The sequence below is a fragment of the Catellatospora paridis genome, assembly GCF_009720365.1.
Taxonomy (GTDB): domain Bacteria; phylum Actinomycetota; class Actinomycetes; order Mycobacteriales; family Micromonosporaceae; genus Catellatospora; species Catellatospora paridis.
The window spans coordinates 44952-160294 of sequence record NZ_ML769320.1 but is presented as its reverse complement, the minus strand read 5'-3'; the positions used below and the strand labels follow the sequence as shown (position 1 = coordinate 160294).

Here is a 115343-nt window from a genome sequence, read left to right as displayed (position 1 = left end):
GGCGCTCGGCCGGGTCAACCCCGCCGACCCCGAGTCGATGGCCGAGCTGCAGCTCGAAGGCATCTTCACGCCGGACGACAGCCCGCAGCAGCAGGCCGCCCTGCGCCGCCTGGAGACCGTGCTCGCCCTGGTCGAAGGCTGGGTCACGCACGTGGTCGAGCAGGCCGCGGGCAACCGCCTGCCCAACGTCGTACGCCTCTCCGAGACGTTCCGCCGCCGCCGCGCCGCCGGCGGCCCTGCGGAGCAGACGTTCGCCGCGCTCGTCGGCCTGGAGCTGCGGCCACGCCGCCTGCGCGAGGCCGCGGCGCTGTGGGCGGCGCTGACCGAGCACCGCGGGGTGTCCGGCCGTGACGCCCTGTGGGACCACCCGGACCTGCTGCCCGACGACGAGGACTTCGCCGACCCCGCCGCCTACGCGGCCGCCGACGACACCACGGTCCTCGACCTCAGCGGCCTCGACGACCTGCCGAGCCACGACGAGGGCGGCCCCGAACAGCCCAAGGCCGACGAGGACGACCCCAAGCAGGACTGACCCACCTCGCGGACCCGCGTCGCCCCGCGCCCCTGCGGACCCGCCCCGCGCCCCGCGTCTTCAATTGACATTGGCCTATCTGGATGAGTTCGATCCACGAATTCTCATCCAGATAGGCCAATGTCTATGGCCAACCCGGTGCGGGGCACGGCTGAGCGGCAGGGGGCCGCCGACGACCGGGGGCGCGGTGGGGGCGCGGGAGGGGTGGCTACTCGGCGCGGGCGTGTTCGGCGGCGGCGATGCCCTCGAGGTAGCCGCGGGCGCGTTCAGTGCGGGGGTAGCGGCCGACCAGGGCCCAGAAGCGGGCGTTGTGGCTGGGCACGATCAGGTGCACCAGCTCGTGGAGCAGCACGTAGTCACTGACCCAGGACGGCATCTCGCGCACCCGCTCGGACAGCCGGATGGTGCGGTCGGCGGGGGTGCAGGAACCCCAGCGGCCGTTCTGGTTGCCCACCCAGCGCACGGACGCGGGCACCGCGACGGCGCCGAACTCGGGCAGGTAGCGGCAGGCGAGATGGCGGGCGCGGGCTTCCAGGTCGGCGTCGTTGCGCTGGCTGCGCTGATCGCGGGCGGCCAGCCGGGCGAGCATCTTGCCGACCCACTCGCTCTCCTCGGCCCGGGAGAACTGGCTGGGGATGAGTACCACAACCCGCTCCCCCTCGCGGTAGGCGGACACCGTCCGTCGCCGACGCTCACTGCGCCGGACCTCTACCACGGGTTTGCGTGCGGCGGCCATTAGCGACCGGCGCAGACCAGGGGGCACCCGGGGGTAACCAGGGGGGTGTTACTCACGGGATGGACGCTAGCGGCCGGGTGCCAGGGGGGCGCAAGAGTCAATCTTGTGATCATCGCCAGATTTGCCGGGATAGTTGGCCTTCGCCAAGAAAATTCTTCTGACCGTGACCCGCACCACTGGTTCGCATATGGGACAAAACTCAATGCGCGGACGACTATGAGAAAAAGCCTCATTTTCTGCAAGCGTGATGACTCCGGCGTGTCCCGCGTAACCTGACTACTCAGATCGATTCGGGCAGGCAGACTTCGACCGTCACAGCGCAAGCCGCCGGGACGAGTCACCGTGGATCATGAGGAGGAACCGTGGCCGAAGAGAAGTACAACGGCTACTGCGTGAAGTGCAAGGAAAAGCGCGATTTCACCGGCAAGGTGGAAATTTCCAAGACTGGCATGCGGATGGCCAAGGGGCCCTGCCCCGTCTGCGGTACGACCGTTAACCGCATTCTCGGCAAGGCCTGAGGAACAACGCGAGACAGGAGCCCGCAGACACTGCGGGCTCCTGTCGCTTTCCCGACAATCTTCCCCAAGATCTGTGGATAACCCAGGTCAGGGCTGTGGAAAACCTCTTGATCACGGGGGACGGGCTGTGGATAACCGCAGCCGACCGCCCTCGGGCACTGGCACCCTCACGGCTGTGAGCCGATCCCCGATGTCCCGCCCGGCCCTGCTGCCGGGGCTGCGCCCGATGTGGCGCGACCGTCACACCGTCCAGCTGGGCACCGACCCCGAGCACGCGGTCGTGCTGGAACTGGCGCACAGGTCGGCGGGCCGGCTGCTCGAACTGCTCGACGGCTCCCGCACCGAACGTGTCCTGCTGGCCGAGATGGGGCGGCTCGGCATGCGCGCCGACGACGTGCGTGAGGTGCTCGCCGCGTTGACCGAAAAGGGGCTGGTCCTGCCGGCGCACGCGCTGATGCCCGCGGCACTGCCGGCGCAGCACCGTGCGCGGCTCGCCGACGAGGCGGCCGCGCTCGCCCTGCGCCGCACGGAGAGCGTCGGCACCCCGGCCCGGGTGCTGCGACGGCGGGCGGCCGCCCGGGTGATCATCGCGGGTGCCGGGCCGTCGACCCGGCTGGTCGCCACCGCGCTGCTGGACGCCGGGGTGGGCAAGGTGGGCCTGGTCGCCGCGCCCGGGGAGGCGGCGACGGTGAGCGGTCCGGCCGGCGACCCGGCACAGGGGGCCCGCACGGGCACCCTGCGCGCCACCGACGCGACGTTCCGGGTGCAGGTGGGCTATGCCGTGTCCACCCGCGGAACGCGCCGCAGGGTGCCCCACCTGGCGCTGACCGTACGCGACGGGGTCGCCGTGGTCGGGCCGCTCGTGCCCGTCACCGGCGGGCCCTGCCTGCACTGCCTCGATCTGCACCGCACCGACCGCGACCCGTCCTGGCCCCGGCTGGTGGCCCAGCTCGCCCAGGTGGCAGCGGGGGGCGACCCGTGCCCGGCGGCGACCCGGCTCACCGCTGCCGGTTTCGCCGCCGCCGAGGTGCTGGCCTACCTCGACGGGGGCGAGCCCACCACGATCGGCACGACTGTCGAGATCAACGGTGTGCTGCCCTGGCGACGGCGCACCTGGTCACCTCACCCGTCCTGCGACTGCGCCCGGCGGCGGCGCGGCTGACATTCTCCACAGGGTCTTCACCTGGCGGAACGGGCTGAAATCCAGGGAGTCGGCAACAATGGCACGGTGACCGACATCCCGCGCCGTGCCGTCTCCCGCACCGCCAAGCTGGCATCTCTTCCCCTGGGCTTCGCCGGCCGGACCGTGCTCGGGTTCGGCAAGCGGGTCACCGGCATCGCCACCGACGTGATCTCCGCCGAGATCCAGGAGCGTACGGCCGAGCAGCTGTTCAGCGTGCTGGGTCAGCTCAAGGGCGGCGCGATGAAGCTCGGCCAGGCGCTGAGCGTGTTCGAGGCGGCCCTGCCCGACGCGCTGGCGGAGCCCTACCGCGAGGCGCTGACCAAGCTCCAGGAGGCGGCTCCGCCGCTGCCCGCGGCCACCGTGCACAAGGTGCTGGCGGAGCAGCTGGGCAGCGACTGGCGCAGCCTGTTCCGCGAGTTCGACGACGTGCCCGCCGCCGCGGCCAGCATCGGCCAGGTGCACAAAGCCGTGTGGAAGGTGCCCCGCAAGCGCACCGGCATCCCGGTCGCCGTGAAGATCCAGTACCCGGGGGCGGGCGACGCGCTGATCGCCGACCTGACCCAGCTGTCCCGACTGGCCGGGCTGTTCAAGGTGATCCAGCCCGGGCTGGACGTCAAGCCGCTGGTCACCGAGCTGCGCGCGCGGGTCGTCGAGGAGCTGGACTACGAGCTGGAGGCGGCCAGCCAGCGCGCCTTCGCGGCGGCGTACGCGGCCGACGAGGAGATCCTCGTGCCGCAGGTGCTGGCCGCCGCCCCACGGGTGCTGGTCACCGAGTGGGTGGAGGGCATCCCGCTGTCGAAGATCATCGGCTCCGGCACGGTGGCCCAGCGCGATCGGGCCGGCGCGCTGATGGCCACGCTGCACTTCTCCGCGCCCGCGCGGGCCGGGCTCCTGCACGCCGACCCGCACCCGGGCAACTACCGGCTGCTGCCCGACGACCGGCTCGCCGTCATCGACTTCGGCGCGGTCGCCCGCCTGCCCCAGGGCCTGCCGGAGCCGGTCGGCCGGATCACCCGGCTCGCCCTGGCCGGCCGGGCCGACGAGGTGCTCAAGGGGCTGCAGGGCGAGGGCTTCGTGCGCGCGAACGCCGACATCGACGCGCAGGCGGTGCTGGACTACGTACGGCCCATGCTGGAACCGCTGGCCGCCGACGAGTTCCGCTTCACCCGGGCCTGGCTGCGCGAGGAGGCGGCCCGGCTGGCCAGCCCGCGCAGCCCGGCGTACGCGCTGGGTCGGCAGCTGAACCTGCCGCCGTCGTACCTGATGATCCACCGGGTGACGCTGGGCTCCATCGGCGTGCTGTGCCAGCTGGAAGCCAAGGCGCACTACCGCGCCATCCTGGAGCGCTGGCTCCCCGGCTTCGCCGAACCGACCGATTGACCTGTGGAAACACGAATGCCCGCCGGAACACCGGCGGGCATTCGTATTGATTCACTTATCGCTGCGACAGCTCACGTGCACGCCGACGCGCGGCGACCATGATCTGACGGGCGGAACGGGAAGCCTCAGAGGGGATGTTCTGAGGCTCAAGCATTCGAGCCCGACTCATGGCTTCGTGGATAATATAGATGTCGCTGATGGTATTTCTCATTGCTTCTCTCCGATTCGCTGGTAGTGACTTAGCCGGCAGGCGGCTGGATTGGGTGATGCGGAGTTGCTGCTCAGGCAGCGAGCCGGACCGACTCGCGAGCGGTGACCGCGGCGACACGCGCCTCGGTCTCGGCGACCAGGGCCGCCTCGCGAGCGAGGTCGTCCTTACGCGGACGGCCACGCGGACGCTTGCGCGCCACGACCGCACCACGCTCGAAGATCTCGCCGCCCCAGACGCCCCAGGGCTCCTCGCGCTCCAGTGCCCCGGAGAGGCACTCGACCTTGAGCGGGCAGTCGCCGCACAGCGACTTGGCCAGCTCAAGCTCCGCGGGAGCGTCCGAGAACCACAGGTCCGGGTCGAACTTCCGGCAGGGCAGCTCCGCACCCAGCTCGACGCTGAAGTCGAGTACTGGGGCCAACGCCAGACTCATCTTCCGGTCACCTTCCTTTCATCTCGATCTCGTGGATCGCTTTCCATGGGGGTGGAAAAAACTAAGGCCGCGGATCCCGGTGTACGGGTTCCGCGGCCTCGAGGTGAGCCGGTGGTCTGGTTTAGACCTTTGGTTTACCTCGAGGTGGGAGCCCGCTGAATCCATCGAGCTTCATGCCCGAGGACTCCTGGTTCCGGTAGGCCAGGGTGGTGCTGGTGGTGCTGTTCTTCGGCTTGGCGGCGCCGATGGCGGCCACCTTGATCGGGTTCGGGTTCCAGGCCAGCTGACGCAGGACCGGCAGCTGGGCCACCGGCAGACCGGTGACGGTCGCCTGACCCAGTGCGCCCACTGCGCCACGCGTGGCGTGGCCGGCGGGTGCCAATTGCAGGGCGGTCGGCGACACGGTGACCGACTGAGCGCAGGCAGCGGCGAGCGCCGGCACAACAGCGTTCGGGGTGATGAACGTGATCTCCATGGGACTCGCCTCCTCTACTTGCCCTCGTCGGTGCAGAACGTGAATCACCACCCAGGAGCAGCACTGATGTGCGCTCTTGGAGGTGTGACCGAAGGTTATGCCTCCCGGGCGGGAGGGCGCAAACGGTTTTACGGCTCTGTTGCCAAATCTTTTTGAAGATCTTCTGAAGTCGGTTGTTCAGGCAGCAAATCCGCCACCGATGCGCCCTTCAACAGGGCGAGAACTGCCTCGCCATACAGCTCCAGCTTGCGCGGGCCGATGCCGGCGATCTCCACGAGTCCGGCTCTGTCGGATGGCTGACGCTCGGCGAGGGCGGTCAGGGTGGCATCGGTGAAGACGACGTACGCCGGGACCTTCGCCGCCGCGGCGACCCGGGCCCGCCAGTCGCCCAGCCGCTCGAACAGCTCCTCGTCCAGCGAGGAGGGGCAGCCCGCGCACCGGCCCAGCTTGCGTTCCGGCCCGGCGAGCAGGGTCGCCCCGCACACCCGGCAGCTCACGATCACGGTCTTGCGCGGCACCCGGGGCGCACCCGGCGCGGGCCGCTCGGCCCGGGGGGCGGCGGCCTGGCCGCCGAAGGGCGCCAGCCCCGGCACGCCCTGCAGGAACCGGCACGGCCGCCGGGCCCGGCCGCCGGACGAGCGCATCTCGCCGTAGCTGAGCCACAGCATCCGCCGGGCCCGGGTGATGCCGACGTACAGCAGCCGGCGCTCCTCCTCCAGCGCCTCGGCGCTGCGGGCGTACGCGGTGGGCATGGTGCCCTCGACGAGCCCGACCAGGAACACCGCGTCCCACTCCAGGCCCTTCGCGGAGTGCAGGCTGGCCAGGGTCACCCCGGCCACGGTCGGGGCGTGCTGCGCGTGGGCGCGCCGGCCCAGCTCCGTGGTGAAATCGGCGAGCCCGTTGTCGGCGCCCGGCTCGGGGCGGAAGTCGGCGGCCAGGCGCACCAGCGCGGCCAGGGCCTCCCAGCGTTCCCGGGCGGCCCCGCCCGACGGCGGGCGCTCGGGCTGCCAGCCCAGCCCGACCAGCACCGCGCTGACTGTGGCGACCAGGTCGTCGCCGCCGTCGGCGCGGGAGGCCGAGCGCAGCGCCACCATCGCCTGGCGGATCTCGGCCCGCTCGAAGAAGCGCTCCCCGCCGCGCAGCACGTACGGCACTCCGGCGTCGGCCAGCGCCTCCTCGTACGTCTCCGACTGGGCGTTGGCCCGGAACAGCACCGCGATCTCCGCGGCCGGGGTGCCCGCCGCGATCAGGTCGGCGCAGCGCCTGGCCACGGCGGTGGCCTCGTTGTGCTCGTCGGCGAAGACCCGCGCGTCCGGCTCCGGTCCGGCCGGTCGCTGGCCGACCAGGTCCAGCCGCAGCCGCGCCTCGCTGCCCTTCGCCTGCCGGATCACCGCGTTGGCCAGACCCACCACCTGCGGGGTGGACCGGTAGTCGCGGACCAGCCGGACCACGGTCGCGTTGCGGTGATGGCGCGCGAAGTCCACCAGGTACGACGAGGTCGCGCCGGTGAACGAGTAGATGGTCTGCGCCGCGTCGCCGACCACGGTCAGGTCCGTGCGGTTGCCCAGCCACGCCTCCAGCAGCCGCTGCTGGAGCGGGTTGACGTCCTGGTACTCGTCGACGACGAAGTGCCGGTACTGCGCGCGGACCTGCTCGGCGACGTCGGAGTGCTCCTCGATGCCCCAGCACATGGCACGCAGCAGGTCCTCGAAGTCGATCACGCCCTGCTGGCGCTTGACGTGCTCGTACGCCGTGTAGACGGCGGCCACCTGGGCCGCGTCCAGCGGGGTCTCCCGGCCGGCCTTGGCCGCCGCGACCACGTACTCGCCGGGCTCCACCAGCGAGGACTTCGACCACTCGATCTCGGCGGCGAGGTCGCGCGCGCCGGTGCGGTCGGCCCGCACCCCGGCCCGGGCCGCGGCGAGCACGATCAGCCGCGCCTTGCTCTCGACCAGCTCCGGCATCTCCCGCCCGCGCAACAGCCGGGGCGCGAAGAAGCGCAGCTGACGTAGCGCGGCGGCATGGAAGGTGCGGGCCTGCACGCCGTGCGCGTCGAGCCCGGCGAGCCGCTCGCGCAGTTGCGCCGCGGCGCGCGCGGTGAAGGTGACCGCGAGCACGTGCTTGGGCTGGACCTGCCCGGTGATCACGCGGTGCGCGATCCGGTGGGTGATCGCCCGGGTCTTACCGGTACCGGCACCGGCCAGGATGCACACCGGTCCGGGCGGCGCCGTGACCGCGGCCGCCTGCTCCTCGTCCAGGCCGGCAAGTACCTTTCGGGCCGTGTCGGGGGCAGCGTCTCGGGTCACAACAGGGAATCATCCCAGGTGTCGTTGATGTTGCCACCGCTAGAGTCCCCGGGAGCCCCCGCTCCCCCGACCCGAGGATCGCCATGCTGACCATGTACTCGACCACGTGGTGTGGTTACTGCCACCGGCTGCGCAGCCAGCTCGACCGTGAGGGCATCACCTACACGGTGATCGACATCGAGCAGGACCCCAACGCGGCGGACTTCGTGATGAGCGTGAACGGCGGCAACCAGACCGTGCCGACGCTGCGCTTCGCCGACGGCAGCGCCCTGACCAACCCCAGCATCATCCAGGTCAAGGCCCACCTCGCCGCCCTCGCTGAAACCGCCGCCGACCCGGCCTGACCCGGCACTCCGCCACACCGGGCCGCCGCGCGCCGCGTTCATGATCGCTGTTTCGGGTCGCGAAGTGAGGCCAGGCCTCACTTTCCGACCCCAAACGGCGATCTTCGCGTAGCCGCGCCGGTCAGCTGGGCCAGCGGGGGGCGTCCAGGCGGACCACTTTGACGCGCTGGCGGCCCGAGCGGACCGCGCCGACCGAGGCGAGGGCTCGGGCGAGCTGGAGCGCGGCGTCGAGGCTGTCCGCCTCCGCCACTTGGCGACGCTGCTCGGGGGTGTTGGTCTCGTCGCGCAGCGGTTGCTCATCGAGGAACGACGCGACCACATCCTCGGGCGCGAAGGGTCGAACCTCGGTGCGAACGATCAGGTACCGCATGCGCTGCTCCGTCACTGCCTGCCGGGCGGAGGTCGACTGTGGAGTCCATGGGTGGAAATTCCACATTCGGCTGATGTCATGCTTGTGCATTTCCCCAGTGGGAATCAAGCAAGACGCGACGATCGTCGAGCAGCACCGCCCGAACGGGTGACGGAGCGTAGTTTTCTGCCGAGGAGATCAGCTGATCCGGGCGCTTATCCACGCCCCGGACCGCGCCGGGTCCAGCGCGGCATCACCGAGCCAGCCGAAGACGCGCGCGTATCGCTCGACACTGTTGCGGTCGGTGAGCACCAGCTCACGGGCGAGTGTCTCGACGGCCACCGTCTCCGGGTCATCCGGGTCGGGAAAGTGATAGATAGAAAATCCCGTATACGGTATGAAGTGCTGGCCGACCGTCGCCGCGCGCGGCAGTACTCTGATCGTCACGTTCGGTAACTGAGTGAGCGCCGCGAGATGGGCCAATTGCCCGTCACGCACGTCGTCCGGCGCGCCGCGGCCCAGCAGCGCCTGCTCGTCGAGGATCGCCTCGTAGCACGGCGCGTCCAGGGTCCGGGTCAGGATCGTCTGGCGGGCCAGCCGCGCCGCCACCTCGGTGTCCGGCTCCTGCGGCGCGGGCAGCTCGGCCACCGGCCCCACCGCCGGATTCACGCGCTGCACCGGCACTCCGTCGGCCGGCGAAGCCGCCCCGGACAGCGGGCGCGAGGAGAGGATGCGGGCCCGCGCGTACTCCGGTGTCTGCAGCAGACCGGGGATCATGGCCAGGCCGTACTCCCTGATGCGGGCGCTGCCCGCCTCCAGCTCGGCGTAACCGCGCTGCCGCTGCGTCATCACCGGATAGGCCCGCAGCCAGCCACGGGTGTTGCCGGCGTCCCGCGCGATCGCCACCAGCTGGTCCCGGTCCCGCCCGCGCACCCGGTAGAGGTCGAGCAGGTCCAGCACGTCGGCGAGGTCCGGGCGGCTGCGCCCGTTCTCCAACCGCGACAGTTTCGACTTGGCCGCCCAGCCCACCTGGTCGACGACCTGCTCACCGGTGAGACCGGCGGTCTCACGCAGGCGGCGCAGCTCCACGCCGAGGCGCTGGCGGCGGACGATCGGGCTGGATCCTCGCGGCAAGGGGACCTCCGTCGGTGACCAGCCCTCAGGCTAAGCCGCCCGCCCGCCCCCACCCCCGCACCGACACACCTTTCGCCCCGGTTGATCACGGTCCCGTCATGCAGTCACCAAAAGGGGGTTGACGAAAGGCTTCTTTCGAAAGCATCCTTTTGATGTGACGGAGAGACTGCCGATGCGGGACATCACCGACCCGCGGATGTTGCGGGCGATGGCGCACCCGGTGCGGTTGCGGCTGATCAACGAGCTGGGATTGCACGGGCCGGCCACGGCCACGCAGCTGGCCGAGCGGGTCGGGGAGTCGGCGGCGAACTGCTCGTGGCACCTGCGGCAACTGGCGAAGTTCGGGTTCATCGAGGAGGCCGAGGGCGGCGTGGGCCGCAACCGGCCGTGGCGCTGGGTGCCGATGGGCAACCGGTGGGGCGGGGCGGACGAACCGCCCGAGCTGATGCAGGCGGGCAGCGAGCTGAACGCGACGCTGCTCGCCCAGGAGCTGGCCGCGCGCAACCGCTGGGACGAGCAGCGGCAGACCGACGACACCGCCTGGCGGCACGCCGCCTTCAGCGTCCAGAACGTCACCTGGCTCACCGCCGACGAACTCAAGGCGCTGGAGGACGAGCTGGTCGCGGTGCTGACCAGGCACAACCAGCGCATCACCGATCCGGCCAGCCGACCCGAGGGCTCCCGCCCGGTCCGCATGGTCACCTGGTCCCACCCCGAGCCCGACCGACCCCCACCCCCACCATCCCCGGAGGCCTGACCATGCGCGCCGTACTGCGCCGACCCGACTTCCGCCTGCTCTTCGCGGGCCTGTTCTTCAGCATGACCGCCGAGTCGATGCTGGTGCTCGCGCTGGCCATCTGGGCCAAGGACCTCACCGGCTCCGACGGCATGGCGGGCGCGGCGATCCTGTGCGTGGTCCTGCCGGTGATGTTCGCGCCGCTGCTCGGTGTCGTGGTGGACCGGTTCCGCCGCCGCCCGTTCCTGATCGCGTCCCTGGTCGGCTCGGCGGTGATGCTGACCCCGCTGCTGGCCGTCGACGGCCGCGAGGACCTGTGGATCATCTTCGCCGTCGCGATCTGCTACGGCGTCTCCTACATCCTGGTCAGCGGCTCCCTCAACGGCCTGATCAAGGAGGTCATCCCGCCGGACCTGCTGGCCGAGGCCAACGGTGCGCTGCAGACGGTGCGGCAGGGCCTGCGCCTGGTGGGGCCGCTGCTCGGGGCCGCGCTCTACGCCGCCACGAAGGGCTGGGGCCTGGCCGCGCTCGGCATGGCGGGTTTCCTCATCGCGGCCGGCGTCATCACCGTGCTGCGGGTCTCCGAGCAGAAGCCCGAGCGCACCGAGCAGCACTGGGTGGCCGAGGTCGGCGCGGGCGTACGCCATCTGACCGGCAGCGTGCCGCTGCGGCGCGCCCTGATCGGCAACGTGATCTCGATCCTCGTCTTCGGCTTCAGCGAGACCGTCTTCTTCGCCTTCGTCGACCAGGGCCTGCACCGGCCGCCTGCCTTCATCGGCGTGCTGATCAGCGTCCAGGGCGTCGGCGGCCTGCTCGGCGGCCTGACGTCGGCCTGGCTGATCCGCCGGGTCGGCGAGCTGTCCGCCAACGCCATCGGCATCGCGCTGTTCCTCCCGCTGCTGCTCACCAGCCTGACCCCGAACCTGTGGCTGGCCTTCGCCACCTGCCTGATCTCCGGGTTCGGCCTGCCCTACCTGCTCGTCGGGCTGATGACACTGATGCAGCGCACCACCCCCGCAGCCCTGATGGGCCGGGTCTCGGCGGCGATGGACGCGCTGATCAGCGCGCCGCAGACGCTCGCGATCGGCTTCGGCGCGGTGCTCATCGAGCTGGTCGACTTCCGGCTGCTGCTGGCCGGCATGAGCGTGGTGATGGCGGTGTCGGCGCTGTACCTGTGGGCCGCGCGCGGGCTGACCCCGCCGTCAGCCCGCCCGGAGCCAGCGCAGCACGAGCTGGTGGGCGATGGAGGACCGGTTCGGGAGCGTGAAGGAGTCGTCTGACCCGTCCAGCACCCGGGCGACCTGCTCGCGCGTGAACCACTGCGCGTCGAGCAGCTCGTCCGGGTCGGTGCGCAGCGGCGCGGCCGCCGGGTCGGCGACCGCGATGAACCCCAGCATCAGCGAGCGGGGGTATGGGAACGCCTGGCTGCCGTGATAGCGGATGTCGGACACCCGCACGCCTGCCTCTTCGTACACCTCGCGGGCGACCGCCTCCTCGGCGGTCTCCCCCGCCTCGACGAAGCCGGCCAGTACCGAGTAGCGGCGCTTGGCCGCCCCGGCCCAGACCACGTTCGCGCCCAGCAGGATGTGCCCGTGCGGACCGGCCACGCCGTCGTGGACCGCCATGATCACGGCCGGGTCGGTACGCGGGAAGTGCTGCTCCCCGTCGGCGTCCCGGCGCACCCAGCCGCCCTGCTCCACGGTCGTCGGCTTGCCGCTGCGCGGGGCGTAGAGGTGGTCGCGGTGCCAGCGCACCAGGGCCAGCGCCTGGGTCAGCAGCGCCGTGTCGCGCGGCGGCAGGTCCGCGCCGACCTCCCACAGGTGCTTCGGCTCGGCGCCGGGCAGCTCTGGCAGCTCGCGGTTCACCGCGAAGTAGGCCGTGCCGCCCGCGTCGACGCCGAGGAAGAGCGGCTCGCCGGTCGGACCGGCGGCGCCGACCTGGTCCGAACCGAACAGCACCAGCCGGTCGTCGCGGATCAGCGCGCGCCCGTCGTCTCCGATCACGACCACCCGGCCGCGGGACCACGCGTCGGCCAGCCACTGCGGGTCGGCGCGCCGGAACGCGGCCCGGTCGAGATCCGACCGGGCCGCAGGCGTCTCACTCATCTGTACAGCTCACTCGTTTTCGCTCCGCGAAGCCCGCTCACGACTTCGACTCGACCGTCACCGGCACGATCGCCGAGACCGCCGCCTGGATCTTCTCGGCATCGCCGAGGATCACCGGGGCCGCCACCGCGGGCGCGAGGTACGTCGCCGCGACCCGGTGCACGTCTTCCAGGGTGGCCGCGGCCAGCCGGGCCGAGTGCTCGGCCAGGAAGTCCAGCCGCAGCCCGAACCCGGCGTAGGTGCTGGCCAGCCCGGCCAGCCCGGACTGCGTCGACATGCCGAGCTGCAGCGTGCCCAACGCGTACTGCCGGGCCTGCTCCAGCTCGTCCTCGCGGACCGGCAGCGCCGCGATGCGGCCCAGCTCGTACAGCGTCTCGACCAGGGCCGGGGCGGTGACCTCGGTGGCCACCTCGGCGGAGACAGTCAGCGTGGAACCGGCCACCGAGTGCTCGATCACCGAGTGCGGGCCGTAGGTGTAGCCCTTGTCCTCGCGGATGTTCTCCACCCAGCGGGAGGAGAAGTAGCCGCCGAAGATCATGTTCGCGAGCTGGAGCGCGGCGTGGTCGGGGTGGGTGCGGCCCACCGCCGGCAGCGCGAAGCGCAGCGACGACTGCACCGCGCCCGGCCGGTCCACCAGCAGCAGCGGCCCCGGCACCAGCAGCGGGATGGGCGGCAGGTCGGCCGTCTCGCCGCCGCCGTTCCAGCCGCCGAGGCGCTTGGCCGCGGTCTGCACCGCCTGCTCCGGGTCGAGGTCGCCGACGATGACCAGGGTCGCCCCGGCCGGGTGCAGCCGCCGGGCGTGCAGCGCGCGCAGCGCCTCCGGGCTGACCGCGCGCACCTCCTCCACCGACGGGGTCTGCACCGCGTACGGGTGCCCCGGGTAGATGCGCTTGAGCAGCGCGACGCGGGCCAGGTGGGCGGGCTGGCTCTGGGCGACCTGGATCCGGTCGGCCAGCCGCTCCACCTCCGTGACGACCTCGCCCTCCGGGTAGACGGCGTCGTCGAGCACCTCGGCCAGCAGCTCCAGCAGCCGGTCCAGCCCGGACACCAGCGAGTTGCCGCTGACCTGCAGGCGGTCCGGGTCGATGCCCGCGCCCAGGCCGCCGCCGACGGTCTGCAGCTCGGCGGCGATCTGGACGGTGCTGCGCTTGCTCGTGCCCGAGAACAGGGTCTGCGCCAGCACCGCCGCCTCGGCCAGCTCGGCCTTGGCGAACGGGACTCGCAGCCGCACCTCGGCCAGCGGCACGCTCGGCCGGCGGATGGCCAGCACGGTCAGCCCGTTGGGCAGCGTCTGCTCGACCTCCACCGGCAGCACCAGCGGCCGGTTCTCATCCAGTTCGGGAAGGGTGGTCACGCTCATGCCTGCTCCTCGCTTCGCTCGTCGACGGCATGAGCCCCACTGAGCCTCATGGTTCGCTCGGTCACTGGTTGCCTCCGGGCACGACCTCGATGGACGCCCGGCGGTTCGGGCGCAGGGCGGCCGCGGCGGCCCGGACCTGCTCCTCGGTCACCTCCGCGATCGAGTGCGGCAGGTCGTTGAGCAGCCCCGGGTTGCCCCGCTGCAGCTCCAGCACGGCCATCCGCAGCGCGCGGCCCAGCACCGCGTCGGTCTCGCGCAGCAGGTGGGTGGCCATCCGGGCCTGGGTGCGGGCCAGCTCGCCCGCGGTCAGCCCGTCGGTGGCCAGCCGGTCCAGCTCCTCGTCGATGGTGACCAGCACCTTGTCCACGCTGCCGCCGGGCGGCAGGTGCGACTGCAGCAGCAGCGCCGTGGGGTCGCGCACCTCGAACGGCTCACCCATGAAGCCCAGGTAGCCGCCGACGCTGGTGACGCTGCGGTCCTTCAGCACCAGGCGCTCGACCAGCCGCGACGCGTCGCCGTCGGTGAGCACCTCGGCCAGCACCACGTACGGCAGGTAGCCGGCGAAGTCGGTGATCGGGTCCGGGACCCGCCACGCCGAGGCGACCGCGGGCAGCGGGGCGAGCTTGTCCACGTAGGACTCGCGCCGCTCGGCGGTCAGGTCGGGCTCGGCGAAGTCGGCCCGCGCCGGGGCCGGGCGGGCCGGCACGTCGCTGAAGTGGCGCTCGATCAGCATCCGGGCGTGCGCGGACGCGAAGTCGCCGGAGACGCTGAGCGTCGCGTTGCCGCAGGCGTAGTACTTGTCGAAGAACTCGGCGGCGTCGGGGACGGTGGCCGCCTCCAGGTCGCTGAAGGAGCCGTAGCCGTCGTGCGCGTTCGGGAACGTGTCGAACATGACCGGCGGGAGCTTGAGCCACGGGAAGCCGCCGTACGGGCGGTTCAGCACGTTGACCCGGATCTCCTCCTTGACCACGTCGATCTGGTTCTTGAGGTTCTCCTCGGTCAGCCGCGGCCCGCGCATGCGGTCGGCCTCCAGGAAGAGCATCCGCTCCAGCGCGTTGCTCGGCACCGTCTCGAAGTAGTCGGTGTAGTCCAGGTGGGTGGAGCCGTTGAAGGTGCCGCCCGCCCCCTGCACGTGGCGGAAGTGGGCCAGCTTCTCCAGGTTGGCCGAGCCTTGGAACATCAGGTGTTCGAAGAGGTGGGCGAAGCCGGTGCGGCCCTGCGGCTCGGACCGGATTCCCACGTCGTAGACGACCGCGACACCGATCACCGGTGCGCTGCGGTCCGGGCTGAGCACGACGCGCAAACCGTTGGGGAGCGTGAACCGCTCGACCTCGTACGCCGTGCGCGGGATCTGGATGCTGGTCTCGGTGGACACAAAGCCGACCCTAGCAAGCTGCCGGAGGAGGCGTCGGCAGCAGCGGCTGTGAAATGTTCGCCCACAGCCGCCGCCGCGGGCGGTCTACGACTCCACGCACTCGGCGACCGGCGCACGGTCGCGGCCCGCGTCGCCCAGCGCGACGGCGAGCGCCCGCGCCTGCGTCCTGATCTCGGGCGCGGCCGTGGTCTCCCAGAGCACGCCGCGCCGGGTCGGGCCGAGCGTCCACAGCGCCGGGTGCGCCGAGCCGTCACGGCGCAGCAGCGCGCCGTGCGGGTCGGTGTCCAGCCCCAGACGGTACGGGCCCGGCCGGGCCATGCCCTCCGCGACCAGCGCCCGGACCAGCGGGTCCGACTCGACGATGCGACCCGGCCCGGTGCAGTTGACCACCGCGGCGAACGTCGGAGCGGTGATCGCGCCGCCGTGCCGCTCGCGCAGCACCACGCGTACCCCCTCGTCGGCGGCCTCGATGCCGCACAGCTCGGCCGCGCGCACCCGCAGCGAGCCGCTCTCGCGCAGCGCCCCGATGCCGTCCGCGACGGCGGGCGCCATCCGGTGCCGGTGCACCTCCCAGTAGCGCGCCAGGTGCCGCAGGAAGCGGCGCTGGCCGGGCTCGGGCAGGCTCTGCCACAGCGCGTCCCAGTGCGGCCGCAGCGCGTCGAACACCGCTCGCCAGTCGCCGGTGTCCGCGGCGAGCCGCCGCAGCGAGCGCAGCAGACCGGCCACCGAACCCGCGGCCAGCAGCTCCGGCAGCGCCGCCACAGTCTGCGCGGCCGTGACCTGTGCGGGCCCGGCTTGCGCGGCGGCCGCCGGTCCGCCGGGCGCGGTCGCCGAGGCTGCCGCGGGGCGGCGGTGCGGCTGGGGTAGCAGTCCGTGCCGGGAGACCGCGGTGAGATCGCGCCGGCCGGCGTTCGCCAGGGTCAGCGCCACGTCGACGGCGGTCAGCCCGGTGCCGATGAGCAGGATCGGGCCCTCGGGCAGGCCGGCCAGCGCGCCGGGCCGCCACGGGTCGGCCACGTACGCCCCCGAGCGGGCCGCGGCGGCGTCGAGGCGGGCCGGGGCGGACGGGGCGGGGTGGCCCAGCGCGAGCACCACCCGGTCGGCGGGGATCACCACGTCGTCGGTGAGCAGCACGGTGAGCGGGCCGCCGTTGACGGACGGTTCGAAGATGCGCGCCACCCGGCCGCGCTGCACGGTGAGCCGGCCCTGCGCGGTCTCGTCGGCCGCCCGCAGCACCTCGGTCAGGTAGTCGCCGTACCAGCTGCGCGGCACGAAGTCGGCGGGCCCGGTGCGCGGATCCCGCTGCCGGCACCAGCGCAGGAAGTCGTCGGGCCGGTCGGGGTCGGCGCTCATCGCGGCGGCGGGCGAGTTCAGCAGGTGCCACGGGTCGGCGGTGCTGTAGGCCAGCCCGCGGCCGGGGCGGGCGCCGGGATCGACGAGCACCACGTGCCAGCCGGTCCGCAGCAGCTCACGGGTGGCGAGCACGCCACTGCAGCCGCCGCCGACCACCACCGCGATGCCCATGGCCCGTACCTCCTCCGTGTCGCTGATCAAGTTAGCGCCGCCCGCCCGCGGGACGCGGGGAGGCCACCGGAAAACCCATATAACCTACCGGCACGATAGGAGATACAGCTTACATGCACCAGCGGCGGCCGCCCGCAGGACGCGAACGGCCGTCATCGGCAACGATCTGTTAATCCGTCCCGCGACCGATGCGGCCGCGGTCCCGCCAGATGGACGGGATCAGGCTGCCTGCTGCCGCACCCGGGCCGACCGGACCGCCCACACCGTCAGGCCCGCCAGGAACAGCAGCAACGGCAGCGCCACCAGCCAGCGCCGCCAGTCCCGGCTGTCCGCGAGCGCGACCGGCCGCGGCGAGCCACTCGGCGACGCGGCGGCCGGGCTCGACGCCGCCGGACTCGGCGACACGCTCGGCGCGGCCTCCTGCGGCAGGTTCGCGGCCAGCGCCGCGGACAGGTTGAGCATGCCCGCGCCGAACCGGCTGTCCGCGCCGGGCGCGCCCGCGTCCGTCGCGGTCGTCCGCAGCCGCTGCAGCACCTGTGCCAACGTGGCCTGCGGGTATGCCGACCAGACCACCGCCGCCGCGCCCGCCAGCACCGCTGCCGCACTGGACCCGCCGTCCATCCGGTAGCCGCCGCCCACCCCGGTCGTGATCAGGTCGACGCCGGGCACCGTGATGCCGGTGGTGCGCCCGCTCAGCGGCGCGACGGGCACCTGGCCCGCGCGGTCCGCCGGGATCGCGTTGAGCACCCCGGAGTACGAGGCCGGCCAGGGCGTGAACGGGCGGCCGGCCCGGTCCGCGTCGGCGGCGACGATCAGCACGCCGCGGGCCACGGCCGCGTCGACCGACGCCTGCAACCGGCTGCTGGGCACGACACCGCGGCCGATGCAGACGACCTTCGCGCCGCCGAACACGGCCCGGTCGATCGCGGTGGCCAGTGCGTCCGGGTCGCCGGTCGCGCCGGGCGCGGGCGCGAACGCGATCGGCAGGATCTGCGCGCCCGGCGCCACGCCGAGCACGCCCGCCGTACGGGAGTCGGTCACCGCGGCGCTCGGGCTCGGCGCGGGCCAGCCGGCCGACGCGGACGGCGTCGCGGCCGGTCGCACCACACCGGCAGGCACCGCCGGAACATGGCCGTGACCTGCAATGAGTCCGGCGAGTCCGGTGCCGCGACCGTCCACATCGGTGTTCGAGGCGGTATCCGGCCCACCGAGCACCTGGCCCGCCAGGTCCGGGTGGGAGCGGTCCACACCCGAGTCGAGCACCGCGACGAGCACGCCGGCGCCGGTCGCGCGCTGATGCGCCGCGGCCAGGTCGAGGCCGGTGAGCTGCCACTGCATACCGCGCACCACGTCCGGCTCGGCCGCGGCCGCGGGCGAGCCCAGCAGCAGCACGGCGGCCGAGACAGCAGCCGTGACCAGGGACTTTGGACCAGACATCGCGCGCACTCCGGCGGGTATCGAGGCGTTCACAACAATCATCGTCAACCGGCCACGGACGCGGCCGGCGGATGCACCTCCACGACGATACCGGCCTGCGCCGCATGCCACGGCGCGAGCACCACGGCACCGGCGACCCCGACACCGATCAGCGCAAGGAGCATCACCAGGAGCAGTTCCCGGATTGACGACTCCACGGCGCGCCTCCCACGGATGCGTGTGTCCGCTCACACAATGCCCGTTGCGTGCGACATCACGCAGTCGGTTTCCGGACTGGTCTCTGCGGCGGTTCGGCTGAGATGCCGCCATTAACGGACTACCCGGCGCGCCGCGGTCCGTCGCCCTAGTCGGCGTCCTGTGCGGGCAGGGAGGTCAGCAGCGCCGTCAGCCCGGCCTCGTCGAGCAGGTCGGCGGGCCGCACGGTCAGGTTGTCGCGCACGTAGTGGAACGCGGCGCTGACCTTGGCCACCGGCACGCCGGCCAAAGCCGCCCAGGCCAGGCGATATGCCGCCAGCTGCACCGCGGCCGCGGTGGCCGTCGCGCCGGCGGGCACCCGGCCGGTCTTCCAGTCGACCACCTCGTAGCCGCCCGCCGCGTCGCGGAACACCGCGTCCATCCGTCCACGCACGACGGTCCCGCCCAGCTCCACCACGAACGGCGTCTCCACCTCGACCGGCACCCGGTCGGCCCAGACGCTCTGCTCGAACCGGTCCTTCAGCTCGCCCAGCGCCTCGTCGGGCGCGGCGTCCTCATCGGCGGCACCGGGCAGGTCGTCCAGGTCGAGCAGCTGATCGGCGCCGTAGCGCTGCTCCAGCCAGTGGTGAAAGGCCGTGCCCCGGCGGGCGTACGGGTCGGGGGCCGCGGGAAGTGGCCGCCGCAACCGCCGGGCCAGCGCGGCCGGGTCCTTGCGCAGGGCCACCAGCTGCGACACCGACAGGTGCGCGGGCAGCACCACGTCGGCCCGGTTCGCCCGGCGGGCCTGCTCGTCGCGCTCGACCAGCAGCAGGTCGGACTCCTGCCGCCAGCGCCGGGTCACCTCGTCGTGCTCGACCGGGACCGTGCCGCCGTCGGGCTCGTCGAGCATGGCCCGGACCAGGTCGGCGGCCGCCTCGACGGTGGGCCGCCGCGCGCCCAGCGGATCACTCGGCCAGGTCGTCACGACCTCGCCGCTGGTCGGGTTGACCGCATCCGGCTCGGGCTCGGGGATCCACACGTCGACGTGTCCCTCGCCCGAGCGGCACACCTCGACGATCTCCGCCAGCAGCGCGGACGGGCCGCGCGGCTTGCGCACCTTGTCGCCCCACCAGTAGCCGGAGGCGAACAGCCAGGTGCGCGGGCGGGTGACCGCGACGTACGCCAGGCGGCGCTCCTCGCGCGCGTCGTGCTCCTTCCACTGCTGCTCGAAGTCGGCGACGGCGCGGCCCAGCTCCTTCTGGTCGGCGGCGCTCTTCACGGCCAGCGCGGGCAGGCCGTCGCGGTCGCCGCGCAGCGGGAACGGCAGCACGCCCAGACCCTTGAGGAAGTGGTCGGTGCCCTTGCTCGGACCCGGCCAGACGTCCTTGGTCAGCCCCGCCACGGCGACCACGTCCCACTCCAGGCCCTTGGCCGCGTGTGCGGTCAGGATCTGCACCGCGCCCTCGGCCACGTCGATCTCGCCCGGCGACAGCCCGCGCTCCTCGTCCTCGGCCGCGGACAGGTAGGACAGGAACGCGCCTAGCGGCGCGCCGTCGGTCTCGATCGCGAACCGGGCCGCGACCTCGCCGAGCGTGTCCAGGTGCGCGCGGGCCAGCCCCGCGTCGGCGGCCCGCACCGCGACCTCGACGTCCAGGCCCGCGGTGCGCTCGATGTCGGCGATCAGGTCGCTCACCGGCTGGTCCAGCCGGGCGCGCAGCCCGGCCAATTCCTTGGCGTACGCCGACAGCCGCGTGTACGCCGCGGGCGAGTACTGATCCGGCTCGCCGAGGTCCTCCAGCGCCTCGGCCAGCGCCGCGTCGTCGAGCCGGTCCGTGACGATGTCGGCATCGTCCCCGGCCGGGCGGCGCTCGTGCGCCAGTGCCCGGGACCGCCGGTGCAGCGCCACCAGGTCACGCGGACCGATCCGCCAGCGCGCGCCGGTGAGCAGCCGCAGCAGGCTCGCCCCGTCCAGCGGGTCGTTGAGCACCCGCAGCGTGCACACCACGTCGCGCACCTCGGGCGTGTCCAGCAGGCCGCCCAGGCCGACCACCTCGACCGGCAGGCCGCGAGCCCGCAGCGCCGCCTCGATCGGCGCGATCTGCGAGCGCACCCGCACCAGCACCGCCGAGGTGGGCCGCCGGTCGACGGGGATGTGCGCCGGGTTCTGGTCGTCGGCCGTGCCCGCCTCGCTGCGCCACGCGGTGACGACCTGGTCGGCGATCCACTCCGCCTCGTCCAGGTACGACTCCAGCAGGGCGCACTGCACGATGCCCGGCTCCGCACTGCCGGAGGTGAGCGAGACCACCCGGGCGCCCCGGTCGCGCAGCGGCGCGGAGATCGCGTTGGCCACCGACAGGATCTCCGACCGGTTCCGGAAACTACGTCCGAGCTGCGCCTGCGCGGCGGGTTCACCGTCGCGGTCGGGGAACTCGCCCGGGAAGCGGTCCAGGGTGCCCGCGCTGGCCCCGCGCCAGCCGTAGATGGACTGGCACGGGTCGCCGACCGCGGTCACCGGGTGCCCCTGCCCGGACACGCCGCCCTCGACCACGGCCACGTCCCCGGCGAACAGCGCCCGCAGCAGCGTCACCTGGGCGTGGCTGGTGTCCTGGTACTCGTCGAGCAGCACCACCCGGAAGCGCTCGCGTTCGGCCGCGCCGACCTCGGGATGGTCGCGGGCCACCCGCGCCGCGCGCGACATCTGGTCGCCGAAGTCCATCGCCTCCAGCAGCTGCTTGCGTTCGGCGTACCTACGCACCAGCGGCAGCAGCTGCAACCGGGCACGCTGGCGGGCCAGCAGGTCGCGCACGTCGGCCATCACCCGGCCCGGCTTCGCGTCGACGCTCGCGTGGAAGCGGCCCGTCCAGGCGGCCAGGCTGTCCGGGGTGACCAGGTGCTCGGCCAGCTCACCGGCCAGCGCCAGCACCGCCGACACCACCGTGCTGGGCGCCGCCTCCACCGCCGACATGTCCCCCGTGTACGAGCGCACCACCTCGTCGGCCAGCTGCCAGCAGGACGCCTCGGTGAGCAGCCGGGTGCTCGGCTCGTACCCGGCGCGCAGGCCGTGCTCGGTGACGATGCGCGCGGCGAACGAGTGGTACGTGGCGATCGTCGGCTCGCCGTCGAGGCCCTCGGTGAACCGGGTGCCGACGTGCCGGCGCAGCTGGCCCAGGCGCACCCGCACCCGGTGCGCCAGCTCGCCCGCGGCCTTGCGGGTGAAGGTCAGCCCCAGCACGTGCTCCGGCCGTACGTGCTGGTTCGCGACCAACCACAGCACCCGCGCCGCCATGGTCTCCGTCTTGCCCGAACCCGCGCCCGCGACGACCAGCAGCGGCGCGACCGGGGCGCTGATCACCGCGGCCTGCTCGGCGGTCGGCGGCTTGAGCCCCAGCTGCGACGCCAGCTCCTCCGGCGTCCACCGCGGCCCCTCCTCCACCACGGACTTACGGACCAACTCGCTCACGCTCGCACCTCGCCACGCTCGGCACTCCCGTGAGCTACCACTGTGCTTCCGGTTCGATCGCTGCGCTCGCTCACGGTTCGACCACCTGACGACCCTTGCCGGAGACGGGGCAGCTGCTCTTCACCGGGCAGACCCGGCACTTGTCGTTGACCTTCGCGACGAAGGTGGAGGCGGCCATGGTGGCCGCGGTGCGGTGCACCATGGCGTGCGCCCACTGCGGGTCGGCGGTCTCGCCGATCGCGTCCTGCACCTGCTCCTTGGCGTCCCGGTGGGTGGTGCCCAGCTGCACCAGCGCCGCCCCGCCGGACTCGTCGCCCTCGGGGAAGCCGCCCGCCTCGACCGCGACCTGATACGCCCCCAGCTGCGGGTGCTCGGGCAGCTCCTCGCGGGTGGCGGTGGTGGTCTTGCCGGTCTTCAGGTCGATGACCACGAGCCGGCCCTGGTCGTCGACCTCCAGCCGGTCCACCCGGCCGACCAGGTCGATCGGCGGCTCGGCGTCCAGCCGCACGGTGAACTCGCGCTCGATCGCCACCAGCCGCCGCGGGTTCTCGGCCAGCCAGCGGGTCAGCTTGCCCAGCATCTCCGCCGAGCGCTCCTTCTCCCGCCCGGCGAGCCAGGACGCGGCCAGCTCGATCGCGTCGAAGCGCGCCGCGACGTAGTCCACCAGCACCGCCGGGTCGCTCATCGCCTCGTCGGCCAGCATCGCCGCGGCGTGCACCAGGTTGCCCACGCCCTGCGCGGCCGTCGAGGCCGCCGCGCCGCCGTGCCGCTCCAGCAGCCACCGCAGCCCGCAGCGCAGCGCGCTCTCCATGGTGGACGGGGTGACCCGCACCGGCTCGTCCGGGCCGTGCAGCGGGCCGTCGTCGGACAGCTCCGGCAGACCCCACCAGCTGTCCGGATGCGCGCCGGGCACCCCGGCGGCGGCCAGCCGGGCCAGCTCGCGGGCGGCGGCGTGCCGCCGGACCGGGTCCGGGCCGGTGACGGCGGAACGCAGTTCGGCGACGAGCGCCGACAGCGTCAACGCCCGCGGCGGCCGGGCCAGCGCCAGCTCGGCCACCTCGTCCTCGTCCACCTTGACCGGCGGGGCGAGCTCGAACAGGAAGCGGCTGGGCCGGTCCTCGCCGTCCGCGCCGCCGACCGCGCCGGAGTCCACCGCGGTGACCACCAGCCGCCGCCGGGCCCGGGTCGCCGCGACGTAGAACAGCCGCCGCTCCTCGGTCAGCAGGGCGGCGGTCTGCGCGACGCGCTGCGCCTTCGCACCGGGCTGGGCGCGCTGGGCGACCTCGTCGACGAGCTGCTCGGAGCCGAGCAGGCTGCCGCGCAGCCGGAGGTCGGGCCAGACGCCCTCCTGCACCCCGGCGACCACTACCACGTCCCACTCCAGGCCCTTGGCCGCGTGCGCGGTGAGCAGCCGCACCGCCTCGCCCCGGTCGCCGCTGGCGGCCAGCGAGTCGGCGGGCAGCTGCTGGTCGGCGACGTGTTCGAGGAACGTGTCGATCCGCGCGCCCGGCAGCCGGTCGGTGAACCGCGCCGCGGCGTCGAACAGCACCATGATCGCGTCGAGGTCCCGGTCCGCGGTCTCCGCGCGGCGCTGCTGGTCCAGGCCCATCGCGGGCGCAGTGGCGACCCCGGCCCAGCGCTCGGCCAGGCCGCTGGCCCGCCAGACCGACCACAGCACCTCCTCCGCGGTGGCCCGCGGACGCCCCGCCGTCTCCCGCGCGGTGGCCAGCAGCATGGCGATCCGCGTCGCGGGCGAGGCCCAGCGCCGGTCCAGCGCGGCCAGCTCGGCCGGGTCGCGCAGCGCCTCCACCAGCAGCTCACCGGAGCCGCGGGGGTCGCCACCGGCCACCGCGAGCGCGCGCAGGCCCTGCCGCAGCCGCCGCTCCGCCATCGGGTCGGCCCCGCCCAGCGGCGAGTGCAGCAGCGCGACCGCCGCCTCCTCGGTCAGCAGCTCCGGCTTCAACGCACAGCGCAGCAGTATGAGCAGCGGCTTCACCGCAGGCTGCTGGTGCAGCGGAAGATCCTCGGCCAGCACCTTCGTCGGCACACCCGCCTGCCGCAACGCCCGCTCATAGGCGGGCAGCTGCGAGTTCGTGGAACGCATGATGACCGCCATGCGCGAGAACGGCACCCCGTCGACCAGATGTGCCCGCCGCAGCCGGTGCGCCACGAACGCGGCCTCGCTCACCCGGCTGCGCAGCGCCACCACCTCGACGCCGACATCGGGATCGTCCGGCGGCTCGCTTCGCCCAACCGCTCCGGCACCGCCCGCAGGAGTCGCCGACTGCGCGGACCCGCTGGTGACGGCCGTCGGCAGCGCCGCGCCGTCCGTAGCGGCCGCAGGCCGGGTGCCGTCCGCGAACAGTGCGGTCTGCTCCTGGCGGGGTGCGGGCACCACGGTCAGGTGGCCGGGCAGGCGGCGGGCGATGCGGGCGGTCGCGGCGCGGACCGCGGGCGCGGCCCGGTGCGTGGTGGCCAGCACCACCTGCTCCGTGCCCGGGAACAGCTCGCCGAAGGTCCGCACGATCTGCGGGTCGGCGCCGCGGAAGGCGTAGGTCGACGAGTCGGGGTCGGCGAACGCCGTCAGCGGCAGGCCGCCCGCGATCAGCTGCAGCAGTTCCACCTGCGCCGGGTCGGTGTCGGCGAGCTCGTCGACGTACACCGCGGACAGCCGGGAGCGCTCCGCGGCCAGCAGCTCGGGGTCGCGGCGGAGCATGGCGGTCGCGGCCCGGACCAGCTCGGCGTGGTCGTAGCCGGCCGAGCCACGGGTGGAGGCGTCGCGCAGCGCCATCGTCTGCTCGTACTCGTGCAGGAAGCGGGCCGCAGCCTGCCAGTCGTCGCGCCGCTGCCAGAGCGGGTCGGCGGGGCCGATGCCGCGCTCGGCGGCGCGCAGCAGCAGGTCACGCAGCTGCTCGGCGAACGCGCGGGTGCCCAGCGCGGGCAGCAGCCGGTCCGGCCAGCCCGCGTCCTCGCCGGGCAGCAGCTCACGGATGACGAGGTCCTGCTCGGGGCCGGAGAGGAGGCGGGGGGATGGGTCGCCCAGCAGCGCCGCGGAGCGGCGCAGCAGCCCGAAGGCGTACGCCGGAAAGGTCCTGACCAGCGGTTCGTGCCCGACACCGCGGGCGATGCGGGCCTCGATGCGCCGCCGCAGCGACTGCGATCCGCGGCGGCCGAACGTCAGCACCAGGATGCGCTGCGGGTCCACGCCGTCGGCGACCCGCCGGGCGACCGCCTCGACCAGGGTCGTCGTCTTGCCCGTGCCCGGTCCGCCGCGCACCAGCAGCGGGCCGGACTCGTGCGCGATCACCCGTTGCTGGGCCGGGTCGGCACGAAACGCCGGCCGGTCGGGGTCGCTGCCCCGGACCAGCCGCCAGTCCCGCTGAACGACGCTGCTCACGCCGAACATTCCAGCACGTGCGGGCGACACCGCGGCAGCAGGCGAGCCGGTTGTGGTGCCGCGAGCATCCGGACTCCCGGCAGAAACTCAGAAATGCCATATAACAGGCCTGGAGCGACGGCGGCCGCGCGGTGCGGACCGACGTCATCACAGACGAATGGAGTAGCTCGGTTACACCCGGCGCAGCCGCATGGGGGCAGAACCGCACACTGACCGGCCGTCGCGGGACCGGCACTTGCGGTCAGGCGATCCGAGTTGATTGACGACGGAACGCTACGTGAATGCATGAATACGGTGTGCGAACGGATCGGGGGGCGACGCTTCCGGACCAACGACGCTGGCGTACCGGCCGACCGTCGCGCCTGGACATCCGATGTTGCCGATCGATGCTGGTCGAGCATGGTTGGAAGCTGTCCGGTCCGTAGCTGAGGTGGGTGGCGTGTGATCGAGCTGGCTGAGTTGATACGCGCGTTGAGGTCTGAGCTCGACACTGCGGTTGCCGCAGCGCCGAGGGACGGGCTGCGGTTGCGGTTGGGAGAGGTGGAGCTCGAGGTCGCGGTGGTCATCGAACAATCCGGCGGGGCGGGCACGAAGATGAACTTCCTGGTGGTGGAGGTGGGGGTGGACGGCAAACTGGCCCGCACCACCTCGAACGTGATCCGGCTGAAACTCACTCCCGAACACCCGGACGGTCCGACTCACGTCGCCGGACGGGGACGCGCTCGCGAGGAATGACGCCGATGCGGTTCGAGGCTGATGAAGGCGATGGGGTGGACGGTGGCCGGGTGGTGCAGATCGTCACCGTGCTGCCTGACGGCGGCAAGGCGTTCGGCTCGGGCTACCTGCTCACCCCATCACTCGCGCTGACCGCCGACCACGTGGTTCGGGGCACGTCGGCCCAGTCGGCGCGGATGTTCCCCCAGCGAGGCTCCGCGCCGTTTGTCGAAGTGTCGGCACACGTCACGGTGGCCGTGCCCGAGATCGACGTCGCGCTGCTGCGCCTCGCTCGGTTCGACGCACCCGCGCCATTGCGCTCCGTCGCGTTCGGCCGGGTGCCCACACCTGGATCCGAAGGGGCCCCGTACCGGACCGTCGGCTTCCCCGTCTTCAAGTTCCGCGATCCCGGTGCCGGTCCCGCCTACCGCGACTCACACGACGCGTCGGGCGCCGCCCGCCCGCTGTCGAACCTGCGCGACGGCACCCTCGAAATCAGTGTGGAACCGCCGAACTGGCGTCCCGGCGGCGGGGAGTCGCCGTGGTCCGGGATGTCGGGTGCCGCGGTCTTCTGCCACGGACACTTGGTGGGCGTGGTGTCCCAGCACGACCCGGCCTCGCCGCGCACGGGCAGCCTCCTCGCCTCGCGGGTGGACCGCTGGTACAGCCGCTGCGGCGCCGGCACCGGGTTCACCCGGCTGCGGGCCCTGGCCGGCCTGCCGGAGACCGCCGAAGCACTGGCGGATCCCGTCTCGGCCTGGCACGCCGCACAGGCCCGCGCCGCCCTACAGCACCGGCAGTACGACAGCGCCGTCGACCACATCGGCCGGGCCCTGTCGCAACCGTCCGCGCACCCGGAATTGCACTACCTGCTGGCGCTGGCGCTGCTGCGCGGCACGGCGCCCAGAAACCACGGATCGGTCGAGCGGATGTGCGAACACTTGCGCGTCGCGGCCTCACTGCCGCACGCGAGAGCACTGCATCTATTGATCAACGAGGATCACGGCGCGCGCGGCAGTCGCGGCCTGCGTCCAGGGGAGGACAGCGTGCGGCTGCTCGCCGCGATGGTGCGCCCTGCGGTGGCGCGCGAGATCTGCCAACAGTTCCAGGCACCGAGCAGCGTGGTGTGGCGTGCGCTATGCCGCCGCGGACAGGGAGGCACCAGATGACATACCCGAGACCGGAAGCAGATGCGGCAGCCATCCGGCGCTTCTTCACCAAGGAGCCGACCAAGCCCGACTACACCTCCGCGATCGTCCAGATGGCTTTCGGCGGCGCCGCCTTGCTGGTCGGCTTGGTCTGCGCGGCGGGCGGGGCGACGATGTCCACCGACCTTTCCTCGGGGATCGGCAGCGGGCTGTGCTGCTCAGCACCGTTCTTCATCGCCGCGGCGGTACTCGGCCTCGTGGGTGGCCTGGCATACCGCTCCAAGCTGATCGACTACCAGCAGAAGGTCGTGGCGGCCAACCCCAAGCCGCCCGTGGAGTGGGTGCGCGCGCACCTGCAGTCGGACCTGGCCCGCATCGAGCAGCGCGCCCTCCAGGAGCTGCGCATCAGCCGGGAGGACCTGCAGCTGGAGTCCGATCTGGTGACCCGGCGCCGCCAGGAGGCGATCGCGCACGGCCAGGACGGACCGGCCTCGGACGACAAACAGCCGCTGACACTGCTCGGTCCGGCACGACGGACCGTCATCGCCTACGACGCGAGCGGCTCATGGGCATTGTTCTCCCGGTCGCTGGTGTCGGTGATCTGCCCGACCAGCTGGCAGTTCGGCATCTACGAGTGCATCCTCGAGCTCGACACCGGCAGATTGACCGCAGAGCAGGCCAAGACGTATCCGTACTCCCAGGTCGCAGCCGTGACCACCAGGACCGTGCCGCTGCAGTGGCCCACCACCGAGGTCCGGCCGATCGACTCGGTCGGCGACGAACTGCACTGGAACGCCGTCGAGTACCGCGATCTCGAGGTGCTGGTCAGTGGCGGTGACCGGGCGGTCGTGTCGCTGGGACTGGTCGACCAGGAGAGCCAGAAGAACTACCAGTCGCTGCTCATGCCCGACGCCAACAAGGTGATCGACGAGGTGAAGGCCGCGCTGCGCCGCCGCGACGTCAGCTGACTGCCGACAGTCTGATCGAGGCTCCGTGCGTCCCGCTGTGCGGGCCGTCCGGCGCCTCGATCATTTCGTGAGGGCAGGGCATGCCGACGGGGATGCCCGCCCGCGCGGTGAAAGCAGTCCCGGGGCGGGACCCGAGCCGGGTTCGGCTTGGGTCCCGCCCCGGGGCGGGTACCGGATTTCCGGTCGGGCGCCCGGTGTCTGTGCACTCGAACGCCCGCCCGTGTCTCATCCGGTCTGGCAGTTGCGCGTCGTCACCAGGGGGACGGCGCCGGGGGCACGACGACCGGCGGGCGGTCGTCGCAGGTGATGGTGTTCGGCAGTTCCCAGGAGGCCATCCAGGGGCCGGTGGTGCCGCCGCCGTCGTTGCCGCCCAGGTCGGTCACCACGAACTCGGAACCGGCCGGGGTGAAGTGGAACGAGCCGCAGTTGTTGATGCCGACCGCGCCGACGTTGCGGGCGTCCACGTTCTCGAACGACGCACCGCCCTCGACCCGGCCGCTGAGCACCGAGGTGCCCGTGCCGTCGATCCGCAGGTTCTTGAACTTGACGCCGCGGATCTGGACCAGGTCCTTCACGCCCCACTCGCTGACCATCATGATCGCGTTGTAGGTGCTGTCGAGGTAGTGGTCCCCGGTCACCTGGATGTCCGCGTCGATGGTCTTGTCCAGCGCGTAGATCCAGATCGCGCCGAGGCCGATGTTCCAGTTCAGCTCGTACGTGCCGGCCCGGACCACGGTGTTGTTCGTGAACTTCAGGTAGCCGTCGAACGCGGTCGCGCCGAAGCGGGAACCGGCGTGCAGGCCGGAGCCCTCCCGGATCGGGTCGGCGACCAGGTTGTTCGACACCGTGTTGTTCGTGCCGCCGTAGATGGCGATGCCGTTGGCCAGGGTCGGGGTCTGCACCGTGTTGTGGTCGTAGACGTTGTTCGCGTCGGCCACGCCGTCGGACCACATGGCCAGGCCGTCGTCACCGGTGTTGCGGATGAAGTTGTTCGACACCAGCGAGTTCGTGACGCCCTTGCGGAAGTTCAGCGCGTCGGCCATCTGGTCCACGATGATGTTGTCAGTGATCTTGATGTTGTCCATCGGGCCGTCGAACCACATGCCGACCTTGGTGTGCTGGATGTAGAGGCCGTCGATGGTCGAGTCGCTGAGCGCGCCGCCGACGCCGTTGACCTGGTCGGTGTCGATGCGCTCGCTGACGTCACCCTGGATGGTGAAGCCCGACAGGTGCACGTTGCTGCTGCCGCCGTCCTCGGCGTATTTGCCGTAGAAGCCGACGCCGGTGTGCACCGAGCCGTCCTCGGCCGGCTCGCTCAGCGCGACCTCGCTGCCCCGGATGACCGTGTACCAGTTGCCCGCGCCCTCGATCGTCACGTCGTCGACGATGATGTGCCGGTTGACCTGGTAGACGCCCGGCGGGACGTACACCTTGAGGTGCCACTTCTTCGCGAACGCGATGGCCCGGTCGAACGCGTCGGCCGACTCGCGGCGGCCGGTCGGGTCGGCGCCGAAGGCCAGCACGTTGGACGCGACGAGCCGCACGTGCGGCTTGCCGACCAGCTCGGAGTCGAGCAGGTCGATGACGGTCCAGGCGGCGTTGCTGCCCGCCGGGACGGCGACCCGCACCTTGTCGCCCGCCTTGTACGTCTTGCCGAGCAGCAGGCGCTGCTCGTCGTAGAAGTGCATGGGGCGGAACGGCTTGGTGATGACCGGCTTCGGCTCGGTGAACGCCGGCACGCACGCGCACTCGGTGATCCACCAGTCCGCGTGCAGCAGGTCGGCGTTGGGGTCGTTGCTGAACGGGTACTGGTTGTACAGCCAGGAGAACTCGGAGGTCAGGGTCATGACCTGCTTGTTCTTGCCGTTCACGGTGACGTTGAGCGGCGCGGTGATGCCGCCGCCGTTCGGCGCGTCCGGGATGCTGTAGCGAACGGTGATCGCGTTCGCCGCGGCCGGCAGCGTGAACTCCACGTACTGGCCACCGGTCAGCTTGACCGCCTTGCGGCCGGAGGCCTCCGCGGGCAGCGTGTACGCCGCGCGGTCGGGGCCGATGACGGTGCCGTTGGTGGCCGCGTTCTCGGCTTCCTGCTCGAGGAAGGCGACGCCGGCGCCGCGGCCCGCGACGAGGGCGGGGTCGAGCGCGGCGCGCGTCACCACGGGGGCGGCGCTGGTGGTGCTGGCATTTGCCGTGCCGGCGCTGCCGACGAGGCTGAGACCGACGGCCGCGAGGGTGGCCGAGGCGACCGCCACCGGGGCCCACCGCCGGGGCCGGCGGGACCTCGCTGCAGCTCCTGTGATGCTCCGTGACATCGAAGACTCGTTTCTGGAGGGAACGGAGGAACGGAGGAACGCCTGAGACGCTCGAGGCGGAGCGGACGCCAGGAGGTGTAGGTGACTTTAGATTCCCTGTGTCGCCCACCACAAGGTTCTGCGTAATCTTTTCGTAACGCTGGCCCGGCAAATACAAGTAGCCATTAGGTTGTTGCGCTCTCAACGCAATTCCTTGCGAAGACCTATGTCGATTCCTGATGGGCGACGGCCCACCTAGGGGCGGACCCCGGCAACCACCCGACAGACACAGGCGTGTGTTGACGGGAAGATGGACCGCAACCTCAGCGACAGGGAGCTCGGCGTGTACCCCTCGGAACCCCCAGCGCAGCCGGAAGCCGACCCACCGGGCCGCCACGCTCGTCCCTCCGATCCGGACGACACGGTGCCGTTACGGCCCACGGCCGCCCACGCACCCGCACCGGAACCCGCACCGGCCGAACCCTCGTCGCCACCGTCGGCCGAGGCACGGCCGTCCGCACCCGAGGAGCCCGCCCCACCTGACGAGCCCGGCCCGCCGCGACGGCGGCTGCCGCGACCGCAGCTCGGGCGGCGGTTGCGGGTGCTGTCCGGCGTCGACGAGCGGCTGCTGGACCGGGTGCCGCAGGAGCGCGCCTGGTACACCTCGCTCGGCGGCGTGGTGCTGGGCACCGCGACCATCGCCGCCATCTCCATGTACTTCGCGATCACCCAGGCGATGGGCGCGTCGAGCTGGCTGGCCGTGTTCCCGGTGCTGGTCTGGTTCCTGTTCATCCTGAACGTGGACCGCTGGCTGGTCTCCAGCCGGCTCGGGGAGGGCTGGTTCCGCCGGGTGCCCGTGCTGGCGATGCGCGTGCTGATGGCGTTCTTCTTCGGCGTGATCATCGCGGAACCGCTGGTGCTGCGCATCTTCGAGACCGCGGTCATCCAGCACGTCGCCGACCAGCGCACCGAGGCGCTGGCGCAGCTGTCCGGGCGGCTCAAGACCTGCAACCCGGTGCCCGGCTCCACGGAGCCGCCGGCGCCCGCCGACTGCAAGGCCACCGAGACCTTCAACTTCGACCAGTCCCCGGTGGCGACGCTGCGCGAGCTGAGCACCCGCCGCGCCGACGCGGAAGCGCTGGCCAAGACGATCGACGGGGACTCGGTCCAGCTGCGCGCCATCAACGACATGGCCCGGCGGGAGTGCGTCGGCGACTCCGGGTCCGGGCTGACCGGCCAGCGCGGCGTCGGGCCCAACTGCCGCCGGCTGCGCGCCGAGGCCGACGCCTTCCAACGGACCCGCCAGATCGATGCCAACGGCGTGAAGCTGGTCAACCTGCGTACCCAGATCTCGGAACTGGAGTCGGCGGCGCGGAACTCGCACGCCGCGTTCGAGGCCGAACGCGAGACGAAGATCCAGGCCCGGGTCGCCGAGGAGCGCAGCCACCAGGGGAAGATCGGCCTGCTGGAACGCCTCGGCGCGCTGCACGACCTGGCCGACTCCAGCGGCGTGCTGGCGGTGGGCATCTGGGCGGTGCGCATCTTCTTCATCCTGGTCGACTGCATGCCGATCCTGGTGAAGTTCGTCGGCGGGTCCACCACCTACGACAAGCTGGTCAGCGCCCAGCTCGCGGTCGCCGAACGCGACCTCAACCACGACATCGAGGCCGAGTACGCCGAGCGCGAAGCCGTGCTCCGCAAGCGCCGCGCCGAGATCGACCTGGAGATCCTGGAGCACAAGGCCGAACTCAACAGCCGCCTGCACCGCGCCGCCGACCGCCTCAGCGAACGCGTCTGACGCGCCCGCCGGCCCGGGTGGTGATCACTGTTTCGTGTCAGAAAGTGCGGTCGGGCCGCAGATCTCGACACGAAGCAGTGATCACCACCCGTAGCCGCCCCATGGCTCAGTCCGCGATGCCGCCGGAGGAGCGGATGGCCTGCTGCTCGGCGGCGAGGGTCTTGTCGGCGTGCGAGATGTGCTCGACCGCCTCGTCGACGTCGTCGGTGCACACGATGAGGTCCAGGTCCACCGCGTTGATCTTGCCGTTGGCCAGCATGGTGTCGCGCATCCAGGACAGCAGGCCGCTCCAGTAGGCCGTGCCCATCATCACCACCGGGAACCGGGTGACCTTCTCCGTCTGCACCAGGGTGAGCGCCTCGAACAGCTCGTCCATGGTGCCCATGCCGCCGGGCAGCACCACGAAGGCCTGGGCGTACTTCACGAACATGGTCTTGCGGACGAAGAAGTAGCGGAAGTCGATGCCCATGTCGACCCACTCGTTCATGCCCTGCTCGAACGGCAGCTCGATGCCCAGGCCGACGGAGAGCCCGCCCGCCTCGGTGCACCCGCGGTTGGCCGCCTCCATCACCCCCGGCCCACCACCGGTGATCACGGCGTATCCGGCCCGGGCCAGCGCCGCGCCCAGCCGCTGGGCCAGCTCGCACTCGGGCGAGTCGGGCGCGCTGCGGGCGGAGCCGAACACGCTCACCGCCGGGGGAAGCTCACTGAGCGTGTCGAAGCCCTCGACGAATTCACTCAGGATGCGCAGCGTGCGCCACGAGTCGCGGACCTTCCAATCCGGACGCCCCGCCGAGTCCAGCAGGGCCTGGTCCGCGGTGCCCGAGGACAGCGCGTCGCGGCGCAGCGTCACCGGGCCCCGGTGCCGCTCGGACCGATTGTTGCTTTGCGTCATGCCATCACCGTAGACCGGCTCGCTCGTTTACGTGACGACGCGGCGCGCACATCCGCAGCAAATTCCCAGCGGATTACGCAACTTTTCGCCATGCTGTGGCGTCAAGGTTGTCATACCGCATGGATTGAATAAGGCCGACGACGAGGGAGGCGATGAATGTGATGACCCGCAGCGAGGTGCTCCGCCAGAGGCAGGCGATGCGCCAGCGCATCCGCGCCACCGTGCACGCCCGCCGCATCGCCATGGTGGTCGACGCCAAGGAGTTCGAGCCGGTCGAGGAGCCCGCCGCGGCCCGCTGAGAGGTTCAGCTCGTCAGCCAGCGGCGGAGCAGGTCCGCGCCGGCTTCGATCTTGTCCAGCTCCACGTGCTCGTCGCGCTTGTGCGCCAGGTTGGGGTCGCCGGGCCCGAAGTTGAGCGCCGGGATGCCCAGCGCCGCGAAGCGCGCCACGTCCGTCCAGCCCAGCTTCGCCGCGGGCGTCGCCCCGGTCAGCGCCAGGAACTCCGCCGCGGGCGGCGCCGACAGTCCCGGCAGCGCCCCCGGCGCCGAGTCCGTGATCTCGACCTCGTAGCCGCCGAACACCTCGCGCAGGTGCGTCTCGGCCTGCTCCTCCGAGCGGTCCGGGGCGAAGCGGAAGTTCACCTCGATCTCGCATGCGTCGGGGATCACATTGCCGGCCACCCCGCCGCTGACGGCCACCGCGTTCAGGCCCTCCCGGTACCGGCAGCCGTCGATCTCGACCTCGCGGGCCTGGTAGTCCGACAGCCGCCGGAGCACCTCGCCGGCCTTGTGGATCGCGTTGTCGCCGAGCCACGAGCGGGCCGCGTGCGCCCGCACGCCGGTGGTGCGCACCCGCGCCCGCATGGTGCCCTGGCAGCCCGCCTCGACGATGCCGTACGTCGGTTCCAGCAGAACCGCGAAGTCGGACTCCAGCAGCTCCGGCCGCTGGTCGCCGACGATCTTCAAGCCGTTGCGGGCCGCCTCGACCTCCTCGCACTCGTAGAAGAAGTACGTGACGTCGTAGCGGGGATCCGGGCAGGTCACGGCCAGGTGCAAGGCGATGGCCGTACCGCTCTTCATGTCCGAGGTGCCGCAACCCCACATGACCTTGTCGTCCATCGTGGACGGGAAGTTGTCCGCCAGCGGCACCGTGTCCAGGTGTCCCGCCAGCACGACCCGCTGGTCGCGGCCCAGCTCGGTGCGCGCGATCACGGTGTGCCCGATGCGTTCCACGCGCAGGTGGGCGCACGCCTCGAGGACCTCCTGCACGGCGTCGGCGATCTCCTGCTCGTTGCCAGACACGGACTCGATGTCGACCAGCGCACGGGTCGACGCGATCGGATCGGCGAGCACCTGCGGCGTCAGCGGGTTCGGCATACCGGTAGCGTAGACACCGTGAGCAGCACACGTTCCGACCGGCCCGCCTGGGGCTTCGGTCTCGCCACCGTCAGCGGCGACCACACGCTTGAAGTGTGGTATCCCACCGGCCAGCTCGGCCTCGACCTCTGCGGCATCGACGCGCCCGACCTCAAGGGCGCCGAGCCCACCCTGCCCGGCCTGCGGATCGTGCCCGTGCACACCGTCATCGCCTCGCTGGCCGACGCGCCGCGCGACACCGCCGACGCGTACCTGCGCCTGCACCTGCTCTCCAACCGGCTCATCCAGCCGCACGAGGCCAACCTCGACGGCATCTTCGGGCTGCTGCCGAACAACGCCTGGACCTCGGCCGGGGTGTGCCCGCCGGACCGCGTCGACGAGCTGCGCCTGATCGAGCGCGCCGCCGGCCGCCACCTCGCCGTGTACGGCGTGGACAAGTTCCCGCGGATGACCGACTACGTGGTGCCCGCGGGCGTGCGCATCGCCGACGCCGACCGGGTGCGCCTGGGCGCGCACCTGGCGTCCGGCACCACGGTCATGCAGAAGGGCTTCGTCAACTTCAACGCCGGCACGCTGGGCACCTCCATGGTCGAGGGCAGCATCTCCGCGGGCGTCGTCGTCGGCGAGGGCTCCGACATCGGCGCGGGCGCGTCCATCATGGGCACCCTGTCCGGCGGCGGCAAGGAGACCATCAGCGTCGGCCAGCGCAGCCTGGTCGGCGCGAACGCCGGCATCGGCATCTCGCTCGGCGACGACTGCGTGGTCGAGGCCGGCTGCTACGTCACCGCGGGCACCAAGGTCACGCTGGTCTCCACCGGCGAGGTGGTGAAGGCGGCGACCCTGTCCGGCGCGTCCAACGTGCTGTTCCTGCGCAACTCGGTGACCGGCGCGGTCGAGGCCCGGCCGCGCACCGGCACCGGCATCGTGCTCAACGCGGCGCTGCACGCCAACGACTGATCCACCCACGCTGTTAGGCACGCACTTGGGGGTGCTGGCTTGGATCCGCGACGGATAGCCGGGCTGCTCGACGCGCCCGGCTGCCGTCGCCGGCAGGCCCTGGACGCCGCGCAGGTCGATCTCGGGGTGCTCGCCGACGCCATCGGCGCGCCGCCGGGCGGCCAGAGCCCGTACGCCCGGGAGCGGGACGGCACCTTCACGCACCTGGCCACGGCCCGGCTGCCCGAGCTGGTCGGACGGCACCTCGGCATCGACTGCGCGGCCGCCGTCGAGACCTCGGAGCTGCCGGTCGGCGCGGGCCTGTGGGTGTGGCGCGAACCGAAGCTGCGCCTGCGCGACCTGCCGGTCACCCCCGGGCAGATCGTGCTGGCCGGCGACGGCGCGCTGCTGTTCCCGGTCGAGATCAGGTCGTACGCCTGCCTGGACGGTCACGCCGACCCGACCAAGGTCGCCGGCACCGCCCGTGAACTGGCCGTGGTGGTGGCCGCGCTGCGGCAGGCCGCCCCGGTGCCGGAGCGCGTCAGCAGCCGCTGCCTGCTGGTGCTGCCGCGCAACTTCGGCCTCGCCCCGGTCGGCACCCTGCTCGACGTCGCGCCCCAGGTGCGCCGCCTGGGCTGGTCGCTGGACCGGCTCGACGCCGTCGACCTGCCCGCACGGCTGCGCGAGCCCGAACTGGGCGGGCAGGCGCTGGTCAGCGCGCTGGCCGCGGTCGAGGCGCGGTTCGGCGACGGCTGCCCGAGCTGTCCGATGTACACCCACTGCCGCCAGGACGCCGAAAGCACCGGCACGGTCGCCCGCGCGGGCGGGGCGGCAGCGAACCTGTGCGGCCCCGTCGGGACGGCCGTGCATGCGCTGGCCCTGGCCCACGGCGAGCGCACCCCGTCCGGCGAGGCGGAGCAGGCCATCGCGGACGAGCTGGCCCGCGCCGCGGCGGCGTACGGTTGGGCGACCGGCGGACGGAGCATCCCGTGAGCCTCGACGTCTACCAGCGGCTGCTCGCGCTGTCGCGGGCCCGTGCCGTGCCCGCGGCCTCCCGCGCCCACCGGCACCTGTCGCCACGGCCCTGGCTGCTCACCGGATACCACCTGGCGGGCGAACCGTCCGCGCCGGTCGCGATCCGCTACGGCTCCTTCCGCGACTCCCCCAAGCTGCTCACCGTCGCCGAACCGCGGGACCGGGCGCTGCGCTTCGCCGCGCTCGGCGGCCTGGCCCGTGACCTGGCCACCTACCTGAGCCGCTACACCGTCACCGAACCCGTCGTACGGGCCACCGGCAGCGGCCGCGAGCTGGACGTGGACCACTGCTGCGTGGACGCCCCGCAGCTGGTGGTGCCCAACGAGGCCACCGCGCACTGGGTCGGCCTGCTCGGGCAGTACCTGCGCACCCTCGACGACCCGGTGCTCGCCGCCGCCGGGGCGCACCTGGGCTGGATCGCCTCGCGCCGCCACCTGCCCGGCTCCAACGTGCTGCTCACCGCGACCGACCTGCTCACCGCGCACTGGCGCACCGGCCAGCTGCCCACCGAGGACGGGCACCTGGGCCGGCTGCTGGCCTGGATCGAGCCGCCCGCCGGCGTCGACGCCTGGCAGGCTGCCCGCGACGCCGAGGCGATGCCCCCGGCCGGGCCCGCCAGCGACCCGTCCTGGGACCAGGTCGTGCTGCGCCCGGCACTCGAACGGGCCAAGCACCAGGGCGACGTACGCCGGCTCAAGCTGGCCGCCGCCGAAGTGCTCGACGGGGCGTGGCGCGACACCTGGGCGGCGATCGACCTGGTGCGGATGCTGCCGCCGGGCGAGCACGTGGCCAAACGCTGGGAGTCCGACCGCTGGTCGTGGACCCGGCACCGGGAACGGGTGCTGGCGGGCACGGTGTCGTTCAGCGCGCGACTGTCCGACGTGCCCGCATACCGCTTCCTGCACGAGCTGGAGACCCGCACGGCCGCCCTGGACCGGCAGATGGCCCTGGACGATCCCCTGGTCATGGCCCGTTACCTGGCCACCGGCGAGGCCGTCGCCGGGGTCGTCATCAAGCGCGATCCCGAGCACACCGTCGTCAACTCCGGCGGCCGCTCGGTGCTGCGGCCGCTGCTGTGGGTGCGCACCGGGTCCGCGTTCGACCGGCCCGCGGGCACCGAACTGTGGTGGGGCAAGGTCGGCATGGTGGTGCGCGGCTCCACCGACGACACCGTCGAGCTGATGGTCACCAGCGGCGCGGTCACCCGGCCCAAGCTGGGCCTGCTGCCCGACGCCGACGCCGAGGTGGTGCTGGCCCCGTTCGGCCCGCAGCAGTACTTCCCCGACAACCTGCCCGACGAGCTGCCCTGGCCGACCCGCTCGTCGCGTCCCAAGCCCGCCCCCGAACCCGAGCTGGACGACGACCTGGACACCGACCTCACGCTCCCCGCGCAGCAGACTGGGACCGCCGCCGACCCGGACACCGCGCCGGGCCGCGTCCCCGTGCCCCGCGCCGTGCCCGACCCGGCAGCCGAGTCGCGAGGTGCACAGTGACCAGCGCCGGAGCGCGGCACGAGGCCGCGATCGAGGAGGTCTGGAATCGGGTACGCGGCACCGACCGGGCCGTCGTCGTCGACTCCCCGCCCGGCGCGGGCAAGTCGACGCTGGTCCGCGAACTCGCGAAACGCCTGGTCGCGGTCGGCGAGAACGTGCCGATCGTGGTGCAGACCAACGACCAGGCCGACGACCTCGTGATCGCGCTGGCCGGGGTAGGGCTGTCCACCGGCCGCCTGCACGGCCAGGAGTGGACGCCACCGACGGGCTGGCCGCGGACCAAGGTGCGCACCGGCACCAAGCTCGGCGAGCTCGGCGGCTGCGACGTCATCGTCGGCACCGCCGCGAAATGGGCCTACGTCAAGGCCGACGAGCGCACCTGGCCGCTGGGCGTCATCGACGAGGCGTACCAGATGTCGGCGGCGGCGCTGGTGCGCGTCGGGCACCTGTTCGACCGGCTGCTGCTGGTCGGCGACCCGGGACAGCTCGCCCCGTTCACCGTCGCCGACGAGCACTCGGTGCGCTCGCTGGCCACCTGGCCACTGGACACCGCAGCGGGCACCCTGCTGCGCCACCACCCGGACACCCCCGTCATCCCGCTGCCGGTGAGCTGGCGGCTCGCCCCGCACACCGCACCCGTGATCTCCGACGCGTTCTACACCCGCGCCTTCACCGCCGGAGCCGCACCGACCGACCGGCGGCTCGAACTGGCCAGCCTCGCCCACCCCGCGCTGGCGCACGCCGCCGAGCACGGCTGGGCGCTGCTGGAACTGCCCGCCGCGCACGTGCCGCGCACCGACCCGGCCCTGGTCGCGACGCTCGCCGACCTGGTGCACCAGCTGGTGACCGCGGAGGTGTCCACGGTGGACCCGTCGGGGCCGCGGCCGCTGAACCGGGCCGACGTCGCCGTCGGGGTGGTGCACCGGGACCAGAAGGCACACGTCGAAGCCGCGCTGCAGCGCCGGGGCATCACCGGGGTCACCGTCGACACGGCCAACCGGCTGCAGGGACGGCAGTACGAGGTGGTGCTGGCCTGGCACCCGCTCAGCGGGCGGCGCGACGCCAGCGCCTTCCACCTGGAGGCGGGACGGCTGTGCGTGCTGGCCTCCCGGCACCGGCAGGCATGCGTGGTGGTCAGCCGGGCCGGGGTCGACGAGCAGTTGCACGCGTACCCGGCGGCGGAGCCGGTCTGGCTCGGCACGGACCCGCCGCAGGTCGACGGCTGGGAGGCCAACCGGGCCTTCCTGGAACGGCTCGCCCCGCACCGCATCCCGGCCCACTGACCGGGCAGCCCCTGTAGCCGCCGGACGCTAGAGTGTTCGTGCCGCTGCTGGCAGGCTGGCTGCTCGGCGCGGCGTCGGCCGAGCTGGCGGCGGGTGCTGCGACCCAGACCGTGACCGCCGTGCCGGTCCCGGCGTGGCTGCGCCGTACGCCCCGCGTTGTCGCCGCCACCGCGCTCGTCTCCACCGCCTTGGCGCTGTCATCCGGCCTCGGAGACGGCGGGGAGATCGTCGCCTGGGGGGTGGGCGCGCTGGTCACCTGCGTGTTCGTCACCGCGACGGTGCAGCACGTCACGCGGCGCGGCCCGCTCGCCGATACGGCCCACGGGGTGGACCTGGCGGCGCGGGCGCACGCCGTCGCCTCGCTGACCACGGTCGGCCTGGTGCTCGCCATGCTCTGCCTGCTGCATCAAGTCGAGCAGGTGCAACTGGCGCTGGACGGACAGACCGCGGTATTGGCAGGCACCGTCGGCACCGGCCTGGCGCTCGGCGTGCTGTTCCTGGCGGCGGCACTGTGGGGCGAGTCCGCGCCGGGCCGTAGGCCGCGTCTCGTGCCCTTCATCGCGATCGTCCTGGTGACGGCATCGGTGGCAGCGGTCGGCTTCGGCGTGTGGCGCGACCGCCCGCCGTACGGGCCCGAGGCGGTGCACCCCGTCGCCACGATCCGGCTGACCGACCGGGAGCACTTCGACGCCGATGCCGCCGCCCTGGGTGTGTCGGGAGTCCACGCGAACGGTGAACGGTCCGTCCTCGGCCGATTCGACCTCGCCGTACCGCAGCCGGCAACGCGGGGACGTTTTCACATCATCCTGCTCGACAAGCGGTACAACCGGGTCGCACCGCAGCTCTACGGCAGGGACGGCGGCGGTTGGGGCGGCAACGAGATGGCGGACGCCTGGAAGCGGTACCCCTGGCTGTCGGCGCTGGCCCCGACCTCGCATGGTGACGCCGGGACCACGTACCCGTCGGTCCTCGCGGTCTCCATCGAACCGGACGCGACCTCCACCGCATTCGTCGGCAGATTCGCACGCGACGGCACGCCGCCGCCGGAACCGTCCGACCTGCTGGTGGCACTGTTCTTCGTCGGCCCGCGGGGCCAGCTCTACTGGGCGGTGCAGGTGCCGGTCACGGCGGGCTGACCGATCAGGCGAGCCGTGCCACGGCCGTGCGCACCCGCTCGTCGGTGGCGGTGAGCGCCACCCGCACGTGCTTCACGCCGTTGGGTCCGTAGATCGCGCCCGGCGCGACCAGCACACCCAGTTCGGCCAGCGCGTCCACGGTCGCCCAGCAGTCCTCGCCGCGGGTCGCCCACAGGTAGAGCCCGGCCTCGGAGTGCTCGATGGTGAACCCCGCGCCGAGCAGCGCCTCGCGCAGCAGCTCGCGGCGGGCGGCATAGCGGGCCCGCTGCTCGTCCACATGCGACTCGTCGGCCAGCGCCGCGATCATCGCGGCCTGCACCGGCGCGGGCATGATCATGCCGGCGTGTTTGCGCACCGCCAGCAGCTCGCCGACCAGGTCCGGGTCGCCGGCGACGAAGCCGGCCCGGTACCCGGCCAGGTTGGACCGCTTGGACAGCGAGTGCACCGCCAGCACCCCGGTGAAGTCGCCGTCGCACAGCGACAGCACCGAGACCGGCGTCGCGGTCCACGGCAGGGTGAGGTAGCACTCGTCGCTGACCAGCACGGCTCCGGTGGCGCGGGCGTACGCGATCCAGGCCCGCAGTTCGGCCTCGGACGCGACCCGGCCGTGCGGGTTGCCGGGCGAGTTGATCCAGATCAGGGCCGGGCGCTCCCCCGCGGGCGGGGTGTCGGCACGCAGCACCCTGGCTCCGGCGAGCTGCACGCCGACCTCGTACGTCGGGTAGCAGACCTCGGGGATGACCACGGTGTCGCCCGCGCCGACGCCGAGCAGCGTGGGCAGCCAGGCCACCAGCTCCTTGGAGCCGATCGTCGGCAGCACGCCGAACCCGGGCGCGGCGCCGCAGGAGCGGGCGACCCAGGCGGTGATCTCCTGCCGGAGCTCGGCGGTGCCCGCCGTCAGCGGGTAGCCGGGGGCGTCGGACGCCTCGGCCAGCGCCTTGCGGATGACTGCGGGCACCGGGTCGACGGGCGTGCCGATGGACAGGTCCACGATGCCGTCAGGGTGCGCCGCGGCGCGCCGCTTCGACGGCTCCAGCAGATCCCAGGGAAAGTCGGGCAGGCCGGCGGAGATCCTCCGCCGGCCTGCACCGGAAACCGGCGTGCTCAGTGGTCGCCTTCCTTGGCGGGCTGGGCCGCGACGAACGGCGCGTCCGCGCTGATCTTTCCGATCTTCGAGGCGCCACCGGGCGAGCCGAGCTCGTTGAAGAACTCGTAGTTCGCGGTGGTGTAGTCGCGCCACTGCTCCGGCACGTCGTCCTCGTAGAAGATCGCCTCCACCGGGCAGACCGGCTCACAGGCACCGCAGTCGACGCACTCGTCCGGGTGGATGTAGAGCATGCGGTTGCCCTCGTAGATGCAGTCGACAGGGCACTCCTCGATGCAGGCCTTGTCGAGCACATCGACGCACGGCTCGGCGATGATGTAGGTCACGGGTCGTCCCTCCACGCACTCTCATACGGAACATGACAGTGCACGTTCCGCCGCTCCACGCGGCCAAGTCAAAGCCTAGTATCCGGGTGAGGGAGGTAGGTAGTCAGTGTTGGCTAAGAGTGATCTCGGGTCCCGCGTGGTGGTACGCAGATTCGCCGGATACCGGGATGATCGCCCGCAGTTCACCGATGTGCTGGGCGATCTCACCGAGGTCGGGGACTCGTCCCTCACCGTCGCGACCTCCCGCGGAGTGGTGGTCGTGCCGCTGGCCGAGGTGCACCGGGCCAAGGTCGTGCCGGCGCGGCGCGGCCCGACCGCCCGCGAGATCGCGGCACTGGAACTGGCCGCCACGGAGGCCTGGCCGCCGCCGGTGGTCGAGGAGCTGGGCGCCTGGCGGCTGCGGGCGGCCGGCGGGTACACCGGCCGGGCCAACTCGGCGCTGCCGGTCGGTGATCCCGGCCTGCCGCTGCCCCCGGCGCTGGACGCGGTCGTCGCCTTCTACCGCCGCCAGGGACTGCCGCCGCAGGTCGACGTGCCGCTGCCGCTGGCCGCGAGCGTCGAGCGGGAGCTGATCAAGGCCGGCTGGCACGCCGAGTGCACGGTCGAGGTCCAGGTCTGCGCGCTCGACGAGCTGATCGCGGTGACACCGCCCGGCGACGCGTTCGAGCTGAGCCGGGCCATGTCCCCCGAATTCCTGGCGATGGTGGCCGACGACCGGGGGCCGCTGCCCGAGGCCGCGGTGCACGTGCTGACCGCGGTGCCCGAGCTGGTGTTCGCCCAGCGGTACGACGAGAGCGGAGCGCTGCTGGCCCGGGCCCGCGGCACCGTCACCGGCAACGGCCGCTGGCTGGGCGTCTTCGGCGTGGAGACGGCCGCCGCCGCCCGCCGGCGCGGTCTGGCCGAGGAGGCGATGGGGGTGCTGGCCCGCTGGGCCGCGCAACTCGGCGCGACCGACGCCTTCCTGCAGGTCGAATCGCGCAACGCCCCGGCCCTGGCGATGTACGCCAAGCTCGGCTTCACCCGCCACCACCACTACACCCGCTACCAGCTCCGCTGATCACCGCCGCGACCTGCGGCCGCGGACGACGGAGGTTAAGGAAGGGCACCTTCTACAACGCATAGCGATGTGAAGGTGCCCTTCCTTGGGGTTAGACGCGGCGGGGGTGGGCTTTGGCGCGCTCGGCGAAGAGCTTGAGCTGCTTGGCGCGGTAGTCGGCGGCGAACGCGATCAGGCCGACCATGCCCAGGCCGGTGCCGACGGCGAAGACCGCCGCGTAGACCCAGACCTGGTTGAAGAACGCGCCCGCGCCGTGTGCGAACGGGCCCTCGCCGGCCGCGAGCGGGCCGACGAAGATGCTCAGCAGGCATGCGGCGAAGGCCGCGGCGCCCAGGTCGGCGACCACGCGCGGCCACGGCCGCAGGCGGCCCCAGTACAGCGCCATCGCGAAGAACACGAGCCCGATCACGCCGAGTGCGACGAACCCCGCCGTGGCCTGTGTGTCCGGGTCTTCAATGCCCTTGCCCACCCATCGAGCGACCACATTGACCACGAACAGCACGCCGGCGATCACGCCTACCGGCAGCCACCGCTCCTTCATCGAAGCCTCCTCAGGGCTTGGCAGTCAACGGCGGCTTCTTCGCCTCGCACACGAACTGTGGCTCAGCGTTATACCGCCAGGTGAACTTCTCCCGCTTGATCTCTTTACCGTCCTTGCGGAAGATACGCCAGGCGTCCTGAGTAAAACCCTCGCTACCCGCAGTAGCGATGCAGGTCGGGCCGTCCTCGAGCACGACCTTCTTCGGCTGCTCGATGTCGCGCTTCGGGTCGTACTGCGTGGTGATGCCGTCGTAGACCTTGGTCGACCACATGCTGACCGTCACCGAGCTGTCGGTGTGCGAGGTGTCGATGAGCACGCCGTACGGGGTGGTGTTGGTGAACCTGAGGTCCAGCGTCGGGTACATGATGGTCGACTCGATGACCGCCGGGTACCGCGTGAAGTAGTACGAGTGCGGCTTGTGCTCGACGTCCTTCATGCCCGCGTAGTACGACGCGTTGAAGATCGTCGTGGTGAACTGCGACGCGCCGCCGCCGACACCGGGGATCAGCTTGCCGTCCATGATCACGGGCGCGTCGAAGTAGCCCTCCGCGTAGCCGCGGGGACCGGTGTGCCCGTTGAGCGAGAAGGTCTCGCCGGGCCGCACGATCGCGCCGTCGACCTCCTTCGCGATCTGCACGATGTTCTTGCTGCGCGGGCTGGACAGGCCGCCGGTGAAGTATGTCGTGAAGCTGGAGACCTGCTCCTTGATGCCCAGCTCGGCGAGGTCGCCGGTGGTCGTCGCGGGCTTCACGTCGGTGAGCCCGGCCGAGACGGCGCGGTCGGCGCCCCGCTTGAGCACCGGCAGCAGGTCGCCGGCCAGCTTCGCGGTGTCGACCAGCGTGCCGCCGCTGGCGGCCACGACCTGCGGCGCGCCGCCGGAGCCGTCGATGGTGGCGTTCTTCGGCTGCACCTCGACCTTGGCCAGCTCCTTGCCCAGCGCCTTGCGCAGCTTCTTCTCGTCGACCCGGCTGGACAGCTCGCCCTTGGCGTCGGAGGAGATCACCAGGCTCGCCGCGATCGCCTTCGGGGACATGGTGACGACACCCTTGGGCGTGGTGACGGTGACCGGCGCGGACACCGCCGGCGTGGCGACCTCGGCGACCATCCGGTCGACGTCGTCCTTCGAGCTGGCCGGGTTCTTCTCGCCCAGTTTCACCTCGATCTCGCCGCGGCGCAGCCAGCCGTCGCGGACGGCGTCCGCGGCGTCGGCCGGGTCGAGCCCGCGGCCCGCCTTGGGGTACACCGGCTTCGGGGTGGTGCCGTCGAAGGTGACCGCGGGCAGGGTCATCGCCGCGCCGGACTGCTGGGTCGCCGAAGCCAGCGCGGCTGAGAGGCGTGCCTCGTCGACGGAGACCACGGGCGCCACCTCGGCACCGCCGAACAGCACGGCGAACGGGTTGTGGCCCCGGGACACGGCCGCCGCGACGGTCGCGTCCACGTCGACCGCGAGGCCGACGTCCTGCGGCTGCACGGTGGCGGTCTTCTCGCCGATCCGCACCGTCAGCGGCGCGGCCAGCTGGTCGGCCTTGCCGGCCAGACCGGTGCGCAGCGCGTCGGCGGCCTCGGCCGCGGTGCCGTCGATGGAGATGCCGAGCACCTTCGCGCCGCGGGGCACATCGGCGCTGAAGGCGTGGCCGGCGAAGGCGCCGGTCGCGGTGAGCGCGAGAACGGAAGCCAGGCCGGCGATCAGCCAGCGTCGGTGGGGAACGGGGGCGACGGACAAGACGGCACCTCATCATCATTGGTGGGAGACGTTGGCGACCAGGTTAGCGCGTTATATGAGGCTGGCCCACATTCGAGAAAATGGTGGCTAATGGCCGAGTTTGTCCGACATGGTGACAGTGGGACGGCTGCCCACTACGAGCACGAGGTGGCCCCGCACGTACGCCGGTTGCGCTCCCGGGCGCTGCGCGACCGCCTGGCGGAGAGCCTGCTGTTCCTGCCGATCATGATGCTCGCCGCTTCGATCATCATCGTGATGCTGCTCGCGGAGATCGACGAGCGCTACATGACGGATCCCAGCGGGGTGATCAGTTTCACTCCGGACGTCGCCGTCACGCTGCTGGGCATCATCGCCGGTGCCATGATCACGACGGCCGGCGTGGTCTTCTCGCTGCTGGTGGTCTCGCTGCAACTCGCCAGCGGCCAGTTCTCGCCGCGGGTGCTGCGCGGCTTCTGGCGCGACCGCCACGGCCAGGTACTGGTCGGCCTGCTGCTCAGCACGTTCGCGTTCTGCGTGCTGGCGCTGGCGCGCGTCGACACCGCCGCCGACCACGCGCCCCCGCTGACCGTGGGCTTCGCCCTCCTGCTCACCCTGCTCTCGGTCATCGCGATCGTCGTCTACCTGGACCGGATCAGCCGCAACCAGTACGTCGGCCGGATCGTGCAGCGGGTCGCCCGGGAAACCCACAGCCTGATCAGCGAACTGCCGTACGGGCCGCGCATCGGCGTCAAGATCGGCGAACCGGTCGACCCGCCCGATGTGGGCACCCTCGGTCCGCCGCTCATCGTCACCGCCGTCACCGACGGATGGGTGCAGCAGCTGAGCCGGCGCGCCATCGTCGCGGCCGTGCCACCGGACACGGTGGTGCGGCTGGAGACCCGCGTCGGCGCGTTCGTGACCGCGGGCACGCCCCTGGTCACCATGTGGCCGCCACCGGCCGACCCGGCCACGGCGGCCCGCCTGATCGCCGAGGCGGTCATCATCGGCGTCGCCCGCACCATGCAGCAGGACATCGACTTCGGCCTGCGCCAGCTCGCCGACGTCGGACTGCGCGCGCTGTCCCAGGCCGTCAACGACCCGACCACCGCGGTCGAGGTCATCCTGCGCATCGGCTCGGTCATGCGCCCGCTGCTGCTGGCCGAATGCCCCGCCCAGGCGATGCGCGACCAGGACGGCCGCATCCTGCTCACCCCGTGCGACCTCGACCACACGGAGTACGTCAAGCACGCCTTCAACCAGCTGCGGCACTATGCCGCGCCGCACCCCAGCGTCGTCATCCCGCTGCTGCGGACCATGGGCATGCTGCGTGACTGCTGCCTGTCCGGCTACCGCGGCGAGACGACCCCTGGTCGGGTACGCACCATCGCCGCGCTGGACCACCAGATCGAGCTGACGCTCGCGGGCGTACGCGCCACCGGCATGCTGCCCGCGGACCTCGCCATGGTGGAAGCCGCCGCGGCCCGCGCCGGCGGCGCCCCACCCGCCACCCGACCGGCCTGAGCCGCAGGTCAGCGGCGACGCCGCCGAGCGGAGAGCAACAGGCGACTGCCGGACAGGCCCAGGATGAAGATCACGACGGTGTTCCGCCCGGTCTCGACAACACTCCGGACGTGCCGCACGGGCTCCGGCTCGATCACCACGGACCGCCGCACCGGGCTCGGCGGGACGGACGGCGACGGCTCCGGGGACGGACTCGGCTCGGGCGACGGCTCCGGCGGCGCCTGCGGCTCGGGCAACGGCACGATCGGCACCACCAGCACAGGCGACGGCGACGGGCTCGGCGTCGGCGACAGGCTCGGACTCGGTGACGGACTCGGACTCGGTGACGGACTCGGGCTTGGAGACGGACTCGGGCTTGGAGACGGTGACGGACTCGGACTCGGACCCGGACTCGGACTCGGACTCGGACTCGGCGATGGTGCCGGCGATGGGCTGGGGCTCGGGGACGGGGATGGCGAAGGACTCGGTGATGGTGAGGGCGAAGGGCTCGGGGAGGGAGACGGGCTGGGACTCACTGAAGGCGACGGCGATGGGCTGGGGCTTGGTGATGGTGACGGGCTCGGTGATGGTGACGGAGATGGGCTCGGGGACGGTGACGGGCTCGGAGACGGGGATGGCGAAGGGCTCGGAGACGGGGACGGTGACGGGCTCGGCGTGGCGGGCAGCCAGGCCGCGTCGGTGAGGTACACCGGCTGCGAGGTGGCCAGCAGGGTCGCCGCCCCGGTGGACAGCGCGATGCGGTACTGCCGCAGCGGCCGGCCCAGCCCGTTGCCGGTCGCGTACAGCGTGTCGCCGATCAACGCCACGGAGCCGTACGTCCCGCCCCGCCGCAGGTCACCCGTGAGATCACCACTGCTGACCTGCCCACTGACCGGATCCACCGCGATCAGCCGGGGAGACGGCCCCGACGCGTCCACCCCCACCAGCGCCTGCCGGTACGGGTCGTAGTCCCAGTCCCCGACCCGCACCGGCCCGGACAGCGCCACATTCCTCGTGACCTGCCCGAACGTCGCCCCGCCGGCACGCACGTCGATCCCGATCAGCCGCCCGCCGACCGGGAGCAACAGTTCCCCGCCGACGACGGCGCCCGCATTCGCGCTGCTCAGAGACGCATGGACCGGCCCGTGGTCGACGACCGTCCCATCCGGACCGATCGCGACGAGATGGCCGCCGCCGCCCAGCGGCACCAGCCGGAACCGGGCCGCGATGCCGTAGAGCAGGCCCTGCGCGGGGTCGTACCCGATGGCGTTGATCGTGTGTGGCAGCCAGACCCGGCGCAGCACCGCGCCGGTGTCGGGATTCAGACTGACCAGCTCGGACGGTGCATTGGGCACCGCCGAACGCACCTGCAGCAGTTCACCCGGCGGCGCTGCGGCATGACCCAGCGCGGCGCGCGGGGTCAGCAGCGCGACGGCCGAGGGCAGTCCGATGGCCGTGGCCAGGAACAGCCCGACGACGAGGGGTCGAAATCTGGACGTCGCACGCATAGCATCTTGTATAGCCCTAAACGTCCCGTTTGGGCGAATAGTGTTTTTGGAGGAACTCATGCGGGCTTACGCGAGCGGTCTCCTGTGGTTTCTCGGCATCTGCGGCATCGCGGCGCTGGCCGTGGTGTTCATCCGCCGCTCGTGGCCACCGGACCGCCGCGCCGACACCCACGACGTGCTCAGCGTGGTGTTCTCGATGACCGGCACGCTGTACGCCGTGGTCGCCGCGTTCGTCTTCATCGACGTGTGGCAGATCGGCAACGACGCCCGTGACGCGACGTACCGCGAGGCGCAGGCGGTGCAGTCGGTGGCCTGGGCGGCCGAGACCGGCCCGCCGGAGGTGCGCGCGTCGATCCACCTGCTCACCCGCGCCTACCTGCGCGAGATCCTCGATCAGGAACTGCCCCGGATGCGCGCCGGCAAGCCCGTCGGCGAGCAGGGCTGGGCGCTGCTGAACGACCTGCGGGAGGCGACGGCCCGGGTGCCGGTGCCGCCCGAGAGCGAGTCGCCGGAGGCCACCGTGCACGCCGTGATGCAGGCCCGCGAGGACCGGCTCGCCCTGGCGGACAAGCGAATCGGCGACGTGACCTGGTTCGCGCTGCTGTTCGGCGCGCTGCTGGCCGGGATGCCGATCCTGTTCTTCCGGTTCGACCACATCGGCACGCAACTCGCCATGACCACCGCCGTGGTCGGCATGATCACGTTGCTGCTGTTCACGATCCACCAGATCGAGCGCCCGTTCACCAGCACCGAACGTGTCCCACCAACCGCATACCAGAACGTCGTACTCCGCCTCGACGCCCTCAACACCTGACCTGGCAGGAGGAAGGGCACCTTCTTGACGCTATCGGTGCGCAGGGTGCCCTTCCTCACCGCAAAGCGGTCTGAGCAGGGCGGATGCGGTCAGAACTGGTGGGGCGTGAGCTGCGGGGCGGCGGCCCGCGGCGGCGCGGTGGTGCGCTTGCCGGCACGGTAAGCGGCGGGGCCGACGAAGCCGATGCCGCCGGTGGCGAGCACCAGCAGGCCGAGCCAGGTCGCGGCGATCTGGTCGCCCTCCTGAGTGCCGCCCACCGCGAAGATCATGACGAGGAACCACGGCACCGCGGCGAGCCACCAGCCCCAGGCCAGCCCCGTGGCCGTCCGGGCGAACCAACCCAGGAACAGGCTGACCAGCAGCGCTGTCGGCACCAGCCACACCGCGGGCCAGCCGGCGATGCGGTACGGCGTGTAGACGGCCTCCAGCACCGCCGACGCGCCGCCCAGGAACACCGCGAGCACGGCCCCGATCCCGCGCAGGGCGAGGTCGAGCAGCTTCACCGCGCGGCGGGTGAACCGTCGGGCAGGCCGCTGAACAGATCCGTCTCCCAGCCGTACGGACCGTCGCCGCGACCACGCACGCCGAGCGCCAGCGTGTAATGCTCGACGCCCATGAACTCCTGGCCGAAGTTGCCGGCGATGGAGTAGAGCCAGGACGTCTCCGGGATCTGGGTGGCGTGCGCCTTCAGCGCGGCGACCTTGGCGTCGTGGTGGTCGGAGCCGTCGATGCAGGCCGCGACCTCCTCATCGGGCGTGCCGAACGGGAAGTCGGCCACGTCGGTGACCGCGGCGAACGGGTTGTCCGTCGAGTCGGCCAGCGCCTCGACCCCCGCCTTCAGCACGCTCAGCGGCATCGCCGTCCAGTAGATCTTGGAGGGGCCGAAACCGCGTTCCGCGGCGATCTCCGAGGCGCGCATGGCGACCCGGTGGGCCTGGATGTGGTCCGGGTGGCCGTAGAAGCCGTTCGCGTCGTACGTGACGACGATCTGGGGCCGCACCTCGTCCATGATCTCGACCAGGTGCGCCGAGGCCTCCTCGAGGTCCGCGCCCCAGAAGCTGCGCGGGTGCTCATTGGCGGGGGTGCCCATCATGCCCGAGTCGCGGTAGCGGCCCGCCCCGCCGAGCATGCGGTGGTCGATCACGCCCAGCGCGGCCAGCGCGCTCTTCAGCTCGGAGAGCCGGTATCCGCCCAGCTGGTCGCCCTGTGCGGCCTCCAGCTGCGCGAGCTCGGGCACGTGGATCTCGCCCTCCTCGCCGAGGGTGCACGTCACCAGCGTGACGTGTGCGCCCTGCGCCGCGTAGTGAGCCATGGTCGCGCCGGTCCCGATCGACTCGTCGTCGGGATGCGCGTGCACGAAGAGGATGCTGCGAGCCACCCGGTCACTCTAGCCCGCATCAGGCAAACCGCCACGCGCCTGCCTCTCGCGTCGATAGCATCGCGGCCATGGAGGCGCAGCAGCCTGACGGTCCGGGGCCTGGCCACCGCATAGCCGTCAGTGCTGACGGCCTTCGGGTGGGCCACCTGCATGATCACGTGCTGGACGTGTGCGAACCGGCTTCGGGCCGGATCCATACCGTGGCCGAGGCGGTGGACGACTTCGCGTTCGACCGCACCGGCGCGGTCGTCGTGTGGACCTCGGGCGGCCGATTGCATCGCCGGGACGCCGACGGCGTGACCGTGGTGTCCACGCCCGGCCCGGTCGACACGGCCCGGCCCGACCCGACCGGCCGCCGCATCGCCTACCTGCACGAAGGCACCCTGCGGGTGGCCGTCGGCACCGAGGACGAGCTGCTGGCCGGCGAGCCGGACGGGGTCCGCTGGGGCGAGGCCGATCCGCACGCGGGCTGGTTCGGCCGGCGTACCGGCTGGTGGTGGGCCCCGGACGGGGAGAGCATCCTGGCCACCCGCCGCAGCGGTGAGCAGGTCTCGCTGCACCTGCTCGACCTGGACGGCGGCTGGGTCGACGTGCACTGGGACCGCGAGATCTACCCGTACCTGGGCACGGTGCGCTGGGCCGACGGCGGCCCGCTGATCACCGCGCTGCGCCGCTCCCAGGGGCACGGCCTGGTGCTGGCGGTGGACCGCCGCACCGGGGAGACCCAGGTGCACGCCGAGCTGGCCGACCCGCGCTGGGTCAACCCGATCGCGGGCACGCCGCGCCACCTCGCCGACGGCCGGGTGCTGGTCGGCGGCGAGATCTCGCACGACGGGTACGACGCGCGCTGCCTGTTCGCCGACGGCACCCTGCTCACCCCGCCCAACCTGTACGTCCGGCGCGTGGTCGGACGGCTCGGCCCCGGTTCGGCCGGCGGCGAGCTCGGCGACCTGCTCATCGAGGCCAGCGAGGGCGAGCCCGCCGAGCAGCACCTGTTCCGGGTGCGCAGCAGCACCAGCGGCGGCATGGTGGTGCACCGGCTGACCAGCGTGCCCGGCTGGCACAGCGCCGCCTGCGGCGGCGACACCGTGGTGACCGGCCTGCGCAGCCTCGACGACGAGGACATGCAGCTCACCGTGTGGTTCGCCGGCAACCAGGTGGCCGAGCTGACTCCGCGCCGCCCGGTGCCCGCGACCATGAACCGCCCGGCCCTGGACCGGGTCACCGACCGGCGGCTGCCGACCGCCGTGCTCTACCCGCCCGGCCACGTCTTCGGCCGCCGGCTGCCGGTGCTGCTGTGCCTGCCGGACACCCCGACCCAGCAGCAGGTGCGCAACGACCACGACGCGTTCACCGCGGCCCGGCACTGGGCCGAGGCCGGTTTCGCGGTGGTCATGGTCGACGGCCGGGGCACCGTCGGCGTGTCGCCGAGCTTCGAGAAGGTGACCCACCGGCGGGTGGCCGACCTGGCCGTCGCCGATCACGCCGAGGCGCTGCGCATCATCGCCGACAAGCACTCCGACCTGGACCTGACCCGGGTCACCGCGTACGGGCGCGGGTTCGGCGGCTGGCTGGCCGCGCTGCTGGCGGCCCGGCGGCCGGAGACGGTGCGGGCGGCGGTCGCCGTCGAGCCGTGGGACTGGGCCGCGCTGCCCGTCCCGCTGGCCGAGCGTTACCTGGGCCCGCAGGAGCTGGACAGTGAGATCTACGCCCGGCACGCCCTGGAGGACCTGCCGCCCACCGTGATCATCCAGGAGACCGCGCCCGTCGAGATCCTCACCTGACCGCGCCGGTCAGCGGCCCAGCTGCGCCTTCACCGCGGCCTGCTCGGCGATCTCCTCGGCGGCGGCGGCCTTCTGGCGCGCCTTCTCGGCGGCCTTGGCGTCGAGGCGGGCCTGCACAGCGGCCTGCTCGGCAATCTCGGCGGCGCTCGCCGCCTGCTGCTTGGCCTGGTCGGCGAGTTGCGCGTCCTGCTCCACCCGGGCCCCGTCGAGCCCGGCCTTCAAATCGGCGCGCACCCGGGCAGCGGCCGCCTTGGCGGACTGCTTGGCGTCCGCGGCGCGCTGCTTCGCCGTGGCGGCGGCGCGGGCCGACAGCCTTGCCTGGATCGCGGTCCCGTCGGCGACACCCTGCGCGGCGGCCGCCTTGCGCGCGGCCTTCTCGGCGGCCCTGGTGTCGTGCGACTCGACGACCAGGTGCGGCGGCGGGGCCGCGAGCGCCGGAACGGCATGCATGAGCACGGGCGCGCCGAGCGCGGCGGTGAGTGTGGCGAGAACGGCGAATCGACGCGTGCGCATTGCCATGACCTGACCTCCCGTGGAACTGATGATCCGCCCCGGCCGACCTCGTCGTCTCCCTGGGCCTTTCCCACGATCCCGCAGCCCACCGCCCTTCCACACCCGTCGAAAGCCAGCTCCCGCACCCCCCGAAAGTCAGTTTCTTCAGCGAGGACCGGGACGCCTGGGACGCGAAAGGGGCGGCACCCCGAAGGGTGCCGCCCCGGTGGAACAGAGCGCCGGTTACTGCTTCACGAAGGCGCGGGTGAAGGCGGGGTAGCCGAAGATGCTGTCGATGTAGACGCCACCGACCTTGGAGCCCTGCATCACGAACATGACGTCGGCGTACAGCGGAACCGCCGGGGCGAGCTCCTTCATGATCCGCTCGTCCAGCTTGGCCCACTCGGGCGCCTGGGCGGCCGGGTCGAGGGCCAGCACGCGGTCGAACTCGGCGTTGATCGCGTCATTGTTGATGTACGACGTGTTGCTGTTGCCCTCGGCCTTGATGGTGCGGCCGTCGAAGAGCACCGGCAGGAGCGCGGCGCCGCTCGGCCAGTCCGCCGCCCAGGAGTCCAGGTACAGGTCCCAGGGGTTGTTCTTCTTCTTGGTCTCGTCCAGCTTGCTGTCCGCCGGGATGACCTTGATGGTGATCTTGAAGCCGGCCTTCTCCAGGTTGTTCTTCACCTGGGTGCCGAGCTCCTGGGCACCCGAGTCGTCGCCGATGACCAGCACCAGCTCGGGGGTCTTGCCCGCCAGCGTGGACTTGGCCTTCTCGATGTCGGCCGGGTAGGCGTCGAACTTCTTGAAGCCGAGCGTCGACGGCGGCATCAGGGTGGTCAGTGCGGCCACCTTCAGGTCGCCGCCGGCGGCCTTGACCATGCCGGGACGGTCGATGGCGTAGTTGAGCGCCTGGCGGACCGACAGGTCGGCCACCCGCTGCGTGTTGATGGACAGGCGCCACGCACTCGGGGTGGGCTCGCGCAGGGTACGGCCCATCAGCGCGGCGTCACCGGCGACCTTGGCCACCAGCGAGGAGTCGACGCCGTTCCAGCCGAGCGTGGCCTGGTCCTCGGCGCCGTCGGCGATGAGGCGGTTGGTCTGCGCCTCGGCGTTCGGGCCGAACTTGTAGACGAACTTGTCCGGGTACGCGTTGCGCACCGGGTCGGTGTTGGCGTCCCAGTGCTCGTTGCGCTCGAACAGCATCTCCACGCCGACCGTGTTCTTGACCAGCTTGTACGGGCCGGACGAGAACGGCTTGTTGTCCAGCTCGACGCCGGTGTCCTTGGCGGGCGGCAGCGGCGCGGTGGCCGGCAGCGAGGCCGCGAAGGGCAGGTCGCAGTGCGCCTTGGCGAACTCGAAGCGCAGCGTCTTGGCGTCCGGGGTGGTCAGGCCCGGGGGCAGCGAGGTCTTGTTGGCCTTGAAGTCCCACTTGGTGTCGAAGGCCGCGTCGTTGGCCAGCCACTCCTGGATGTAGGTCGGGCCGCCGGACAGGTCGGGGTCGAACGAGCGGGCGATGCCGTACGCGACCTCCTTGGAGGTGATCGCGGTGCCGTCCTCGAACTTCACCCCGTCCTTGATCTTGAATTCCCAGACCTTGCAGTCCTTGTTGACGTTGACGCCCGGCGTCTCCGCGAGGTCGCCGACGAGGGTCACGTTGCCCTTGCCGTCGTCCTTCCACGTGGTCAGGAAGCGGGCGTAGAGCGGGGCGGTGTTGAGGCCCACGAACGAGTAGACCCGCTGGGGGTCCATGTGCGAGATCTTCGTCTGGCGGATCACGGTGAACGTGCCGCCCTTGGCCGCGCCCTCGACCGCCTTCGCCGGACCCATCGAGTCCTTGGGGTCGGTCGCGATCGCACCGGAGGCCACGCGGTCGGTGTCGACGTCGCTGTCGGTGTTCTTGTTCTCGCTGCACGCGCCCAGGGCCACGGTCAGCGCGAGCACGCCTCCCGCTGCCAGTATCGCTCTGGATCTCATATTCACTCCCGTGCCGGTGGTGTGAAGGAAACTTACGAAATGTGTAGCAGTGATTGATGGATTTCGCCATACCCTTCGATACGGCGGCCGGACGCGCTAACTGAGCCGCACCCGCGGGTCGATGACCGCGTACAGCAGGTCGACCACGATGTTGGCGACGACGATGAAGACCGCCGAGACGAGCACGGTCGCCATGATCGTCGGAAGGTCGCCGAGACGCACCGCCTCCACGGCGGTGCGGCCCAGCCCCTGGATGCCGAAGGTCGTCTCGGTGATGACGGTGCCGCCGAGCGCGCCGCCGACGTCCAGCCCGGCGATGGTGACGATCGGGGTGATCGCGGCGCGCAGCGCGTGCCGCCCGTACGCCCGCGATTTGCTCAGGCCCTTGGCCCGTGCGGTGCGCACGAAGTCCTCGGCCAGGGTCTCCAGCATCTGCGCCCGCGACAGCCGGGCGTAGACCGCGGAGAACAGGAAGGCCAGCGCCACCCAGGCCAGCACCAGCCCGCTCGCCCAGTCCAGCGGGTCGTCCCACAGCGAGGTGTAGTGCGGCACCGGCAGGATCTTCAGGGTGTACACGAAGATGATCATCAGCATGCCGCCGACGAAGTAGAGCTGCATGGACGCGCCGGTCAGCGAGAAGCCGATGGCCAGCCGGTCGAAGACGGTGCCACGCCGCAGCGCCGAGATCATGCCCAGGCCGATGCCCAGCCCCAGCCACAGCACCGCTGCCGGAATGACGATGCTCAGGGTCACCGGCAGCACCCGCGCGAAGATGTCGGAGACCTCTTCGCTGCTGGTGTACGAGTAGCCCAGGCACGGCGCGTCGCAGTAGCCGCCCTGCGCGCTGCCCAGGTCCCGGCCCACGAAGATGCCCTTGATGTAGCCGGTGTACTGGTCGATCAGCGGGTCCTTCAGACCCAGCTCGACACGCACCCGCTCCAGCCGCTCGGGGTTGCAGTTCTTCACGCACATGGTGGCCACCGCATCGCGCGGCAGCATGAAGAACATGCCGAACGCGACCAGGCTCACGGCGAACATCGTCAGCGTGCCGAGCAGCAGGCGCTTGATCAGGAATCGCAGCATCTCGTACCTCCTACCGGGACGACTTGGGGTCGAGTGCGTCGCGCAGTCCGTCGCCGAACAGGTTGAACGCCAGCACCAGCAGGAAGATCGCCACGCCCGGGAAGATGAGGTACGCCGGGTCGGTCTGCGCGTAGCTCAGGCTCTTGTTGATCATCACGCCGAAGTCCGGGGTCGGGTCGACCACGCCGATGCCCAGGAAGGACAGCGCCGCCTCACCGGTGATGTAGCCGGGCACCGCCAGCGAGAACGACACCAGGATCGGCGCCCACAGGTTCGGCAGCAGCTGCCGGAACAGGATGTGGAACAGGCCGGCGCCGCTGGCCCTGGCCGCTTCGACGAACTCCCGCTCGCGCAGCGAGATCACCTGACCGCGCACCAGCCGGGCCGTGCCGGTCCAGCCGAACAGCGCGAACAGGAAGATCATCACTCCGATGCGGAACGGCACCGGGATCTCGTCGCGCGGTCCGTAGAAGCGCGCGGTCACCGTCGGCATGATCGCCAGCGCGAAGATGAGGAACGGCAGCGCCAGCGCGAAGTCGATGACCCAGCTGATCACCGCGTCGATCCAGCCGCCCAGGTAACCCGACACGATGCCCAGCACGATGCCCAGGGCCGTGGTCAGCAGCGCAGCCGAGGTCGCAATGAACAGCGAGGTGCGCAGGCCGTACACCAGCCGGATGAAGATGTCGCGGCCGAGCTGGGGCTCCAGGCCGAACCAGTGCTCGCCGGAGACCCCGCCGAAGTAGCCCAGCGGCAGGCTGTTGTTGGCGATCTTGTCCTGGAACTGCTCGAACGGGCTGATGCCGTAGACCAGCTCGACCAGCGGTGCGGCCATGCCGAGCACGATGAAGAACACCATGATCCAGGCACTCACCATGGCGGTGCGGTTGGCCCGGAGCCGGGCCCAGGCCAGCCGGCCGGGTGAGCGGCCCACCATGCCGGGCTGCGGCGCGGTCGGCACCGCGGTCGCGTCCACGCCCGTGGCGTCCGTCTCGATCTGCGACAGGCTCATGCCTTCTCCTCGCTGCGCTCGTCGGCGGCATCGAGGACGTTCATGACTCGCTCGCTGCGCTCGCTCATGCGGCCACCTCGCTCACATGCTCGGATACGACGCCCACCGGTTCGGGGAAGTGACAGGCCACCTGCTGCCCACTGCCCTCCCGGGCGACCAGCGGCGGCTCCTCGCTCGCGCACACGTCCTGGGCCTTCCAGCAGCGAGTGCGGAAGCGGCAGCCCGACGGCGGGTTCAGCGGGGTCGGCACGTCACCCGTCAGCCGGATGCGCTGGCGCTGCTCGCCGAACGCGGTCACGTCGGGCACCGCCGACAGCAGCGCCTTGGTGTACGGGTGGCGCGGCCGCTCGTAGATGTCGGCCCGGTCCCCGATCTCGACGACCTTGCCCAGGTACATGACGGCGACGCGGCGGCTGAAGTGGCGCACGATCGCCAGGTCGTGCGCGATGAACACGAACGCCAGGTCCAGCTCCCGCTGCAGATCCCGGAGCAGGTTCACGACCTGCGCCTGGATCGACACGTCCAGCGCCGACACCGGCTCGTCCGCGACGATCAGCTTGGGGCGCAGCGCGAGCGCCCGCGCGATGCCGATGCGCTGGCGCTGGCCGCCGGAGAACTCGTGCGGGAAGCGGTTGTAGTGCTCGGGGTTGAGCCCGACCAGCTCCAGCAGCTCCTGCACGCGCGCCTTCACGCCGCCCGCCGGCTTGATGCCGTTGACCTCCAGCGGCATCGCCACGATCTTGCCGACGGTGTGCCGGGGGTTCAGCGAGGAGTACGGGTCCTGGAAGATGATCTGCAGGTCCTGCCGCAGCGGGCGCATCGCCCGGCGGCCCAGCGTGGTGATGTCCCGCCCCTGGAACTCGATGCTGCCCGCGGTCGGCTCCAGCAGGCGCACCAGCATCCGGCCGGTCGTGGTCTTGCCGCAGCCTGACTCCCCGACCAGGCCCAGCGTCTCGCCCGCGTGCACGTCGAAGTCGAGCCCGTCGACGGCGCGCACCGCGGCCTTCGCCCCGATCGCGCCCTGGCGTACGGCGAAGTGCTTGGTCAGCCCCCGCACCCTCAGCAAGGCTTCGGTCACGTCGTCACCTCGCTGCGCTCGGCTCCGTCGTTGCTGACGTTGCCCTCGGTCCGCTCACTGCGTTCGCTCACTGGGCCACCCCCACGTGCGCGATCTCGTCGGTATAGGTGTCGATGCGCTGCTGCTCGGGCAGGTGGCAGGCGACCCGGTGGCCGTCGGCCTGCACCGCGAGCAGCTGCGGCACCTGGCCCGCACAGGGCTCGGGCTTCATCGCGTACGCGCAGCGCGGATGGAACGCGCAGCCGGCAGGCACGTTGATGAGGCTCGGCGGGTTGCCCTTGATCGGCTTGAGGTCGACCTCGGGGTCGCCGTGCAGGCTCGGAATGCTGGCCAGCAGTCCCCACGTGTACGGGTGCTGCGGCCCGCGCATCACCTGCGCCACCGTGCCGTGCTCGACGGCCCGGCCGCCGTACATGACCAGCACCTCGTCGGCGACCTGGCTGACCACGCCCAGGTCATGGGTGATCAGGATGATCGCGCTGTGGAACTCGCGCTGCAGGTCGGCGAGCAGGTCGAGGATCTGCGCCTGCACGGTGACGTCGAGCGCGGTGGTCGGCTCGTCCGCGATGAGCAGCGCCGGGTCGTTCATCAGCGACATCGCGATCATCACGCGCTGGCGCATGCCGCCGGAGAACTCGTGCGGGTACTGGCCGAAGCGCCGGTCCGGCTGCGGGATGCCCACCCGGTCGAGCATGTCCAGCGCGCGCTGCTTGGCCTGCGCTTTCGACGCGTCCGAGTGGTGCGTGCGGTAGGCCTCCACGAGCTGGCGGCCGACCGTGTAGAACGGGTGCAGCGCCGACAGCGGGTCCTGGAAGATCATGGCGACGTCGCGGCCGCGCAGCTTGCGCATCTCACCGTCGGACAGCCCGACCAGCTCCCGGCCGCCCAGCTTGATCGCGCCGGAGATCTTGGTGCGGGCCGGATCGTGCAGGCCCATCACCGCTAGACTCGTCACGCTCTTGCCCGAGCCGGACTCGCCGACGATGCCGAGCGTCCGCCCTCTATGGAGGCCGAAGCTCACCCCGTCCACCGCACGGACCTCGCCGTCCGCGGTGCTGAAACGCACCCGCAGGTCGTCGACCTGCAGATACGGGGGGCTTGCAGCATCGTGCGTCATTGCCGCTCCCGTCCCAGCCGATGAAGAAAACTTTCATACTCGTCGGCCAAAAGGTAACGGACCCCGGCGTGTCGTCACCAGACGCGCTACGTAACAACTGGCTAACACCAGCGGATTGATCGTTCGAATTGCCTGGCAAACGGGCGAAAGAGCGCCCATGATTCCCCCGATTGCCAGGCAAGTCCGACGATCACGCCGCGTGGGCGCCGGATCGGTCATTCGCGGGCTAGGGTGGCGATCATGAGCTTTTTCGACGTCGCGGAGGCGGCGGTGGCGGCGGCGCTGGACGCGGGCGCGCGCTACGCAGACGCGCGGGTGATGCACAAGCGATACGAGTCCATGGAGGCCCGCAACGGCGAGGTCGAGGAGCTGAACTCGGACGAGTCCGCGGGCATCGGCGTACGCGCGCTCGTCGGCTCCAGCTGGGGCTTCTACGCCGTGCCGGACCTGTCCGACAGCGCCGCCCGGCTGGCCGGGGCACGTGCCACGGCCATCGCCAAGGCCAGCGCGCGGGTCGCCGGGCCGGGCGTGGACCTGGTGCCGACCACGGTCAGCACCGCCACCTGGGCCAGCGAGTGCCGCCTCGACCCGCTCGCGGTGCCGCTGTCCGACAAGGGCGACCTGCTCACCCACGCCACCAAGACGATGGTCGAGCACGGCGCGGACCAGGCCACCGGCGTCTACCAGATCTGGGACACCCGCAAGTGGTTCGTCTCCAGCGAGGGCCACCGCATCGACCAGCACGTACGCGAGTGCGGCGCGGGCATCCAGGCCACCGCGATCGGCGCGGGCGAGACCCAGGTGCGCTCCTACCCCGCCGCCCGCGGCCAGTACGGCACCCGCGGCTGGGAGCTGGTCCAGGGCCTGGACCTGCTCGCCCACGCGCCGCGCCTGGCCGAGGAGTCGCGGCAGCTGCTGACCGCGCCGCTGTGCCCGAGCGGGGAGACCGCGCTGATCCTCGGCGGCGAGCAGCTGTTCCTGCAGATCCACGAGTCCGTCGGGCACGCCATCGAGCTGGACCGGATCCTCGGCTGGGAGGCCGCCTTCGCGGGCACGTCCTGGCTGGACCTGTCCCAGCTGGGCTCGCTGCGCTACGGCTCGGAGCTGATGAACGTCACCATCGACCCGACCCTGCCCGGCGCGCTGGGCAGCTTCGGCTTCGACGACGAGGGCACCCCGGCGGCCAAGCGGTACGCGGTCAAGGACGGGATCTGGGTCGGCGTGCTGGCCGGGCGGGACTCGGCGGCGCTGGCCGGGCTCGACTACGGCGGCAGCGTGCGGGCCGACGGCTGGGCCCGGCTGCCCATGGTGCGGATGACCAACGTCGGCCTCGAACCCGGCCCGCACACCCTGGAGCAGATCATCGCCGAGACCGACGACGGCGTGTTCATGGAGCACAACCGCTCATGGTCCATCGACGACAAGCGGCTCAACTTCCAGTTCGGCTGCGAGATCGCGTACGAGGTGAAGAACGGGAAGAAGGGCCGGATGCTGCGCAATCCCACGTATACCGGGATCGGGCCGAAGTTCTGGCAGTCGATGGACATGCTGTCCAGCGAGATCGAGTACTGGGGCACGCCGAACTGCGGCAAGGGCCAACCGACGCAGGTCGGGCACACCGGCCACCCGTCCGCCCCGGCCCGGTTCCAGAACGTTCGGGTGGGGGTGCGGGCATGAGCGAGCGCAGCGAGCGAATCACGGGCCATCAGACGCATGCCGGTGACGAGCGAAGCGAGGAGCGGGCATGAACGTGTCGCAGACGGCTGAGCAGGTGCTGGACCTCGCGGTGCGGGCGCTGCCCGGGGCCGAGGTCGACGTCACCGCCGACGCCGTGCACCGGGCGCTGACCCGGTTCGCGAACTCGCGCATCCACCAGAACGTCGCCGAGGACACCGTCAGCGTGCGGCTGCGCGCGCACCTGGACGGCCGCACCGTCACCACCACCACGACGCTGACCAGCCCGGAAGGGCTGACCTCGCTGGTGGCGCGCACCGCCGCCGCGGTGCGCTCGGCTCCCCGCGATCCGGGCTGGCCGGGCCTGGCCCCGGCGGCGCCGCTCGCCCTGCCCGGCGTCGTCGACGAGGCGACCCGGAACGCCTCGCCCGACGACCGGGCGGCCCGCGTGCGGGACTTCGTCGACGCGGCGGGCGGCCTGGAGACGGCCGGCTACTGCCAGACCGGCCACTGGTCCGGCGCGTACCGCAACTCCGCGGGCCAGGCCCTGGCCGCGCAGGCCACGACCGCGGAGTTGGACGGCATCGCGCGCGACGCCGGTGCGGACGGGGTGGCCCGCCGCTCCAGCGTGCGCCTGTCCGACCTGGACGGCACGGCGCTGGGCACGCGCGCCGCGGGCAAGGCCCGGGCGCTGGCCGACCCGGTGGAACTGCCGCCCGACCGGTACGAGGTGGTCCTCGAACCCGAGGCGGTCGCCGACCTGCTCACCAACTTCGCCCTGTTCGGCTTCAACGCCAAGGCCGTCCAGGAGCGGCGCTCGTTCGCCGAGCTGGGCGTGGCCCAGTTCGACGAGGCGATCAGCCTGTACGACGACCCGCGGGAGCCCTTCGACGGCGAGGGCACCCCGCGCACCCGGCTCGCCCTGGTCGAGAAGGGCGTCACCGCGGCGCTCGCGCACGACCGGCGCACCGCGGCGGTGGCCGGGGCCGTCTCGACCGGCCACGGGGGCAGCGCGGCCTGGGGTCCGCTCCTCAACAACCTCGGGTTCGCGCCCGGCGGCAGCAGCACCGAGGAGATGATCTCGCGGATCGAGCGCGGCCTGCTGATCACCGACCTCTGGTACACCCGCGTGCTCGACCCGCGCACGCTGGCGCTGACCGGCCTGACCCGCAACGGCGTCTGGCTGATCGAGGGCGGCGAGGTGACCCGGCCGGTGCGCAACATGCGCTTCACCCAGCTCTACCCGCAGGCCCTCGGGCCGGGCGCGGTGCTCGGCGTCGGCGCGGAGGCGGTGCCGCAGCCGTCGCGGGTGTTCCTCGGCGCGTGGACCGCCCCGGCCCTGCACCTGGCCTCCTGGAACATCACCGGCAACGCCAGCGGCTGACGGCCGCCCTTGATCGCTCGACTTGCCCGGCGCCTGTGCGTATCTTGCGTCCGCACTCGCCCACCTGCCCGGCAAGTCGAGCGATCTTGGAATTACTGCTGGTGGTGACCCTCGACAAGGGAACGATGCGACACATCACAGTGTCCCGAGTCACATGATCGACATCTTTCGGCGTAACGTGTCCGTGATTGATCCACGCACGTGTTCCCACGACTGCGTATCTCAGGGAGCGACGAAGATGACGACGACGGCAACGAGGCCGGCCGGCGCGAAACCGCGCGCCGCGATCGAGGCCAAGACGTTGCGCACCGACCGCTGGTGGCTCGCACCGGTGCTGACGGTCATTGGTCTCACCGCCTGGGTCGCGTACGCGACGTTCCGGGTGTTCATGCAGAAGTTGTACTGGGTCGACGCGTACCACTACCTGACCCCGTTCTACTCCCCCTGCGTCTCCAAGGGCTGCTACCCGGCCGCCGCCGAGTTCGGACGGTTCATCCCGGACAACCCGCTGATCCCGTTCGCGGCGCTGTCCCTGCCGTTCCTGCTGCTCTTCCGGCTGACCTGCTACTACTACCGCAAGGCGTACTACCGGTCGTTCTGGCTGTCGCCGCCCGCCTGCGCCGTCCCCGACGGCCACGCGAAGTACTCGGGCGAGACCCGCTTCCCGCTGATCTTCCAGAACGCGCACCGGTACGCCTTCTACGCCGCGGTGCTGATCTCGCTCATCAACACCTGGGACGCCGTGCTGGCCATGCACTCCCCGAGCGGCTTCGGGTTCGGCCTGGGCAACGTGATCCTGTGGATCAACGTGATCATGCTGTGGGCGTACACCGCCTCCTGCCACTCCTGCCGGCACATCATCGGCGGCCGGCTCAAGCACTTCTCCAAGCACCCGGTGCGCTACAAGCTCTGGAGCTGGGTCTCGGTGCTGAACACCCGGCACATGGGACTGGCCTGGATCACGCTGGCGACGCTGGCGCTCACCGACTTCTACATCATGGGTCTCGCCGCCGGCTGGTGGTCCGACCTGCGGTTCATCGGCTGAGCCGGGATAGGTGGCACAAAAATGATCAACATTGAGAAGCACTGGTACGACGTCGTCGTGATCGGCGCCGGCGGCGCGGGTCTGCGCGCCGCGATCGAGGCACGGCTGGCCGGCAAGAAGGTCGCCATCATCTCGAAGTCGCTGTTCGGCAAGGCCCACACGGTCATGGCCGAGGGCGGCGCGGCGGCCGCGATGGGCAACGTCAACTCGAACGACAACTGGATGGTCCACTTCCGCGACACCATGCGGGGCGGCAAGTTCCTGAACAACTACCGGATGGCCGAGCTGCACGCCAAGGAGGCGCCGGAGCGGATCTGGGAGCTGGAGACCTACGGCGCGCTCTTCGACCGGACCAAGGACGGCAAGATCTCGCAGCGCAACTTCGGCGGCCACGAGTACCCGCGCCTGGCCCACGTCGGCGACCGCACCGGCCTGGAGCTGATCCGCACCCTGCAGCAGAAGATCGTGTCGCTGCAGCAGGAGGACAAGGCCCAGCACGGCGACTACCAGGCGCGGCTGCGCGTGTTCGCCGAGTGCACCATCACCGAGCTGCTGCTCGACGAGACCGGCGGGATCAAGCGGATCGCGGGCGCGTTCGGCTACCACCGCGAGTCCGGCGAGTTCGTGCTGTTCGAGGCCCCCGCCGTCGTGCTGGCCACGGGCGGCGTCGGCCGCTCCTACAAGGTCACCTCGAACTCGTGGGAGTACACCGGTGACGGCCACGCGCTGGCGCTGCGCGCCGGGGCGAAGCTGATCAACATGGAGTTCCTGCAGTTCCACCCGACCGGCATGGTGTGGCCGCCGTCGGTGCGGGGCATCCTGGTCACCGAATCGGTGCGCGGCGACGGCGGCGTCCTCAAGAACTCCGAGGGCAAGCGCTTCATGTTCGAGTACGTCCCGGACGTGTTCCGCAAGCAGTACGCGGAGACGCCCGAGGAGGGCGACCGCTGGTACACCGACCCGGACAACAACCGGCGTCCCCCCGAGCTGCTGCCCCGCGACGAGGTGGCCCGCGCCATCAACTCCGAGGTCAAGGCCGGTCGTGGCACCAAGGCCGGCGGCGTCTACCTCGACATCGCCTCGCGCCGCCCCGCCGCGGAGATCCTCAAGAAGCTGCCGTCCATGTACCACCAGTTCAAGGAACTGGCCGACGTGGACATCACGACGCAGCCCATGGAGGTCGGCCCGACCTGCCACTACGTGATGGGCGGCGTCGAGGTCGACCCGGACACCGCGTCCGCGGGCGTGCTCGGCCTGTACGCGGCCGGCGAAGTGTCCGGCGGCATGCACGGCTCCAACCGCCTCGGCGGCAACTCCCTGTCCGACCTGCTGGTCTTCGGCAAGCGCGCGGGCGAGTACGCGGCCAGCTACACCGACACCCTGGGCAAGCGCCCCAAGGTCGACGACAAGCAGGTCGCGGCCGCGGTCGAGGAGGCGCTCACGCCCCTGGCCCGGGACGGCGGCGAGAACCCGTACACCCTGCAGAGCGATCTTCAGGACGTGATGGGCGACCTGGTCGGCATCATCCGCCGCAAGGGCGAGCTGCAGGAGTCCCTGTCGCGCCTGTCCGAGCTGCGTGAACGCATCCGCAAGGTCGGCGCGGCCGGCGGCCGCCGCTACAACCCGGGCTGGCACCTCGCCCTCGACCTGCGCAACATGCTGGTCGTGTCGGAGTGCACCGCGAAGGCGGCACTGGAGCGCGAGGAGTCGCGCGGCGGCCACACCCGCGAGGACTTCCCGAAGATGGACGCCAAGTGGCGGCAGGTCAACCTCGTCTGTGCGCTGACCCCCGACGGCGACGTGGACCTCACCCACCAGCCGATCCCCACGATGACCCCCGACCTGCTCGCCCTGTTCGACAAGTCCGAGCTGGCCAAGTACATGACCGACAAGGAGCTGTCATGAGTGAGCGGAGCGAACTCATCGTGTCCCAGGCTCGTCATGACGGAGCCGAGCGCAGCGAGGTGACGGCATGACCGTTCGTCAGTTCAAGGTGTGGCGTGGCGACGCCGCCGGTGGCCAGTTGAACGACTACAAGGTCGAGGTAAACGAGGGCGAGGTCGTGCTCGACGTCATCCACCGGCTGCAGGCCACCCAGGAGCCCGACCTGGCCTGCCGCTGGAACTGCAAGGCCGGCAAGTGCGGCTCCTGCTCGATGGAGATCAACGGCATGCCCCGCCTCGGGTGCATGACCCGGATGTCCACCTTCGAGGAGGACGAGACCATCTCGATCACGCCGCTGCGGGCCTTCCCGGTCATCCGCGACCTGGTCACCGACGTGTCCTTCAACTACCAGAAGGCACAGGAGATGCCCGCGTTCGCGCCCCCGGCCGACCTGGCCCCCGGCGAGTACCGGATGCAGCAGATCGACGTGGAGCGCTCGCAGGAGTTCCGCAAGTGCATCGAGTGCTTCCTGTGCCAGAACACCTGCCACGTCGTACGCGACCACGACGAGAACAAGCCGGCCTTCTCCGGCCCGCGGCTGTTCATCCGCGCCGCCGAGCTGGACATGCACCCGCTCGACGCCCGCCACGACCGCAAGGAGATCGCGCAGCAGTCGCAGGGCCTGGGCTACTGCAACATCACCAAGTGCTGCACCGAGGTCTGCCCCGAACACATCAAGATCACCGACAACGCCATCATCCCCATGAAGGAACGGGTCGTGGACCGCCGGTATGATCCGCTGGTGGTATTCGGACGCAAGATTCTCCGCCGTGACCAGCTGGCCGCCACCGTGCCCGCCGGCCCCACGGTGCACGCAGGCCCGGTGACGGTCACCGACGGCCAGGCCCCCGTCGACTTCGGCCGCGAACTCACGCCGCCTCAGCCGACCGACGTCAACGCCTCAGGCCACGTGAACCTGAACGAAATGCTCTCCGACCGGGCCGCCGCCGCGTCCCCGTTCGGCGACGACATCACGTTCCCGATCAACCCCAACAGCCTGAACTACTACCACCCCGAGCGCTGACTGCCAAGATCGCGACGATCTTGCGTGGACTGTGGGTATGACACGGGCAAACCGGCCATATCCTGAACAGTTCACGCAAGATCGTCGCGATCTTGTTTGGGGTGTAGCACAGAGCCGGGGTCGGGTGGGGGTTGTCCACAAGGGTGGGGTTGTCCACAGGGGGTAGCGCGGGGCGGTGGAGTTGAGGGCGGGGGCGTCGCAGGCTGCGGGGTGTGACTGTTCCTGGAACGCTTCGGCAGTTGGGTGCTGCGGGGGTTTCGGTGCAGACGCTGCGGACCGCGTATCGCCGTGGTGATCTGAGCCGGCCCTGGCGGGGTGTCTATGCGCTGGACACGAATGAGATCAGCCGGGTGCAGGCGCTGTTCGCACTGCTCCCGGAGGGTGCCCGGTTGTCGGGGCCGACGGCTGCGGCTTGGCACGGCTTCGGGGTATCGCCTTCTCCACTGATCCACGTGACGGTCCCACAGGGCAGTCCCCACCCGAGACTTGCGGGAGTGCGTTCCGGCGAGTCAGCCCTCCCGCTCCCCGTGCCGGTGTTTCTCCACGGCGTCCCAGTGCTGCCACCCGAGCGCGTCGCGGTGACCTTGGCCCGCGTCGTACGCCGCATCGACGCCCTGCCGATCCTCGACGCCGCACTACGCGCCGACACCGTAACCCCCGACCTTCTCGCAGCAGAACTGATCACCCACGGCGGCCTCCCTGGCGTCCGCCAGGCCCGCGAACTGGTCCCCCTCGCCGACGCCCGCGCCGAATGCCGCCAGGAAAGCCAGTTACGCCTGGTCGTCATCGACGGCGGACTGCCCCGCCCCGAACCCCAGCTCCAGGTCGGCTACTTCCGCCTCGACCTGGGCTACGAAGAACTCAAGGTCGGCATCGAGTACGACGGCTCCTCCCACCTCACCCGCGACCGCATCCGCCACGACCGCCACCGCGGCAACTGGCTGGCCACCCAGGGCTGGCGCATGCGCCACTTCACCGACGCCGACCTCTACCGCCACCCCGCCCGCATAATCACCACCCTCCGCCCCCTCCTCCCCCCTCCCTAACCCTGCCCCAGTAAAGATCGCGACGATCTTGCGCGAACTGTTGGGGATATGACCGTTTCATCCGTGTCATACCCACAGTCCAAGCAAGATCGTCGCGATCTTGGGGGTGGGGTGGGGTGGGGTGGGGGTGGGGGTTACTTCAGGTGGGTCGCGAGGTCGTCGAGGATCTTGTTGGCGGCGGTGACGCCGATGCCGGTCATCCACGTCTCGTCGGCCACGACCTGGGTCTTGCCCGCCTTCACCGCGCCGAGGGTCGCCCACAGGGGACCAGCAGTGATCTTGGCCTGCTCGGCGGCCGACTTCTCGCCGTAGGCGGCGACGAAGATGGAGTCGCCGTCGACCTCGGTGAGGCGCTCGGCGCTGACCTTGTCGAAGCGCTTGTCGTCCTTGGCGGCCAGCAGCTGGCGCTCGGGGCGGCCCAGGCCGGCGTCGCCGAGGACGATGCCGGAGAAGGACTCGGGGCCGTAGACGCGGATGTGGTCGGGCATGAAGCGGACCAGGGAGATCTTCAGGGTCGCAGCGTTGGGGACGGCCGCGCCGACCTCCTTGGCGCGCTTCTCGTACGCCGCGAGCAGGTCTTTGGCCTGCTGCTCCTTGCCCAGCGCCTTGCCGTCGAGCAGGAAGTTCGCCTTCCAGGTCTTGCCGACGTTCTCGGTGAACACGGTCGGCGCGATCTTCGACAGCTCGGCGTAGTACTTCTCCTGGCGGAACTTCGAGCCCAGGATCAGGTCCGGCTTGAGCGCCGCGATGCCCTCGAGGTCGGGCTCGTCGAGCACGCCGACCTCGGTGATGCCGTCGGTCGCACCGGCGCCGAAGTACGTCGGCCAGCCGGTGAGCTCACCGGCGCGGGCCGCGCCGACCGGCTTGACGCCCAGCGTCAGCGCGGTGTCGACCTTGTCGGTGTCCAGCACCACGACGCGCTTGGGCGCGGCCGGGACCTTGGTGGTGCCCATCGCGTGGGTGACCTCGACGGTGGCCGCGCCATCGCCGGTGTTCTCCTTCGCGGTGCCGCAGCCGGCCAGCGCGAGTCCGGCGGCGACGGCCGCCACGAGAACAAGACGCTTCTTCACGGCGTCACTTCCTTCCTGGATCTCTGTGCGCTCCGCTGCTCTGGCGCGGCGGAGTCCGCCCGGCTCACACCGGGATCGGACGGTCCCGCGAGGCCGTCGTAGACGGCACGGGATCGTCGGGGTGGTCAGGGGTTGGGGATCACCAGCGGGGTGGCGGTGACCGGGCAGGGGATGACGGTGCAGTCGAGGGCGAAGACGTCCGTGATGAGCGGCGCCGTGATGACGTCGGCGGGCGGGCCCGCGGCGACGATGCGGCCGTCCTTCATCGCGATCACGTGGTCGGCGTAGCGGGCGGCCTGGTTGAGCTCGTGCAGGACGGCGACGACGGTGCGACCGCCCTGCTGGAGGCGGCGCATCAAACGCAGCACCTCGACCTGGTGCGCCACGTCGAGGAAGGTCGTCGGCTCGTCGAGCAGCAGCGCCTCGGTCTGCTGGGCGAGCGCCATGGCGATCCAGACCCGCTGGCGCTGCCCGCCCGACAGCGCCTCGACCGGGCGGTCGGCGAGTTCGACGATGTCGGCGTCGGCCAGGGCGGTCTTGACGGCCTCCTGGTCGGCCGGGGACCACTGCTGCCACCAACGCTGGTGCGGCTGGCGGCCGCGGGCCACCAGGTCGGCGACGGTGACGCCCTCGGGCACCAGCGGTGACTGCGGCAGCACGCCGAGGCGCTGCGCGACCTGGCGCGGCGGCAGTTCGTGCAGCAGTTCGCCGTCGAGCAGCACGCTGCCGCCACGCGGCTTGAGCAGGCGGCCCAGGGCGCGCAGCAGGGTGGACTTGCCGCACGCGTTGGGCCCGATGATGACGGTGAGCTGTCCGCTCGGGATCTCGACGGAGAGCCCGTCGATGACGGTGCGGTCGTCGTAGCCGACGACCAGATCCTGTCCGGCGAGCCTCATCGGTGCCTCCCGGCGTACGGGGCAAGCCTCGTCGAGGCTTGCCAGAAGTGCGGGGCCGATGACATCGGCGTCTCCGAAGGGCGCGGGCCGGGATTCAACGGCGTCCCCGGATCAACAGGTAGACCAGGTACGGGCCGCCGATGCCGGCGGTAAGCACGCCGACCGGCAGCTGGGTCGGGGCGAGCAGCATCCGGGCGGCCAGGTCGGCCAGCACCACCAGCGCCGCACCGGCCAGCGCGGACGCGGCCAGGGGCGGGCGCTCGGCCCGGGACAGCCGCCGGGCGACCTGCGGCGCGACCAGCGCCACGAAGTCGACCGCGCCGACCTGCGCGGTCGCGGCCGCGGCGAGCACGACGCCCAGCGCACCGACGGCGAGCCGCCGGGCGGCGGGTCGTGCCCCGAGGGCGCGGGCAGTGTCGTCGTCGAGCGCGCTGGTCCGCAGCGCCCGCGCCGCCCACAGCAGCAGCGGCAGGGCGATCAGCAGCACCAGTCCGATCGCGCCGGCCTCCTCGTAGCCGCGGCCGTTGAGCGAGCCGATGAGCCAGATCTGGGCGCGCAGCGCGTCGATGGTCTCCGCCGACGACATCACGACCTCGATGCCGGCCCGCAGCGCGAACGCTACGGCGACACCGGCCAGCACGAACCGGTTCGCGGCGAACCCGGTGCGCGCGCCGAAGGCGAACACCACGACCGCGGCGAGCAGGCCGCCCGCCATGGCCGCGGGCGCGATCAGCTCGTACGCCAGGCCGGAGGTCAGCGCGATCGTCGCGGCGAGGCCCGCGCCCTGGGTCACGCCGATGACGTCGGGGCTGGACAGGGGGTTGCGGGCCACCGACTGGATCAGCGCGCCGCCCAGCCCGAACGCGGCCCCGCAGGCCGCCCCGAGCACCACGCGGGGCCAGCGCAGCTCGCGTACCACCAGGTCGTAGTCGGTGCCGCCGGTCAGCAGGGCGCGCACCACGTCCAGCGGCGGCACGGCCAGGGTGCCGATGCTGATCGCGGCGATCATCGCGGCCAGCAGCACGATGCCGAGCGCCAGGGTGACCAGCAGGGTGCGGCGCGGCAGCACGAAACTCGCCGGCCCGACGGAGACGATCACGCGGTCACCACCCGGGCCCGGCGCACCAGCCACAGCAGCACGGGCGCGCCGACCAGCGCGGTGACCACCCCCGCGGGGACCTCGCCGGGCGGCGTGATGACCCGGCCGAGCACGTCCGCGAACAGCACCAGGGCCGCGCCGAGCAGCGCCGACAGCGGCAGCACCCAGCGGTGCGCGGTGCCGACGAGCGCGCGGGCCAGGTGCGGGACGGCGAGGCCGACGAACGCGATCGGCCCGGCCAGCGCGACGGCCGCCCCGGTGAGCACGATCGCGGCGACGGCGGCGGCCAGGCGTACCCGCTGGATCCGGTGGCCCAGGCCGCGGGCGACGTCGTCGCCCAGCGCCAGCGCGTCCAGGCCCCGCGCCGAGACCACCGCGAGCACCAGGCCGACCAGCAGGAACGGCGCGACCTGCCCGGCCATCGCGGGGGTGCGTCCGGCGATGGAGCCGACGACCCAGAAGCGGTACTGCTCGAAGGTGGCGGCGTCGATGCTGAGGATGCCGTAGATGACCGCGCCGAGCCCGGCGTCGATGGCCGCGCCGGACAGCGCGAGGCTGACCGGGCCGGAGCCGTCCCTGGTGCGGGCGGCGACGGCGAACACCAGCGCCCCGGCCACCGCGGCCCCGGCCAGCCCGAACCAGATCCAGCTCGCCAGGCTCGCCGCCCCGGCGAAGGCGATGGCGCAGACGACGCCGGTCGCGGCGCCCGCGGAGACGCCGAGGACCCTGGCCTCGGCGAGCGGGTTGCGGGTCAGCGCCTGCATGATCACGCCGGCCAGCGCCAGCGCCGCGCCGACCTCGAGCCCGACGAGGGTACGCGGCACCCGCAGCTCACGGACGATCAGCGCGGCCTCGGTCGGCGCCGGGTGCAGCAGCGCGTCGAGCGCCTCGGCCAGCGGAATGTGCCGGCTGCCGACGGTCAGGCTCGCCGCGACGGCGGCCAGCAGCACGAGCACGCCGAGCACGACGACACCGCCGCGCCTCACCGCACCGTGCACCACGAGCCTCCCCAGGCCGCCCGTTTCCGACGGAAACGGAGCTTAGGTAAGGCAGGCCTTATTGTCGAGGCGGGGTGAGCTACGCCCCATCTCCCATGAACTTCGGCAGCGCCGCCACGATCGGCGCGTCGGCCGGCAGCCACGGCACGGTGTGCAGCTCGTGCGCGGCCAGCCAGCGGAACTCCGCGTGCTCGATCAGCTGCGGCACGCCACTGACCAGGCGGGCGGTGTACACCTTGAGCACCGCGCGGCCGTGCCCGAGCAGCACGTCCTGGCCGACGCGCTCGCCGACCTCGACGACCACACCGAGCTCCTCCTCGCATTCGCGCACGAGCGCGTCATGCTCCGTTTCACCCGGCTCCACCTTTCCGCCAGGAAACTCCCACCGTCCGGCCACCTCGGCCGGTTCGGAACGCTCACAGGCCAGCACGCGCCCGTCGGCGATGATGGCAGCACCGACGATGATTCGGATCTCGGAGGAGAAGTTAGGCACGGCGGACAGCGTGCCAGACAAACCGGCTTCATGGTGAACGCGGTGTCACCGAGCGAGTCCGCGCTGCACACAGCGTCCCGTGAAGTGCAGGAAGTCGGTTTTGTTCGCGTGGACACACGCCGCGGGAGAGGGCAGGATAGGTCTCACCGAAGTGTCGGTGCGGACAAGATTCGGCCACAAGCCGATATCACCGCGTGGGAGGTATCGGAGGTGCGGATGAGCGCGGTCTGGAAACGGGGCCGACGACGCGACTACATCAGCGACGCACTTTCCCAGCTCACCGGATGGGTGCACGAAGGCGACTGCCTCAAGCGCACCCTGCCCCTCGACGACACCGAACACGCCGTGTTGACCGAGCGCATCTCGGTCGCGGCGGACACCTTCGGCGTACGCCCCCACATCCGCCGCCTCGACGGCCGCACCCAGATCCAGCTCTGCGCCGGCGACAACGGTGCGCTCACCTCCGCCGAGATCGGCATGGCCGCCCGCGTCGAGGCCGCCTACCAATCGCTGAACCAGTAGACCGGCCCGCCGCCGCTCTTCGAGCTGTTCTGCACGGCATCAGGCTCAGGAGGATCCGCGATGAACCCCGCCGTCCGGCCGGTCGCGCCCGCCGACGAGAGCCGCTGGCGCGAGCTGTGGGACGGCTACACGCGTTTCTACGAGCGCGAGCCCGACGAGGCGATCACGCGGCACCTGTGGGCGCGCATCCTGGCCGACGGCGTCCCGGTGCACGCGGTCGTCGCGGAGTCCGACGGAGCCGTCATCGGCATCGCGAACTACCTGCTGCACGAGAACACCTCCGCCCACACCCCGTCCTGCTACCTCCAGGACCTGTACGTCGACCCAGCCGCCCGCGCCCAGGGCGTCGGCGCGGCGCTGATCGACTGGCTGTGGGCGCAGACCCGGGCGCAGGGCTGGGCGACGCTCTACTGGCAGACCCGGGAGAACAACTACCGGGCCCGCGCCCTCTACGACCGGTACACGCCGCACAGCGGGTTCCTACGCTACGTCCTGCGCAACCCTCAGGACTGAGGCGACCGGCGGCGGTGCAGGGCCAGCAGGAGCCGCCGAGAGCCACGGCGACGAGCCGGTTCAGGGTGAAGCAGACGCTCGCTCATACCAGGGCGCGCGTCAGGAACAGTCCTGTCATGAGGAAGGTCAGCGGCGACGCGAGTGCGGCCAGCCCGGCCGCCACCGGCCAGCGCAGGTGCCGCAGCAGCAGCACGATCGGCAGCAGCAGCGTATGGGACCGGAACTGCGCCTGACTCGCGCCGACGACCAACGGCGTGATCAGCAGCAGCGGGCCGTACACCGCGCCGAGCGTCCAGTCCAGCACGGTCGCCTGCCGCCGCACCGCCGCGACCGCCAGCGCCGCCACCGCGAGCAGCACGAGACCGGTGCTGAACACCAGCTCGGCGGAGACCGTGGTCGGCTGCCACTCGATGAGCGTCCGGAACGTGGCGAACGGGTTGTGCACCCCGTGGCCGTAGTTGCTGGACTGGATGGCCAGGTACGCGTCCCACCGGCCGGTGGTCAGCTGCATGACGCCGAAGACGGCGAGCACGCCCAAGCCGGTCAGGCCGCCGACATACGCCGCGGTGGCCAACCTGCGCCAGGCCCATCTGCCGGGCGGGATCAGCAGGAACACCACGGCCGCCGGGGCCAGCAGCACGGCCAGCGGGTACGCCGTCGCGGCCACCATGCCGGTCAGCCCGGCGAGCACCCACCGGCCGCGCACCAGCAGCAGGAACATCGCCAGGGCGAGCAGCATCACCAACGACATGGGGAAGGTCGCGTGGAAGTAGACGCCGCTGGGCAGCAGCGCGGCCACCGCGAGGCAGGCCGCCTTGACCGCGGTCCGGGCCGAGGCGAGCAGCCGGCACAGCGCGATCAGCATGCCCAGCGCGCACGCCTCGGCGATCAGGACACCGGCCGCCGCCGAGCCCAGCCCGATCTTCGTCAGCGCCAGCACCAGGAAAGGCAGCAGCGGGAACCAGCCGGCGTTGCCGCAGAGGCCGTCGGGGTTGGGCCCGTTCGGATAGATCTGCGCGCAAAGGCCCGCCTGGTAGCCGTTCTCGGCGATGCCGAGGTAGATGCCGCCGTCCCAGCGGATACGCGAATCGGCGCTCAGCCAGTCGAACCCGAACCAGTACGCGGCCGCACCGTGCAGCAGGTGGCCGAGCAGGTAGGCGAGCAGCGGCAGCCCTGCGTACGACCAGGTCCGGACAAGCCGGTTCGGCCTGGCGGCGCTGTCACCGTCGGGCCGGACAGCAGACCGAGCCTGCCTGGGCACGCGCGAACGAGCCGTCCCAGCAGGACTTTCGGCCTCGCCCTCGGTCGCCAGGACCGACCGCTGGGTGCTCACTCGTGCGCCCATTCCAGCCGTCGGATCCCCCGTGTACACAGAACGTGCATGGCCGTCACGTTAGGCGACCGCCGCCGTGCCCGCCGCCCCGCCTTTGTCCCACCCACACCGGATCGCACCCGAGGCGAACGGCGGCCGACGAGCTAGCCGTTGCGCGCGTAGTACGTCTCCGCGTAGCAGGTCGGGCGGCAGTCGCACACTCCCGCCCTCAGCAGGGTGACTTGCAGGGCCACCGGCGTGTTCGGGTGGCAGGCGATGTAGTGGCGACGCGGGAACCCGCTGGTGCCGAGTTCCTTCGCCTCCGCGGCGGCCGATTTCACGAGAGCCGCGGCCGGGGTCTTCGGGTTGAGCAGGGCGTTCCACGTCACGGAGGTGTCGTCGTCGGCCATCAGCAAGGCGAGGGCGTCCGCCGGCGCCATGGGGTTGCGCGCGACGTACAGCCGAACGGGCCTTATCTCGTCGCGCGCCAGCACCCTGAACCTGGCAGCCGACGTCCAGTGGTCTCTCGCCTCCAGCACGCGGCGGTAACCGGCCATCCACTCGGCTCGCGTCCGGACCACCCGTTCATACACGCCGCGATGCTGTCACGAGCAGCCGTCTGGATCTAGCCCAATGACACCGGAGATGCGCGCTGTGGTCGTGCCGGATTCGACCCCGCATTGCACGACGTCACGGCGGCCCCGTGAGTTGCCGACCCCGTTTCGGACTTCTGACAACCCGATCAGGAGCAGTCCCGGCGGGGGCATCATTTTCGTCGACGACCTGAACCGCTGATCGCGGGCGCTGGGTGCGCTATCCGATCGGCCAAGGGGTCCAGGCGGTCTGCCGAGACATTCCAGGTCTGCGGCGAGGCGTGCTCGGAGCGTCGAACCTGACGTGGAGGTGAGGATGTGAGGGAAGACCGTACCGACGACGAGTTTCTGCGTATCAGACTGACCGGCGAGGTCGAGCGTGATCGGGAGATCGTCGCCAAGTACGAGGAGGGGCTCGGGTTTCACCGGGCCAGAATCGAAGCCAACAGGTACGAGTTGGGTAAGCTCGACGAGCGGTTGGGAGGCTGAGGTGGACGTGATCCGAGCGATCGATGAGGCGACCCGTGCCGAGCATGAGCGGTGGGTGGCGGAGATTCAGGGCTGGGCCGACGCCGCTCGCGAACGCGGCGACGAGGTGGCGGTCCGTCGTTACCTGTCGCAGATCGAGCGCCTCGAAGCCATTCCGAAGCCGTGGGAGAACCAGCGTCGGGCCGCGTAGCGGAGTCACGTCACGTCGATGTTCTCCGCCGTTTGACCTCCTCGTGGGGCCCCGCGTCGTCCCGGACGGTCCTCGCCGTCCTGATTGCGGGCGTCCCGGGCACGAGGCCGCAGGCGCCCTATGAGCGGATCGCCGCCCGGCAGCACCGCCGGCCACCGCAATCGTGATCTCGGTCGGGATCACCGAGGAGTGTGCGATGGCTGCTTGTCCGACCCGTTATGGATCTTGTCCGGTCCGGCGATGGGAACTTGCGGGAGGGCGTCGCTAACCTCCGTATCTCTTTCGAGAACAGGAACGGGGTACGTGATGTCGACTGTGATCCGCAAGGCATCGCCGCTGGCGAAGGCGTTTTGGTGGACCATGGTGCTCTGCACCTGCGGGCTGTGGGCGCTGGTGCGAGGCCGCCCCGTCTGAGCCGAGAACGAGAAGGCCCCTGGCATCGCGCCGGGGGGCCTTCTCGTCCTGAACGGATCAGCCCGACTTCGCGCTGTCGAACCCGACCGTGTCGCCGGACTTCAGACGTTGAAGCGGAACTCCACGACGTCGCCGTCGGACATGATGTATTCCTTGCCCTCCATGCGGACCTTGCCGGCCGCCTTCGCCGCCGCCATCGAGCCGTTCGCGACCAGGTCGTCGTACGCCACGATCTCGGCCTTGATGAAGCCGCGCTGGAAGTCGGTGTGGATGACCCCGGCGGCCTCGGGGGCGGTCGCGCCGACCGGGATGGTCCAGGCGCGCGTCTCCTTCGGGCCCGCGGTGAGGTAGGTCTGCAGGCCCAGCGTGCCGAAGCCGACCCGGATCAGCTGGTTGAGGCCGGGCTCGGACTGGCCGATGGACTCCAGCATCTCGGCCGCGTCCTCGGGCGACAGGTCGATCAGCTCGGACTCGATCTTCGCGTCCATGAAGACGGCCTCGGCCGGGGCGACCAGGGCCCGCAGCTCGTCGAGGAACTCGGCGTTGTGCAGCTCGGCCTCGTCGACGTTGAAGACGTACAGGAACGGCTTGGCGGTCATCAGGTGCAGTTCGCGCAGCTCGGCGAGGTCGATGCCGGCCTTGGCCGCGCCCGCGAACAGCGTGGTGCCGCTGTCGAGCACGGCGTGGGCGGCCTTCGCGGCGGCCACGATGCCGGCCCGGTCCTTGCGGACCCTGACCTCTTTCTCCAGCCGGGGCAGCGCCTTCTCGATGGTCTGCAGGTCGGCGAGCATCAATTCGGTGTTGATGGTCTCGATGTCGTCCTTCGGCGAGACCTTGCCGTCGACGTGCACCACGTTGGGGTCGCTGAAGGCGCGGACGACCTGGCAGATGGCATCGCAGTCGCGGATGTTGGCGAGGAACGCGTTGCCCTTGCCCTGACCCTTCGACGCGCCCTTGACCAGGCCCGCGATGTCGGTGAAGCTCACCGGCGCGGGCAGGATGCGCTGCGAGGAGAAGATCTCGGCGAGCTTGTCCAGCCGCTGGTCGGGCAGCCCGACGACGCCGACGTTGGGCTCGATCGTGGCGAACGGGTAGTTCGCCGCGAGCACGTTATTGCGGGTCAGCGCGTTGAACAGGGTGCTCTTGCCGACGTTGGGCAGGCCGACGATGCCGATGCTGAGGCTCACGACATCAAAGCTTACTGACCCCACCGTCCCGCCCTTGCTCCCCGCCCTCTCCCCCGTGACCCCGATCGCCGAGATCACGACGATCTTGCGGGAACTGTTGCCCTTTTGCGCGATATGGGCGTGTCGTACCCGCAGTTCACGCAAGATCGTCGCCGCACAGGGAGAGGTCCGATTTCCGCTAGCAGGTCGGGGGCGGGGCGGGCAGGGTGGGAGGCGTGGAGAGTTATTACCGGGCGGTGAGCAGTCGGGATTCGCGGTTTGACGGGCGCTTCTGGTTCGGCGTCACGTCGACGGGGATCTATTGTCGGCCGTCCTGTCCGGCGCGGACGCCGAAGTCGGAGAACGTGAAGTACTTCCCGAGTGCGGCGGCTGCGGCGCGGAACGGGTTCCGGGCCTGCCGGCGGTGTGCGCCGGATGCGGCGCCGGGGTCGCCGCAGTGGGACAGCCGGGCCGATGTGACGGCGCGGGCGGTGCGGCTGATCGGGGACGGGGTGGTGGACCGGGGCGGGGTGCCGGAGTTGGCGTCGCGGCTCGGGTACACCGAGCGGCATCTGAACCGGCTGCTCAGCGAGGAGTTGGGGGCGGGGCCGCTGGCGCTGGCCCGGACCCAGCGGGCGCAGACGGCCAAGACGCTGATCACGAAGACGGGGCTGGGGCTGTCGGAGATCGCGTTCGCGGCCGGGTTCGGCAGCATCCGGCAGTTCAACGACACATTCCGCGAGGTGTACGGCTGCGCGCCCTCGACGCTGCGGCGCGCGGACACCCCGGTCGACGGGGTGGTGCCGCTGCGGCTGAGCTACCGCGCGCCACTGCACGCGGAGGCGCTGTTCGGCTTCCTCGGCGCGCGCACGATCACGGGGGTCGACGCCTACGACAACGGGCGCTACACCCGGTCGATGAGCCTGCCGCACGGCATGGCGACGGTCACCTTGTGGCCGGCGAGCCCCGGCGCGGCAGGCCCGCCGCACGGCGGCGAAGCAGGCGTCGGCTCCGGTTTCATCGAGGCCGAGCTGCGGTTGTCCGACATGCGGGACCTGACGCCCGCGGTGGCGCGGTGCCGCCGCCTGCTGGACCTCGACGCCGACCCGGCCGCCGTGGACGCGGTGCTGGCCGCCGATCCCGCGCTGGCCGCAATGGTCGCCGCCGAGCCGGGGGTGCGGCTGCCGCGCAGCGTGGACGGGTTCGAGATGGCAGTGCGGGCCGTGGTGGGGCAGCAGATCAGCGTGGCGGGCGCGCGTACCGTGCTCGCCCGGCTCTGCCCGCCCGCCGACGGCGGGCCTGCCGCGCGGCCCGGCCTGCCCACCACGCTTTTCCCCACCCCGGAGCAACTGCTGGCGCTGCCCGACGAGGCGTTCTCGATGCCCGCGTCGCGGCGGCGCACCCTGCGCGCGGTCGCCGAGGCGGTGCGCGACGGGCTGCGCCTGGACGCGGGCAGCGACCGGGCCGCGACGCGGGAGGCGCTGCTTGCGCTGCCCGGCGTCGGGCCGTGGACCGCCGACTACATCGCCCTGCGCGCGCTGGGCGACCCCGACGTCCTTCTCACCACCGACCTGGGCACCCGCCGCGGCGCGAAGGCGCTCGGCCTGCCCGACGACCCCGCGGACCTGGCCCGGCATGCCGAACGCTGGCGGCCGTGGCGCTCGTACGCGCAGATCCGACTCTGGAGAGCAGCATGATCACCATTGAGACCCCGGCCGGCCCGTTCACGATGACCGGCGACGGCGCCTCCGTCACCGCGGCCGCCTTCGACAGCAGCCTGCCGCCCGAGTGGGCCGCGCCCGGCGAGGTGCCCGCGGCGGCGGTCGCTGCGGTGCGCGCCTACTTCGACGGCGACCTGACCGCCCTGGACGGCATCGCGGTGCACCAGCACGGCACGGCCTACCTGGAGCAGTGCTGGGACGTGCTGCGCACGCTGGACGGGCCGGTCTCCTATGGCCGCCTGGCCGAGCTGACCGGCCGCCCGGCGGCGGTGCGCGCGGCGGCGCAGGGCTGCGCCCGCAACCAGATCGCGCTGATCGTGCCGTGCCACCGGGTGCTGCGCACCGACGGCAGCCTGGGCGGCTACCGCTGGGGCGTGGACGTCAAGCGGTGGCTGCTCACCCACGAGGCCGCGCACCGCTGAGACCGGGCTCACGCGGGCTCATGTATTTCCTACTAGCCCGATAGGAGTTGAGGAGTTAGGCTGTCCAGGTAATTGCTGAGTCGCTCGTGGAGGGTCCCGTGCCGCGAACGTTCCGATGTCGCCGGGCATTCGTGCACCTGCCCACCCGACCCGCAACGACCAGGAGTTCCGACATGACAGTCTTGCTCACCGAGCCCGCGTACACCGACGTGCCGCTCCCGACCGTCCGCCGCTCGGCCGCCATCCCGGCCGACGGCGACGAACCGCTCACGGTCACGCTGACCCTCAAGCTGACCGGCCCCGACGCGGCCGGCGCGGCCACCCGCCTGGTGCACGCGCTGGCCGACGCGGAACCGCTGCGCGACACCGTCTGGGACGGCGAGATCGCGCCGCCCGAGCTGCCGGCACCGCCGCCGCAGCCGGACGACGCCGTGCTGATCGACACCACGAGCCGCACCGTCACCGTCGACGGCGCACCGGTGCGGTTCACCCGTCGCGAATTCGAGCTGCTGTTCTTCCTGGTCCGCCACACCGGCGCGGCGTTCACCCGGCTGCAGCTGATGCGGGCGGTCTGGGGGCACGAGTTCAGCGGCGAACGCACCGTCGACGTGCACGTCCGGCGGCTGCGCGCCAAGCTGGGCGCGCACGGCGCCGGCCTGGCCACGGTGCACGGCTTCGGCTACCGGCTGGAGCTCGGCGGCGGGATCGGGCTGCGGCGGGCCACCTGACACCGTCACGGCCGCAGTAGGGTCTGTCGCCATGGCAGACGAGCAGAAGAACAACGGCGCGCCCACGCCGGCCGCCGAGCCCGCCGACGATCTCAGCGTCACCCATCACGAGGTCGCCGGGCTCCGCTACACCGCCACCGCGGGCCGGATCGTGGTGCGCGCCGAGTCGCACACCGACGACGCGTTCGACGGGCACCAGGCCAAGGCCGAGATGTTCGTGGTCGCGTACACGCTGGACGGCGCCGACCCGGCCACCCGGCCGGTGGTGTTCGCCTTCAACGGCGGCCCCGGGTCGTCCAGCGTGTGGCTGCACCTGGGCGTGCTCGGGCCGCGCCGGGTGGTGATGGGCGACGCCGGCGCGCTGACGCCCCCGCCGTACGGGCTGGCCGACAACGCCGAGACCCTGCTGCGCCACGCCGACCTCGTCTTCATCGACCCCGTGTCGACCGGCTACTCGCGGGCGGTCAAGGGCGGCAAGAGCAAGGACCACCACGGCTTCACCGGCGACGTGGAGAGCGTCGGCGAGCTGATCCGGCTGTGGACGTCCCGGCACGGGCGGTGGACCTCCCCGAAGTACCTGTGCGGCGAGTCGTACGGCACGCTGCGCGCCGCCGCGCTCGCCCACCACCTGCAGGACCGGCACGGCATGTGGCTCAACGGCCTGATGCTGATCTCCAGCGTGCTCAACATCGGCACCCTGGAGTTCCACCCGCACCTCGACCTGGCATACCCGCTGTTCCTGCCGACGTACGCGGCGATCGCGCACTACCACGGGCTGCACGGCGACCGGCCGCTCGGCGAGGTGCTGGCCGAGGCGGAGGAGTTCGCCGACCGGGCCTACCCGTGGGCGCTGGCCCGCGGCGCGCGGCTGTCCGAGGCCGAGCGCACCGCGGCGGTCGGCGCGCTCGCCCGGCTCACCGGCCTGGACCCCGACTACGTGGACCGGATCGACCTGCGGCCCGAGCACGTGCGCTTCTTCACCGAGCTGCTGCGCTCGCGCCGCCGCACGGTGGGCCGCCTGGACGGGCGCTTCCTCGGCTGGGACGCCGACTACGGGCGGGAGCACTGGTCCAGCGACCCGTCGATGGACGCGATCATGGGGCCGTACACCGCGGCGATCAACCAGTACCTGCGGACCGACCTGGGTTACCGCAACGACCTGCCGTACAAGGCCCTCACCGGCGACGTGATGCCGTGGTCGTTCAAGGAGTTCGAGGGGCAGCACGTCAACGTGGCCGACAAGCTCGCCGCCGCGATGCGCGCCAACCCGCACCTGCGGGTGCAGGTCGCCTGCGGCTACCACGACGGCGCGACGCCCTACTACGCCGCCGAGCACACGTTCGCGCACCTGGAGATCCCCGCCGAGCTGCGCGGCAACATCGAGTTCCGGTACTACGAGGCCGGCCACATGATGTACGTGCACGAGCCGAGCCGCCTGGCCCAGGCCCAGCACCTGGCGGAGTTCGTCACGGCCTGACCGCACGCGCCGCGGCGCGGGTGACGGCTCGACCTCGCGCCGCGGCGCGGGTAACGGGTTGACCTCACGCGCCGTGGCGCGCCCCTCGATGGTGATCGCGGATGGCACATTGGACCCGTGGAGACTCTCGCGATCGTCGTGGTGTGCCTGCTCGCGGGCGGCGGGCTGGGCTGGCTCGTCGCCCGCGCGGGCACCGCGACCGAAACCGCCCGGCTGCAGGCCACCCTCGACGCCACGCAGGCCGGGGAGGCGCGGCTGGAGCAGGCGATGCGTGCGCTCTCATTCGAGGCCACGGCCCAGTCCCAGGAGGCGGTGGCGCGTGCCGTCGCCCCGCTGCACGACACGCTGCGGCGCTACGAGCAGCGGGTCAACGAGATGGAGCACGACCGCGTCGACGCGTACGCCCAGCTGCGCGAGCAGGTGCGCGCCTCGGCGGAGGTCTCGGCCGCGCTGCGCGGCGAGACCAGCCAGCTGGTCGCGGCGCTGCGCACCTCGCACGTGCGCGGACGCTGGGGCGAGCACCAGCTCCGCCGCATCGTCGAGGCGGCCGGCATGCTGCGCCACTGCGACTTCGACGAGCAGGTCACCGCGATCCGCGACGTCAGCGCCGACATCGCGGTGGTCCGCCCCGACCTGGTGGTACGCCTGCACGGCGGCCGCAGCGTCGTGGTCGACGCGAAGGTGCCGCTGGACGCCTACCTGACCGCGCTGGAATCCCGCGACGAGCGGCAGCGCGACACGTACCTCGACGCACACGCCCGCGCGCTGAAGTCCCACGTGGACACGCTGGCCGGGCGGGCGTACTGGCAGGCGTTCGACGCGACGCCGGAGTTCGTCGTGCTGTTCGTGCCCGCCGATCCGTTCCTGGACGCCGCCCTGCAGCGCGACCCGGCGCTGCTGGAGCACGCGTTCGCCCGCAACGTGGTGCTGGCGACCCCGTCGACGCTGGTGGCGCTGCTGCGCACGGTCGCCTACACGTGGCGGCAGGAGGCGCTGTCGCGCAATGCGATGCAGGTGCACGAGCTGGCCAAGCAGCTGTACGCCCGGCTCGGCACGGTCAGCGGCCATCTGTCCAAACTCGGCTCCTCGCTGACCGGTTCGGTGACCGCGTACAACGCCGCGATCGGCTCCCTGGAGCAGCGCGTGCTGGTCACCGCCCGCCGCCTCAGCGAGCTGGGGGTGACCGGCGACGAGATCCCCGAGCACAAGCCGATCGAGCTGGCGCCGCGCCGGCCCCAGGCGGCGGAGTTGCTGTCCGAGGAGTAAATCACCACATCGGATTCTCCACATCCGGCCGATCGCATCTAGGCTCGGTGCGCCGTGCCTATTGAGGAGCCGTCCGTGACGTCGTCCGACTACCGGGAATTCCAGCAGATCTGGCAGCCCCGGATCGCCGCCGAGATCTACGCGTACACCGGTGACCGGCACGCCGCGGCCGAGATCGCGCAAGAGGTGTTCGCGCTGGCGGGCAGCCGCTGGACCAGGCTGGAACAGCAGGACGACCCGATCCGCTGGGCCCGTCAGGAGGCCTGGCAGCGCGTCGACGAGCGGTGGCTCGGCACGGCACGTCCCAGTGACGACCGGTCCGATCCCGCGATGGTGGCCACGCTCGCCGCACTCGACCCGGCCACCCGCCGGACGGTGGTGCTGCTACTGGCCGACGTGCCCTCGCACGAGTACGCCGCGCTCGGCGCGACCGCCATCCCCGCCGCCCAGTGGGACGACGCGCTGGAATACCTGGCCGCCGCGCTGCCGGGGCAGGACCCCGCCATGCTGTTCGCGCAGCTGTGCACCGGCTGGGAGATCACGGTGCCGCGGTCGCGCGCGAAAGCCGACAAGCCGACGCGTGCCCGTTCGCACTCCCTCGCGCCGTCGCGCAAACCACGCCGTACCCGATCCCTGGTGGCCGCCGGAGCGGCGGCGGTGCTGGTGGCGGCGATCGTGGTGGTGATGCGATGGCCCGCCGAACCCGCCGGAGGCACCGCCGCACCGGAGGTGTCCGCGAGCGCCACGGCCGACCTCCCGTGGCCCGGCCCGTCCGCCACCGAGGATCCTCTGCCGACCCCGAGCGGCACGACCGCGACGCCGAGCCCTGGGCCCAGCGCCTCCCGAGCGCGGCCGACCCCGACCCCGTCCCGCTCCGCCACGACACCGCGTCCGGGCAACCCGCCCGCAGGCTCGCCGACCGGGTCGCCCACGCCCTCGGCGTCACCCCCGTGCCAGGTGAAGGTCGACGTCACCACCGCGGGCCCCGGTGCCGGCGGGGTGCTCTCGTTCACCGCGGAGCCGGTCGACGGGTCGGTGGAGTTCTGCGGCACCCGGCGGCGCGTGTGGTGGGCCAGCTACACCCTGGGCACCGACGGGCTGCTGCACCTGGCCCACTCAAACTCCCAGGACCTGCAGGCGGGCACGCTGTCCTGGTCCACCGCGATCGAGGTCGACGCCGAGGGCTGCACCGGAGCTTGGTACTACGGGCGCAACGACGTCACCTTCCCCGCCACGATCGTGGACGCCGAGCGCGGCAGCGCCTTCGGTTCCGACAGGCTCGGCACCAACGGCGCCGCCACCGCCTGCTTCTGACCCGACCGACGTCAAGAAGGGCACCTTCTACAACGCATAGCGTTGTAGAAGGTGCCCTTCTTTCGTGCGGGTCAGGAGGCGGCGGCGGCCTTCATGTCGCGCTTGAGCTCCTGGGGGAGGGAGAAGGTGAGGCGCTCCTGGACCGTGACTACCTCTTCGACGTCGGCGAAGCCCAGCTCGGCGAGGCGGACCAGCACCTCGGCGACCAGCTCCTCGGGCACGCTCGCGCCGGAGGACAGGCCGACCGTGGTCGCGCCGTCCAGCCAGGCCGGGTCGATCTCGTGGGCGAAGTCGATCAGGTGGCCCTGGCGGGCGCCGGCGTTCACGGCGACCTCGACCATGCGGACCGAGTTCGACGAGTTGCGCGAGCCGACCACCAGGATCACGTCGCAGTCGGGCGCGATCTGCTTCATCACCTGCTGGCGGTTCTGCGTGGCGTAGCAGATGTCGTCGCTGGGCGGCGACTGCAGCAGCGGCAGCTTCTCCTTGAGCCGGGCCACGGTCTCCATGGTCTCGTCGACGCTGAGCGTGGTCTGCGACAGCCAGACGACCTTGCTCGGGTCGCGCACGGTCACCGCGTCCACGCCCTCGGGGCCGTCGACCAGCTGGATGTGCTCGGGAGCCTCACCGGACGTGCCGATGACCTCCTCGTGACCCTCGTGCCCGATGAGCAGGATGTCGTAGTCCTCGGCGGCGAACCGCTTCGCCTCGTGGTGGACCTTGGTCACCAGCGGGCAGGTGGCGTCGATGGCCTTGAGGTTGCGCTCGCGCGCCTGGTCGTGGACCACCGGCGCGACACCGTGGGCCGAGAAGATCACGGTGGAGCCCTCGGGGACCTCCTCGTTCTCCTCGACGAAGATGGCGCCCTTGGCCTGCAGGGTGGTGACGACATGCTTGTTGTGCACGATCTCCTTGCGCACGTAGATGGGGGCGCCGTAGAGCTTCAGCGCCTCCTCCACGGTCTGCACGGCGCGGTCCACGCCGGCACAGTAACCACGGGGCTTGGCCAGCAGGACACGCTTGCGAGGAGTCTCGATCACCCGACCATCGTACCGTCGGCCTATGGTGAGCCCTGTGACGGAGCAGAGCTCGGCGGAGCAGCCGTGGCCCGTAAGAGTGGTCAGCCAGAAGATCAGTGCCTGGATCGGGCGACTGGGCTGGATCTGGGTGGACGGACAGGTGGCGCAGCTCTCCCGGCGGCCCGGCTCCGCCACGGTGTTCCTCACCCTGCGCGACCCGTCGGCCGACCTGAGCCTCACCGTCACCGCCAGCCGTGACGTGCTCGACAGCGGCGCGCCGCAGCTCAACGAGGGCGCACGGGTGGTCGTGCACGCCAAGCCGGAGTGGTTCGCCCAGCGCGGCACGCTGAGCCTGCGCGCCGACGAGATCCGCCAGGTGGGCGTGGGCGAGCTGCTGGCCCGCCTGGAGCAGCTGAAGAAGCTGCTGCAGGCGGAGGGGTTGTTCGACCCGCGGCGCAAGCGGCGGCTGCCGTTCCTGCCCCGCCGGATCGGCCTGATCACGGCACGGGCCAGCGCCGCCGAGCGCGACGTGCTCACCAACGCGCGCCGACGCTGGCCGGCCGTGGACTTCCGGGTGGTCAACGTCACCGTGCAGGGTCCGACCGCGGTCCCGTCGATCATCGGGGCGCTGCAGTCGCTGGACGCCGACGAGAACGTGGACGTGATCATCATGGCCCGCGGCGGCGGCGCGGTGGAGGACCTGCTGCCGTTCAGCGACGAGGCGCTGTGCCGGGCGGTGTTCGCCTGCCGTACGCCGGTGATCTCCGCGATCGGGCACGAACCGGACACTCCGCTCGTCGACTGGGTGGCCGACGTGCGCGCGTCGACGCCGACGGACGCCGCCAAACGGGTGGTCCCCGATCTGGGTGACGAGATTCGCCTGATCGAGCAGGCCCGGGGGCGGGTGACCCGGGCCATGCGGCACCGCGTCGAGCGCGAGCAGCAGCGCCTCGACAGCCTGCGCAGCAGGCCGGCGCTGGCGAAGCCGTACCAGATGATCGAGACCAGGGCGACCGACGTCGCGGCGCTGCGCGACCGGGCGGCGCGGGCGCTGACGCACCGGGTGCACCGGGCCGAGGGCGACCTCACGCACACCCTGGCCCGGCTGCGGGCGCTGTCCCCTGCCGCCACCCTGACCAGGGGGTACGCCATCGTGCAGCGCGCCGACGGCCACGTGGTCCGCGCGGCGTCCGAGGTTGCGACCGGCGACACCCTGCGCGTTCGCCTCGCCGAGGGCGAACTGACCAGCACCGTCACCACGACCAGCGAGGAGAAGGCATGAGCAAGCGCAACGAGGCCGTGGCCGAGGAGCTGTCCTACGAGCAGGCGCGCGGCGAGCTGGCCGAGGTGGTGCAGAAGCTGGAGTCCGGCGGCGGCACCTTGGAGGAGTCCCTCGCGCTCTGGGAGCGCGGCGAACACCTCGCCGCCGTCTGCCAGCGCTGGCTCGACGGCGCCAAGGCCAAGCTCGACGCTGCCTCCTCATGATCCTCCGGGCGCGACGTCCCTTGATCATCCGACTTGCCTGGCACCTGTTCGTACCTTGACCGCGCTTTCGCCCGGTTGCCTGGCAAGTCGAGTGACCTTGGTGCGTGACCGCACCGGCACGCCGGACGGCGGGGGTCAGGGCGTCTACCACCCCGGCGGGGAAGTGATCCCGGACTAGCCGCGGGCGGCGATGCGGACGGCGACGAGGGTCAGGGCCGCGCCGGTGAGGGTGAGCAGGTCGGGGCGGCCGGCGGGGCCGGGCAGAACGGCGTCGATCGCGAGCGCGCCGAGGACCTGGCCGGCGATCATCCCGAGGCCTAGCAGCAGCACGCCGATGCGGTGCACCACGGCCGCCGAGATCGCGATGAAGACGATGCCGAGCGGGCCGCCGACGTAGAGCCAGGGTTCGGCCGGGAACGCGCCGGGCGGGCCGCCGCCGCGTACCGCCGTGGCGATGCCGAGCGCGACCAGCAGCGCGACCGTGCCCACCGCGAAGTTCAGCAGGGTCGCGGGCCACGGGGAGGTCGCGGCCAGCGCCACCCGCCCGTTGACGCCCTGCTGCCAGGCCACGCCGATGCCGGCCAGCAGCGGCAGCGCGGCGAGGCCGAGCGAGCGCGGGTCGCCGAGGCTGTCGCCGACCGCGATGACGACCGCCACGACGCACAGCAGCGCGCCCAGCGCCCGGTTGGGGGTGATCAGGCGCGGCGCGCCGGGTCCGACGCCGAGCCGGTCCATGGCCAGGCTGGATGCGGACTGCCCGGCGACCAGGGCAACGATGAAGATCGAGACGCCGAGCCAGGGCACGGTCAGGCCCTGGGTGGTGACCAGGAACGCGCCGCAGGCCCCGCCGATGCACTGCCACCAGCGCAGCTGCCCGGAGCGCAGCGCGTGCAGGATGCGGCGGGTGTTGCGGTGCATCCACGGCAGCGCCAGCAGCATCACTATCAGGCCGACGCTGAACGAGACGGTGGCGGCGGCTATCCCGTCGCCGAGCTGGTGGCCGAGCTCGCCGTTGATGCGCGACTGCAGGGCCAGGCAGCTGCCGCCGAGCACGGCCAGCGCCACGCCGGCGGCCCGGCCGGAGTCGACACTCACGGCCGGGCCTGGGCGGTACGGATCACGCGAAGTCGACCAGCGAGTACCCGGCGAGCTTCTCCAGGCGGTGGTAAGAGTCGATCACGCGGATGGTGCCCGACTTCGACCGCATGACGATCGACTGGGTGTACGCGCCGTTGTCGCGGTAGCGCACGCCGCGCAGCAGGTCGCCGGAGGTGACGCCGGTGGCCACGAAGAACACGTTCTCGCCCGTGACCAGGTCGTCGGTGGTGAGCACCCGGTCCAGGTCGTGCCCGGCGGCAACGGCCCGCTCGCGCTCGGCCGCGTCCTGCGGCCACAGCCGGGCCTGCATCGCGCCGCCCAGGCACTTGAGCGCGCACGCCGCGGTGATGCCCTCGGGCGTGCCGCCGATGCCCATCAGCACGTCGACGTCGGACTGGTCGCGCGCGGCGTAGATGGCGCCGGCGATGTCGCCGTCGGAGATGAAGTTGATCCGGGCGCCCGCATCGCGGACCTCGCGGATCAGGTCGGCGTGGCGCGGCCGGTCCAGGATGCAGACGGTCAGGTCGGACACGCGCACCCGCTTGGCCTTGGCGATGCGGCGCAGGTTCTCGGTCCAGCCGGCAGTGATGTCGATCACGTCGGCCGCCTCGGCGCCCACGACCAGCTTCTCCATGTAGAAGACCGCGCTCGGGTCGAACATCGCGCCGCGCTCGGCGACGGCCAGCACGGCCAGCGCGTTCGGCATGCCCTTGCTCATCAGCGTGGTGCCGTCGATCGGGTCGACGGCCACGTCGACCTCGGGCCCGGTGCCGTCGCCGACCCGCTCGCCGTTGAACAGCATCGGGGCGTTGTCCTTCTCGCCCTCGCCGATGACCACGGTGCCGGTCATGGGCAGCGAGTTGATCAGCTTGCGCATGGCGTCGACGGCCGCACCGTCGCCGCCCTCCTTGTCGCCCCGGCCGACCCAACGGCCCGCGGCCATGGCCGCCGCCTCGGTCACCCGGACGAGATCGAGTGCCAGGTTCCGGTCGAGATCCTGCGGAGTACGGGTCGCCATGCTGCTCCTCCTACGATCGGCTGAAGTGATCCTGTCATGCCTGCGGCTGAACGTACGTTCGGGTTGTTGCATCCGGTGACCTCGTGACGGTGTGACCTGTGACATCGGTCAAGATGGTGGGGTGAGCACCCTGGAGACCGAGCAGACCGAGCCGACGTCCGTGCCGGCGACGGGTGGCCGCACCCCGAAGGACATGGCCCTGTCCCTCGGCGTGCTGCTGATCCCAGTGCTGCTCCTGGTGCTGGGCTACCGGCTGTTCTACGGCTGGGACGCCGCCGTGACGGTGGATCCGGCGAACGCGATCGCCAGCGCCGGGCGCGCGTCGTTCGCCCCCCTGCCGGCGGCCGCCCCCGACGGCTGGCAGACCGTCACCGCGAAGTGGGAGCCGGGCGTGCTGCGCATCGGCTATCTCGACCCCGACAACAACGGGGCGCGGCTGGTGCAGTCCCGCGCCGCACTGGACGCCCTGGTCAAGGACGAGCTGGACGGCAAGGCCCAGGCCGACGGCGAGACCGTGGTGGGCACGGTCACCTGGCAGCGCTTCCGCGCGCCGGACGGGCAGACCGTGCTGGCCCGGACCGCGGGCAACACCACCACGCTGCTCGTCGGCCAGGGTGCCGACCTGACCGGGCTGGCCGCGGCAGTCGCCCGCTGACGGCGATCCGTTCACGGACGCGGCGCGCCTGCCGGTGCGGCCGCGCTCGGCCGCCCCGGGACCTGCCGCCTGATCAGGCGTCGCGGTAGCTCGCGGCGGTGGCGGCGAGAGTGTCGTCCAGCGGCGTCGGCTTGAGGCCGAGGACCTGCTCGGTGTGCGAGCTGTCCATCACGAACGGCGCGGCGAACTGGTAGTGCGTGGTCCGCATCTCCTTCAGCATGGTCGAGAAGAGACCAGCCGCCCACAGCACCGGGTACGGCACCCGGCTCACCCTGGCCGCAGGCAGGCCGACCAGCTCGTTCGCACGCCGGGCTGCCTGGCGGATGGAGATCGCGGGCGGGGTGGGCACCAGCCAGGCCTGTCCCCAGGCCCGCTCGTCGGTGGCGAGCGCGACCAGGGTGCGGGCCACGTCGGCGATCGCGGTCCAGCTGTGCGGGGCGTCCGGGTCGCCCATGACGTATGCGGTGCCGCCCTTCGCGGTGCGCGACAGTGCCATCTCGTTCAGCACCCCGTAGGAGCCCGGCCCGGCGAAGTCGCTGGCCCTGGCCTCGGTGGCGCGCAGCCGGCCGGCCCGGTGCGCGGCCAGCGCGTCCTCCCACATGCGCACGCGCATAGCCAGCTTCGGGTGCGTCGCGGCGAGCGGGGTGTGGTGGGTGATCGGGCCGGTGACGGGGCCGTAGCCGTACAGATTGCCCATCGTCACGAGCACCGCGCCGGACGACTCCGCCGCGTGCAGCAGTGCCGCGGCCAGCGGCGGCCAGTCGGTCAGCCAGCGGTGGTAGGCCGGGTTCGCGCAGTTGTAGAGGGCCGTCGCGCCGGCAGCCAGCTCAGCGAGCCGGGTCGCGTCGGAGGCGTCGGCGGCGACCAGCTCGATCCCGGGCGCCTGCGGGCCGGTGCCCCGGCGGGTGACGATCCGGACCTGCTCGCCGCGCTCGGCCAGCAGCAGTGCGGTGGCGGAGCCCACGGGTCCCGCGCCGACGATCACGTGCATCTCAAACTCCAGATCTCTGCTTCGTTTCGAGAGCACCGCTCTCCGTTGACAACAGTGAACACCGCCGCCGACGCAACTGTCAAGAGCGGTGCTCTCGGTTTGTTGTTATGCTCTCGGACATGACCGCCAAGAACATCCGGGCCCGCGTACGCGACGAGCTGACCAGCGAGATCAAGGCCATCGCGCGGCGGCAGCTCGCCACCGAGGGGGCCAACCTGTCGCTGCGCGCCGTGGCCCGGGAGCTGGGCATGGTCTCGTCGGCGGTCTACCGCTACTTCCCCAGCCGCGACGACCTGCTCACCGCGCTGATCATCGACTGCTACGACGAGCTGGGCGCGGCGGCCGAGTCCGCCGAGGCGGCGGTGGACCGCGCCGACCTGCTCGGCCGGTGGCTCGCGGCAGGGCACGGCATCCGGGACTGGGCGCTGGCCAACCCGGCGGAGTACGCCCTGATCTACGGCTCACCGGTGCCCGGCTACAAAGCCCCGGAGACCACCGTCGGCCCGGCCGCCCGCACCACGAACCTGATCACCGCCCTGATCGCCGACGGCGTCGCCGCCGGCACGCTGGCCGCGCCTTCGGCAGGTGCCGGGTCGACGACCGGATCCCGGCCCGGCCCGGGCTCCGAAGCCCTCGCCGATCCGGCGGGCGCGGTCTCGCCGATGGCCGCCGACCTGGCCGCCGAACTGGACCGGATCGCCGCGCTGATCGCCCCCGCCGTGCCACGGGAGGTGCTGGCGCGCGGCATCACCGCCTGGATCCAGCTGTTCGGCGTGGTCACCTTCGAGCTGTTCGGCCGGTTCCAGAACCTGATCGAGGACAGCCGCCGGTCCTTCTTCGACCACCAGCTGCGCGTGATGGCGGCGTACGTCGGTCTGCGATGACGGGTGCGGCATTGCCCGGCCGTCGCGCGACCGCCAGACTGTCCGGGTGATCGTGGTAGCCGGAGAGCAAGTCGTCGACCTCGTCCCCGCCGGGGCGGGCCTGCTGCGCGCCGCGCTCGGCGGCGGCCCCGCCAACACCGCCATCGCGGCGGCCCGGCTCGGCGCGCCCGTGGCGATGGCGGCCCGGGTCGGCCGCGACTCGTTCGGCAGCGCCTTCCGCCAGCGGCTCACCTCGTCCGGCGTGGACACCCAGTACCTGGTCGCCACGTCCCAGCCGTCGGCACTGGCGCTGGCCACGGTCGGCGACGACGGCGAGGCGCTGTACGACTTCTGGCTGGCCGGGGCCGCCGACTTCGGCTGGCGCGAGCGCGAGCTGCCCGAGCTGCCCGACGGCAGCACCATCCACATCGGCTCGCTGGCCGCGTTCCTGCCGCCGGGGGCGGACACCCTGGAGCGCTGGGCGCTGCGTCACCGCGACCGGTGCACGATCACCTTCGACCCGAACGTGCGCGGCGTCGCGCTGGCCCGCCCCGACTCCCTGGTCCGGCTGGAACGCCTGGTCGAGCTCGCCCACCTGGTACGCGCCAGCGAAGGCGACCTGACCCACGCGTACCCGCACGTGCCGCCGATGGAGACGGCTCGCCGCTGGCTGGCCGCCGGCCCGCGGCTGCTGGTGCTGACCCACGGCGACGCGGGCGCGGTGGCGCTGACCGCGACCGAGGAGGTGACCGTCGCCGCGCCCGCCATCTCGATGATCGACTCCATCGGCGCGGGCGACACCGCGATGGGCGCGCTGCTGGCCTGGCTGCACACCGCCGGACGGCTGGGTGACCAGCTCGGCCGCGAACTCGCGCCGGAGACGCTGCGGCTGATGCTGCGCCACATGTGCGACGCCGCCGCGCTCACCTGCACCCGCCCCGGCGCCGACCCGCCCACCCTCGACGAGCTGCGCGCCTTCCAGCTGGTCTAGACGACGTCCTCGGAGGAGTGGCCGGGGAACAGGTGCGCCGCCGGGTCGATCACGATCGCGGCGTTGTTGACGGCCGTGGCGGCCTCGCCGAAGCCGGTCGCGATGAGGCGCACCTTGCCCGGATACTCCACGATGTCGCCCGCGGCGAAGACGCGCGGCAGGTTGGTCGCCATCGTCGAGTCGACGGTGATGTGCCGCTTGTCCAGGGCCAGGCCCCACATCGCCAGCGGACCGAGGTCGGCGGTGAAGCCGAGCGCGGCGACCACGACGTCGGCGGGGATCTCCTCGGTGCCGTTCAGCTCGACCGACTCCACCTGGCCGCTGCCGAGGATCTTGGTGAGCTGGCTGTTGACCTCGATGCGCACCGGCAGCGCCTTGACCCGCGCCACGGTCGCCGCGTGGGCCCGGAACTTGTCGCGCCGGTGCACCAGGGTGACGCTCGCGGCGACCCCGGCCAGCGCCAGCGCCCAGTCGAACGCCGAATCGCCGCCGCCCACGATCACCACGTGCTTGCCGGCCAGCATCGTCGGGTCCGGCACGAAGAAGATGATGCCGGTGCCGGTGAAACCGGCCGCGGCGGGCAGCGGGCGCGGGGTGAACGAGCCCAGGCCGCCGGTGATCAGCACCGCGCCGCAGCGCACCTCGGTGCCGTCGCCGAGCCCCAGGATCGGCACACCGTCCGCATAGGTCAGTGCCGCGGCCTGCACGCCCAGCCGGTACGTCGGTGAGAACGCGCCCGCCTGCGCCACCAGGTTCGCGATGAGCTCGCGCCCGCGCACCGCCGGAAAGCCGGCCACGTCGAAAATCATCTTCTCCGGGTACATGGCGGTGACCTGCCCGCCGGCCTCCGGCAGCGCGTCGACGACCAGCGTGCTCAGCCCCCGGAACCCGGCGTAGTACGCCGCGAACAGGCCGGTCGGCCCCGCCCCGATGATCGCGACATCGACCTCGCTACGCTCGCTCACGCCTTCTCCTCGCTTCGCTCGTCGGCGGCGGCCTGAAGGCCCACGGTTCGCTCACTCCGCTCGTGCACGATGCTCCTCGACGACCGGATCGAGCCATCTGACTCGTTCGCTCATGGGGTGAACCTAACCGCGCGCGGCGTTCTCCTCAATGGCCGCGTTGATATCCGCGGAGAAGTGCGACACCTGGGTATAGACGCCGGGGTAGGCCGCCCGGCCGCACCCCACCCCCCAGCTGACGATGCCGACCTGCACCCAGCGTGCGCCGTCCCGGCGCAGCAGCGGGCCGCCCGAGTCGCCCTGGCAGCTGTCCTTGCCGCCGCGCTTGAGGTCGCCGGCGCAGATCATGTCCGCATCGGTGAAGCCGTACCCGTGCGAGCGGTAGATCTTGCCGCAGGCGCCGTCGGCGACGTACGGCACCTGGACCTTGCGCAGGTAGCGCTGCTGGGCGCGGGAGCCCTCCCGGGTCGCGCCCCAGCCGACCGCGGTGAGCGTGCCGTTGTCCAGGCCGCCGCCGGAGGGCAGGGCGACCACCGGCCCGTCGACGGGGCGGGCCAGCCGGATCACCGCCCAGTCGTCGCCCCGGGTCACGTCGGAGAAGCCGCGGGCCCGCCACACCTGGCTGCTGCGCACCTGGAACGTCTTGCCCGAGCCGAGATCGGCCGCACCCGCGGTCACCGTGATCGACGTGTTGGCACCGGTGCGCGCCACGCAGTGCGCGGCCGTCAGCACGTACTGGGTGCGCACCAGGGTGCCGGCACAGCCGTTGTTCAGGCGCACCATCCAGGGGAACTCCCCCGCGCCCGCGCGGGCCCCGCCGATCACCTCGACCTGCGGCGGGTCCGCCGGTTTCGCCGCGGCGGGCGCCGCCACGGCCGCGACCATCGCCGTCACGCACATGAACAGCGCGATCGCCCGCATCAGCATCCTCCGAGGTCGACGGTGATGCCGATATTAGCGCGTTTGGGCGATTAATCCTTTATGTTGCCGAACCTCCCCGACGGGCGGCAGCCGTCTCGCCCTTGCGCGCCACGGGTACGTGCTCGCCCGCGCGGACCAGCCCGAACGGTGGCATATTGCCGTAGAGCACCTCGTACCGGCCTGCGCTGACCAGGTAGGTCTCGTGCCAGATGCCGACGTCTCCATTGCCGCCGACGACCTTGTTGAAGGCACGCCAGGCCGGGTGGTGCGGCAGCGCGGCGTTCTTCGCGAACGCCTCCAGCTGCTCCACGCTGCGCCAGTACTGAATGGTGAGCGGGCCGCGCGGGGTGATCGCGTACTCCACCGAGAGCAGGCCGAGCTCGGGTCGCTGGGCGAGCACGCGCAGCATGCGCGGCATCGCGGTGAACGCACCCCACCATTTGTGGATCTTCCAGGGCTTGTTGAACCGCATGCCGATCAGGAAGACCACGAAATCGCCCTCGATGTCGGCCGACATCCGGCCTGGAACCACGGCTGGCATGACTCCTCCTCTGCATAGTGGATAGCATCACTATCCACTATCCGGTTGGGTATCGTCAACCGCGATGAAGATTTCCGAGTTGAGCCGCAGCAGCGGGGTCTCGCTGCCCACGGTCAAGTACTACCTGCGCGAGGGGCTGCTCCCGCCCGGCCGGGCGATGGGCCGCAACCAGGCCGAATACGGCGACGCGCACCTGCGCCGGCTGCGCCTGATCCGGGCTCTGATAGACGTCGGCAACCTCAGCGTGGCCGGGGTGCGCCAGGTGCTGCAGGCCGTCGACGACGGCGGACTGCAGGGTCACGACCTGCTCGGCACCGCGCACGAGGCGATCGCGGGCACGCCGCGCGCCGATCGCGGCACCGCGGGCTGGCAGGCGGCCCGGGACGAGGCCGCCCGGATCGTGGCCGACCGGGGCTGGCGGGTGCACGATCGCGCCCCCGCGCTGGACCAGCTCGCCGACGCCATCGCGGCGCTGCGCGAACTGGGCCAGGAGGACATGCTGGCGATGGTCGACGGCTACGCCGAGGCGACCGAGCGGCTGGCCGTGCAGGAGGTCGGCCTCGTGCTGGCGCGCGGGGACCGGGCCGCCATGGTCGAGGGCGTGGTCACCGGCACCGTGCTCGGCGAGGCGGTGCTCACGGCCCTGCGCCGGCTGGCCCAGGAGCACACCAGCGCTGGGCTCACCGAACCCGGCTGAGGGTCAGTACCAGCCCTCTTCCTCGGACTGCTGCCACGCCTTGCAGGGAGTGCTGTAGCGGTTCTTGATGTATTCCAGGCCCCACTTGATCTGCGTGGCCGGGTTGGTCTCCCAGTCGGCGCCGAACTTCGCCATCTTGTTGCCGGGCACCGCCTGCGGGATGCCGTGCGCCCCGGAGCTCTTGTTGTGGGCATTGGGGTTCCAGCCGGACTCCCGGGTCCACAGCTTGTTCAGGCAGGCCATCTGAGTGAGGTCCATGCCCGCGCTGAGCACCAGCGCGCACCCGATCGCCCGGTTGCCGCTGAACTCCTGGCAGCTGCTGGGGATGGGCCCGAAGTCGACGGGAGTGGTGGTACGGGCGGCCCCGCGGCGGCTGACCTCCTTCTCCACCGCGGCGGCACGGGCCGCGGCGGCCTTGGCCTCGGCCGCGGCGCGGTCCTTGGCCTCCAGGAGGAGCTGGTGCTGTTGCAGGGTGAGGGCGGCCGACTCCGCGTGCGCGACGATCTGCGCCTGGCCCGAGTTGGCGGTGTCGGCCTGCCACTGCTCGGTCTCGTCGAGGCGCATCGCGCCGGCCACCCCGCCGAGCAGGGTCAGCACGGCAAGCGTGCGCACTATCAGGCGGCCGGTCGCGGGGTGCGCCCGGCGAGGGGCGCGGCGTTGCCGGGACACGGGGATCCTCTCGGCGGCGGGGGCCCCGGTCCGTCTCGCGTGCAGGGGGTCGGACGGTCCCGGGGGAGCGCCGTGCCGGGCAACCGGAACGCCACGCGGCGGCCGGGGGACGGCACGCCGGACACGCCGGATGCAAGGGCGCTCGATGCCACCCTGACGCAGAGGACCGGGGCCTGTCGTCGCCCGGCTGGGTTACTGTGGCCCCGGTCACACTCCATAGTGTGTCAAATCAGGACGGAATCACTCCTCCAGGAGATCGGTCACCACTTCGGCGATCGCGGAACGCTCCGATCGGGTCAGGGTCACGTGGGCGAACAGCGGATGCCCCTTGAGAGTCTCGATGACCGCGGTGACCCCGTCGTGCCGGCCCACCCGCAGGTTGTCCCGCTGCGCCACGTCGTGGGTGAGCACCACCCGCGAACCGGCGCCGATGCGCGACAGCACGGTGAGCAGCACGCCCCGTTCCAGCGACTGCGCCTCGTCGACGATGACGAACGCGTCGTGCAGGCTGCGGCCGCGGATGTGGGTCAGCGGCAGCACCTCGAGCATGCCCCGGTGCAGCACCTCGTCGCGCACGTTGTCGTGCACCAGCGCGCCGAGGGTGTCGAACACCGCCTGCGCCCACGGCGACATCTTCTCCGCCTCGCTACCCGGCAGGTAGCCCAGTTCCTGGCCGCCGACGGCGTACAGCGGGCGGAAGACGATGACCTTCTTGTGCTTGCCCCGCTCCATCACCTGCTCCAGCCCGGCGCACAGGGCCAGTGCCGACTTGCCGGTGCCGGCCCGGCCGCCCAGCGAGACGATGCCGATGCTGTCGTCGAGCAGCAGGTCCAGCGCGATGCGTTGCTCCGCCGAACGCCCGCGCAGGCCGAACGCCTCGCGATCGCCGCGGACCAGCCGCACCGTCTTGTCCGTGTGCACGCGGCCCAGCGCCGAACCGCGCCCCGCGTGCAGGATGAGTCCCGTATGGACGGGCAGCCCCGCCGCCTCGTCATGGTCGATGCCGTCCCCGGCATAGAGCGCGGTCATGTCCGCGTCCGACAGGTCCACCTCCGCAAGCCCGGACCAGGTGGGATCCACCGCCTGGTCATGCCGGTACTCGTCGGCCGCCAGGCCCACCGCGGCGGCCTTGACCCGCAGCGGCATGTCCTTGCTGACCAGGGTCACCTGCTGCCCGTCCGCCGCGAGACCGAGCGCCACCGACAGGATGCGGGCGTCGTTCGTGTCGTTGCGGAAGCCGTTGGGCAGCAGCTGCGGGTCCGTGTGGTTCAACTCCACCCGCAGCGTTCCGCCGGCGTCGTTCACCGGCAGCGGCACGTCCAGCCTGCCGTGCTTGACCCGCAGGTCGTCGAGCAGTCGCAGCGACTGCCTGGCGAACCAGCCGAGCTCCGGGTGGTGCCGCTTGCCCTCCAGCTCGGAGATGACCACGAGCGGCAGCACGACGTTGTGCTCGGAGAAGCGGCGGATCGCACCGGGATCGGCCAGCAGCACGGAGGTGTCGAGTACGTACGTTCGTATCGGGACATCGACCATGACTCACGCTAACCGCAAGAAACCCGTTTGGCCAGCATGTCTTCACGATCTGTCCGACGATCCGCCGATACTGGCATCACCCGGTCGGGGGATGCCGGAGGAGATCGCCACTCGCTTTACGCAGTCGCAGGGTCACTGCGAGTCGTGAAACGAGTGGCGATTCTGCCACCTAGTACCAGCTGACGTCCTGGAAATGCGACCACGCGCCGGCGGGCGTGGAGTACCGGTTCTTGATGTAGTCCAGGCCCCACTTGATCTGCGTGGCGGGGTTGGTCTTCCAGTCGTCGCCGAACTTCGCCATCTTGCTGCCGGGCAGCGCCTGCGGGATGCCGTACGCCCCGGAGCCGGAGTTCTCGGCCTTGTGGTTCCAGCCGCTCTCGTGCTGCCACAGCTTCACCAGCGGGCTCATCTGGCTGTACGCGAAGCCGAAGCTGGGCAGCAGCTTGCACGCGGTCAGTTGGTTGCCGCTGAAGCCCTTGCAGGACGACGGCGTGGGCGCGGCGGCGGTGCGGGTGACCGACGGCTTCGGCTTGGCCGTGGCCGGCGGTTGCGCCCGCGGCGTCGTGGCGGGGGACGCGCTCACGCTCGGCGACGGCGTGGCGCTGGCGCTCGGCGACGGCGTGGCGTCGAGGCGGCTGTGGTCGCGGCTGGCGGCGTCGGCCTCGGCGGCGCGGGCGGCGGCCAGCTCGGTGGCCGTGGGCGTCGGGTCGGCGTTTCCGGCGAGGCCGTAACCGACCGCGCCGAGGACGGCGGCGCAGAGCACGCCGATCGCGATCTTTCGGGAGTGGACGGCCAGCAGCCGGGCGGGGCCACTGCGCTGGCGGAGTTCACGGTGGCGGCCCGGCAGGGGGTCACGGGGTGTCGACACGAGTCGGTCCCTTCGTAGGGGGTTGCCGCGCCTCAGGGGGGAGGAAGGCGCTGGTCAGGGACCCTGCCGGGTTTTCCGGCGACGTGCCAAACTCGTCACGTGGATCGTGAAACAGGTCACATTTTCAACAGGAGCGCAGGTGGGAGAGGGGAAGAAATCGGACTAGGGCTATGGGTGGATAACCCTGAGCCTCACGCGCCGAAGCGGCGCTGGCGCCCGGCGTACGCCCGCAGCGCGCGCAGGAAGTCCACGTGCCGGAAATCGGGCCAGTTCAGCTCGCAGAAGTAGAACTCCGAGTGCGCCGACTGCCACAGCAGGAAGCCGGACAGCCGCTGCTCCCCGCTGGTCCTGATGATCAGATCCGGGTCGGGCTGGCCGCGGGTGTAGAGGTGCTCGGCGATGTGCTCGACGTCGAGCTTCTCCGCCACCTCCTCCAGGGTCGCGCCGGCCCTCGCGTGCTCCTGCAGCAGCGAGCGCACCGCGTCGGCGATCTCCCGGCGGCCGGTGTAGCCGACCGCGATGTTGACGTGCGCGCCGCCGTGGCGGCCCGCGGTGCGCTCCTGGGCGGCCTTCAGCGCGGCGGCGGTGTCGGCGGGCAGCAGGTCGAGCGCGCCGACCATGCGCAGCTGCCAGGGGTTGCCGTCCTCGGCCAGCTCGGTGCTGAGGTCCTCGATGATCTGCAGCAGCGGGTCCAGCTCGGCGGCCGGGCGGCGCAGGTTGTCGGTGGCCAGCAGGTACAGCGTGACGTGGGCGATGCCGGCCTCGTCGCACCAGCGCAGCAGCTCCTTGATCCGCGCCGCGCCGACCCGGTGGCCGTCGTTGGGGTCCACGTAGCCCATGTCGCGCGCCCAGCGCCGGTTGCCGTCGCACATGACGCCCACGTGCCGGGGACGCGGCTTGCCCGCCAGCAGCTGGGTGAGGCGGCGTTCATATACGGAATAGACGAGGTCGCGGAGTTTCATCCTGCGCAGCCTAACTCTGGTGGCGCAGATCAGCGCGGCTGCCAGGCGTCCGGGACCGTGGTGAGGTCTCGGACGGCCTCCGGCAGCTGCCCCGTGACGGCCTGGGCGAGGGTCACCTCGTCGACGACGCCGCGCACCGCGGAGCGCACGGCGACCCATACCAGCGGCAGGTGGGTGGAGGTGCCGGTGTAGCTGGTCTGCTCGGGGCGGTGCCCGCGCACGCCCGCCAGCGGCCCGTCCACAGCCCGCAGCACCATGCCGATGGTCACCTCGGCCGGCGGCGAGCTGAGGCTGTAGCCGCCGTCGGCGCCCCGCACGGCGTGGATCACCCCACTGCGACGCAGGTCGGCGAGCACGGCCTCGAGGAACTTGCGGGGCAGCCCCTGGGCGTCCGCGAGAGCCTGTGCCGAGATGGTGGCCGGGTACGCGTTGGCCAGCTCCAGAGCGGCCCGGACCGCGTAGTCGCCTCTAGCCGAGATCTGCACACCCCCATGATGCCCGCAGGCCCCCCGACTCTGCCGGGGGGCCTGCGTGACTGTGCCAAGATCGTGACGATCTTGCGTGAACTGTTAGCGATTCGTCCGTTTAGGGCGTGTCATCCCCACAGCTCACGCAAGATCGTCGCGTCGGTGCGTCACTCGGTGACGTTGAGGCGGGCCTTGAGGGCGTCGAGCTCGGACCAGAGGACGGCGGGGAGCTTGTCGCCGAACTTGTCGAACCACTCGGTGATCTGGGGGATCTCGGCGGCCCACTCGTCGGGGCGGACTTCGAGGGCCAGTGCGACGTCCTCGGCGGGCTGGTCTAGGCCGGTGAGGTCCAGGTCCTCGACGCGGGGGACGAAGCCGACGGCGGTCTCGACGGCGCCGCCCTCACCCTCCAGGCGCTCGACGACCCACTTGAGGACGCGGGAGTTCTCGCCGAATCCGGGCCACAGGAAGCGGCCGTCGTCACCGCGGCGGAACCAGTTGACGTAGAAGATGGAGGGCAGCTTGTCGGCGTTGCCGTCGACACCCTTGCCCATGGCGATCCAGTGGCGGAAGTAGTCGCCGGCGTTGTAGCCGATGAACGGCAGCATCGCCATCGGGTCGCGGCGGACGACGCCGACCTGGCCGACCGCGGCGGCGGTGGTCTCCGAGGAGAGGGTCGCGCCCTGGAAGACGCCGTGCACCCAGTCGCGGGCCTGGCTGACCAGCGGGATGGTGGTCTTGCGGCGGCCGCCGAAGAGGATCGCCGAGATCGGCACGCCCTTCGGGTCGTCGTACTCCGTCGCCAGGATCGGGCACTGCGTGATCGGGGTGCAGAAGCGCGAGTTCGGGTGGCTGGAGACCTGGTCGGAGTCCGGGGTCCAGTCGTTGCCGTGCCAGTCGGTGAGGTGGGCCGGGGGCTCGCCCATGCCCTCCCACCAGATGTCGTTGTCGTCGGTGCGTGCCACGTTGGTGAACAGCGAGTTGCCCGCGGCGAGCGTGCGCATCGCGTTCGGGTTGGTCTTCCAGTCGGTGCCGGGAGCGACGCCGAACAGGCCGTACTCGGGGTTCACCGCGTACAGGCGGCCGTCCTCGCCGAACCGCATCCAGGCGATGTCGTCGCCCAGGGTCTCGACCTTCCAGCCGGGGATGGTCGGCTCCAGCATGGCGAGGTTGGTCTTGCCGCACGCCGACGGGAACGCCGCGGCGATGTAGTGCACCTTGCCGGCCGGGTTGGTCAGCTTGAGGATCAGCATGTGCTCGGCGAGCCAGCCCTCGTCGCGGCCCATCACGCTGGCGATGCGCAGCGAGTAGCACTTCTTGCCCAGCAGCGAGTTGCCGCCGTAGCCGGAGCCGAACGACCAGATCTCCCGGCTCTCCGGGAAGTGCGAGATGTACTTGGTGGGCGAGCACGGCCACGGCACGTCGGCCTGGCCCGGCTCCAGCGGCGCGCCGACCGAGTGCAGCGCCGGCACGAAGTCCGCGGTCTCACCCATCGCCTCGAGCACGTGCGTGCCCATCCGGGTCATGATGCGCATGCTGGCCACGACGTACGGCGAGTCGGTGATCTCGACACCGAACATGGGGTTCTCCGCGTCCAGCGGGCCCATGCAGAACGGGATGACGTACATGGTGCGGCCGCGCATGCAGCCCCGGTACAGCTCGGTCATGAGCTGCTTCATCTCGGACGGAGCCATCCAGTTGTTGGTCGGGCCGGCGTCGGCCTCGTCCACGGAGCAGATGAAGGTGCGCTCCTCGACCCGGGCCACGTCCGAGGGGTCGGTGCGGGCCCAGAAGGAGTTCGGCCGCTTGACCGGGTCCAGGCGGACCAGGCTGCCCGCGGTGACGAGCTCCTCGGTGAGGCGCGTCCACTCGTCCTGGGAGCCGTCGCACCACACGATGCTGTCGGGTGTGGTGAGCTCTGCGATCTGGCGCACCCAGGCGATCAGCTTGGGGTGCGAGGTCGGATGCTGGTCAAGCCCTGCGATGACTGCCGGCGCGGTCATGGAGTTCTCCTCGTGGTCGTCTTTGACCGACGGATACGACTGACCACGGCCAGGTGGCCGCGAGTCGTCCGGGATGTGGCCTCAGCGTAAGCCCGGTTTGTTGCCGGAGGCCCTTCCCGCCTTGTGAATAAGTGCACAAGCGTCGGCCCGGGTGCTTCATCGCGCACGATTCTTCGGCCGATCGCGCACGTTTCCGCAAATCCCGTTTTTGATCAAGCAGCGTCCTCGTCGCGCGACGGCCCTGACGCGTGCGAGCCCGGTCACTTCTCTTCCCTTACCCGTTCCGGGCGCGGGCGAACGCTGCTATCGCGACTTCATCATGAGCTCCACATATTCCGCAAATCGGGTGATTGGTCTAACGTCCCTAGCAGCCGGCGAAACCGTGACATTCCCCCCGGAGGCGGCCGTGACCAGTGCGTTTTACCCTGCCCAGGATCAGTCCACCGACCCGCAGAGCGATCCACAACTCATCTCCCTCGTCCGCGGCGGCGACACCGACGCGTTCGGACTGCTCTACGAGCGCCATCTCGAATCGGCGCGGCGGCTGGCGCGGGTGCTCAGCACCGACCACGCCGACGCAGACGACCTGATCGCCGACACCTTCGCCAAGGTGCTGACAGCGCTGCGCAACGGCGGCGGGCCGCACACCGCCTTCCGGGCGTACCTGCTCACCACGATGCGGCACACCCGCTACGACCGGGCCCGGCGCGAGCGCCGCGTCGAGCTCACCGACGACCTCACCCGCTACGAGACCGCGGAGCCCGTCGACGACCCGACCATCTCCCGGCTGGAGACGTCGTACGCGGCACGCGCCTTCAACCGGCTGCCCGAGCGCTGGCGGGCCGTGCTCTGGCACACCGAGGTGGAGGGCGAGAGCCCGTCGCAGGTCGCCCCGCTGCTCGGGCTCACCCCGAACGGCGTCGCCGCGCTGGCATACCGGGCCCGGGAGCGGCTGCGCCAGATGTACCTGCAGGAGCACATCGCGCTCACCGGCAACCCCCGCTGCCACTGGACCGGCTCGCACCTGGCCGGATACGTGCGGGCCGCGCTGGCCAAACGCGACCGCGGCAAGGTCGACGAGCACCTGTCCGGCTGCGCCGAGTGCCGCCGCCTGCACCGCGAGCTGACCGAGGAGAACGCCGGCCTGCGCAGCGTCATCGCCCCCCTGTTACTGGGGGCCGCCGCGCCCGCCTACCTGGCCGGCGCGGGCAAGCTCGCGCTCGGTGGCTGGCTGGCCACCGCCTGGGGAGCGCTCGTGCTGTGGTGGCCGCAGGTCTGGGAGCACCTGGGCGGGTGGCTGGCCGCGCTCGCCGGGCTGACGATCGCCGGTGGGCGGTGGCTGCTGGCCGCACCCGGCCGCCTGATCAGCCGGTACGGCGGCGCGAGCATCGTCGCCGGAACCGGGGTGGGCATCGCGGCGCTGGCCGGGATCACCGTGTTCGTCGCGATGACGGCCGCCCCGACGCCACCGAACGCACCGTCGCGGGCCGCGCCGGTCCCGGTGCCGGTGCCGGCCGCGCCGCCGGTGTTCGTACCGCCACCGGTGTCCGTACCCCCGCCGTCGCCCGCGGTGACCGCCACCCGGCCGGCGCCCTCCACCCCCGGCCGCACCACGCAGGGCCCGGCCGTCGCCCTGCCGCCGGCCAGGCCCGCTCCGGTCACCGTGCCCAAGCCGCCGCCCGCGGTGGCACCGGCCCCGGTCGCTCCCGCTCCCCCTGCCGAACCCGTCGCCGAGGTGTCGGCCCCGGAGTTCACCGAGGTCGACCTGGTGGCGGGCCGCGCCGGCACGCTGCCCATCCCGGTGCACGCATCCTCCGACGCGGTTCCGGATGCCGCCCGGTTCCAGCCGGTCGCGCGACGACTGGCCGGGACCGCGTCGGTGGAACCTGAGCCCAGCGGGTCTCCGGTGGCCGGGGCCGCCGCGCCGCCCGGAGCCGTGCGGATCGACGTGACGCTGCCCGCGGGCTTGCGGCTGGCCGGGACCGCCGCCGGGGACGGCTGGCAGTGCGAGGCGACGGCCACGGGCGCCTCCTGTGACCGGCCGCGCTGGAAGAAGGGCGCCCGGTCGGTGGCCCGGCTCCCGGTGCTGGCCGACGCCACGGTCAGCGGCTTCCAGGAGGTCGGCGTCGCCGCGACGTACGGGCAGCGGCGCAGCGCGACCGTGTTCCGGGTGCCGGTCGCGCCGGGCGGGCTGCGCCTCGGGCACGCCGCCCGCGGCCGGGTCGACGTCGCGCTCGCCGGTAGCACCCTGCTGTCCTGCCGGCCGCGCCCGCTGTGCCTGCTCGGCACGGACAACAACGTGCTGGACATGTCTGCGCTGCTGCCCGCGTTCGGCGAGCCCGCCGCACCCGACGGCCTGTTCGATGAGCTGGGTCCCGCCGGGCCGAAGGGCCCGATCACGGAACTCGCCGGGGAGAAGGCGGCCAGCGGAGCCCGGCTGGGCCTGCCGGACGACGCGAAGGTGCGCTGGGCCGGGCTGGTCGTCGCCGCCTCCGCGGCGCAGCTGCCCGAACTGGTCGCCCTGCACGGCCCGAAGGGGGCCTGGCAGCCGGTCGAGGTGCGGTTCGGGCATGCCGAGTCGGGCGCTTCGCTCACCCAGGGCGTGGCCGACGTCACGAAACTGCTCCGCAAGGGCGGCGGCGGGGACTGGTGGCTGGCCGCCCCGGCCGAGCCGCTGCCACGGGGGCGCAAGCAGTTCGCGGGCTGGACGCTGGCCGTGGTGTACGAGCACAGTGCCGCGCCCCGCGGCGAGGCGGCGGTCTACCTGGGCCCGCGTACCGGGCGCGGCGACACGGCGACCACGGTCGGGCTGGGCGGCGCGGGACGGGTCCGGGTGGGCCTCGCCCTCTGGGACGGCGACCTCGCGCTGACCGGCGACGAGCTGCTCATCGACGGCTCCCCGGCGGGCGAACCGGGCAACCTCGGCGGCGGCCGCAACGCCGGCGCCGCGGCGCTGGCCTGCCGGACCGTGCCCGGTCTGTGCCCCTGGCGCACCCCCGGGCTGGACGTGCTCTGGGCGGCCGGCAAGGCCCCCGCCGGCAGCACCGCCGAGCTGCGGATGGGCGGTGATCCGATGGAGGTGGGCGTGCTCGCGGTGATCACCGGGCCTTCGCGTGCAGGGGTCCCGCGGTGACGGCACGGTAGGCTCGCCGGGTGACCCCCAAACCGCCGACCGCGCCACCTGCCCCAGCACTGCCGCTGCGGCTCGTCGCGCAGTTCCGGCACCTGATCCACGAGCTGGGCAAGTTCGGCGTCGTCGGCGGCGCGGCATACGTCGTCGATTTCGTCGTCTTCAACCTGCTGCGGTCGCCCACCGGCCCGCTCGCCGCGGCAGCGATCTCCATCGCGGTCGCCGCGACGGGCGCGTTCTTCGGCAACCGCTACTGGACCTGGCGGGACCGGGAACGCTCCAGCCTGACCCGGGAATACTCGCTGTACTTCTTCTTCAACCTGGTCGGCCTCGGCATCACGCTCCTGGTGGTGTGGCTGAGCCACGACGTGCTGGGCGGGATCTGGCCGGGGGTCTTCCACACCTGGCTGGCCGACAACATCGCGAAGATGCTGTTCGGCACCGGAATCGCCAGCGTCTTCCGGTTCTGGGCCTATCGCCGGTTCGTCTTCAACGGCGCTCCGGCCGTCCCGGCGCAGGCACAGGCAGGGTGAGTTGGCTTGCATTCGGAGTTGCGTTGCCGACCCTCCCTGCCCGACTCGCGTAAGGTGGCCCAGTGCGCCCTGATCTGACGATGCTCGATCGCCTGCTGCCCGAACGCCTCCGCAAGATGGGGCCCGAGGCGCTGAAGTTCGCCATCGTCGGCGGCGCGAACACCGTGGTCAACTTCGTGGTGCTGAACGCCCTGGTGCTGACGATCTTCCCGAACGGCCAGCTCAAGGCCAACGTGGTGGCCACCATCGTGGCGATGGTGACGTCCTACCTGATGAACCGGCACTGGACCTACCGCGGCCGGACGAGCCAGGCGATGGGCCGCGAGTTCCTGCTCTTCGTCCTGTTCAACGCCGCGGGCCTCGCCATCGAGCTGGCCATCATGGGCGCCACCAAGTACGCCCTGGGCCTGCACGGCCTGCTGGCACTCAACGCGGCCAAGCTCCTGGGCCTCGTGCTCGGCACGATCTTCCGGTTCTACACGTACCGCACCTTCGTGTTCGCCCCCGCGAACCAGGTCGCCGTCGCGGCCGGTGGCATCGACGCCGACTTCGGCCCGGCGCACGTGCACGTCGACAGCGTCGAGGAACTGGTCGACGCCGAGGCTGCCGCGAGCGCGCTGGCCGGCGTGCCGGTGCCCGCACAGTTGCGCCCCGACGACTTCGCCCGGCTCACCGCCCCGCTCGAGGCGGAGTTCGCCGCCGAGCACCGGGCCACCGAGCAGCTGGCCGCCCTGGACGCGGAGTTCACCGACACGGAGCTCGCCGAGGAGCTCACGCGCGCGAAGCCGCGCCCAGAGCGGTAGCCCGACTCACTTCGTCTCTTCGACCTTGGTCTGCTGGGCCGGGGCGACCGAGCGCTCGTTGTCGTTGTACGAGTGCGAATCCCGGTCGGCCTCGACCAGCTCGTACAGCGTCGTCTGCACCTTCTCGACATGCGGGATGTCGTTGAGCACCGACTGGCCGCGCTCGCCCGCCGACTCGATGGTCAGCGTGCCGCAGCCGAGCAGCCGCTCGATGAACTTCTGGCTCATCGCGTGGTCGTTCACCCGCGACAGCGGGATGTCCCGCCGGTCCCGCGAGAAGACACCGGTCTGCAGCAGCACGCGCTCGTTCGTCAGCACGTAGTGCGTGGTGCGCCAGACCAGCCACGGCCAGAAGGTCAGCCAGGCCACCGCGACGACCGCGAGGCCCGCCACGATGTAGACCAGGATCGCGTCGAGGTCGAAGAGCAGGGCGGTGATCACCGCCGCCACCGCCAGGACCAGAACCGTCACCGGCCGGATCATGGCCTTCCAATGGGGGTGCAGGTCGAGCACCACGTGCTCGTCCGCGGTCAACACGTCCTCAGGGAACGCCATCCGTGCCTCCTCGTTACAGCCTGCGATCAAACGCACGATTGTCCGCGAGCAGGGTAGTTGCACGAGGCGACACCCGGCCATCCGCCATCGGTGCTCCGTCGGCAATCGGTCTGTCCGGGCAATGGTGTGCCGGCGACGGGCACCCGGCCTGAGGTCCGGGTGCCCGTCCGGTCAGCCTGCCGTCAGCCGACGATCTTGATCGTGAAGGTGCGGGTGTTGTCGGCGGGGTCGACGTCGGACACCGGCTGGAAACCCCAGTTGACCATGGTCGTCGCGGTGATCGTGGCGGTGCTGCCGACGACCGCGTCCTCCGGAGCGGACACGATCAGGTCGTACGTGCGGGTCTCGCCCTGCATGAACTCGCCGCCCGGCACGGGGCAGCCGCTGAAGCACGGGCCGCTCTGCGGATCCGTGCCGTCAGGCCAGAAGCCGTCGGGCAGGTTCTGCAGGTCGAGATACACCTCCTGGTGCGGGGTGTTGCCACGCCAGGTAACCGTGACCGGCAGCCGACCGCGGAACCGGCCGTCGGCGTCCCGTCGCAGCTTCAGGGTCTTGCCGGTCTTCACCGTGATGTTGGTCTGGGTGTCCTGCACAAACGGCCGTGGGTCGGCCACCGAACCCGTCGTGCTGCGCAGCAGCGCGGAGAACGGCGTCAGCGGCCCGATCGATCCGTCGTTGAAGCTGACGCCGATCTCGCCGCCCAGCGCCTGCATCGCGTACTTGCGCGTCTTGCTCAGCACCCGGAACGTCGAGTCGACGTCGCGCTGCTCACCAGGCTGGAACTGGCCGCCGAGGCCGCAGTAGACGGTGCGTCGGCCGTCGGTGTTCCAGTTCCACACGCAGGCGTCGTCGATCTCGGTGATCTGCCAGGAGTTGGCGATCGGCTCGACGACCACGAGGCCCAGGTACGCCGGCTCGGTGCCGGTGTTCTGCACGATGGTGTCGAGCGTCCCCAGGTAACCGCGCTCCGTCGGCTCCAGGACCAGGTTGCCGATGGTGACGGTAGCGGAGTTGTCCGCGGCGGCGTTCGCCACCGACGGAGCGGCGAGCGCACCGACCGACACCGCCATCGCCGTGGCGATTCCGAGCAGCGCCCGGCGTCGTACGTTGGTCAAGATTCCTCCCGTGAGTCCGGTGCGATGTGCTCGCACCATTGACGTCACGCCGGACCTGCGCCGTCCACGCCGAGAACCACTTCGGACGGAGCGAACCGGCGTCCGGTGAGGGTATTCCTTTCGCACCACTCCCGCTGACCCCGTCACGCGGGGCGACGGTCGAGTGACTGCGTGGGCGGTTCACATCGCGTGGGTGTCCGTGCAGGCGCGGATTTCGGGAACTCCCGCATGCGGCCAGGGCTCCGCGGGGCGCGGTCAGCGCAGGTGAACCACGTCGCCCGCGGCGACCGGCTGGTCGCCCGCATCGGTCCGCACGACGAGGCGGCCGTCGGTGTCGACCGTCACGGCCTCGCCGGTCAGGCCCGTGGCGCCGCCGGGCACGATCACCGACACCTGGCGGCCGAGGGTCGCGCACATCCGCAGGTACGCGTCCCGCAGGCCGCTCTTGTCCGCGTCGCCGCCCGCCGCCTGCCAGGCGTCGTAGCGCACGCCCAGCCGCTCCAGCAGCGCCGTCAGCAGTGCGGTCCGGTCGGCCTCGGCCGCACCGGCCAGCAGCAGGGAGGTCGCGGGCAGGCCGGTCGGGGTCTCCGGCAGCTCTTCGGGCCGCAGGCTCACGTTCAGGCCGATGCCGATCACCACCGCGCCGGGCACCGGCACCTCGGCCAGCAGGCCGGCGCACTTGCGCCCGCCGATCAGCAGGTCGTTGGGCCACTTCAGGGCGGGCTCCAGCCCGGTCACCGCACGCACCGCCTCGGCCAGCGCGACGCCGCCGAGCAGCGGGAGCCAGCCCCAGCCGGAGACGTCCGACGCGGGGCGCAGCAGCACGGACACGGCCAGCCCGGCGCGCGGCGGCGACACCCAGGTGCGGCCGAGCCGGCCCCGCCCGGCGGTCTGCGACTCGGCGGTGACGACCAGGCCCTCCGCAGCGCCCTCCCGCGCGGCCACGGCGGCGTCGGCGTTGGTGGAGCCGGTCTCGTCCTTGACCTCCACGTGCCAGCGCGGCAGCGCCGCGAGGTGGTCCCGGTCCAGCGGCGGCCTGCTCATCTCCACCGCAGGAGCGTATCCGTCGCCGGTCAGCCCGCGTGGCGGGCGCGCACCGGCGTGGCGTCGTCGGCGACGGACATCGGGCCGAGCCATTCCGGGAGCACGATCTCGGTGTCCCTCGGCTCGGTGGACACCCGCCGCCCGCGCTGGATGCTCTCCACCCGGTGATGGCGCATCGGCACCCGGTCGGATCCGGGCTCGGCCCGCCGCGCCGCGGGTCGCGGCTTCAGCGGCACCACGGAGCTGCCGCCGCTCGGCGACGGCGCGATCCGCGGGATCACGGTGGTCACGGTCTCCGGCACGGAGCCGGCCGCCGCGGTGCCGGACACCCTGGCCCCGGCCCCGCGCACCGGCCTGGGTCGGCGCGCGACGGAACCGCCCGCCGCAGCGGCACCACTCACCGTCGCGGCACCACTCACCGTTGCCGCCCCGGTCACCGACGCGGCACGCCGCGGCCCCGGGCGCGGTCGGGACGGCCGAAACCCGCCCGTGTCGGGCGGCTCGACCTCCTCCTTGCGCGCACGGTCGTCCGTCTGCCACGGCCGCACCACGGCGAGCACCGTAAAGCCGCCCACCAGCAGCAGCACCCCGAACATCGTCACAACACCTCAACGATTCGCCCGAACCGGACGAAACGAACAACCCGAACGGCGCATGATCACGACGATCTTGCGCGGAGTGTTGCCCATTTGTCCTATGCGCGTGTGTCGTACCCACAGTCCACGCAAGATCGCCGCCGCGGGGGGGTGGGTGGGGGTGGTGTGGTGTAGATGACTGAACGGGGGTTCAGGTGGGTTATAGAGTCCGGGGCGTGACTACTACGGTGCCGGACAGTGGCCGGGTCGATGGGCGGACCACGGCGGGCAAGCTTGCGGACTTCGAGCGGCGGGTCGAGGAGGCCGTGCACGCCGGGTCGGCGCGGGCGGTGGAGAAGCAGCATGCGCGGGGCAAGAAGACCGCGCGGGAGCGGATCGCGATGCTGCTCGACGAAGGGTCGTTCGTGGAGCTCGACGAGCTGGCGCGGCACCGGTCGACCAGCTTCGGGCAGGAGCGCAACCGGCCCTACGGCGACGGTGTGGTCACCGGGTACGGGACCGTGGACGGGCGGCCGGTGTGCGTGTTCGCGCAGGACTTCACGGTGTTCGGCGGGTCGCTGGGCGAGGTGTTCGGCGAGAAGATCGTCAAGGTGATGGACCTGGCGATGAAGACGGGCTGCCCGGTCATCGGGATCAACGACTCCGGCGGGGCGCGGATCCAGGAGGGCGTGGTCTCGCTCGGGCTGTACGGCGAGATCTTCTTCCGCAATGTGCGCGCGTCCGGCGTGATCCCGCAGATCTCGCTGGTCGTGGGCCCGTGTGCGGGCGGCGCGGTGTACTCCCCCGCGGTCACCGACTTCACCGTGATGGTCGACCAGACCTCGCACATGTTCATCACCGGACCCGACGTCATCAAGACGGTCACCGGCGAGGACGTGGGCATGGAGGAGCTGGGCGGCGCGCGCACCCACAACACCAAGAGCGGCAACGCGCACTACCTGGCCAGTGACGAGCAGGACGCGGTCGATTACGTGAAGGCGCTGCTGTCGTACCTGCCGAGCAACAACCTGGACGCCCCGCCGGCCTGGCCGGTCGCGGCGGACCTGGCGGTCTCGGACACCGACGCCGAGCTGGACACGCTGATCCCGGACTCGGCGAACCAGCCCTACGACATGCACTCGGTGCTGGAGTCGATCCTCGACGACGGCGAGTTCCTCGAGGTGCAGCCGCTGTACGCGCAGAACATCCTGACCGGCTTCGGCCGGGTCGAGGGCCGCCCGGTCGGCGTGGTGGCCAACCAGCCCATGCACTTCGCGGGCTGCCTGGACATCGCCGCATCCGAGAAGGCCGCGCGCTTCGTGCGCACCTGTGACGCGTTCAACATCCCGGTGCTGACCTTCGTGGACGTGCCCGGCTTCCTGCCCGGCACGAGCCAGGAGTGGGACGGCATCATCCGCCGCGGCGCCAAGCTCATCTACGCGTACGCCGAGGCCACCGTCCCCAAGATCACCGTGATCACCCGGAAGGCGTACGGCGGCGCGTACGACGTCATGGGTTCCAAGCACCTGGGCGCGGATCTCAACTTCGCGTGGCCGACGGCGCAGATCGCGGTGATGGGCGCGCAGGGCGCGGTCAACATCCTCTACCGGGCGGAGCTGGCCGCGGCCGACGACCCGGTGGCGCGCCGCGCCGAGCTGATCAACGAGTACGAGGACGCCCTGGCCAACCCCTACGTCGCCGCCGAGCGCGGCTACGTGGACGCGGTGATCCGGCCGTCGGCGACCCGCGCGCACATCGTGCGGGGGCTGCGCGCGCTGGCCGCCAAGCGGGAGACGCTGCCGCCCAAGAAGCACGGGAACATCCCGCTGTGACGGGGTGTCGGGCAGCTCAGCATCCCGCGGTGACCGCGACTGTTAACCGTTGAGTGACGGTCATGTGGCAGAACGTTCACGCCGACGGGTCGCTGTGTAACGATGTCGGGATGACCGTGCAGCAGCCTGCCGATCGTCACCTGCTGCCACGCCGGTACACGGTGCTGGTGGACGTGGGCTACCTGTACGCGGCCTCCGGGGAGCTGCTGCTCGGCACGTCGAACCGCTCGGAGTTCAAAGTGGACGCCGAGCGGATGATTCACGCGCTCATGGCGCAGGCCGCCGACTGCCTGGGCGCCGACCTGCTGCGGCTGTACTGGTTCGACGCGGCCCGCGACCGGGTGCCCACCATCGACCAGCGCGTCATCGCGCAGATGGCGCAGGTCAAGCTACGGCTGGGCAACCTGAACCTGCGCGGCCAGCAGAAGGGCGTGGACGCGCAGATCCGCAGCGACCTGGAGACGCTGGCCCGGCACCGCTCGGTCACCGACGCGGTGCTCGTCGCCGGGGACGAGGACATGCTGTCGGCGGTCGAGGCGGCGCAGAGCTACGGCGTGCGGGTGCACCTGTGGGGCGTCGAGCCGCCGTACGGCACCAACCAGGCGGAGCGGCTGGTCTGGGAGAGCGACACGGTGTACACGCTGGACGCGGAGTTCGTCCGGCCGTACTTCGCGGCGACCGGGCGCATCCGCACCCCGACGCCCGCCGAGGTGTTCTCCGGGCGGCCCGCGATCGCGCTGCCCGCCGCGCAGGTCTCGGCTCCCCCGGAGCCGCGCCCGGTGCCCGCGGCGCGGCGCGCCCACCCGCAGCCGCCGGACCGCCTGGAGATCGTCGAGATCGGCGAGTACGTGGCCCAGAAGTGGATCCTCACCCGGGGCCGTGACAACATCGGCGAGCTGCTGCCCGGTCCGCTGCTGCCGACGGTCATCGACAAGGAGCTGCTGGTGGAGGCGGAGAAGGAGCTGGGCATCTCGCTGCGCCCCTTCGAGAAGGCACGGCTGTGGGTTCGCGACGGCTTCTGGTCACGGGTGTATCGGGAGTTCGGCCTGGCCCGGCCGGACGGGGGGGGGTGGGGTGGCGGGGCCGCCGGTGGTCCGGATCGAGCGGGGGCCGCCGACGGCCGAGGAGGTCGCGGCGCTGGTGGCCGTGCTGTCGGCGCGGCCTGCGGGGGCGCCCGCGCCCGCGGCGGAGGGGTCCGCGTGGTGGCGCAGCGGCCTGCCCGCGGTCACCGCGGCCGGAACCGGCGCGTGGCGGCGCTCCGGCCTACCCCGCTGACCAGCGGGTGAGCACGGCCGATAGCCCGGTGTGCATCCTTGCCCCATTTCGGTAGTCTGCCAGTGCTGGACCGCGTTGGTCACTGACCGCGGCGCCGCCGATCGCGGACGAGGAACCCCTGGGGAGGGCGTGCGAGATGGGTCTGCCCGAAGAGGACAAAGGGCCTGCCTGGCTGCGTGACTACGGTCGCGAGAGCGGGTACACCAAGTCGAACGCGATGACGGGTTACGACGAGGGTTCCCTCGCCGTCGACCTGCAGAGCCTGGTCGACTTCGCCGAGGCGCTGGAGAACGAGCACACCAAGGACTACCGGCCGCACGCGGACGAGGTCTTCAAGGACATGTCGGTCAAGGTCGCCGACCCGCACGCCGACTTCATCGAGCTGTGCTCCAGCCTGGGCTGGCAGCGGGAGCTGCTGGTGCAGACCTCCGACGCGCTGCTCAAGCACGACCAGGCGGTGCTGGCGTTCGTCGCCGCGGCCCGCGAGATCAGCAAGAAGTACGGCGAGGCCGACGCGCTCGGCGCGGCCAAGGCGCAGGACGTGAACCGCAACCTGACCGTCTCGGTGCCCACGACCGCGCAGGTGCCCGGCACCACGCAGCAGCCCGCGACGACGCAGCCGGCCACCGGGCAGACGCCCGGCACGACGCAGCCGACCACCACCATCCCGCAGGTCACGCCGACGGGCGGCACGGCGACCGACACCGGAGGGGACTACTGATGGGCATCCCACCCGAGGACCGGGCGCCGGCCGGCACCAACTGGTACGACAAGTCGATGCAGCAGATGTGGGAGCTGACGGCGGGCCGCCAGCTGGAGCCCCACTACACCCAGGCGTCCGGTTGGAAGCGCGCCGGCGAGCTGGCCTACCTGCACAAGAGCCGGCTGCAGACCTACCGGGAGAAGCTGGCGCAGGCGTGGCCGCCGGAGTCCAGCGACGCCGCCAAGGCATACCTGGCCAAGCTCGACGAGCTGATCGTCGCCGTCGAGGACGTGGCCCGCGTGTCCACCCAGAACCACCAGTACTCCCGCGACATCCCGGCCGCGTTCTACGAGGCCGAGCGCAAGCTCCAGCCGATCCGCGACGACTACAACCGCATCGACCGCGCGGTCCGCAACGGTGAGCCGGTAGCGCTCCCGAGTGGACAGACGCCGGAGAAGTATCTGCAGGGCAAGCTGAGCGAGGCCCGGACGGTGATGCGCGGGCTGTCCGCGGACCTGTCCCTGGTCCGGGTCAGCATGGCGCCGCCGCGGCCGTACCTGCCGCCGGTCGGGCACCGCGGCGAGAACGAGACCGACTACGGCGGCGTGGTGCCGCCGGTGATCCCGCCGGTGATGCCCTACGGCGGGGCGGTCGCCCCGACACCGACCGTGACGGGCGCGACGCTGATCCCGGTGCCGGTGGCCACCGGCCCCGACCTGACCGGTCTCGCACCGGCCCCCACCACGCCCACTCCCACGATCCCGGGTGTGCCCGGCCCGGTCACCCCCGGCGGCACGCCGCCGCTGGGCAGCCAGCCGCCCCTCGGGGTGATCGGCGCTCCGCCGCCGGTCCCCGGCCTGCCCGGGGTGGGCCGGCCCGTTCCCGGCAACCCGGTCATCGGCGGCCTCGGCCCGAACGCGGGTGCGCCCCGGGCGATGCCCGCGGGCGGGGTCATCGGCGGCGCGCCCGGCGGCGGCATGGGCGCTCGCGCCGGTGCCGCGGGCGCGCGCACCAATCCGGTCGGCGGCATGATCGGCGGTCCCGGCGGCGGCGGTGGCGTGGGCGGCCGTGGCGCGGCGGGCACGGTCAGCGGTCGCGGGACCAACGGCTTCGGCGCGCCGATGGGCGGCGCGCCCGGCGCGGGCAAGCGGCGTGACGAGAACGACCCGGACTTCGATCCGGACACCATGTGGGCCGTGGACTCCGGCGGCGCGCCGGTGCTGGACGCGCCGGACGCGCCGAGCCCGGTCGACCCCGGACCGGCGATCGGGCTCGCCCGATGAGGTTCGCCGCACGTCTGGCGGCGGTGAGCCTGCTCGCCGCCGTCACCACGGTCGGCGTGGGCACTCCCGCGCACGCCGACCGGTACCGCGACGACCAGTGGCACCTGCCCTTCCTCCGCATCGCCGAGGCGCATGCCATCAGCCAGGGCGAAGGGGTGACCGTCGCCGTCATCGACAGCGGGGTCGAGGGCAAGCACCCGGACCTCACCGGCAACGTGCTCAAGGGCTTCGACACGATCGTCGGTGGCGACGGCGACGGCTGGGGTGACGACGAGGGCCACGGCAGCGGCATGGCCGGCCTGATCGCGGGCCACGGCCACGGCTCCGGCAACAAGGACGGCGTGCTGGGCATGGCGCCGAAGGCGAAGGTGCTGCCGATCCGGATCTCCACGGACAAGGGCCACGGCGGCGGCGACGCCATCGCCATCGGCATCGACGAGGCCGTCAAGCGCGGCGTGAAGATCATTTCGATCTCGGAGTCGGCCCCCTCGGCCGACTCCTCCGTGCTGATCAAGGCAGTGGAACGGGCGCACGCCGCGGGCGTGCTGGTCATCGCCGCCGCGGGCAACCAGCCGAAGGACTTCTACGTCGCGGCCCCGGGCCGGTACCCCGGCGCGGTCGCGGTCGGCGCGGTCGACCAGAAAGGCACGGTCGCCCCCATCTCGGTGCGCGGCGACGAGGTGCAGCTGGTCGCGCCCGGCGTCGACATCACCAGCACCAGCCGCATCAACACGGCCACGAACACGCAGTACCGGCGGTCCAGCGGCACCAGCCCGGCGACCGCCATCACGGCCGGCCTCGCGGCACTGGTCTGGTCGAAGTACCCCCAGCTCACCGCCGACGAGGTGCTGGAGCGGATGACCCGCACCGCCGTCGACAAGGGCCCGGCGGGCCGGGACCGCGACTACGGCTTCGGCCTCATCGACCCGGTCGCGGCGCTGACCGCGCCGGCGGCGGCCCCGTCCGCGCCGACGATCGCGCCGTCGGTCGAGGTCTCCCTGCCCGAGATCCCCGACCTGCCGGACACCCGCGGTGGCGGCAGCGGCCTCCTGCTGGGCGTCGGCCTGCTCGTGGTCCTGCTGATCGGCGGGGTCCTGGTCGTCGTCGCCGTCGTGGTGTTCCTGGTCCTGCGCAAACGCCGCTGACCTGGCCGGTTCACGCCGCGGCGCGCGGCCCCGCCCGGGCGCGCGCCCCCGGGCGGGGTTCCCCCCCCCCCGGCCCCGGACGCGCCCCAGCCAGGCAG

General features: G+C 71.9%; 106 protein-coding genes and 1 pseudogene (1 of these 107 only partly in view). 52 read left to right on the top strand and 55 right to left on the bottom strand.

All coding sequences use genetic code 11. The features are described 5' to 3' along the window. On the top strand, positions 1 to 532 hold the 3' portion of the coding sequence (locus F9C41_RS23275) for a zinc-dependent metalloprotease (protein WP_196279908.1). The gene continues 758 nt to the left of window position 1, outside the view; only the last 532 of its 1290 coding nucleotides appear in the window; its start codon lies beyond the left edge, outside the window; its stop codon occupies positions 530 to 532. Between the two features lie 208 nt (positions 533 to 740). On the opposite strand, the gene F9C41_RS23270 is transcribed toward F9C41_RS23275, so the two are convergent. After that, positions 741 to 1268, bottom strand: a complete 528-nt coding sequence (locus F9C41_RS23270; protein WP_155388944.1) for a M48 metallopeptidase family protein — start codon at positions 1266 to 1268, stop codon at positions 741 to 743. A 362-nt stretch (positions 1269 to 1630) separates the two neighbouring features. On the opposite strand from F9C41_RS23270, the gene F9C41_RS40785 reads away from it, so the two are divergent. The 3 genes from F9C41_RS40785 (at position 1631) to F9C41_RS23260 (ending at position 4349) form a co-directional block, all read left to right on the top strand. After that, positions 1631 to 1786 carry a DUF5679 domain-containing protein gene (locus tag F9C41_RS40785; protein WP_166381884.1) on the top strand — a complete coding sequence of 52 codons (156 nt, stop codon included), beginning with the start codon at positions 1631 to 1633 and terminating at the stop codon, positions 1784 to 1786. A 175-nt stretch (positions 1787 to 1961) separates the two neighbouring features. After that, entirely contained in the window at positions 1962 to 2948 is a 987-nt protein-coding gene (locus F9C41_RS23265; RefSeq protein WP_155388943.1) for a hypothetical protein, read from the top strand. A gap of 66 nt (positions 2949 to 3014) precedes the next feature. After that, positions 3015 to 4349: an ABC1 kinase family protein gene (locus F9C41_RS23260; RefSeq protein ID WP_155388942.1), complete on the top strand. Its 1335-nt coding sequence runs from the start codon at positions 3015 to 3017 to the stop codon at positions 4347 to 4349. Positions 4350 to 4630: 281 nt separating this feature from the next. Here the strand turns inward: F9C41_RS23260 and F9C41_RS23255 are convergent, their stop codons facing one another. The 3 genes from F9C41_RS23255 to F9C41_RS23245 form a co-directional block, all read right to left on the bottom strand. Then, positions 4631 to 4990: a WhiB family transcriptional regulator gene (locus tag F9C41_RS23255; RefSeq protein ID WP_155388941.1), complete on the bottom strand. Its 360-nt coding sequence runs from the start codon at positions 4988 to 4990 to the stop codon at positions 4631 to 4633. Positions 4991 to 5111: 121 nt separating this feature from the next. After that, a complete protein-coding gene (locus F9C41_RS23250) occupies positions 5112 to 5465 on the bottom strand; it encodes a hypothetical protein (RefSeq protein ID WP_155388940.1) in 354 nt (117 codons plus the stop codon). A 128-nt stretch (positions 5466 to 5593) separates the two neighbouring features. After that, complete coding sequence (locus tag F9C41_RS23245; RefSeq protein WP_155388939.1) at positions 5594 to 7771, bottom strand: ATP-dependent DNA helicase UvrD2; 2178 nt, start codon at positions 7769 to 7771, stop codon at positions 5594 to 5596. Positions 7772 to 7854: 83 nt separating this feature from the next. On the opposite strand from F9C41_RS23245, the gene F9C41_RS23240 reads away from it, so the two are divergent. Continuing rightward, positions 7855 to 8115 carry a mycoredoxin gene (locus tag F9C41_RS23240; RefSeq protein ID WP_155388938.1) on the top strand — a complete coding sequence of 87 codons (261 nt, stop codon included), beginning with the start codon at positions 7855 to 7857 and terminating at the stop codon, positions 8113 to 8115. Between the two features lie 121 nt (positions 8116 to 8236). Here the strand turns inward: F9C41_RS23240 and F9C41_RS23235 are convergent, their stop codons facing one another. Continuing rightward, positions 8237 to 8485, bottom strand: coding sequence for a hypothetical protein (locus tag F9C41_RS23235; protein ID WP_155388937.1), 249 nt, complete (start codon positions 8483 to 8485; stop codon positions 8237 to 8239). Between the two features lie 177 nt (positions 8486 to 8662). Continuing rightward, on the bottom strand, positions 8663 to 9598 hold the full coding sequence (locus tag F9C41_RS23230; RefSeq protein WP_155388936.1) for a helix-turn-helix domain-containing protein: 936 nt from the start codon (positions 9596 to 9598) through the stop codon (positions 8663 to 8665). A gap of 154 nt (positions 9599 to 9752) precedes the next feature. On the opposite strand from F9C41_RS23230, the gene F9C41_RS23225 reads away from it, so the two are divergent. Both F9C41_RS23225 and F9C41_RS23220 read left to right on the top strand, forming a co-directional pair. Continuing rightward, entirely contained in the window at positions 9753 to 10355 is a 603-nt protein-coding gene (locus tag F9C41_RS23225) for a helix-turn-helix domain-containing protein (RefSeq protein WP_155388935.1), read from the top strand. A gap of 2 nt (positions 10356 to 10357) precedes the next feature. After that, on the top strand, positions 10358 to 11614 hold the full coding sequence (locus F9C41_RS23220; protein WP_155388934.1) for an MFS transporter: 1257 nt from the start codon (positions 10358 to 10360) through the stop codon (positions 11612 to 11614). On the opposite strand, the gene nudC is transcribed toward F9C41_RS23220, so the two are convergent. The 8 genes from nudC to F9C41_RS23180 form a co-directional block, all read right to left on the bottom strand. Continuing rightward, positions 11537 to 12439 carry an NAD(+) diphosphatase gene (nudC, locus tag F9C41_RS23215; RefSeq protein WP_155388933.1) on the bottom strand — a complete coding sequence of 301 codons (903 nt, stop codon included), beginning with the start codon at positions 12437 to 12439 and terminating at the stop codon, positions 11537 to 11539. The two genes, F9C41_RS23220 and nudC, sit on opposite strands and share 78 nt — an antisense overlap. Positions 12440 to 12476: 37 nt before the next feature. Then, positions 12477 to 13799, bottom strand: a complete 1323-nt coding sequence (locus F9C41_RS23210; protein ID WP_120318142.1) for a M16 family metallopeptidase — start codon at positions 13797 to 13799, stop codon at positions 12477 to 12479. A gap of 61 nt (positions 13800 to 13860) precedes the next feature. Then, positions 13861 to 15174 carry a M16 family metallopeptidase gene (locus F9C41_RS23205; RefSeq protein ID WP_155388932.1) on the bottom strand — a complete coding sequence of 438 codons (1314 nt, stop codon included), beginning with the start codon at positions 15172 to 15174 and terminating at the stop codon, positions 13861 to 13863. Between the two features lie 84 nt (positions 15175 to 15258). After that, complete coding sequence (locus tag F9C41_RS23200) at positions 15259 to 16698, bottom strand: FAD/NAD(P)-binding protein (RefSeq protein WP_155388931.1); 1440 nt, start codon at positions 16696 to 16698, stop codon at positions 15259 to 15261. A gap of 219 nt (positions 16699 to 16917) precedes the next feature. Beyond that, positions 16918 to 18135, bottom strand: coding sequence for a S8 family serine peptidase (locus tag F9C41_RS23195; RefSeq protein WP_155388930.1), 1218 nt, complete (start codon positions 18133 to 18135; stop codon positions 16918 to 16920). A 44-nt stretch (positions 18136 to 18179) separates the two neighbouring features. After that, positions 18180 to 18332, bottom strand: coding sequence for a hypothetical protein (locus F9C41_RS23190; protein WP_155388929.1), 153 nt, complete (start codon positions 18330 to 18332; stop codon positions 18180 to 18182). A gap of 146 nt (positions 18333 to 18478) precedes the next feature. Beyond that, a complete protein-coding gene (locus tag F9C41_RS23185; RefSeq protein WP_155388928.1) occupies positions 18479 to 21769 on the bottom strand; it encodes an ATP-dependent helicase in 3291 nt (1096 codons plus the stop codon). 70 nt (positions 21770 to 21839) lie between these two features. Continuing rightward, entirely contained in the window at positions 21840 to 25175 is a 3336-nt protein-coding gene (locus F9C41_RS23180; protein WP_155388927.1) for an ATP-dependent helicase, read from the bottom strand. Positions 25176 to 25607: 432 nt separating this feature from the next. Here F9C41_RS23180 and F9C41_RS23175 point away from each other — a divergent pair, with 432 nt between their 5' ends. From F9C41_RS23175 to F9C41_RS23165, 3 genes are read left to right on the top strand one after another with little or no spacing between them, the layout of a single operon-like run. Continuing rightward, positions 25608 to 25901, top strand: coding sequence for a trypco2 family protein (locus F9C41_RS23175; RefSeq protein WP_155388926.1), 294 nt, complete (start codon positions 25608 to 25610; stop codon positions 25899 to 25901). Positions 25902 to 25906: 5 nt separating this feature from the next. Continuing rightward, complete coding sequence (locus F9C41_RS23170; protein ID WP_155388925.1) at positions 25907 to 27049, top strand: trypsin-like peptidase domain-containing protein; 1143 nt, start codon at positions 25907 to 25909, stop codon at positions 27047 to 27049. Further along, positions 27046 to 27996 (top strand): hypothetical protein, encoded by a 951-nt coding sequence (locus F9C41_RS23165; RefSeq protein ID WP_155388924.1) that lies wholly within the window; start codon positions 27046 to 27048, stop codon positions 27994 to 27996. The genes F9C41_RS23170 and F9C41_RS23165 overlap by 4 nt, the downstream gene beginning before the upstream one ends. A gap of 251 nt (positions 27997 to 28247) precedes the next feature. On the opposite strand, the gene F9C41_RS23160 is transcribed toward F9C41_RS23165, so the two are convergent. Then, positions 28248 to 30308 (bottom strand): glycosyl hydrolase family 28-related protein, encoded by a 2061-nt coding sequence (locus tag F9C41_RS23160; protein ID WP_155388923.1) that lies wholly within the window; start codon positions 30306 to 30308, stop codon positions 28248 to 28250. A gap of 403 nt (positions 30309 to 30711) precedes the next feature. Between F9C41_RS23160 and F9C41_RS23155 the strand changes: the two genes are divergently transcribed. Beyond that, complete coding sequence (locus F9C41_RS23155; RefSeq protein WP_155388922.1) at positions 30712 to 32085, top strand: DUF4407 domain-containing protein; 1374 nt, start codon at positions 30712 to 30714, stop codon at positions 32083 to 32085. 106 nt (positions 32086 to 32191) lie between these two features. On the opposite strand, the gene F9C41_RS23150 is transcribed toward F9C41_RS23155, so the two are convergent. Further along, a complete protein-coding gene (locus F9C41_RS23150) occupies positions 32192 to 32980 on the bottom strand; it encodes an LOG family protein (RefSeq protein ID WP_155388921.1) in 789 nt (262 codons plus the stop codon). 152 nt (positions 32981 to 33132) lie between these two features. Between F9C41_RS23150 and F9C41_RS23145 the strand changes: the two genes are divergently transcribed. Further along, a complete protein-coding gene (locus F9C41_RS23145; RefSeq protein WP_155388920.1) occupies positions 33133 to 33279 on the top strand; it encodes a hypothetical protein in 147 nt (48 codons plus the stop codon). A 5-nt stretch (positions 33280 to 33284) separates the two neighbouring features. On the opposite strand, the gene dapE is transcribed toward F9C41_RS23145, so the two are convergent. Next, complete coding sequence (dapE, locus tag F9C41_RS23140; RefSeq protein WP_155388919.1) at positions 33285 to 34355, bottom strand: succinyl-diaminopimelate desuccinylase; 1071 nt, start codon at positions 34353 to 34355, stop codon at positions 33285 to 33287. A gap of 18 nt (positions 34356 to 34373) precedes the next feature. Here dapE and F9C41_RS23135 point away from each other — a divergent pair, with 18 nt between their 5' ends. Genes F9C41_RS23135 through F9C41_RS23120 form a run of 5 tightly spaced genes read left to right on the top strand, consistent with a single transcriptional unit; the run spans position 34374 to position 40238 of the window. Then, positions 34374 to 35312 (top strand): DapH/DapD/GlmU-related protein, encoded by a 939-nt coding sequence (locus F9C41_RS23135; protein WP_155388918.1) that lies wholly within the window; start codon positions 34374 to 34376, stop codon positions 35310 to 35312. Positions 35313 to 35351: 39 nt separating this feature from the next. Next, positions 35352 to 36284 carry a hypothetical protein gene (locus F9C41_RS23130; protein ID WP_155388917.1) on the top strand — a complete coding sequence of 311 codons (933 nt, stop codon included), beginning with the start codon at positions 35352 to 35354 and terminating at the stop codon, positions 36282 to 36284. After that, positions 36281 to 37819: a hypothetical protein gene (locus F9C41_RS40780; protein ID WP_196279907.1), complete on the top strand. Its 1539-nt coding sequence runs from the start codon at positions 36281 to 36283 to the stop codon at positions 37817 to 37819. Before F9C41_RS23130 ends, F9C41_RS40780 begins: the two co-directional genes overlap by 4 nt. Continuing rightward, positions 37816 to 39102: an AAA family ATPase gene (locus tag F9C41_RS23125; protein WP_196279906.1), complete on the top strand. Its 1287-nt coding sequence runs from the start codon at positions 37816 to 37818 to the stop codon at positions 39100 to 39102. Before F9C41_RS40780 ends, F9C41_RS23125 begins: the two co-directional genes overlap by 4 nt. Positions 39103 to 39140: 38 nt before the next feature. Next, positions 39141 to 40238 (top strand): hypothetical protein, encoded by a 1098-nt coding sequence (locus tag F9C41_RS23120; protein WP_155388916.1) that lies wholly within the window; start codon positions 39141 to 39143, stop codon positions 40236 to 40238. 4 nt (positions 40239 to 40242) lie between these two features. Here the strand turns inward: F9C41_RS23120 and dapC are convergent, their stop codons facing one another. Both dapC and fdxA read right to left on the bottom strand, forming a co-directional pair. Then, positions 40243 to 41310 carry a succinyldiaminopimelate transaminase gene (dapC, locus tag F9C41_RS23115; RefSeq protein WP_230689937.1) on the bottom strand — a complete coding sequence of 356 codons (1068 nt, stop codon included), beginning with the start codon at positions 41308 to 41310 and terminating at the stop codon, positions 40243 to 40245. A gap of 32 nt (positions 41311 to 41342) precedes the next feature. Next, positions 41343 to 41669 carry a ferredoxin gene (gene fdxA / locus F9C41_RS23110; RefSeq protein WP_120318129.1) on the bottom strand — a complete coding sequence of 109 codons (327 nt, stop codon included), beginning with the start codon at positions 41667 to 41669 and terminating at the stop codon, positions 41343 to 41345. A gap of 106 nt (positions 41670 to 41775) precedes the next feature. Between fdxA and F9C41_RS23105 the strand changes: the two genes are divergently transcribed. Further along, positions 41776 to 42726, top strand: a complete 951-nt coding sequence (locus F9C41_RS23105) for a GNAT family N-acetyltransferase (protein ID WP_155388915.1) — start codon at positions 41776 to 41778, stop codon at positions 42724 to 42726. 91 nt (positions 42727 to 42817) lie between these two features. On the opposite strand, the gene F9C41_RS23100 is transcribed toward F9C41_RS23105, so the two are convergent. Next, a complete protein-coding gene (locus tag F9C41_RS23100) occupies positions 42818 to 43267 on the bottom strand; it encodes a hypothetical protein (RefSeq protein ID WP_155388914.1) in 450 nt (149 codons plus the stop codon). Between the two features lie 10 nt (positions 43268 to 43277). Continuing rightward, entirely contained in the window at positions 43278 to 44990 is a 1713-nt protein-coding gene (locus F9C41_RS23095; RefSeq protein WP_230689913.1) for a VanW family protein, read from the bottom strand. Between the two features lie 90 nt (positions 44991 to 45080). Between F9C41_RS23095 and F9C41_RS23090 the strand changes: the two genes are divergently transcribed. Then, positions 45081 to 46490, top strand: a complete 1410-nt coding sequence (locus F9C41_RS23090) for a DUF2254 domain-containing protein (protein WP_155388913.1) — start codon at positions 45081 to 45083, stop codon at positions 46488 to 46490. Between the two features lie 8 nt (positions 46491 to 46498). Here the strand turns inward: F9C41_RS23090 and F9C41_RS23085 are convergent, their stop codons facing one another. Beyond that, positions 46499 to 47977: a DUF6923 family protein gene (locus F9C41_RS23085; RefSeq protein WP_155388912.1), complete on the bottom strand. Its 1479-nt coding sequence runs from the start codon at positions 47975 to 47977 to the stop codon at positions 46499 to 46501. Positions 47978 to 48035: 58 nt separating this feature from the next. Here F9C41_RS23085 and F9C41_RS23080 point away from each other — a divergent pair, with 58 nt between their 5' ends. Then, positions 48036 to 48791 carry a bestrophin-like domain gene (locus tag F9C41_RS23080; RefSeq protein ID WP_196279904.1) on the top strand — a complete coding sequence of 252 codons (756 nt, stop codon included), beginning with the start codon at positions 48036 to 48038 and terminating at the stop codon, positions 48789 to 48791. Between the two features lie 89 nt (positions 48792 to 48880). Here F9C41_RS23080 and F9C41_RS23075 read toward each other — a convergent pair whose 3' ends face one another. Continuing rightward, positions 48881 to 49294, bottom strand: a complete 414-nt coding sequence (locus F9C41_RS23075) for a hypothetical protein (protein WP_155388910.1) — start codon at positions 49292 to 49294, stop codon at positions 48881 to 48883. Continuing rightward, positions 49291 to 50169 carry an N-acetyl-1-D-myo-inositol-2-amino-2-deoxy-alpha-D-glucopyranoside deacetylase gene (mshB, locus tag F9C41_RS23070; RefSeq protein ID WP_155388909.1) on the bottom strand — a complete coding sequence of 293 codons (879 nt, stop codon included), beginning with the start codon at positions 50167 to 50169 and terminating at the stop codon, positions 49291 to 49293. Before mshB ends, F9C41_RS23075 begins: the two co-directional genes overlap by 4 nt. Before the next feature lie 68 nt (positions 50170 to 50237). Here mshB and F9C41_RS23065 point away from each other — a divergent pair, with 68 nt between their 5' ends. Then, complete coding sequence (locus tag F9C41_RS23065) at positions 50238 to 51953, top strand: S9 family peptidase (protein WP_155388908.1); 1716 nt, start codon at positions 50238 to 50240, stop codon at positions 51951 to 51953. A 9-nt stretch (positions 51954 to 51962) separates the two neighbouring features. Here F9C41_RS23065 and F9C41_RS23060 read toward each other — a convergent pair whose 3' ends face one another. From F9C41_RS23060 to F9C41_RS23035, 6 genes are all read right to left on the bottom strand, one after another. Next, complete coding sequence (locus F9C41_RS23060) at positions 51963 to 52466, bottom strand: hypothetical protein (protein WP_196279903.1); 504 nt, start codon at positions 52464 to 52466, stop codon at positions 51963 to 51965. Between the two features lie 222 nt (positions 52467 to 52688). Then, positions 52689 to 54419 (bottom strand): ABC transporter substrate-binding protein, encoded by a 1731-nt coding sequence (locus tag F9C41_RS23055; RefSeq protein WP_155388906.1) that lies wholly within the window; start codon positions 54417 to 54419, stop codon positions 52689 to 52691. Between the two features lie 96 nt (positions 54420 to 54515). Continuing rightward, a complete protein-coding gene (locus F9C41_RS23050; RefSeq protein WP_155388905.1) occupies positions 54516 to 55502 on the bottom strand; it encodes an ABC transporter permease in 987 nt (328 codons plus the stop codon). A gap of 10 nt (positions 55503 to 55512) precedes the next feature. Next, positions 55513 to 56514 carry an ABC transporter permease gene (locus F9C41_RS23045; RefSeq protein WP_155388904.1) on the bottom strand — a complete coding sequence of 334 codons (1002 nt, stop codon included), beginning with the start codon at positions 56512 to 56514 and terminating at the stop codon, positions 55513 to 55515. A gap of 64 nt (positions 56515 to 56578) precedes the next feature. Next, positions 56579 to 57592, bottom strand: a complete 1014-nt coding sequence (locus F9C41_RS23040; RefSeq protein ID WP_155388903.1) for an ABC transporter ATP-binding protein — start codon at positions 57590 to 57592, stop codon at positions 56579 to 56581. 67 nt (positions 57593 to 57659) lie between these two features. Next, positions 57660 to 58709 carry an ABC transporter ATP-binding protein gene (locus F9C41_RS23035; protein WP_155388902.1) on the bottom strand — a complete coding sequence of 350 codons (1050 nt, stop codon included), beginning with the start codon at positions 58707 to 58709 and terminating at the stop codon, positions 57660 to 57662. A gap of 240 nt (positions 58710 to 58949) precedes the next feature. Between F9C41_RS23035 and F9C41_RS23030 the strand changes: the two genes are divergently transcribed. The 6 genes from F9C41_RS23030 to F9C41_RS41450 all read left to right on the top strand — a co-directional run bounded on the left by F9C41_RS23030 (position 58950) and on the right by F9C41_RS41450 (position 66826). Then, the gene (locus F9C41_RS23030; protein ID WP_155388901.1) at positions 58950 to 60386 is read left to right on the top strand and encodes a TldD/PmbA family protein; all 1437 of its coding nucleotides are present in this window, start codon (positions 58950 to 58952) and stop codon (positions 60384 to 60386) included. A 67-nt stretch (positions 60387 to 60453) separates the two neighbouring features. After that, positions 60454 to 61767 carry a TldD/PmbA family protein gene (locus tag F9C41_RS23025; RefSeq protein WP_155388900.1) on the top strand — a complete coding sequence of 438 codons (1314 nt, stop codon included), beginning with the start codon at positions 60454 to 60456 and terminating at the stop codon, positions 61765 to 61767. A 238-nt stretch (positions 61768 to 62005) separates the two neighbouring features. Further along, positions 62006 to 62812 carry a hypothetical protein gene (locus F9C41_RS23020; RefSeq protein WP_155388899.1) on the top strand — a complete coding sequence of 269 codons (807 nt, stop codon included), beginning with the start codon at positions 62006 to 62008 and terminating at the stop codon, positions 62810 to 62812. Positions 62813 to 62833: 21 nt separating this feature from the next. After that, on the top strand, positions 62834 to 64717 hold the full coding sequence (locus F9C41_RS23015; RefSeq protein ID WP_155388898.1) for a fumarate reductase/succinate dehydrogenase flavoprotein subunit: 1884 nt from the start codon (positions 62834 to 62836) through the stop codon (positions 64715 to 64717). Between the two features lie 67 nt (positions 64718 to 64784). After that, on the top strand, positions 64785 to 65780 hold the full coding sequence (locus tag F9C41_RS23010) for a succinate dehydrogenase/fumarate reductase iron-sulfur subunit (RefSeq protein WP_155388897.1): 996 nt from the start codon (positions 64785 to 64787) through the stop codon (positions 65778 to 65780). A gap of 554 nt (positions 65781 to 66334) precedes the next feature. Further along, positions 66335 to 66826, top strand: coding sequence for a DUF559 domain-containing protein (locus F9C41_RS41450; RefSeq protein WP_230689912.1), 492 nt, complete (start codon positions 66335 to 66337; stop codon positions 66824 to 66826). Positions 66827 to 66960: 134 nt separating this feature from the next. Here F9C41_RS41450 and F9C41_RS23000 read toward each other — a convergent pair whose 3' ends face one another. The 5 genes from F9C41_RS23000 to F9C41_RS22980 all read right to left on the bottom strand — a co-directional run bounded on the left by F9C41_RS23000 (position 66961) and on the right by F9C41_RS22980 (position 71382). After that, entirely contained in the window at positions 66961 to 67896 is a 936-nt protein-coding gene (locus F9C41_RS23000; protein WP_155388895.1) for an ABC transporter substrate-binding protein, read from the bottom strand. A 125-nt stretch (positions 67897 to 68021) separates the two neighbouring features. Further along, complete coding sequence (locus F9C41_RS22995) at positions 68022 to 68792, bottom strand: ABC transporter ATP-binding protein (protein WP_155388894.1); 771 nt, start codon at positions 68790 to 68792, stop codon at positions 68022 to 68024. A 94-nt stretch (positions 68793 to 68886) separates the two neighbouring features. Next, positions 68887 to 69891, bottom strand: coding sequence for a FecCD family ABC transporter permease (locus F9C41_RS22990; RefSeq protein WP_230689911.1), 1005 nt, complete (start codon positions 69889 to 69891; stop codon positions 68887 to 68889). Beyond that, a complete protein-coding gene (locus F9C41_RS22985) occupies positions 69888 to 70889 on the bottom strand; it encodes a FecCD family ABC transporter permease (protein ID WP_155388893.1) in 1002 nt (333 codons plus the stop codon). Before F9C41_RS22985 ends, F9C41_RS22990 begins: the two co-directional genes overlap by 4 nt. Before the next feature lie 79 nt (positions 70890 to 70968). Then, a complete protein-coding gene (locus tag F9C41_RS22980) occupies positions 70969 to 71382 on the bottom strand; it encodes a (deoxy)nucleoside triphosphate pyrophosphohydrolase (protein ID WP_230689910.1) in 414 nt (137 codons plus the stop codon). A gap of 216 nt (positions 71383 to 71598) precedes the next feature. Here F9C41_RS22980 and F9C41_RS22975 point away from each other — a divergent pair, with 216 nt between their 5' ends. Further along, a complete protein-coding gene (locus F9C41_RS22975; RefSeq protein WP_144122236.1) occupies positions 71599 to 71904 on the top strand; it encodes a 4a-hydroxytetrahydrobiopterin dehydratase in 306 nt (101 codons plus the stop codon). 60 nt (positions 71905 to 71964) lie between these two features. Further along, positions 71965 to 72417 carry a GNAT family N-acetyltransferase gene (locus tag F9C41_RS22970; protein ID WP_155388892.1) on the top strand — a complete coding sequence of 151 codons (453 nt, stop codon included), beginning with the start codon at positions 71965 to 71967 and terminating at the stop codon, positions 72415 to 72417. 82 nt (positions 72418 to 72499) lie between these two features. Here the strand turns inward: F9C41_RS22970 and F9C41_RS22965 are convergent, their stop codons facing one another. Together F9C41_RS22965 and F9C41_RS22960 are read right to left on the bottom strand one after the other, a co-directional pair. Further along, positions 72500 to 73678: a hypothetical protein gene (locus F9C41_RS22965; protein ID WP_155388891.1), complete on the bottom strand. Its 1179-nt coding sequence runs from the start codon at positions 73676 to 73678 to the stop codon at positions 72500 to 72502. Between the two features lie 215 nt (positions 73679 to 73893). After that, positions 73894 to 74322, bottom strand: a complete 429-nt coding sequence (locus tag F9C41_RS22960; RefSeq protein ID WP_155388890.1) for a hypothetical protein — start codon at positions 74320 to 74322, stop codon at positions 73894 to 73896. Between the two features lie 318 nt (positions 74323 to 74640). On the opposite strand from F9C41_RS22960, the gene F9C41_RS22955 reads away from it, so the two are divergent. Beyond that, entirely contained in the window at positions 74641 to 74811 is a 171-nt protein-coding gene (locus F9C41_RS22955; protein WP_155388889.1) for a hypothetical protein, read from the top strand. A 1-nt stretch (position 74812) separates the two neighbouring features. Then, positions 74813 to 75001 (top strand): hypothetical protein, encoded by a 189-nt coding sequence (locus F9C41_RS22950; RefSeq protein ID WP_155388888.1) that lies wholly within the window; start codon positions 74813 to 74815, stop codon positions 74999 to 75001. Between the two features lie 515 nt (positions 75002 to 75516). Here the strand turns inward: F9C41_RS22950 and ychF are convergent. Further along, positions 75517 to 76602, bottom strand: coding sequence for a redox-regulated ATPase YchF (gene ychF / locus F9C41_RS22945; protein ID WP_155388887.1), 1086 nt, complete (start codon positions 76600 to 76602; stop codon positions 75517 to 75519). A 206-nt stretch (positions 76603 to 76808) separates the two neighbouring features. Between ychF and F9C41_RS22940 the strand changes: the two genes are divergently transcribed. The 6 genes from F9C41_RS22940 to F9C41_RS22915 all read left to right on the top strand — a co-directional run bounded on the left by F9C41_RS22940 (position 76809) and on the right by F9C41_RS22915 (position 83509). After that, positions 76809 to 78278, top strand: coding sequence for a DNA-3-methyladenine glycosylase 2 family protein (locus F9C41_RS22940; protein ID WP_155388886.1), 1470 nt, complete (start codon positions 76809 to 76811; stop codon positions 78276 to 78278). Then, positions 78275 to 78724, top strand: coding sequence for a methylated-DNA--[protein]-cysteine S-methyltransferase (locus tag F9C41_RS22935; protein ID WP_155388885.1), 450 nt, complete (start codon positions 78275 to 78277; stop codon positions 78722 to 78724). The genes F9C41_RS22940 and F9C41_RS22935 overlap by 4 nt, the downstream gene beginning before the upstream one ends. 173 nt (positions 78725 to 78897) lie before the next feature. Further along, positions 78898 to 79452 (top strand): winged helix-turn-helix domain-containing protein, encoded by a 555-nt coding sequence (locus F9C41_RS41870; protein WP_155388884.1) that lies wholly within the window; start codon positions 78898 to 78900, stop codon positions 79450 to 79452. Positions 79453 to 79483: 31 nt separating this feature from the next. After that, positions 79484 to 80929 carry a S10 family peptidase gene (locus F9C41_RS22925; protein WP_155388883.1) on the top strand — a complete coding sequence of 482 codons (1446 nt, stop codon included), beginning with the start codon at positions 79484 to 79486 and terminating at the stop codon, positions 80927 to 80929. 117 nt (positions 80930 to 81046) lie between these two features. Then, positions 81047 to 82195 carry a DNA recombination protein RmuC gene (locus F9C41_RS22920; protein ID WP_407924727.1) on the top strand — a complete coding sequence of 383 codons (1149 nt, stop codon included), beginning with the start codon at positions 81047 to 81049 and terminating at the stop codon, positions 82193 to 82195. A 75-nt stretch (positions 82196 to 82270) separates the two neighbouring features. Next, complete coding sequence (locus tag F9C41_RS22915; RefSeq protein WP_155388881.1) at positions 82271 to 83509, top strand: hypothetical protein; 1239 nt, start codon at positions 82271 to 82273, stop codon at positions 83507 to 83509. 71 nt (positions 83510 to 83580) lie between these two features. Here F9C41_RS22915 and F9C41_RS22910 read toward each other — a convergent pair whose 3' ends face one another. Continuing rightward, positions 83581 to 84573 (bottom strand): 4-hydroxy-3-methylbut-2-enyl diphosphate reductase, encoded by a 993-nt coding sequence (locus tag F9C41_RS22910; protein ID WP_407924733.1) that lies wholly within the window; start codon positions 84571 to 84573, stop codon positions 83581 to 83583. Between the two features lie 10 nt (positions 84574 to 84583). Here F9C41_RS22910 and xseA point away from each other — a divergent pair, with 10 nt between their 5' ends. Both xseA and F9C41_RS22900 read left to right on the top strand, forming a co-directional pair. Continuing rightward, positions 84584 to 85810 carry an exodeoxyribonuclease VII large subunit gene (gene xseA / locus F9C41_RS22905; protein WP_230689908.1) on the top strand — a complete coding sequence of 409 codons (1227 nt, stop codon included), beginning with the start codon at positions 84584 to 84586 and terminating at the stop codon, positions 85808 to 85810. After that, positions 85807 to 86013 carry an exodeoxyribonuclease VII small subunit gene (locus F9C41_RS22900; protein WP_155388879.1) on the top strand — a complete coding sequence of 69 codons (207 nt, stop codon included), beginning with the start codon at positions 85807 to 85809 and terminating at the stop codon, positions 86011 to 86013. The genes xseA and F9C41_RS22900 overlap by 4 nt, the downstream gene beginning before the upstream one ends. A 174-nt stretch (positions 86014 to 86187) precedes the next feature. On the opposite strand, the gene F9C41_RS22895 is transcribed toward F9C41_RS22900, so the two are convergent. Both F9C41_RS22895 and glpX read right to left on the bottom strand, forming a co-directional pair. Continuing rightward, on the bottom strand, positions 86188 to 87108 hold the full coding sequence (locus F9C41_RS22895; RefSeq protein ID WP_230689906.1) for a DMT family transporter: 921 nt from the start codon (positions 87106 to 87108) through the stop codon (positions 86188 to 86190). Between the two features lie 22 nt (positions 87109 to 87130). Beyond that, entirely contained in the window at positions 87131 to 88129 is a 999-nt protein-coding gene (glpX, locus tag F9C41_RS22890; RefSeq protein ID WP_155388878.1) for a class II fructose-bisphosphatase, read from the bottom strand. A 121-nt stretch (positions 88130 to 88250) separates the two neighbouring features. Here glpX and F9C41_RS22885 point away from each other — a divergent pair, with 121 nt between their 5' ends. After that, complete coding sequence (locus tag F9C41_RS22885; RefSeq protein WP_155388877.1) at positions 88251 to 88784, top strand: DUF4245 family protein; 534 nt, start codon at positions 88251 to 88253, stop codon at positions 88782 to 88784. Between the two features lie 73 nt (positions 88785 to 88857). On the opposite strand, the gene F9C41_RS22880 is transcribed toward F9C41_RS22885, so the two are convergent. Then, the gene (locus tag F9C41_RS22880) at positions 88858 to 89775 is read right to left on the bottom strand and encodes an NAD-dependent epimerase/dehydratase family protein (RefSeq protein ID WP_155388876.1); all 918 of its coding nucleotides are present in this window, start codon (positions 89773 to 89775) and stop codon (positions 88858 to 88860) included. Between the two features lie 119 nt (positions 89776 to 89894). Here F9C41_RS22880 and F9C41_RS22875 point away from each other — a divergent pair, with 119 nt between their 5' ends. Continuing rightward, entirely contained in the window at positions 89895 to 90659 is a 765-nt protein-coding gene (locus F9C41_RS22875; RefSeq protein WP_155388875.1) for a TetR/AcrR family transcriptional regulator, read from the top strand. A 46-nt stretch (positions 90660 to 90705) separates the two neighbouring features. After that, positions 90706 to 91629 (top strand): carbohydrate kinase family protein, encoded by a 924-nt coding sequence (locus F9C41_RS22870; protein ID WP_196279902.1) that lies wholly within the window; start codon positions 90706 to 90708, stop codon positions 91627 to 91629. Here F9C41_RS22870 and F9C41_RS22865 read toward each other — a convergent pair. From F9C41_RS22865 to F9C41_RS22855, 3 genes are all read right to left on the bottom strand, one after another. Beyond that, complete coding sequence (locus F9C41_RS22865; protein WP_155388873.1) at positions 91626 to 92594, bottom strand: NAD(P)/FAD-dependent oxidoreductase; 969 nt, start codon at positions 92592 to 92594, stop codon at positions 91626 to 91628. The genes F9C41_RS22870 and F9C41_RS22865 overlap by 4 nt on opposite strands. Before the next feature lie 123 nt (positions 92595 to 92717). Continuing rightward, complete coding sequence (locus F9C41_RS22860; RefSeq protein ID WP_155388872.1) at positions 92718 to 93512, bottom strand: S1 family serine peptidase; 795 nt, start codon at positions 93510 to 93512, stop codon at positions 92718 to 92720. Between the two features lie 58 nt (positions 93513 to 93570). Then, entirely contained in the window at positions 93571 to 94053 is a 483-nt protein-coding gene (locus tag F9C41_RS22855; RefSeq protein ID WP_155388871.1) for a DUF4188 domain-containing protein, read from the bottom strand. A 64-nt stretch (positions 94054 to 94117) separates the two neighbouring features. Between F9C41_RS22855 and F9C41_RS22850 the strand changes: the two genes are divergently transcribed. Continuing rightward, entirely contained in the window at positions 94118 to 94750 is a 633-nt protein-coding gene (locus F9C41_RS22850; protein ID WP_155388870.1) for a MerR family transcriptional regulator, read from the top strand. Between the two features lie 3 nt (positions 94751 to 94753). Here F9C41_RS22850 and F9C41_RS22845 read toward each other — a convergent pair whose 3' ends face one another. The 6 genes from F9C41_RS22845 to F9C41_RS22820 all read right to left on the bottom strand — a co-directional run bounded on the left by F9C41_RS22845 (position 94754) and on the right by F9C41_RS22820 (position 101252). Beyond that, entirely contained in the window at positions 94754 to 95419 is a 666-nt protein-coding gene (locus F9C41_RS22845) for an aggregation-promoting factor C-terminal-like domain-containing protein (RefSeq protein ID WP_230689904.1), read from the bottom strand. A 240-nt stretch (positions 95420 to 95659) separates the two neighbouring features. Then, entirely contained in the window at positions 95660 to 96952 is a 1293-nt protein-coding gene (locus F9C41_RS22840; RefSeq protein ID WP_155388869.1) for a PhoH family protein, read from the bottom strand. Positions 96953 to 97121: 169 nt separating this feature from the next. After that, entirely contained in the window at positions 97122 to 97820 is a 699-nt protein-coding gene (locus tag F9C41_RS41440; protein WP_230689903.1) for an aggregation-promoting factor C-terminal-like domain-containing protein, read from the bottom strand. A 191-nt stretch (positions 97821 to 98011) separates the two neighbouring features. Further along, positions 98012 to 98782: an isoprenyl transferase gene (locus tag F9C41_RS22830; protein WP_155388868.1), complete on the bottom strand. Its 771-nt coding sequence runs from the start codon at positions 98780 to 98782 to the stop codon at positions 98012 to 98014. A 29-nt stretch (positions 98783 to 98811) separates the two neighbouring features. Beyond that, positions 98812 to 99267, bottom strand: coding sequence for an RrF2 family transcriptional regulator (locus tag F9C41_RS22825; protein ID WP_120318082.1), 456 nt, complete (start codon positions 99265 to 99267; stop codon positions 98812 to 98814). Between the two features lie 149 nt (positions 99268 to 99416). After that, positions 99417 to 101252 carry a phosphoenolpyruvate carboxykinase (GTP) gene (locus tag F9C41_RS22820; RefSeq protein ID WP_155388867.1) on the bottom strand — a complete coding sequence of 612 codons (1836 nt, stop codon included), beginning with the start codon at positions 101250 to 101252 and terminating at the stop codon, positions 99417 to 99419. Between the two features lie 406 nt (positions 101253 to 101658). Here F9C41_RS22820 and F9C41_RS22815 point away from each other — a divergent pair, with 406 nt between their 5' ends. From F9C41_RS22815 to F9C41_RS22805, 3 genes are all read left to right on the top strand, one after another. Continuing rightward, positions 101659 to 104385 (top strand): sigma-70 family RNA polymerase sigma factor, encoded by a 2727-nt coding sequence (locus F9C41_RS22815; protein ID WP_196279901.1) that lies wholly within the window; start codon positions 101659 to 101661, stop codon positions 104383 to 104385. Between the two features lie 20 nt (positions 104386 to 104405). After that, positions 104406 to 104915: a GtrA family protein gene (locus F9C41_RS22810; protein ID WP_155388865.1), complete on the top strand. Its 510-nt coding sequence runs from the start codon at positions 104406 to 104408 to the stop codon at positions 104913 to 104915. Positions 104916 to 104995: 80 nt separating this feature from the next. Beyond that, complete coding sequence (locus F9C41_RS22805; RefSeq protein WP_155389025.1) at positions 104996 to 105718, top strand: GtrA family protein; 723 nt, start codon at positions 104996 to 104998, stop codon at positions 105716 to 105718. A 6-nt stretch (positions 105719 to 105724) separates the two neighbouring features. On the opposite strand, the gene F9C41_RS22800 is transcribed toward F9C41_RS22805, so the two are convergent. The 4 genes from F9C41_RS22800 to F9C41_RS22785 all read right to left on the bottom strand — a co-directional run bounded on the left by F9C41_RS22800 (position 105725) and on the right by F9C41_RS22785 (position 109028). After that, on the bottom strand, positions 105725 to 106273 hold the full coding sequence (locus F9C41_RS22800) for a PH domain-containing protein (protein ID WP_120318077.1): 549 nt from the start codon (positions 106271 to 106273) through the stop codon (positions 105725 to 105727). 182 nt (positions 106274 to 106455) lie between these two features. Beyond that, positions 106456 to 107388, bottom strand: a complete 933-nt coding sequence (locus F9C41_RS22795) for a hypothetical protein (protein WP_155388864.1) — start codon at positions 107386 to 107388, stop codon at positions 106456 to 106458. 255 nt (positions 107389 to 107643) lie between these two features. After that, the gene (locus F9C41_RS22790; RefSeq protein WP_155389024.1) at positions 107644 to 108432 is read right to left on the bottom strand and encodes a biotin--[acetyl-CoA-carboxylase] ligase; all 789 of its coding nucleotides are present in this window, start codon (positions 108430 to 108432) and stop codon (positions 107644 to 107646) included. 29 nt (positions 108433 to 108461) lie between these two features. Beyond that, the gene (locus F9C41_RS22785; protein ID WP_155388863.1) at positions 108462 to 109028 is read right to left on the bottom strand and encodes a hypothetical protein; all 567 of its coding nucleotides are present in this window, start codon (positions 109026 to 109028) and stop codon (positions 108462 to 108464) included. Between the two features lie 227 nt (positions 109029 to 109255). Between F9C41_RS22785 and F9C41_RS22780 the strand changes: the two genes are divergently transcribed. The 6 genes and pseudogenes from F9C41_RS22780 to F9C41_RS22755 all read left to right on the top strand — a co-directional run bounded on the left by F9C41_RS22780 (position 109256) and on the right by F9C41_RS22755 (position 115245). Beyond that, positions 109256 to 110839, top strand: a complete 1584-nt coding sequence (locus F9C41_RS22780; protein ID WP_155389023.1) for an acyl-CoA carboxylase subunit beta — start codon at positions 109256 to 109258, stop codon at positions 110837 to 110839. Positions 110840 to 110901: 62 nt separating this feature from the next. Next, positions 110902 to 111426: pseudogene (locus F9C41_RS41435) on the top strand (NYN domain-containing protein); the annotation flags it as partial. A gap of 292 nt (positions 111427 to 111718) precedes the next feature. Continuing rightward, positions 111719 to 112114 carry an acyl-CoA carboxylase epsilon subunit gene (locus tag F9C41_RS42200; RefSeq protein ID WP_407924732.1) on the top strand — a complete coding sequence of 132 codons (396 nt, stop codon included), beginning with the start codon at positions 111719 to 111721 and terminating at the stop codon, positions 112112 to 112114. A 136-nt stretch (positions 112115 to 112250) separates the two neighbouring features. Beyond that, positions 112251 to 112835, top strand: a complete 585-nt coding sequence (locus F9C41_RS22765) for a hypothetical protein (RefSeq protein ID WP_155388862.1) — start codon at positions 112251 to 112253, stop codon at positions 112833 to 112835. After that, on the top strand, positions 112835 to 114100 hold the full coding sequence (locus F9C41_RS41865) for a hypothetical protein (RefSeq protein WP_155388861.1): 1266 nt from the start codon (positions 112835 to 112837) through the stop codon (positions 114098 to 114100). Before F9C41_RS22765 ends, F9C41_RS41865 begins: the two co-directional genes overlap by 1 nt. Beyond that, entirely contained in the window at positions 114097 to 115245 is a 1149-nt protein-coding gene (locus F9C41_RS22755) for a S8 family peptidase (protein WP_155388860.1), read from the top strand. The genes F9C41_RS41865 and F9C41_RS22755 overlap by 4 nt, the downstream gene beginning before the upstream one ends. Positions 115246 to 115343 lie beyond the last annotated feature (98 nt).

Bases quoted from the DNA above. Each gene is read 5' to 3' on its own strand.
- F9C41_RS22970 (WP_155388892.1), top strand. From the start codon at position 71,965: ATGAACCCCGCCGTCCGGCCGGTCGCGCCCGCCGACGAGAGCCGCTGG.
- F9C41_RS23160 (WP_155388923.1), bottom strand. From the start codon at position 30,308: ATGTCACGGAGCATCACAGGAGCTGCAGCGAGGTCCCGCCGGCCCCGG.
- F9C41_RS22820 (WP_155388867.1), bottom strand. From the start codon at position 101,252: ATGACCGCGCCGGCAGTCATCGCAGGGCTTGACCAGCATCCGACCTCG.
- F9C41_RS23170 (WP_155388925.1), top strand. From the start codon at position 25,907: ATGCGGTTCGAGGCTGATGAAGGCGATGGGGTGGACGGTGGCCGGGTG.
- F9C41_RS23085 (WP_155388912.1), bottom strand. From the start codon at position 47,977: ATGCGTGCGACGTCCAGATTTCGACCCCTCGTCGTCGGGCTGTTCCTG.
- F9C41_RS22975 (WP_144122236.1), top strand. From the start codon at position 71,599: ATGAGCGCGGTCTGGAAACGGGGCCGACGACGCGACTACATCAGCGAC.
- F9C41_RS23250 (WP_155388940.1), bottom strand. From the start codon at position 5,465: ATGGAGATCACGTTCATCACCCCGAACGCTGTTGTGCCGGCGCTCGCC.
- F9C41_RS23145 (WP_155388920.1), top strand. From the start codon at position 33,133: ATGAATGTGATGACCCGCAGCGAGGTGCTCCGCCAGAGGCAGGCGATG.
- F9C41_RS23165 (WP_155388924.1), top strand. From the start codon at position 27,046: ATGACATACCCGAGACCGGAAGCAGATGCGGCAGCCATCCGGCGCTTC.
- F9C41_RS23240 (WP_155388938.1), top strand. From the start codon at position 7,855: ATGCTGACCATGTACTCGACCACGTGGTGTGGTTACTGCCACCGGCTG.
- F9C41_RS23035 (WP_155388902.1), bottom strand. From the start codon at position 58,709: ATGACGCACGATGCTGCAAGCCCCCCGTATCTGCAGGTCGACGACCTG.
- F9C41_RS23220 (WP_155388934.1), top strand. From the start codon at position 10,358: ATGCGCGCCGTACTGCGCCGACCCGACTTCCGCCTGCTCTTCGCGGGC.
- F9C41_RS22925 (WP_155388883.1), top strand. From the start codon at position 79,484: ATGGCAGACGAGCAGAAGAACAACGGCGCGCCCACGCCGGCCGCCGAG.
- F9C41_RS22755 (WP_155388860.1), top strand. From the start codon at position 114,097: ATGAGGTTCGCCGCACGTCTGGCGGCGGTGAGCCTGCTCGCCGCCGTC.
- F9C41_RS22850 (WP_155388870.1), top strand. From the start codon at position 94,118: ATGAAGATTTCCGAGTTGAGCCGCAGCAGCGGGGTCTCGCTGCCCACG.
- F9C41_RS22840 (WP_155388869.1), bottom strand. From the start codon at position 96,952: ATGGTCGATGTCCCGATACGAACGTACGTACTCGACACCTCCGTGCTG.
- F9C41_RS23270 (WP_155388944.1), bottom strand. From the start codon at position 1,268: ATGGCCGCCGCACGCAAACCCGTGGTAGAGGTCCGGCGCAGTGAGCGT.
- F9C41_RS22860 (WP_155388872.1), bottom strand. From the start codon at position 93,512: ATGCGGGCGATCGCGCTGTTCATGTGCGTGACGGCGATGGTCGCGGCC.
- F9C41_RS22805 (WP_155389025.1), top strand. From the start codon at position 104,996: ATGCTCGATCGCCTGCTGCCCGAACGCCTCCGCAAGATGGGGCCCGAG.
- F9C41_RS22800 (WP_120318077.1), bottom strand. From the start codon at position 106,273: ATGGCGTTCCCTGAGGACGTGTTGACCGCGGACGAGCACGTGGTGCTC.
- F9C41_RS23015 (WP_155388898.1), top strand. From the start codon at position 62,834: ATGATCAACATTGAGAAGCACTGGTACGACGTCGTCGTGATCGGCGCC.
- F9C41_RS22855 (WP_155388871.1), bottom strand. From the start codon at position 94,053: ATGCCAGCCGTGGTTCCAGGCCGGATGTCGGCCGACATCGAGGGCGAT.
- F9C41_RS23060 (WP_196279903.1), bottom strand. From the start codon at position 52,466: ATGCGCACGCGTCGATTCGCCGTTCTCGCCACACTCACCGCCGCGCTC.
- F9C41_RS23090 (WP_155388913.1), top strand. From the start codon at position 45,081: ATGGCCGAGTTTGTCCGACATGGTGACAGTGGGACGGCTGCCCACTAC.
- F9C41_RS23180 (WP_155388927.1), bottom strand. From the start codon at position 25,175: ATGTTCGGCGTGAGCAGCGTCGTTCAGCGGGACTGGCGGCTGGTCCGG.
- F9C41_RS22830 (WP_155388868.1), bottom strand. From the start codon at position 98,782: ATGAAACTCCGCGACCTCGTCTATTCCGTATATGAACGCCGCCTCACC.
- F9C41_RS23200 (WP_155388931.1), bottom strand. From the start codon at position 16,698: ATGGGCATCGCGGTGGTGGTCGGCGGCGGCTGCAGTGGCGTGCTCGCC.
- F9C41_RS23255 (WP_155388941.1), bottom strand. From the start codon at position 4,990: ATGAGTCTGGCGTTGGCCCCAGTACTCGACTTCAGCGTCGAGCTGGGT.
- F9C41_RS22995 (WP_155388894.1), bottom strand. From the start codon at position 68,792: ATGAGGCTCGCCGGACAGGATCTGGTCGTCGGCTACGACGACCGCACC.
- F9C41_RS23030 (WP_155388901.1), top strand. From the start codon at position 58,950: ATGAGCTTTTTCGACGTCGCGGAGGCGGCGGTGGCGGCGGCGCTGGAC.
- F9C41_RS41870 (WP_155388884.1), top strand. From the start codon at position 78,898: ATGACAGTCTTGCTCACCGAGCCCGCGTACACCGACGTGCCGCTCCCG.
- F9C41_RS23055 (WP_155388906.1), bottom strand. From the start codon at position 54,419: ATGAGATCCAGAGCGATACTGGCAGCGGGAGGCGTGCTCGCGCTGACC.
- F9C41_RS23010 (WP_155388897.1), top strand. From the start codon at position 64,785: ATGACCGTTCGTCAGTTCAAGGTGTGGCGTGGCGACGCCGCCGGTGGC.
- F9C41_RS22790 (WP_155389024.1), bottom strand. From the start codon at position 108,432: ATGAGCAGGCCGCCGCTGGACCGGGACCACCTCGCGGCGCTGCCGCGC.
- nudC (WP_155388933.1), bottom strand. From the start codon at position 12,439: ATGAGTGAGACGCCTGCGGCCCGGTCGGATCTCGACCGGGCCGCGTTC.
- F9C41_RS23195 (WP_155388930.1), bottom strand. From the start codon at position 18,135: ATGTCTGGTCCAAAGTCCCTGGTCACGGCTGCTGTCTCGGCCGCCGTG.
- F9C41_RS22900 (WP_155388879.1), top strand. From the start codon at position 85,807: ATGAGCAAGCGCAACGAGGCCGTGGCCGAGGAGCTGTCCTACGAGCAG.
- F9C41_RS23235 (WP_155388937.1), bottom strand. From the start codon at position 8,485: ATGCGGTACCTGATCGTTCGCACCGAGGTTCGACCCTTCGCGCCCGAG.
- F9C41_RS23050 (WP_155388905.1), bottom strand. From the start codon at position 55,502: ATGCTGCGATTCCTGATCAAGCGCCTGCTGCTCGGCACGCTGACGATG.
- F9C41_RS22935 (WP_155388885.1), top strand. From the start codon at position 78,275: ATGATCACCATTGAGACCCCGGCCGGCCCGTTCACGATGACCGGCGAC.
- F9C41_RS22785 (WP_155388863.1), bottom strand. From the start codon at position 109,028: ATGTTCGGGGTGCTGCTGCTGGTGGGCGGCTTTACGGTGCTCGCCGTG.
- glpX (WP_155388878.1), bottom strand. From the start codon at position 88,129: ATGGCGACCCGTACTCCGCAGGATCTCGACCGGAACCTGGCACTCGAT.
- F9C41_RS23210 (WP_120318142.1), bottom strand. From the start codon at position 13,799: ATGAGCGTGACCACCCTTCCCGAACTGGATGAGAACCGGCCGCTGGTG.
- F9C41_RS23080 (WP_196279904.1), top strand. From the start codon at position 48,036: ATGCGGGCTTACGCGAGCGGTCTCCTGTGGTTTCTCGGCATCTGCGGC.
- F9C41_RS23100 (WP_155388914.1), bottom strand. From the start codon at position 43,267: ATGAAGGAGCGGTGGCTGCCGGTAGGCGTGATCGCCGGCGTGCTGTTC.
- F9C41_RS22765 (WP_155388862.1), top strand. From the start codon at position 112,251: ATGGGTCTGCCCGAAGAGGACAAAGGGCCTGCCTGGCTGCGTGACTAC.
- F9C41_RS23150 (WP_155388921.1), bottom strand. From the start codon at position 32,980: ATGACGCAAAGCAACAATCGGTCCGAGCGGCACCGGGGCCCGGTGACG.
- F9C41_RS23045 (WP_155388904.1), bottom strand. From the start codon at position 56,514: ATGAGCCTGTCGCAGATCGAGACGGACGCCACGGGCGTGGACGCGACC.
- F9C41_RS23020 (WP_155388899.1), top strand. From the start codon at position 62,006: ATGACGACGACGGCAACGAGGCCGGCCGGCGCGAAACCGCGCGCCGCG.
- F9C41_RS22875 (WP_155388875.1), top strand. From the start codon at position 89,895: ATGACCGCCAAGAACATCCGGGCCCGCGTACGCGACGAGCTGACCAGC.
- F9C41_RS22880 (WP_155388876.1), bottom strand. From the start codon at position 89,775: ATGCACGTGATCGTCGGCGCGGGACCCGTGGGCTCCGCCACCGCACTG.
- F9C41_RS23025 (WP_155388900.1), top strand. From the start codon at position 60,454: ATGAACGTGTCGCAGACGGCTGAGCAGGTGCTGGACCTCGCGGTGCGG.
- F9C41_RS23065 (WP_155388908.1), top strand. From the start codon at position 50,238: ATGGAGGCGCAGCAGCCTGACGGTCCGGGGCCTGGCCACCGCATAGCC.
- dapE (WP_155388919.1), bottom strand. From the start codon at position 34,355: ATGCCGAACCCGCTGACGCCGCAGGTGCTCGCCGATCCGATCGCGTCG.
- F9C41_RS41865 (WP_155388861.1), top strand. From the start codon at position 112,835: ATGGGCATCCCACCCGAGGACCGGGCGCCGGCCGGCACCAACTGGTAC.